General features: G+C 68.1%; 100 protein-coding genes and 2 tRNA genes (1 of these 102 only partly in view). 48 read left to right on the top strand and 54 right to left on the bottom strand.

The window, feature by feature from the left end; genetic code table 11:
* Positions 1-25 precede the first annotated feature (25 nt).
* Together D4766_RS10595 and D4766_RS10600 are read left to right on the top strand one after the other, a co-directional pair.
* A complete protein-coding gene (locus D4766_RS10595) occupies positions 26-856 on the top strand; it encodes an XdhC family protein (RefSeq protein ID WP_120717430.1) in 831 nt (276 codons plus the stop codon).
* Positions 825-1,445 carry a nucleotidyltransferase family protein gene (locus D4766_RS10600; RefSeq protein ID WP_120718178.1) on the top strand — a complete coding sequence of 207 codons (621 nt, stop codon included), beginning with the start codon at positions 825-827 and terminating at the stop codon, positions 1,443-1,445. The genes D4766_RS10595 and D4766_RS10600 overlap by 32 nt, the downstream gene beginning before the upstream one ends.
* On the opposite strand, the gene paoC is transcribed toward D4766_RS10600, so the two are convergent.
* From paoC to D4766_RS10620, 4 genes are all read right to left on the bottom strand, one after another.
* Positions 1,417-3,618, bottom strand: a complete 2,202-nt coding sequence (gene paoC / locus D4766_RS10605) for an aldehyde oxidoreductase molybdenum-binding subunit PaoC (protein ID WP_120717431.1) — start codon at positions 3,616-3,618, stop codon at positions 1,417-1,419. The two genes, D4766_RS10600 and paoC, sit on opposite strands and share 29 nt — an antisense overlap.
* 4 nt (positions 3,619-3,622) lie before the next feature.
* A complete protein-coding gene (locus tag D4766_RS10610; protein WP_120717432.1) occupies positions 3,623-4,573 on the bottom strand; it encodes an FAD binding domain-containing protein in 951 nt (316 codons plus the stop codon).
* Between the two features lie 3 nt (positions 4,574-4,576).
* Entirely contained in the window at positions 4,577-5,212 is a 636-nt protein-coding gene (gene paoA / locus D4766_RS10615) for an aldehyde dehydrogenase iron-sulfur subunit PaoA (RefSeq protein ID WP_120718179.1), read from the bottom strand.
* 86 nt (positions 5,213-5,298) lie between these two features.
* Positions 5,299-6,318, bottom strand: coding sequence for an AraC-like ligand-binding domain-containing protein (locus tag D4766_RS10620; protein WP_120717433.1), 1,020 nt, complete (start codon positions 6,316-6,318; stop codon positions 5,299-5,301).
* Between the two features lie 364 nt (positions 6,319-6,682).
* On the opposite strand from D4766_RS10620, the gene D4766_RS10625 reads away from it, so the two are divergent.
* The 10 genes from D4766_RS10625 (at position 6,683) to D4766_RS10670 (ending at position 15,221) form a co-directional block, all read left to right on the top strand.
* Complete coding sequence (locus D4766_RS10625) at positions 6,683-7,309, top strand: hypothetical protein (RefSeq protein WP_162935745.1); 627 nt, start codon at positions 6,683-6,685, stop codon at positions 7,307-7,309.
* 80 nt (positions 7,310-7,389) lie between these two features.
* On the top strand, positions 7,390-7,965 hold the full coding sequence (locus tag D4766_RS10630; RefSeq protein WP_162935746.1) for a hypothetical protein: 576 nt from the start codon (positions 7,390-7,392) through the stop codon (positions 7,963-7,965).
* Positions 7,966-7,991: 26 nt separating this feature from the next.
* On the top strand, positions 7,992-8,525 hold the full coding sequence (locus D4766_RS10635; RefSeq protein ID WP_120717436.1) for a hypothetical protein: 534 nt from the start codon (positions 7,992-7,994) through the stop codon (positions 8,523-8,525).
* A gap of 28 nt (positions 8,526-8,553) precedes the next feature.
* Positions 8,554-9,132 carry a hypothetical protein gene (locus D4766_RS10640; RefSeq protein ID WP_120717437.1) on the top strand — a complete coding sequence of 193 codons (579 nt, stop codon included), beginning with the start codon at positions 8,554-8,556 and terminating at the stop codon, positions 9,130-9,132.
* An 18-nt stretch (positions 9,133-9,150) separates the two neighbouring features.
* Complete coding sequence (locus D4766_RS10645; RefSeq protein ID WP_120717438.1) at positions 9,151-9,714, top strand: hypothetical protein; 564 nt, start codon at positions 9,151-9,153, stop codon at positions 9,712-9,714.
* Between the two features lies 1 nt (position 9,715).
* The gene (locus tag D4766_RS10650) at positions 9,716-10,318 is read left to right on the top strand and encodes a hypothetical protein (RefSeq protein ID WP_120717439.1); all 603 of its coding nucleotides are present in this window, start codon (positions 9,716-9,718) and stop codon (positions 10,316-10,318) included.
* On the top strand, positions 10,318-10,899 hold the full coding sequence (locus tag D4766_RS10655; RefSeq protein ID WP_120717440.1) for a spore coat protein U domain-containing protein: 582 nt from the start codon (positions 10,318-10,320) through the stop codon (positions 10,897-10,899). The genes D4766_RS10650 and D4766_RS10655 overlap by 1 nt, the downstream gene beginning before the upstream one ends.
* 20 nt (positions 10,900-10,919) lie before the next feature.
* The gene (locus D4766_RS10660; RefSeq protein ID WP_120717441.1) at positions 10,920-11,669 is read left to right on the top strand and encodes a fimbria/pilus periplasmic chaperone; all 750 of its coding nucleotides are present in this window, start codon (positions 10,920-10,922) and stop codon (positions 11,667-11,669) included.
* A 2-nt stretch (positions 11,670-11,671) separates the two neighbouring features.
* A complete protein-coding gene (locus tag D4766_RS10665; RefSeq protein WP_120717442.1) occupies positions 11,672-14,146 on the top strand; it encodes a fimbria/pilus outer membrane usher protein in 2,475 nt (824 codons plus the stop codon).
* A 1-nt stretch (position 14,147) separates the two neighbouring features.
* On the top strand, positions 14,148-15,221 hold the full coding sequence (locus D4766_RS10670; RefSeq protein WP_120717443.1) for a hypothetical protein: 1,074 nt from the start codon (positions 14,148-14,150) through the stop codon (positions 15,219-15,221).
* Positions 15,222-15,240: 19 nt separating this feature from the next.
* Here the strand turns inward: D4766_RS10670 and D4766_RS10675 are convergent, their stop codons facing one another.
* Positions 15,241-15,672 (bottom strand): hypothetical protein, encoded by a 432-nt coding sequence (locus tag D4766_RS10675; RefSeq protein WP_162935747.1) that lies wholly within the window; start codon positions 15,670-15,672, stop codon positions 15,241-15,243.
* Positions 15,673-15,794: 122 nt separating this feature from the next.
* Between D4766_RS10675 and D4766_RS10680 the strand changes: the two genes are divergently transcribed.
* Entirely contained in the window at positions 15,795-16,472 is a 678-nt protein-coding gene (locus D4766_RS10680; RefSeq protein ID WP_162935748.1) for a response regulator transcription factor, read from the top strand.
* On the opposite strand, the gene D4766_RS10685 is transcribed toward D4766_RS10680, so the two are convergent.
* Positions 16,418-18,646, bottom strand: coding sequence for a sensor histidine kinase (locus tag D4766_RS10685; protein ID WP_162935749.1), 2,229 nt, complete (start codon positions 18,644-18,646; stop codon positions 16,418-16,420). The two genes, D4766_RS10680 and D4766_RS10685, sit on opposite strands and share 55 nt — an antisense overlap.
* A gap of 169 nt (positions 18,647-18,815) precedes the next feature.
* On the opposite strand from D4766_RS10685, the gene D4766_RS10690 reads away from it, so the two are divergent.
* Positions 18,816-19,850 (top strand): phosphotransferase family protein, encoded by a 1,035-nt coding sequence (locus tag D4766_RS10690; RefSeq protein ID WP_162935750.1) that lies wholly within the window; start codon positions 18,816-18,818, stop codon positions 19,848-19,850.
* Complete coding sequence (locus D4766_RS10695) at positions 19,840-20,136, top strand: DUF6285 domain-containing protein (RefSeq protein ID WP_120717447.1); 297 nt, start codon at positions 19,840-19,842, stop codon at positions 20,134-20,136. The genes D4766_RS10690 and D4766_RS10695 overlap by 11 nt, the downstream gene beginning before the upstream one ends.
* Before the next feature lie 10 nt (positions 20,137-20,146).
* Here D4766_RS10695 and D4766_RS10700 read toward each other — a convergent pair whose 3' ends face one another.
* Entirely contained in the window at positions 20,147-20,935 is a 789-nt protein-coding gene (locus tag D4766_RS10700; protein WP_234024777.1) for an enoyl-CoA hydratase-related protein, read from the bottom strand.
* A 139-nt stretch (positions 20,936-21,074) separates the two neighbouring features.
* On the opposite strand from D4766_RS10700, the gene acs reads away from it, so the two are divergent.
* Positions 21,075-23,024: an acetate--CoA ligase gene (gene acs, locus D4766_RS10705; protein ID WP_120717448.1), complete on the top strand. Its 1,950-nt coding sequence runs from the start codon at positions 21,075-21,077 to the stop codon at positions 23,022-23,024.
* Between the two features lie 7 nt (positions 23,025-23,031).
* On the opposite strand, the gene D4766_RS10710 is transcribed toward acs, so the two are convergent.
* The 6 genes from D4766_RS10710 to infA form a co-directional block, all read right to left on the bottom strand.
* Positions 23,032-24,366 (bottom strand): cation:proton antiporter, encoded by a 1,335-nt coding sequence (locus D4766_RS10710; protein ID WP_234024778.1) that lies wholly within the window; start codon positions 24,364-24,366, stop codon positions 23,032-23,034.
* 55 nt (positions 24,367-24,421) lie between these two features.
* Positions 24,422-24,497, bottom strand: a tRNA-Phe gene (locus tag D4766_RS10715).
* An 83-nt stretch (positions 24,498-24,580) separates the two neighbouring features.
* Complete coding sequence (locus D4766_RS10720) at positions 24,581-24,784, bottom strand: DNA gyrase inhibitor YacG (protein ID WP_120717449.1); 204 nt, start codon at positions 24,782-24,784, stop codon at positions 24,581-24,583.
* Positions 24,781-25,725, bottom strand: coding sequence for a ribonuclease E/G (locus D4766_RS10725; RefSeq protein WP_120717450.1), 945 nt, complete (start codon positions 25,723-25,725; stop codon positions 24,781-24,783). The genes D4766_RS10720 and D4766_RS10725 overlap by 4 nt, the downstream gene beginning before the upstream one ends.
* A gap of 10 nt (positions 25,726-25,735) precedes the next feature.
* Complete coding sequence (locus tag D4766_RS10730; RefSeq protein WP_120717451.1) at positions 25,736-26,305, bottom strand: Maf family protein; 570 nt, start codon at positions 26,303-26,305, stop codon at positions 25,736-25,738.
* A 17-nt stretch (positions 26,306-26,322) separates the two neighbouring features.
* Positions 26,323-26,568: a translation initiation factor IF-1 gene (gene infA, locus D4766_RS10735; protein WP_067681512.1), complete on the bottom strand. Its 246-nt coding sequence runs from the start codon at positions 26,566-26,568 to the stop codon at positions 26,323-26,325.
* A gap of 206 nt (positions 26,569-26,774) precedes the next feature.
* Between infA and D4766_RS13870 the strand changes: the two genes are divergently transcribed.
* A complete protein-coding gene (locus D4766_RS13870; protein WP_162935751.1) occupies positions 26,775-29,819 on the top strand; it encodes a TonB-dependent receptor in 3,045 nt (1,014 codons plus the stop codon).
* A 13-nt stretch (positions 29,820-29,832) separates the two neighbouring features.
* On the opposite strand, the gene D4766_RS10745 is transcribed toward D4766_RS13870, so the two are convergent.
* From D4766_RS10745 to D4766_RS10755, 3 genes are read right to left on the bottom strand one after another with little or no spacing between them, the layout of a single operon-like run.
* Positions 29,833-30,630, bottom strand: coding sequence for a lipase family alpha/beta hydrolase (locus D4766_RS10745; protein ID WP_234024779.1), 798 nt, complete (start codon positions 30,628-30,630; stop codon positions 29,833-29,835).
* Positions 30,627-32,225, bottom strand: coding sequence for a WS/DGAT/MGAT family O-acyltransferase (locus tag D4766_RS10750; RefSeq protein WP_234024780.1), 1,599 nt, complete (start codon positions 32,223-32,225; stop codon positions 30,627-30,629). Before D4766_RS10750 ends, D4766_RS10745 begins: the two co-directional genes overlap by 4 nt.
* A 44-nt stretch (positions 32,226-32,269) precedes the next feature.
* Positions 32,270-33,439: a BaiN/RdsA family NAD(P)/FAD-dependent oxidoreductase gene (locus D4766_RS10755; protein ID WP_194955763.1), complete on the bottom strand. Its 1,170-nt coding sequence runs from the start codon at positions 33,437-33,439 to the stop codon at positions 32,270-32,272.
* A gap of 29 nt (positions 33,440-33,468) precedes the next feature.
* Between D4766_RS10755 and uvrC the strand changes: the two genes are divergently transcribed.
* Positions 33,469-35,445: an excinuclease ABC subunit UvrC gene (uvrC, locus tag D4766_RS10760; protein WP_120717454.1), complete on the top strand. Its 1,977-nt coding sequence runs from the start codon at positions 33,469-33,471 to the stop codon at positions 35,443-35,445.
* A 65-nt stretch (positions 35,446-35,510) separates the two neighbouring features.
* On the opposite strand, the gene D4766_RS10765 is transcribed toward uvrC, so the two are convergent.
* The 3 genes from D4766_RS10765 to D4766_RS10775 all read right to left on the bottom strand — a co-directional run bounded on the left by D4766_RS10765 (position 35,511) and on the right by D4766_RS10775 (position 40,992).
* Positions 35,511-35,813 carry a hypothetical protein gene (locus D4766_RS10765; protein WP_120717455.1) on the bottom strand — a complete coding sequence of 101 codons (303 nt, stop codon included), beginning with the start codon at positions 35,811-35,813 and terminating at the stop codon, positions 35,511-35,513.
* 69 nt (positions 35,814-35,882) lie between these two features.
* Positions 35,883-38,777 carry a M16 family metallopeptidase gene (locus tag D4766_RS10770; RefSeq protein ID WP_120717456.1) on the bottom strand — a complete coding sequence of 965 codons (2,895 nt, stop codon included), beginning with the start codon at positions 38,775-38,777 and terminating at the stop codon, positions 35,883-35,885.
* A 46-nt stretch (positions 38,778-38,823) separates the two neighbouring features.
* Complete coding sequence (locus D4766_RS10775) at positions 38,824-40,992, bottom strand: acylase (RefSeq protein ID WP_120717457.1); 2,169 nt, start codon at positions 40,990-40,992, stop codon at positions 38,824-38,826.
* Positions 40,993-41,175: 183 nt separating this feature from the next.
* On the opposite strand from D4766_RS10775, the gene clpB reads away from it, so the two are divergent.
* A complete protein-coding gene (clpB, locus tag D4766_RS10780) occupies positions 41,176-43,755 on the top strand; it encodes an ATP-dependent chaperone ClpB (RefSeq protein WP_120717458.1) in 2,580 nt (859 codons plus the stop codon).
* A 75-nt stretch (positions 43,756-43,830) separates the two neighbouring features.
* Here clpB and D4766_RS10785 read toward each other — a convergent pair whose 3' ends face one another.
* From D4766_RS10785 to D4766_RS10795, 3 genes are all read right to left on the bottom strand, one after another.
* Complete coding sequence (locus D4766_RS10785; RefSeq protein ID WP_234024781.1) at positions 43,831-46,914, bottom strand: TonB-dependent receptor plug domain-containing protein; 3,084 nt, start codon at positions 46,912-46,914, stop codon at positions 43,831-43,833.
* A 191-nt stretch (positions 46,915-47,105) separates the two neighbouring features.
* Entirely contained in the window at positions 47,106-48,560 is a 1,455-nt protein-coding gene (locus D4766_RS10790) for a tetratricopeptide repeat-containing sulfotransferase family protein (RefSeq protein WP_120717459.1), read from the bottom strand.
* A 103-nt stretch (positions 48,561-48,663) separates the two neighbouring features.
* Entirely contained in the window at positions 48,664-51,795 is a 3,132-nt protein-coding gene (locus tag D4766_RS10795; RefSeq protein WP_234024782.1) for a TonB-dependent receptor, read from the bottom strand.
* Positions 51,796-52,172: 377 nt separating this feature from the next.
* Between D4766_RS10795 and D4766_RS10800 the strand changes: the two genes are divergently transcribed.
* On the top strand, positions 52,173-52,721 hold the full coding sequence (locus D4766_RS10800) for a hypothetical protein (protein ID WP_120717460.1): 549 nt from the start codon (positions 52,173-52,175) through the stop codon (positions 52,719-52,721).
* Between the two features lie 6 nt (positions 52,722-52,727).
* Here D4766_RS10800 and D4766_RS10805 read toward each other — a convergent pair whose 3' ends face one another.
* On the bottom strand, positions 52,728-53,021 hold the full coding sequence (locus D4766_RS10805) for a hypothetical protein (protein ID WP_120717461.1): 294 nt from the start codon (positions 53,019-53,021) through the stop codon (positions 52,728-52,730).
* Positions 53,022-53,106: 85 nt separating this feature from the next.
* Between D4766_RS10805 and D4766_RS10810 the strand changes: the two genes are divergently transcribed.
* Entirely contained in the window at positions 53,107-54,129 is a 1,023-nt protein-coding gene (locus D4766_RS10810) for a hypothetical protein (RefSeq protein ID WP_120717462.1), read from the top strand.
* On the opposite strand, the gene D4766_RS10815 is transcribed toward D4766_RS10810, so the two are convergent.
* Complete coding sequence (locus tag D4766_RS10815; protein WP_120717463.1) at positions 54,114-55,700, bottom strand: tetratricopeptide repeat-containing sulfotransferase family protein; 1,587 nt, start codon at positions 55,698-55,700, stop codon at positions 54,114-54,116. The genes D4766_RS10810 and D4766_RS10815 overlap by 16 nt on opposite strands.
* A 174-nt stretch (positions 55,701-55,874) precedes the next feature.
* Positions 55,875-58,982 (bottom strand): TonB-dependent receptor domain-containing protein, encoded by a 3,108-nt coding sequence (locus tag D4766_RS10820; RefSeq protein ID WP_120717464.1) that lies wholly within the window; start codon positions 58,980-58,982, stop codon positions 55,875-55,877.
* A 286-nt stretch (positions 58,983-59,268) separates the two neighbouring features.
* On the opposite strand from D4766_RS10820, the gene D4766_RS10825 reads away from it, so the two are divergent.
* The 4 genes from D4766_RS10825 (at position 59,269) to D4766_RS10840 (ending at position 62,856) form a co-directional block, all read left to right on the top strand.
* Entirely contained in the window at positions 59,269-60,441 is a 1,173-nt protein-coding gene (locus tag D4766_RS10825; RefSeq protein WP_120717465.1) for an acetyl-CoA C-acetyltransferase, read from the top strand.
* Between the two features lie 104 nt (positions 60,442-60,545).
* Complete coding sequence (locus D4766_RS10830) at positions 60,546-61,328, top strand: SDR family NAD(P)-dependent oxidoreductase (protein ID WP_120717466.1); 783 nt, start codon at positions 60,546-60,548, stop codon at positions 61,326-61,328.
* A gap of 153 nt (positions 61,329-61,481) precedes the next feature.
* On the top strand, positions 61,482-62,354 hold the full coding sequence (locus D4766_RS10835) for a crotonase/enoyl-CoA hydratase family protein (protein ID WP_120717467.1): 873 nt from the start codon (positions 61,482-61,484) through the stop codon (positions 62,352-62,354).
* A gap of 43 nt (positions 62,355-62,397) precedes the next feature.
* Entirely contained in the window at positions 62,398-62,856 is a 459-nt protein-coding gene (locus D4766_RS10840) for a MarR family winged helix-turn-helix transcriptional regulator (RefSeq protein ID WP_120717468.1), read from the top strand.
* A gap of 36 nt (positions 62,857-62,892) precedes the next feature.
* On the opposite strand, the gene D4766_RS10845 is transcribed toward D4766_RS10840, so the two are convergent.
* The 7 genes from D4766_RS10845 to D4766_RS10875 form a co-directional block, all read right to left on the bottom strand.
* Positions 62,893-63,897 carry a type II secretion system F family protein gene (locus D4766_RS10845; RefSeq protein ID WP_120717469.1) on the bottom strand — a complete coding sequence of 335 codons (1,005 nt, stop codon included), beginning with the start codon at positions 63,895-63,897 and terminating at the stop codon, positions 62,893-62,895.
* Between the two features lie 10 nt (positions 63,898-63,907).
* Positions 63,908-64,879 (bottom strand): type II secretion system F family protein, encoded by a 972-nt coding sequence (locus D4766_RS10850; RefSeq protein ID WP_120717470.1) that lies wholly within the window; start codon positions 64,877-64,879, stop codon positions 63,908-63,910.
* A gap of 71 nt (positions 64,880-64,950) precedes the next feature.
* The gene (locus tag D4766_RS10855) at positions 64,951-66,231 is read right to left on the bottom strand and encodes a pilus assembly protein CpaE (protein ID WP_120717471.1); all 1,281 of its coding nucleotides are present in this window, start codon (positions 66,229-66,231) and stop codon (positions 64,951-64,953) included.
* 4 nt (positions 66,232-66,235) lie between these two features.
* On the bottom strand, positions 66,236-66,886 hold the full coding sequence (locus D4766_RS10860) for a CpaD family pilus assembly protein (protein ID WP_120717472.1): 651 nt from the start codon (positions 66,884-66,886) through the stop codon (positions 66,236-66,238).
* Positions 66,887-66,900: 14 nt separating this feature from the next.
* Positions 66,901-68,460 (bottom strand): type II and III secretion system protein family protein, encoded by a 1,560-nt coding sequence (locus D4766_RS10865; protein WP_120718187.1) that lies wholly within the window; start codon positions 68,458-68,460, stop codon positions 66,901-66,903.
* Between the two features lie 65 nt (positions 68,461-68,525).
* Complete coding sequence (gene cpaB / locus D4766_RS10870) at positions 68,526-69,635, bottom strand: Flp pilus assembly protein CpaB (RefSeq protein WP_120717473.1); 1,110 nt, start codon at positions 69,633-69,635, stop codon at positions 68,526-68,528.
* An 86-nt stretch (positions 69,636-69,721) separates the two neighbouring features.
* Entirely contained in the window at positions 69,722-70,222 is a 501-nt protein-coding gene (locus tag D4766_RS10875; RefSeq protein WP_120717474.1) for an A24 family peptidase, read from the bottom strand.
* 89 nt (positions 70,223-70,311) lie between these two features.
* Between D4766_RS10875 and D4766_RS10880 the strand changes: the two genes are divergently transcribed.
* A complete protein-coding gene (locus tag D4766_RS10880) occupies positions 70,312-71,268 on the top strand; it encodes an alpha/beta fold hydrolase (RefSeq protein WP_234024784.1) in 957 nt (318 codons plus the stop codon).
* A complete protein-coding gene (locus tag D4766_RS10885) occupies positions 71,265-72,371 on the top strand; it encodes an NAD(P)/FAD-dependent oxidoreductase (RefSeq protein WP_120717475.1) in 1,107 nt (368 codons plus the stop codon). The genes D4766_RS10880 and D4766_RS10885 overlap by 4 nt, the downstream gene beginning before the upstream one ends.
* Positions 72,372-72,375: 4 nt before the next feature.
* On the opposite strand, the gene rnhA is transcribed toward D4766_RS10885, so the two are convergent.
* Genes rnhA through ispH form a run of 3 tightly spaced genes read right to left on the bottom strand, consistent with a single transcriptional unit; the run spans position 72,376 to position 74,762 of the window.
* Complete coding sequence (gene rnhA, locus D4766_RS10890; RefSeq protein WP_120717476.1) at positions 72,376-72,810, bottom strand: ribonuclease HI; 435 nt, start codon at positions 72,808-72,810, stop codon at positions 72,376-72,378.
* A complete protein-coding gene (gene thrB, locus D4766_RS10895; protein WP_120717477.1) occupies positions 72,807-73,778 on the bottom strand; it encodes a homoserine kinase in 972 nt (323 codons plus the stop codon). The genes rnhA and thrB overlap by 4 nt, the downstream gene beginning before the upstream one ends.
* 9 nt (positions 73,779-73,787) lie before the next feature.
* Positions 73,788-74,762 carry a 4-hydroxy-3-methylbut-2-enyl diphosphate reductase gene (ispH, locus tag D4766_RS10900; protein ID WP_120717478.1) on the bottom strand — a complete coding sequence of 325 codons (975 nt, stop codon included), beginning with the start codon at positions 74,760-74,762 and terminating at the stop codon, positions 73,788-73,790.
* Positions 74,763-74,837: 75 nt separating this feature from the next.
* Between ispH and D4766_RS10905 the strand changes: the two genes are divergently transcribed.
* From D4766_RS10905 to tatC, 9 genes are all read left to right on the top strand, one after another.
* A complete protein-coding gene (locus tag D4766_RS10905) occupies positions 74,838-75,488 on the top strand; it encodes a hypothetical protein (RefSeq protein WP_120717479.1) in 651 nt (216 codons plus the stop codon).
* A gap of 10 nt (positions 75,489-75,498) precedes the next feature.
* The gene (gene argS, locus D4766_RS10910) at positions 75,499-77,244 is read left to right on the top strand and encodes an arginine--tRNA ligase (RefSeq protein ID WP_120717480.1); all 1,746 of its coding nucleotides are present in this window, start codon (positions 75,499-75,501) and stop codon (positions 77,242-77,244) included.
* A gap of 8 nt (positions 77,245-77,252) precedes the next feature.
* Complete coding sequence (locus tag D4766_RS10915) at positions 77,253-77,948, top strand: SPOR domain-containing protein (protein ID WP_120718189.1); 696 nt, start codon at positions 77,253-77,255, stop codon at positions 77,946-77,948.
* Between the two features lie 73 nt (positions 77,949-78,021).
* Positions 78,022-79,038, top strand: a complete 1,017-nt coding sequence (nagZ, locus tag D4766_RS10920; RefSeq protein WP_120717481.1) for a beta-N-acetylhexosaminidase — start codon at positions 78,022-78,024, stop codon at positions 79,036-79,038.
* A 23-nt stretch (positions 79,039-79,061) separates the two neighbouring features.
* Positions 79,062-79,856, top strand: a complete 795-nt coding sequence (locus tag D4766_RS10925; protein WP_194955816.1) for a segregation and condensation protein A — start codon at positions 79,062-79,064, stop codon at positions 79,854-79,856.
* Entirely contained in the window at positions 79,853-80,473 is a 621-nt protein-coding gene (gene scpB / locus D4766_RS10930; RefSeq protein WP_120717482.1) for an SMC-Scp complex subunit ScpB, read from the top strand. The genes D4766_RS10925 and scpB overlap by 4 nt, the downstream gene beginning before the upstream one ends.
* A gap of 17 nt (positions 80,474-80,490) precedes the next feature.
* Positions 80,491-80,757 (top strand): twin-arginine translocase TatA/TatE family subunit, encoded by a 267-nt coding sequence (locus D4766_RS10935; RefSeq protein ID WP_120717483.1) that lies wholly within the window; start codon positions 80,491-80,493, stop codon positions 80,755-80,757.
* Between the two features lie 26 nt (positions 80,758-80,783).
* Positions 80,784-81,152 carry a Sec-independent protein translocase protein TatB gene (gene tatB / locus D4766_RS10940; protein WP_120717484.1) on the top strand — a complete coding sequence of 123 codons (369 nt, stop codon included), beginning with the start codon at positions 80,784-80,786 and terminating at the stop codon, positions 81,150-81,152.
* A complete protein-coding gene (gene tatC, locus D4766_RS10945) occupies positions 81,152-81,946 on the top strand; it encodes a twin-arginine translocase subunit TatC (protein ID WP_120717485.1) in 795 nt (264 codons plus the stop codon). Before tatB ends, tatC begins: the two co-directional genes overlap by 1 nt.
* On the opposite strand, the gene mmsB is transcribed toward tatC, so the two are convergent.
* The 6 genes from mmsB to D4766_RS10975 are packed head-to-tail and all read right to left on the bottom strand — an operon-like array spanning position 81,927 to position 86,514.
* Positions 81,927-82,880, bottom strand: coding sequence for a 3-hydroxyisobutyrate dehydrogenase (gene mmsB / locus D4766_RS10950; RefSeq protein ID WP_325049137.1), 954 nt, complete (start codon positions 82,878-82,880; stop codon positions 81,927-81,929). The two genes, tatC and mmsB, sit on opposite strands and share 20 nt — an antisense overlap.
* A complete protein-coding gene (locus D4766_RS10955) occupies positions 82,796-83,149 on the bottom strand; it encodes a hypothetical protein (protein ID WP_234024786.1) in 354 nt (117 codons plus the stop codon). Before D4766_RS10955 ends, mmsB begins: the two co-directional genes overlap by 85 nt.
* Entirely contained in the window at positions 83,146-83,928 is a 783-nt protein-coding gene (locus tag D4766_RS10960) for an enoyl-CoA hydratase-related protein (RefSeq protein WP_120718192.1), read from the bottom strand. The genes D4766_RS10955 and D4766_RS10960 overlap by 4 nt, the downstream gene beginning before the upstream one ends.
* Entirely contained in the window at positions 83,925-84,986 is a 1,062-nt protein-coding gene (locus D4766_RS10965) for an enoyl-CoA hydratase/isomerase family protein (protein ID WP_120717487.1), read from the bottom strand. The genes D4766_RS10960 and D4766_RS10965 overlap by 4 nt, the downstream gene beginning before the upstream one ends.
* A complete protein-coding gene (locus tag D4766_RS10970) occupies positions 84,983-85,357 on the bottom strand; it encodes a VOC family protein (protein WP_199798086.1) in 375 nt (124 codons plus the stop codon). The genes D4766_RS10965 and D4766_RS10970 overlap by 4 nt, the downstream gene beginning before the upstream one ends.
* Before the next feature lie 11 nt (positions 85,358-85,368).
* Positions 85,369-86,514, bottom strand: a complete 1,146-nt coding sequence (locus D4766_RS10975; RefSeq protein WP_120717489.1) for an acyl-CoA dehydrogenase family protein — start codon at positions 86,512-86,514, stop codon at positions 85,369-85,371.
* Between the two features lie 79 nt (positions 86,515-86,593).
* Between D4766_RS10975 and D4766_RS10980 the strand changes: the two genes are divergently transcribed.
* Positions 86,594-86,974, top strand: a complete 381-nt coding sequence (locus tag D4766_RS10980) for a hypothetical protein (RefSeq protein WP_120717490.1) — start codon at positions 86,594-86,596, stop codon at positions 86,972-86,974.
* Here D4766_RS10980 and D4766_RS10985 read toward each other — a convergent pair.
* Entirely contained in the window at positions 86,956-87,450 is a 495-nt protein-coding gene (locus tag D4766_RS10985; RefSeq protein WP_120717491.1) for a hypothetical protein, read from the bottom strand. The two genes, D4766_RS10980 and D4766_RS10985, sit on opposite strands and share 19 nt — an antisense overlap.
* Before the next feature lie 55 nt (positions 87,451-87,505).
* Positions 87,506-89,002, bottom strand: coding sequence for a CoA-acylating methylmalonate-semialdehyde dehydrogenase (locus D4766_RS10990; protein WP_120717492.1), 1,497 nt, complete (start codon positions 89,000-89,002; stop codon positions 87,506-87,508).
* Between the two features lie 113 nt (positions 89,003-89,115).
* On the opposite strand from D4766_RS10990, the gene D4766_RS10995 reads away from it, so the two are divergent.
* Positions 89,116-89,189 (top strand) — tRNA-Gly (locus D4766_RS10995).
* Between the two features lie 130 nt (positions 89,190-89,319).
* Entirely contained in the window at positions 89,320-90,267 is a 948-nt protein-coding gene (locus D4766_RS11000) for an alpha/beta fold hydrolase (RefSeq protein WP_120717493.1), read from the top strand.
* Between the two features lie 4 nt (positions 90,268-90,271).
* On the opposite strand, the gene D4766_RS11005 is transcribed toward D4766_RS11000, so the two are convergent.
* Entirely contained in the window at positions 90,272-91,066 is a 795-nt protein-coding gene (locus D4766_RS11005; protein ID WP_120717494.1) for an SDR family oxidoreductase, read from the bottom strand.
* A 14-nt stretch (positions 91,067-91,080) separates the two neighbouring features.
* Between D4766_RS11005 and D4766_RS11010 the strand changes: the two genes are divergently transcribed.
* From D4766_RS11010 to D4766_RS11020, 3 genes are read left to right on the top strand one after another with little or no spacing between them, the layout of a single operon-like run.
* Positions 91,081-91,701: a hypothetical protein gene (locus tag D4766_RS11010; protein WP_234024787.1), complete on the top strand. Its 621-nt coding sequence runs from the start codon at positions 91,081-91,083 to the stop codon at positions 91,699-91,701.
* 47 nt (positions 91,702-91,748) lie between these two features.
* Positions 91,749-92,369, top strand: a complete 621-nt coding sequence (locus tag D4766_RS11015; RefSeq protein ID WP_120717495.1) for a 6-phosphogluconolactonase — start codon at positions 91,749-91,751, stop codon at positions 92,367-92,369.
* A complete protein-coding gene (locus tag D4766_RS11020; protein ID WP_234024788.1) occupies positions 92,357-92,851 on the top strand; it encodes an NUDIX domain-containing protein in 495 nt (164 codons plus the stop codon). The genes D4766_RS11015 and D4766_RS11020 overlap by 13 nt, the downstream gene beginning before the upstream one ends.
* On the opposite strand, the gene dinB is transcribed toward D4766_RS11020, so the two are convergent.
* Positions 92,848-93,981 carry a DNA polymerase IV gene (gene dinB / locus D4766_RS11025; RefSeq protein WP_120717496.1) on the bottom strand — a complete coding sequence of 378 codons (1,134 nt, stop codon included), beginning with the start codon at positions 93,979-93,981 and terminating at the stop codon, positions 92,848-92,850. The genes D4766_RS11020 and dinB overlap by 4 nt on opposite strands.
* Positions 93,982-94,075: 94 nt before the next feature.
* On the opposite strand from dinB, the gene D4766_RS11030 reads away from it, so the two are divergent.
* Entirely contained in the window at positions 94,076-95,344 is a 1,269-nt protein-coding gene (locus tag D4766_RS11030) for a multidrug effflux MFS transporter (protein WP_120718195.1), read from the top strand.
* On the opposite strand, the gene D4766_RS11035 is transcribed toward D4766_RS11030, so the two are convergent.
* The 6 genes from D4766_RS11035 to crtY form a co-directional block, all read right to left on the bottom strand.
* On the bottom strand, positions 95,341-96,894 hold the full coding sequence (locus D4766_RS11035) for an acyl-CoA carboxylase subunit beta (RefSeq protein ID WP_120717497.1): 1,554 nt from the start codon (positions 96,892-96,894) through the stop codon (positions 95,341-95,343). The genes D4766_RS11030 and D4766_RS11035 overlap by 4 nt on opposite strands.
* Complete coding sequence (locus D4766_RS11040; protein WP_120717498.1) at positions 96,891-98,786, bottom strand: acetyl/propionyl/methylcrotonyl-CoA carboxylase subunit alpha; 1,896 nt, start codon at positions 98,784-98,786, stop codon at positions 96,891-96,893. The genes D4766_RS11035 and D4766_RS11040 overlap by 4 nt, the downstream gene beginning before the upstream one ends.
* A 119-nt stretch (positions 98,787-98,905) precedes the next feature.
* Positions 98,906-99,955, bottom strand: coding sequence for a phytoene/squalene synthase family protein (locus D4766_RS11045; RefSeq protein WP_120717499.1), 1,050 nt, complete (start codon positions 99,953-99,955; stop codon positions 98,906-98,908).
* Between the two features lie 26 nt (positions 99,956-99,981).
* A complete protein-coding gene (locus tag D4766_RS11050) occupies positions 99,982-100,563 on the bottom strand; it encodes an LOG family protein (RefSeq protein ID WP_120717500.1) in 582 nt (193 codons plus the stop codon).
* An 8-nt stretch (positions 100,564-100,571) separates the two neighbouring features.
* On the bottom strand, positions 100,572-102,068 hold the full coding sequence (locus tag D4766_RS11055) for a phytoene desaturase (protein WP_234024789.1): 1,497 nt from the start codon (positions 102,066-102,068) through the stop codon (positions 100,572-100,574).
* A complete protein-coding gene (gene crtY, locus D4766_RS11060; RefSeq protein WP_120717501.1) occupies positions 102,065-103,246 on the bottom strand; it encodes a lycopene beta-cyclase CrtY in 1,182 nt (393 codons plus the stop codon). The genes D4766_RS11055 and crtY overlap by 4 nt, the downstream gene beginning before the upstream one ends.
* Positions 103,247-103,360: 114 nt before the next feature.
* Here crtY and D4766_RS11065 point away from each other — a divergent pair, with 114 nt between their 5' ends.
* From D4766_RS11065 to D4766_RS11080, 4 genes are all read left to right on the top strand, one after another.
* A complete protein-coding gene (locus tag D4766_RS11065; protein WP_120717502.1) occupies positions 103,361-104,242 on the top strand; it encodes a MipA/OmpV family protein in 882 nt (293 codons plus the stop codon).
* Between the two features lie 76 nt (positions 104,243-104,318).
* Positions 104,319-105,617, top strand: coding sequence for a metal-dependent hydrolase family protein (locus tag D4766_RS11070; RefSeq protein ID WP_120717503.1), 1,299 nt, complete (start codon positions 104,319-104,321; stop codon positions 105,615-105,617).
* 53 nt (positions 105,618-105,670) lie between these two features.
* On the top strand, positions 105,671-107,512 hold the full coding sequence (locus D4766_RS11075; RefSeq protein ID WP_120717504.1) for a DUF885 domain-containing protein: 1,842 nt from the start codon (positions 105,671-105,673) through the stop codon (positions 107,510-107,512).
* A gap of 23 nt (positions 107,513-107,535) precedes the next feature.
* Positions 107,536-109,347, top strand: a complete 1,812-nt coding sequence (locus tag D4766_RS11080) for a DUF885 domain-containing protein (RefSeq protein WP_120717505.1) — start codon at positions 107,536-107,538, stop codon at positions 109,345-109,347.
* A 28-nt stretch (positions 109,348-109,375) separates the two neighbouring features.
* Here the strand turns inward: D4766_RS11080 and D4766_RS11085 are convergent, their stop codons facing one another.
* Positions 109,376-109,813 (bottom strand): response regulator, encoded by a 438-nt coding sequence (locus D4766_RS11085; RefSeq protein ID WP_162935753.1) that lies wholly within the window; start codon positions 109,811-109,813, stop codon positions 109,376-109,378.
* A 195-nt stretch (positions 109,814-110,008) separates the two neighbouring features.
* Here D4766_RS11085 and D4766_RS11090 point away from each other — a divergent pair, with 195 nt between their 5' ends.
* The gene (locus D4766_RS11090; protein WP_120717507.1) at positions 110,009-111,805 is read left to right on the top strand and encodes a flavin-containing monooxygenase; all 1,797 of its coding nucleotides are present in this window, start codon (positions 110,009-110,011) and stop codon (positions 111,803-111,805) included.
* 29 nt (positions 111,806-111,834) lie between these two features.
* Here D4766_RS11090 and D4766_RS11095 read toward each other — a convergent pair whose 3' ends face one another.
* Both D4766_RS11095 and D4766_RS11100 read right to left on the bottom strand, forming a co-directional pair.
* Positions 111,835-112,521 carry a DUF6445 family protein gene (locus D4766_RS11095; RefSeq protein WP_120717508.1) on the bottom strand — a complete coding sequence of 229 codons (687 nt, stop codon included), beginning with the start codon at positions 112,519-112,521 and terminating at the stop codon, positions 111,835-111,837.
* Positions 112,522-112,607: 86 nt separating this feature from the next.
* Positions 112,608-115,343 carry the 3' portion of a YadA-like family protein gene (locus tag D4766_RS11100; protein WP_162935754.1) on the bottom strand. It continues 324 nt past the right edge of the window, so 2,736 of the gene's 3,060 nt are visible here — the last part of the coding sequence; the start codon falls outside the window, past its right edge — the gene reads right to left on this strand; it ends in the stop codon at positions 112,608-112,610.

Below are 115,343 nucleotides of genomic sequence, written 5' to 3' on the forward strand. Positions count from 1 at the left end.
AGGCCATGCTCCGATAGGCGGCGGCATGGTGGTGGACGAGGATCATGCGGCGCTGGCCGCCGCGGCGGCGGGCGGGGCGGCGCTGTGCACGATCGTAGGGATCGAGGGCAGTTTTTCTCGCCGGGTCGGGGCGCAACTGGCCGTCAGCCCGGGGGGCGAAGTCGTCGGCAGCCTGTCGGACGGTTGCCTCGAGGAGCAGGTCGCCCGCGATTGCCTAGAATGCGCCGGGCCCGAAGTGCGGCGCTATGGCCGGGGATCGCCGCTGATCGATTTTAGGCTGCCCTGCGGCGGCGGGCTCGACATATTGCTCGACCCTTCACCCGATCGTGCGGCGTGCGAGCAGGCGATGGATGCACTTGCCGACCGCCGTCTTGCCGCCTTGCCGTTGCCGGCGGTTGCGGGCGAGCGTGCAGCACGGTCCTACATCCCGCGCCTCAAGATCAGGGCATTCGGGGAAGGGCCGGAACTGGCCAGTCTCGCGAAAGTGGCGGACGCGGCGGGTCTCGCGATCGAGGCGCACGACAAGGGCGATCTCGTGCTCGGCCAGCCTGCGGGGCGCGAGCCGGCTGATATGTGGACCGCCGTCGTCCTGCTGTTCCACGACCACGAATGGGAACTCGCGCTGCTCGAAGAAGCGCTGGCGAGCGATGCGTTCTACATCGGCGCGCAGGGCGGCCGCCAGGCCCGCGACGCCCGGCTGGTCGAACTGGCGGCGCGCGGAGCGAGCGGCGAAGCGCTCGCGCGCATCCGCAGCCCCATCGGCGTTCCGGCGGGCAGCCGCACGCCGCAGACCCTGGCGCTGTCGGCCCTGGCGGAGATCACCCATGCCTACGAACGGCTGCGCCCTGATTTCTGACCGGCGCGGGACGGCGTTCGCGCTGCTGGCCGCAGGGCGGGGTGCGCGCTTCGGGCCGGGCAAGCTGACTGCGGACCTTGCCGGAAAGCCGCTCTGGCGCCGCTCGGTCGATGCCGCGTTCGAAGCGAGTATCGATGCCATCGTGGTCGTCACCAACGATGCCGCGATCGCGGCAATGTGCGCGGCCGAGGGCTGGCAGGCCGTCGCCAATCCCGATGCCGCATCGGGTATCGCGTCCTCGGTCCAGGTCGCGGCGAGGGCGACCGACGAATTCGATCGCACGATCGTCGCGCTGGCGGACATGCCCTTCGTCGAACCGGCCCATATCGCCGCGCTGGTCGCTGCGGGTGGCACCGCCTTCACTTGCCTGCCCGGCGGTCGCCCCGGTGTGCCCGCCGCGTTCGACCGGGCGGGCCGGGCACGGCTGGCCGTGCTGACCGGCGACCGGGGCGCGGCAGCGCTCGACTGGCCGGACGCGCACTTGATCCAACCGGCGGACCCCGAAAGCCTGCTCGATGTCGATACGCCGGAAGCGCTCGAGCGCGCGCGGGCCCTTGCGGTCAGGCGATGGCCGGCAGCTTCTCGATAAGCTTGTCGAGCGTGATCGGATACTCGCGCACCCGCACGCCGGTGGCGTTGTAGATCGCGTTGGCGACCGCCGCGCCCGGCCCGCAGATGCCGAGCTCGCCGACACCCTTGGCCTTCAGCGGGCTGACCTTGTCGTCCAGCGTGTCGAGGAACACGACCTCCTGATGCGGGATGTCGGCGTGCACCGGCACTTCGTAGCCCGCAAGGTCGTGGTTGACGAAGAAACCGAAGCGCTTGTCGACCACGAGGTCTTCCATCAGCGCCGCCCCGGCGGACATCACCATCGCCCCGATGACCTGGCTGCGCGCCGACAGCGGGTTGAGGATGCGCCCCGCGTCGCACACCGCCAGCATCCGGCGGATACGCGTCTCGCCGGTGTACATGTCCACGCCCACTTCGGCGAAGTGCCCGGCGTACGTGCCGATATCGTAATCCTTCTGGAACGCGCCGAAGTCCATCTCGCCTTCGGCCGACATCGGGCCGGCTTCGGCCAGCTTCCGTGCGGTGCCGCCGCCCGTCACGCGCCCGTCGGCGAAGGTCGCGGCATCCGCGTCGAAGCCGAACTTTTCCGCCACCTTGCGGCGCAGTTCCACGCATGCGGCGTAGACGCCCGCGGTCGAGCTCGCCGCGCCCCACTGGCCGCCCGAGCCCGACGAGACCGGCATCCGCGAATCGCCGAGGTCCACGCGCACCGCGGACAGCGGCACGCCCATGCATTCTGCGGCGGTCTGCGCGATGATGGTATAGCTGCCCGTGCCGATGTCGGTCATGTCGGTCTCCACCCGGAGGCCGCCGTTCGCATCGAGGCTGACCCGGGCGGCCGACTTGGTGGTCGGTGCGCCGCGATAGCCGGCGGCGACACCCATGCCGACCAGCCAGCGCCCGTCGCGTACGCTCGCGGGCCTCGCGTTCCGCTTCGACCAGCCGAACCGATCGGCCCCCTGGCGCAGGCATTCGACGAGATGACGATCGGAAAACCGCTTCGACGGATCGGACGGCTTCGTCTCGGGCTCGTTGCGGATACGCAGTTCGACGGGGTCGATGCCGAGCTTTTCGGCGAGTCCGTCCATTGCCACCTCGAGCGCCATGTGCCCAGGTGCCTCGCCCGGAGCGCGCATCGCGTTGCCTTCGGGCAGGTCGAGTTCGGCGATATAGCTGGCGGTGAGGTTGTCCGGGCCGGCGTAGAGCGACCGGGTCTGGGCTGCGCCGTTCTCCGCGCTGCCGCCGGGCAGGTTGCCCGACCAGCATTCGTGGCCCATCGCCAGGATGCGCCCGTCGCGATCCGCACCGATCCGCAGGCGCTGGATGGTCGCCGGGCGGTGGGTCGAGTTGTTGAACATCAACGGCCGCTGCATGGCGATCTTGACCGGTCGCTTCGCCGCCTTCGCCCCGAGCGCCGCCATGACAGCGTCGGCGCGAATGAACAGCTTGCCGCCGAATCCGCCGCCGACGAACGGCGAATCGAGCCGCACGTTTTCTTTCGGCATGCCCAGGATCTTCGCCAGCGCCCCGCGGCCCCAGTCGATCATCTGGTTGCTGGTCCACACGGTCAGCTTGTCGCCCTCCCACGCCGCAATGGTCGCGAAGGGCTCCATCATCGCATGCGCCTCGTCGGGCGTGGTGTAGGTCTCGTCGAGCTGGACCGGCGCGGCGGCGAAGGCCTTGGCGAAATCGCCGTTGCGCTTCACGTCTTCCGGTTCGCTCCAGCCGCGGGCGATCTTGGCACCGTCCTTGCCCTTGGCGAGTTCGTAGCGTCCGTCCGCCCGGTCGTAGCCGGTGCGGATGAGGCCGGCGGCGGCGCGCGCCTGCTCGAAGGTTTCGGCAACCACGACCGCGATCGCCTGGTGGTAGTGCGCGATGTCGCGCCCGCCGAACAGCGGCGCGGTGTTGAAGTTGCTGGTGCCCACCGGCTCGTGCTCGGTCGCGGCGACGATCGCGAGGACACCCGGCGCCTTGCGCGCGGCGGCAAGGTCCATCGAGGCGATGCGCCCCTTGGCGATGGCCGAACCGACGATGTAGCCGTAGGCCTGGCCCGAGACGACGTCGTGCCGTTCATAGGCATAGGGCGCGGTGCCGGTGACCTTGCGCGGCCCGTCGATGCGGCGGGTGGGCTTGCCGATGACTTTGGGATCGTCGACCAGGGTCTTGCCGGTGGCGGGGGCTTCGAATTTCATCGGATCAGCTCCTCACATCGGCGAGCACGGCGGCCAGCGTGCGTTCGGCGAGCGGTATCTTGAAACGGTTGTCGTCGCGCGGGGTGGCACCGGCGAACGCCTGCTGCACCACAGCCTTAGCGCCGAGCGGCAGCGCGTCATCGGCCTTGGCGGTGCGCCACGGCCTGGGGGCAACCCCGCCGAACGAGACACGGCCGCTACCGTCGGGCTGAATGATCGCCGCCACCGAGACCAGCGCGAAGGCATAGGATGCGCGGTCACGCACCTTGCGGTAGACGTGGGTACCGCCGACCGGTTTGGGCAGGACGACCGCGGTGACGAGTTCGCCGGGCTTGAGCGCGGTCTCGATCTCGGGCGTGTCGCCCCACAACCGGTGGAACTCGCTCGCCAAGATTGCGCGAGTCGTGCCGTCGGGCGCGATCGTCTCCACCACGGCGTCGAGCACGGTCATCGCGTTGGCCATGTCGCCGGGGTAGGTCGCGATGCACTTGTCCGACACGCCGACCACGCCGAGCTGGCGCGAAAAGCCGCCGACGGCCGCGCAGCCGCTGCCGGGCTTGCGCTTGTTGCAGGGCATGTTGGGGTCGTAGAAATACGGGCAGCGGGTGCGCTGGAGCATGTTGCCCGCGGTCGTCGCCTTGTTGCGGAGCTGGCCGCTGGCCCCCGCCTGAATCGCGCGGGTCAGCACGGCATAATCGCGCATAATGCGCGGATGGGCGCTGAGCGCGGTGTTTGTGACGAAGGCGCCGATGCGCAGGCCGCCCTCGGTCGTTTCCTCGATGCTGCCGAGCCCGGCGTCTTGAATGTCGACGAGGTGAGTGGGGGTTTCGATCTCGAGCTTCATGAGATCGAGCAGGTTGGTGCCGCCGGCGATGAACTTGGCCCCCGGCCTCGCCGCGACCGCGCGGGCGGCGGCCTGGGGGTTGGCGGCGCGTTCGTAGGTGAAGCTGCGCATGGTTCAGGCCCCCGCCACGTCGGTGATCGCCGCGACGATGTTTGAATAGGCGCCGCAGCGGCAGATGTTGCCGCTCATGCGCTCGCGGATTTCGCTGTCGCTCGCGCGCATCTTCGCGCCGAGTTCGCCGGTCACGTGGCTCGGCACGCCGCGCTCTATTTCCTTCAGCATCGCGACCGACGAACAGATCTGCCCCGGCGTGCAATATCCGCACTGGTAGCCGTCGTGCTCGACGAAGGAGTCCTGCATCGGGTGGAGGCTGCCGGGCGATCCCAGCCCCTCGATCGTGGTCACCTCGTCCCCGGCATGCTGGACGGCGAGGGAGAGGCAGGAGTTGATCCGGTCCCCGTTCACCATGACGGTGCACGCGCCGCACTGGCCGTGGTCGCAGCCCTTCTTGGTGCCGGTCAGCTGCAGGTGTTCGCGCAGCGCGTCGAGCAGGGTGGTGCGGGGGTCGAGCGAAAGGGTGCGCTCGCTGCCGTTGACCTTGAGCGTCACCGGCATCCGCGCCGTGGCGCTGCCCCCAGCGGCGGCGAGGGCCGACTGCGCGCGTGCGGCCGGTGCCGACAGCGCCGCCGCCCCCGCGGCCGAACTGCCGAGGAGAGCCCGCCGAGACAGGGGCAGGATCGGTTCGCTCATTTCGAAAACTCCCGTTACGTTCGTTGTCGTGGGGGAGTTTGCGGCGAGGATCAAGGCGAGCGGCGCGAAAACGCGCACCGGCATGGTCAGACCTGGTCCGACTGACGAGACCCTATCGCGCGGAACCAGGCTGACAGCGAGGTCGGACCGGTCGCGCCGGAGGTATCGAAGATCGCCTTCCCGCTTGGCGCGCCGAGCTCCTTCGGGCTGAACCCGTACCGCTTGCGGAACGCGCGGGCGAAGCTGTCCTCCGAGGCGAAACCGCGCGCGCGGGCAATCGCCTCGATCCGGCCACTACGGCGCGGAGTAGTGTTGAGATCGTCGAATGCCGCTTCCAGACGCCGGTTGCGGATGAACGTCGCCACCCCGCCGATCCGTTCGAACTGACGGTAGAGGTTGGAGCGGGATAGACCGAACCTTTCGCACAGATGGTCGGCATCGAGGGACCGCAAACCGAGATTGTCTTCGATGTAGGCGACGACCTCGGCGTTGCCGTGGAGCCTCGGGGAGGCGGCGCCGTCCTCCGCGCCCAGATCTTCCAGCACCGCCGACACGGTCGCGACGGTGACCCGCACGATCTCGGGCGCATCGCTTGCGGCGGCATTCTCGCAGACCGACCACAACGACCGCAGATGTGCGGCGAGCATCCGGCCGGCCGGAGTCTGCGGCGTCAGGACCGTGCCATGCAGATTGCGGTCGCGCACGTGCGCGGGAAGCAGCCTGCGGGGTACGACGAGATTGAGGTTGGCGAAGCGGGTCGCCCAGGTGTCGAACGTACGGGCGAGGTCGAAAAGGACGATATCGCCGGGTTCGACGACACACGGGGCGCGGTCGGCGATCCCTTCGAAGCCGCCTTCGAGGTAGAGCTGTACGAGCAGGTGGTCGATCCCGCTGCGGGCGACGAGGGCGGGGTCGCGAACGAAGCGGTGGGCAACGCTGGCAGACGCGCCAAACAGGACTTCGCCGAGCGAATAGGAACTGATCGCGGCACGGAACGGTGTTTCGACCGGTTCGACCGCGAACAGCATCGCAGTCGCTTCGCGCCACTGGTCCAGGGCCGCGACGCCGGTGTCTGCCGAGAGGCCCAGTCTGGGCAGCTTATTCATGCACAAGGTCTCCGTCCCGTGACCGAGTCGAGGGGTTAGGTGGCGACCTTGTTTTTCGGCTGCATGGTCGGACTGGTGTCCCTGCGCAACCAATTTTTCCGACACAACGTCCCGAAATAGCAGCACGGAATCCCAAGATTGGTTAATAAAATTGACTCTCCGTTAGCCGCGTAAGATTGGGTTTCTCGGACGAGCGCCGCTGTCGGCGGAATGTTCGGGATTGAAATCGCAAGGTATTTCAAACCGACATCTACGACGAGACGGCCCGCCGGGGTAGCATACAGAAAGTTAACGGCTGTCGGCATCGTGCCGGTCGCCGATCGAACGACCGCCATCGGATTGCGGTCGACAGGGGATTTACGTCGTGCGCAAAACACGTTTCGCATCGGTGGCAATGGCAGCGGCGCTGGCCGCGGTCGCCTCGTCGGCGGGCGCGGCGTGCGGCCAGTATGTGACCTGCTACGAGAACGACACGCTGACGCTGCGCATCCCGGTCACCGCCTCGGTCGGCGGCCGCTGCCAGTTCGCGACCGGCGGCGCCCCGTCGGGTTCGTACACCATCCCAGGCTACATCGACACGACGACCTGGAGCAACGATTTCCAGTTCACGATCGACTGCAACACTCCTGCCAGGGTGGGCGTCGTTTCGGCGAACGGCGGGCTCAAGACCGGCGCGGCGATCACCGACGCCGGCTATCTCGGCATCGCGCCCTACGACGTGGCGCTGTTCCTCGACGGCAACACCGCCGACGTCTCCGGTGCCTGCGCCGCGTCCTCCTTGAGTGCGGCGGCAGGGACCGACTGCGGATTCCGCGGTCCGGCCTCAACGACCCGCGGACTGTTCATGCCCGGTCCGTCGCAGGGCCAGACCGGATCGAAGCTTACCGTCAGCGCCCCGGCCTATGCCACGACCCAGGCCGGAGCCACCACCACTCTCGTCAGCGGGTCGTACACCGACACGCTGACCATCACCATCGCTGCCGCGCCATGATCAGTGCGGCACCCATTCGCGGGGCAGGGATCGTCCCGCACAACACAGGCCATCGGACGGCCACTCTGGAGTACACGAAGATGAAGAAGCTCGCTCTCGCCGCGCTGGCCGCCTCGGCTGCCATCGCCAGCCCCGCCATGGCGCAGACCGTCAGCGGCACCGTGAACCTCAACGGTACGGTCGCCCCCAAGTGCCTCGCGGTGAGCGAAGGCGCTGCCGCCACCACGTTCACCCGCAGCGTGAACTTCGCCGAACTGGCCCAGGCCGACGGCACGCTCCGCACCGGCCTTGCGGGTGAATTCGACGGCGCCGTCGCCGCGGTCCGCGTCGTGTGCACCACCGCCGCGCCGGTCATCTCGGTCAATGCCGATCCGCTCGCCATCCAGAACGCTACGGCGCCGACTTCGGGCTACGACAACAGCATCGACTACGATGCCCACGTCGCGCTGACCCTGACCGGCGGCACCACGGCGACCAAGACCAACCGCACCGTCGATGCACCGCTGGTTGCCGACCCGGTCGGTGGCCGTCTGGCCGGAAGCGGCAGCAACCTCGTCATCACCGCCGACAACTTCCGCACCAATGCCGCCACCGACATTCTCGAAGCCGGCGCCTACAGCGGCCAGATCGCCATCGTCATCGCTCCCGGCGCCTGATCGGCCCGGTTTTCAGGAGCATACCAATGCGTAACCTCGCACTTCTCGCCCTGCCGATCGCGATGGCCGCCGCGCCCGCGTTCGCGCAGGATGCGACCGGCACCGTCGACATCGACGGCAGCGTCGCCGGCCGCTGCCTCTTCACCGTGCCGAACGAAACCATCTCGCTGGGCGAAATGGCGCTGGGCGGAGCCGACACCAACGCCGGCAAGCTCGACGCGAGCAAGGTGAACGGCCGGTCCGCCACGCTAAAGGGCTGGTGCAACAACGCCGCCGCCGGGATGACGGTCAAGGCCTTCGCGCTGGAAAACACGGCCGCCGCGGCGACCGGGTTCACCAACCGGGTGGATTTCACCGCCACCGCGACCGCCAACAGCGTGGCGGCGACCGATACGACGACGACCGACCTCGCCGGCGATACGGCCACGGTGGGCCTGTTCACCGGCGACGTCGTGGTGGATCTGTCGGACGCCGATGCGGGCAACGCCCTCCTCGTGGCCGGCACCTACAACGGCTCGGTTGAGGTGACCCTGTCGCCGATGTTCATGCCGCCGGTCTGACGCCGAAAGCCTTCCGGGAGATACCGCCATGCGGACCATGATGTTGCTACCGATCCTCGCCGCCGCCGCCGGCATGTCGGCACCTGCCCCGGCGCAGGATTCCGACACCGGCGAGGTCGCCGTCAGCGGCAATGTCGTTCCGCTGTGCCTGCTGGGCGCGCCGTCCTCCGCCACCGTCGACCTTGGCAACATGGTCGCGGTTTCGGGGACGCGCACCGGGCGGATCCGCGCGATCGGCGCGCAGGTGGTCACTCTCCCGGCAAGCTTCTGCAACTATGCCGGATCGATGCTGACCGTGGACGCGACCGCGCTGGTCGAAACCACGGGCGGCACTGCCGCGGCCCCAGCCAACTTCGCACGGGCGGTCAACTTCACCGCGACGGCGGGCCAGTGGGGCGGGGGCAGCGCGGCGGCGACGTCGGCGGCAAACGCCAGCGGCAGCGGCTCGACGGCTCGCGGCACCAGCGCGGTGCAGCCGACGCCGCGCCAGACCGACATCGCCGTGACCCTTTCGGACTTTTCCGTTCCCGGCGATGCGCTGCTGGTCGCGGGCGACTACGCGGGCATCGTCAAGGTGACGCTCGGCCCGTCGACCACGGGCAACTGACGCGAAGGATTGCGTATCATGAAGACGGTTTCCGCATCCATCCTGGGCCTTGCCCTGACCGCCGTACCCGCGGCGGCGCAGGCGCAGAACGCCGGTGCGACCGACACCCGCGACTTCGCGGTGATCGGCAGCGTGCCCACGCTATGTTCCGGCGGCACGCTGACGGGTGGCGGACAGACGTTCGACCTCGGCGTGCTGGTCAATACCACGACCGGGCTTTTGCGCACCGATCTCTCGGCGAGCGCGCGCACGCTTGTGGGCTCGTTCTGCACGCAGCGCAGCACGATCAGCATCAATGCCACGCCGATGACTGCGCAGTCCTTCACCGCCACACCGCCCGCCGGCTTCAGCCGTTCGGTCGATTACACCGCGACCGCATCGGGCTGGACGGCCACGCCAGCAAGCTTCCGCACCTCGGCCGCGTCGAACGCAGCCGCGAGCCAAACCCGCGACACGCCGTTCACCGGCGATATCGCGGTCTCGGTCGCCGATTTCGCGACGACCGGCGGCAACACCCTGCGGCTTGTCGCGGATACAGTTTACCGCGGCACGATCACCGTCGTGATCACGGGCGCCAACTGAGATGATCGCGCGGGCCTGCCTCGTCCTCGCCGTCGCCGCCGCGGGCGCCTTCGCGCCAGGGGCTGCGCAGGCGCAGCAGTCGATGATGCAGAGCCAGCAGCTGACCGTCGGCGGAAACACGCCGCAGGTCTGCACGCTGGCGCAAGGCGACCTCAGGACCGGGCAGCTCATCAACTTCCGCGGCACCGACGGCGATACGCTGCGGGTGCTCGAACTCGTCGATCCGCGCACGCTGGCGGCGAAATCCGCCCGCGCAACGGTGATGCTGGGGGCGGTGTGCAACTTCCCCCACCGGGTGAGGGTGGAGACGCAGGACAACGGGCTATGGCCGATCGAGGGGCCGGTTGCGCCGACCACGCCCGATTTCGCCACTGCGCTGCCCTACCGCATATCCTTCGACTGGGCCGACCGGACCGGCCGGCTGGAGGCTGACGCGAAAGTGCGCAGCGCCCGCGAAGCCCGGACCGATATCGACAGCCCCGCCGCCGGCGAGCTGACGCTGACCATCGAGATGGACGCGGGCAGTTCCAACACGCAGATCGGTGCCCCGGTCCTCGCCGGAGCGTACGCCGACACCCTGCGCATCTATCTGGAGCCGCGCTGATGAACCGCCGTCCGCTCCTTACTATCGCACTCCTCGCGGCAACGGCCGCGCCGCTCTCCGCGCAGGATACCGGCGCTTCGGCCACCCGCACCCTTCGGTTCGCCGCCATCGCCGCCCCGGCCTGCGTGATCGACGCGGCCACCGCATCGCGCGGGGCGGTCAACGCGGCCTTTACGCCCGACGGCAACGGCGGCGGCACGATCGCGATCGCCGAACTGGTCGATCCGCAGACGGCCGAACCAAGGGGCTCCAGCATCGACCTGGCCCTTCCGGTGCGGTGCAACGCAGCGCACCGGCTCGTCGTCGTCAGCAACCAGGGCGGTCTGCTGCGCGCAGGCGGACAGCAGACCAACCGACTGACGCGCAACGGCTTCGCCGACCTGCTGCCCTACCGGATCGACGTCGACTGGGCAGGCTCCACCGGCAGCGCTGTCAGCGATACCGGACCGGCGATCGCGGGCGCGCAGACGGCTGCCAGCGGCGAGCTGCGCCTGCGCGTGGCGACCGATCCCGGCGGCGGCGCACTGGTCGCCGGCCGCTATTCCGACGCGATCACGATCCGGTTCGAGCCGGCGTCCTGAGTATTTTGAGGGTTACGAGAATGACTTCCCGCTTCTTCCGCGCCGCTGCAGCCATGGCCTGCGTCGCCATGCCGCTGGCCCATGCCGACGCGATGACCGTGCAGCCGGTGGTGATCGACCTCGAGACCGCCGGACGCGGAATGTCGCAGGTCGTGACCGTCGAGAACACCTTCGCCACCCCGCTGCCCGTCGAGCTGACGGTCCAGCAGCTGGAACTGACCGACGACGGGGTGAAGCTGACCGGCGTCGATCCGGGCGACCTGCTCGTCTTCCCGCCGCAGGCGCTGATCCAGCCGGGCCAGACCCAGGCGTTCCGCGTGCAGTACGTGGGCGATCCCGACCTTTCGACGAGCAAGCACTACTACATCACCGTCGCGCAGCTTCCCGTGAAGCTGCCCGAGGGGCAGAGCGCGATCCAGATCCTCTACAACTTCCAGGTCCTCGTCAGCGTCGGTCCGCAGGGCATGAAGGCAGACCTGGCGGTGACAGGCAGCACCGTGGACACCGCGAACGCGGGTCATCGCGAACCGCTCGTGACGGTCCATAACAACAGCGCCAAATACGGCTACCTGTCGCAGGGCCGCCTGCGCGTGGTGGCGAAGGACGCGGCCGGCAAGGAAGTCCTGCGCGAGACAATGACCGGTCCGGAAATCCAGCAGCGGATGGGCTTCGGCCTCGTCGGCGGCAACCAGAGCCGCAAGGTTCGCCTGCCGGTCGAACTGCCCGCCGAGGCCGGCACCGTCGAAGTCACCTTCGCGCCCGGGGACTGACGATGTCCGGGGGGAAGATCGCCGCTGTCCTGTTGCTCGGCTCGAGCGCGCTGGCCCACAGCCACGCGGCGCTCGCGGCCGAGCAGCCGGAACTGCCGGTCGCCGCCCCGAGCCGCGCCGACGTGGGCAATCGCACGGGTCGCGACATCGTGCTCACCGTTCCCCTGAAGGACGGGGCGACCTACCTCGGCGACATTCCGCTGACGATCGGCGCCGACCAGCAGGTCCGCTTCCCCGCCGACCGCGCCTTGCAACTGCTCAGCGAAGTGCTTGCCCCGCAAGTGCTCGACACGCTGCGTGCCAGCATGTTGCCCGGATCGCAGGTCGGCCTCGCCGACTTCGCGCCGGCCGGCATCGAGGCGACCTACAACCCGCAGACGCTTGAGCTCGTATTCCAAATCCCCGTCGAGCGCCGCGCATCGCGTTCGCTGGCGGTCACGGCATTCGATCGCGAGCGGCTCGGCGACGTGCTCGCTCCGCTCGACAGCAGCGCCTACCTCAACGTCCGCGGCTCGTTCGATTTCGTCGAGGAAGGCTTCGACACCGGGTTCGACAACGCGAACCTGCTGCTCGACGGGGCGGTGCGCTTCGGCGACGTCGTCGCGGAAAGCGACGCGATCTGGAGCCCGGGCGGGTTCGGGCGCGATTTCCAGCGTCTCGGCAGCCGGCTGGTCTACGACGACATCGGCAACCTCGTCCGCTGGAGCGGGGGCGACCTCGAGACGACGGCGCGCGGGTTCCAGTCGGCACCCGACATCGCGGGCGTGTCGATATTCCGGTCCTACGGCGTCCTCAACCCACAGCAGATTATCCGCCCGCGCGGCGACCGCAGCTTCCGGCTCGACCGGGCAGCGACGGTCGAGGTGCTGGTGAACGGACAGCAGGTGCGCCGCCTGCAACTGACGCCCGGCAACTACGACCTGCGCGATTTCCCGTTCGCGCAAGGGGCCAACGACATCCGTCTCAACATCCTCGACGATACCGGGCGCAGCGAAATCCTGCGCTTCAACGTCTTCCTCGACCAGACCCAGCTTGCCGCGGGCCTGAGCGAATTCGGTGTCTATGCCGGCGTGCGCGCGCCGCTCGGCCCGTCGGGGCCCCGCTACTCCAACGATCCGGTGGCCAGCGGATACTACCGCCGCGGCATCAGCGACTACGTGACCCTGGGCGTCAACGCGCAGGCCGACGAGGACGTCCAGATGGCCGGGGCCGAGGCTGTCCTCGCCTCGTCGCTCGGCACCTTCGGCCTGCAGGGCGCGGTCAGCCATTTCGATCGCGCGGGCGAGGGATACGCGCTGCAGGCGACGTTCCAGCGGCTGATCCAGCGCGGCAACGGACAGAGCGATTCGCTCAACCTGTTCGCCGAACGCCGCAGCGCCGATTTCGCCCCGGTCAGCATCTTCCTGCCGACCAACCCTTACGAATACGAAGTCGGCGGCGGGTACAGCCACGCCTTTTCCGACCGCGTCTACGCGGGCGTGGACGGGCGGTACGGCAAGGGGCGGGGCAACCGGCCCGACGTCGCCAATTTCCGCGCGACTGCGGGCTGGCGCATCTCGGACCTGGCCACGCTCAACGTCGAAGGTCGCTACGTGAAGGACAGTCTCGGCGAGGAGGTCAGCGCCTTTGCCTCGCTCAGCGTGCGCCTCGGCCGGTTCTCCACCGCCCGGGCCGAATACGATACCCGCGGCGACCGCGCGCGCCTGTCGTACCAGACGCTGAAGGGCAGCGGGGTGGGCAGCTACAACGTGTCGGCCGATCTGGAACGCAGCAACTTCGGCAGCGGCGTGAGCGTCAACGCGAACTACTTCGCCAACCGCGCCGAACTGGGCTTCAGCCATTACGGCACGTTCAGCCGCAACTTCGGCCGCAGCATCGGGCAGCGCAGCAACTTCCGGCTCGGCACCTCGCTCGCGGTCGGCGGCGGGGCTGTCTCGGTCGGCCGCCCGATCTACGACAGCTTCGCGATCGTCCGCCCGCACGCCAGCCTGAAGAACGCGAGCGTCATCGTCGACCCGACGACTTTCGGCTATACCGCCGAAAGCGGGCGCTTGGGCGCGGCGACGATGCCCAGCCTGTCGTCCTATTCCGAGCGCACGGTGCCGGTCGAAGTGGAAGGCGCGCCCGCCGGGGTGGACATCGGACAGGGTACCTACCGCCTGTTCCCGTCGTATCGCAGCGGATACCTGCTGACGGTGGGATCGGATTACAACGTGACCGCGCTCGGCACGATGCTGGACGTCGATGGCCAGCCGGTCTCGCTCGTTTCGGGCACCGCCACGCAGCTCGATCATCCCGAGCGTGCGGCGGTCACCGTCTTCACCAACCGCCAGGGCCGCTTCGGTGCCGCCGGCCTTGCGCCCGGCAAGTGGCGGATCGAGATGCTCGACCAGAACAAGTCGATTTACGTGATCGACATCCCGGCCGACGCCAGCGGCGTCGTGAAGCTGGGCGATATCAATCCGGAGAGGAACTGAAATGACGCGCGCGTCATCCATCCTGAAGCGGCTGGCGATGATCGCCGGCCTGACCGGGGCGGCGATCGCCTCGCCCGGCCATGCGGCCACATGCGGCATCACTGGGTCCGCAACCGCAGGCGCGGCGGTCTACGATCCGTTCAGTCCGACCGGTCTGCCGACGACGAACGTGACTTTGCGCCTGCAACGCGTCAACGGCACGGGCGGGGAGAAGACCGACATCGTCAACTTCTACCTGAAGAGCAACAGCACCGGGGCGGACGGGACACAGATCGTCCCGACCTCGGTCGCCGTCGAGGGGAACGTCACGGGCCTCAACCTCGACATATTCTACGATTTCAACGAAACGCCCCCCATCGTCGCGCCGACCAGTCTCCTTCCCACGTCGGGCAACAAGTTTTTGCGGATTGCCTTCACCGGAAACAACGACGCGTCGAACTACGCAACGGTCAATTTCCAGGTTACGCTTCCTGCCAACCTCGACCTGAATGCCTCTGCGACACTGCCCTTCGATGCCATTTTCGCCTGTTCGACCACCGGCGGCGGGAAGGGTGTACAGCAAGAGGGAAGTATTCCGAATGCGGTCGTCTTCCCCATCACCGTGCTCAGCGCGATGCAGGCGGGCTACGCCGGGTCACCGCTCGATTTCGGGGAGATCGGAAACATCGCGACGTCCTCGCTCAGCACTACGCCGAAGCGGACGCCCAACTCGAACTATATCCGCGTCCAGAGTTCGGGTCCGTACGAGATCACGATGACTTCGGATAATGCGTACAAGCTGACGCCCGGCGGTGCCCCCGCTTCGTCGACGGCTGCCGAGGTCAAGTACCGGGTGAAGTTCCTCGGGACCGAACGCAGCAATGCGCTGGCCACCCCCATCACCATGGTCTGCCCGCGCGCAGGCGTAGGCCAGGCGCAGGAGGATCGCCTCTATGTGCAGGCGCAACTGGAAGAGGGGGGGGCTGGGAAGGTCGTTTCGCCCAACTACCGCGACACCCTGTCGGTCACGATAACCCCCCGCGCGACCGGAACGGCCAACGCGACCGATTGCAACGCCATGAGCGGCGCGTTCTAGGCGCCGCCAGGCATTGCGGTCAGAGCGGTTCCATCCGGAAGCTGATCGAGCCGCCCGTCGCGTTCTTCGGCAATTCGAGCGCCAGCAGACGGCTGTCGATTGCGGGACCGTTCGACCGGCTGACCGTAACGCTGCCGTCCTTTGCCAACGGGATCGGCTTGCCGTCGACCAGCAACCTGGCATGAACGAGCGACGGGGAATAGTCCGCCACCACCCGGTACCCGCCCGGGCTGTTGCAGAACTCGCGCAGTTTGCCGAGCTGGGCCGTGCCGGCGGCGACGGGCAGCGTGCTTTCGGCAACGCGTGCCGTGCATACGACCGGCACGAAACCGGTGATCCCGATGGTCGCGGCCGCATGGCCCACGCCGACGCCGGGATTCACTCCGATCGCCGGCACCGTGGCGCCCAGCGCAATTGCTGCGACCGCGATTTTCGATACTCTAACCGACATGGCATGCATCTCCTGATACCGTCAGGAAACCGCGTTAGAGGTGCTCGGTTAACACCGGTGGGAGAGCATTGGTTAACGGCCGCGCAACCTTTCGCAGCGAAGAAGTTTGGGGTGGCGGGATGATGTCCGCCGCCATACCGTCGCTTACCGGCAATCCGGGGGAGGGTGCGCGCGCCATGCGGCCGATCATCGTCATCGACGATCACGAGCTTGCCCATTCGGGCATCCGCCTGCTGCTCGCGGACAGCGATGCATTCAGGCTGGAGGCGTGCTTCACCTCGGCGCGCGACGGCATCGACCGGGCGATCGCGACCCCCGATGCCATCGTCCTGCTCGACCTCGAGCTGCCCGAGATCGACGGGCTGGCGGCGCTGGGCGAGTTTGCATTGCACGGATCGGTGCCGGTGATCGTGGTCACCGGCGTCACCCGGCCCGAGGCGCTCGCCCGTGCCAGCGAACTCGGTGCCGCGGCCATCGTGTGCAAGGGCGATCCGACCGAGGAACTGCATGCCGCGCTCCGGGCCGTGGCAGACGGCGAACGCTACTTCTCGCGCTGCGCCGCCGATCTCATCGCGAAGGCGGACACCCCCACGGTGACGCTGTCCGAGCGGCAGCAGGCCATCCTCGAACTGCTGGCAGGAGGATGCAGCAACAAGGAGATCGGCTACCGCCTGTCGATCAGCCCGCCCACGGTCTCGTTTCACCTCGCGGAAATACGCCGCAAGCTGGGTGCAGGGAGCAGCCGTCAGCTCGTCGACAAGGCGCGCGCCGCCGGTATCTTTGCCGCACCCCTCACATAGGGGTGATCGAGCATCTCGCGGCATAACGGCCGCACCAGCAGCACTTCCGACAAGGCCGCGCTGGCGATCCGCGTCTGCGCGCGCGCGTCGTCCGCCACCATCACTATTGCGCGAAGGCCCGTGACCGGATCGGCGCGTCGCTCGAAATCGACGAACGCGACATCGGGGGCCAACGCGGCGAGGTCCGTGATCGCCGCGGGGGTCGTGCCATCCGCCACGGGGTTGGGAAACAGCACCGTCACTTCGGTGCCGGTCGGGCCGCTCTCGATGAAATAGGTCCCGTGCATCAGCGACACGATCTCGCGAATGGCGCGCCAGCCGGTGCCGAGCCCGATGCCGGGGTCCGCATCCCCGGAGTGGCCGGCGTTATCGTTGAGCCAGCAGAGCTGGTCCGCCGCCATTCCGGTGCCGGTATCGCGCACGCGAATGCGCAGCAGTCCCTCGTCGCAGTCGCAATCGACCTCGACCCGGCCCGCAGGCGTGAACTTGAGCGCATTGTTGACGAGGTTGGAGACGACCCGGCCGAACAGCGCCTCGTCGATCAGCGCGGCGGCGGGCGCGGCGGCGCGCACCTCGAGCGCGAGTTCCGCCCGCTCGGCAATGGGGGCGTAGATCTCGCCGAGCCCGCGTACGGTACGCGCCGGATCGCACACCGCGAGTGCGAGGAAGCGCCGCTCGGCCCCGCCGCTCGACACGCTGGAGGCGAGGATGTCTTCGAGGTGCCGGGCCGATGCCTCCAGCAGAGCGAGGAGGTCGGCCGTGCCGGCATTGCGCGCGCCGCGTCCGAAATGCACTGCGCTGTTGAGCGCATGGAGGACATGCCGGGTGTCGTGCGCGGTCGCCTCGATCGTCCGGTCGCGGGCACGCACGTCGAGCAGCGCCCGCGCGCGGTCGTCGGCGAGGCGCGCGGCCTCTTCCGACAGGGCGAGTTTTTCGAGCAGCGCGGCGCTTGCCCGGCGTTCGGCCTGCAGCCGCTCGGTCTGCAGCGCGCGCAGGTGGAGGACGAGGGTGATCGAGGCCATGACGCACTCGAACAGGCCCACCGGCCCCACCCAATGCCAGCGCACCGGCAGGCCCGGGAACGCGCCGGAGATCGCCAGCGTCATGTAGCCGATGTAAATCGCCATGCTTGTCCATGCTGCGAACAGCGGGATGAATATGGGGCCGCGGCGCAGCCCCAGGATGCCGAGCCACAGCATCGCGAACGACGTGGCGAGGAGATAGAGCCAGCCGAACTGGTGCACCGCCATCAGGGGGAAGACGCCTGCCGCGATGTGGAGGGTGGCAGCCACCATGACCGCGAAGCCCAGCCCGATCAGGCCGCGCAGGAGGATGTCCAGCCGGGGGTGCGTCGTGCGGGTGCGCAGGAATGAACGGCCGAACTGCACCATCAGCAGGCCGAACGCGCTGCGCGTATATTCGCCGAACAGTTCGGCGAACAACGGCCAGCGGTAGAGCCACAGGATCGTGGTGTACCCTTCGGCGTAGAGCGTGTTGAAGGCGAAGGCGAGCTCGGCCGCAGAAAGCCACAGGAACTCGCGCCGTCCGGTTCCGGCGAAGACCAGCGCGTTGATCAGGATCAGCATCACGCTGCCGCCCACGATGCCGGCCACCAGCGCGACATTCAGCCGCCGCTCGCGCTGGAACGCGCCGGTCTCCCGCACCGCGAAGGGCATCCACAGCGATATGTTGTCGCGCAGGCGGAAGACATAGGTCGCGCTCTGGCCGGGGCCGAGATCGACCGGCACGGCAATCGCCTGGTAATCCGCCAGCGACCTGCCGAGAGCTTCGCTGTCGCGATTGGTGAAGATCCGTTCCAGCGGTCCGCCGTCGATCGAGCGATAGAGCGAGAAGTCGTTCACCAACCCGCGGCCGGTGGTGAGGATCCAGCTGCCCGGCTCGTCGCTGGCGTTGGCGAGGCGGAAGGTGCCGACGACCTCTTCGCCCGACCGCCCGAACTGGGTGGACCGATATTCGACCGCACGCAGGCCTTCGAGTGATGGAATGCCTGCCTGTTCGCCGGCCGCGACGAGGCGATAGCGGATCGCGGGGCGCAGGTCGGGGGCGGACAAGCCGGGGGTCAGCACGACCGCGGGCGGCGCGGCGGAAAGCGCCGGCGTGCTCGCCAGCAGCAACAGCCACATGCCCGCGAAAACGCGTAGCAGGACAGACATATGCGACCCCCCCCGTGCGACCCGTGACGAAGCATGCGGTTCTTGTTGGCGTCCCCTGCGCCGAGGGTCCCAAAATTCCGGGTGCGTTGCAAGCCCGAAACGGCCTGTCAGCTGTGCTACACCGGGACCGCAAAGGCTCGAATCGGGCGGCAGGAGAGGGAAAGCGCGAGTGAGCGAAGCGAGCCCGGTCGAGAATGTCGATGCGCTGGCGGTCGCAATCCTCGACGCGGCGCGAACCGCGGGCGTCCCGGCTGACGCGGTGGATGGTCTGAAGCGCCTCGGCGGCGGGGCCAGCAAGGACATGTGGTCGTTCGACCTGATGCTGGACGGCGGCGGGCGCATGGAACTCGTCCTGCGCAGGCAGCCGCCAGGGCGCCGTTTCTCGAGCCAGGGTCTGGGCAGCGTGGCGCGCGAGGCGGCGCTGGCGCGGCTGGCGGGGGAAGCGGGCGTGCCGGTGCCCGCGATTGCCTTCGAACTGCCCGCCGGGTCGCCCGCCGGCGACGGCTACGCAATGGAACGGCTGGCGGGCGAGACCGTGGGCGTCAGGGTGCTGAAGCTGCCCGAGCTCGCCGATGCGCGCGCGGGGATGGCCCACCGCTGCGGCGAAATCCTCGCACGGCTCCATGCGGCCACCGTACCGGACGGGCTCAACCTCAGATCCCAGGGCGCGCGCGAGGAACTCGCCGCGTTGGAGGTCCGCTATCGCGATAGTGGCCAGGACCGCCCCGTCTTCGAATACGCGCTGCGCTGGCTGGCGGACAACCTGCCGGACGAACACCGCCGCGTCCTGCTGCATGGCGATTTCCGCAACGGCAACCTGATGGTGGGGCCCGAGGGCATTCGCGCTTTGCTCGACTGGGAACTCGCCCACGTCGGCCCGCCGGCGTACGATCTCGCGTGGCTCTGCGTGCCGAGCTGGCGCTTCCAGCGACCCGAATTGCCCGTGGGCGGTTTCGGCACGCGCGAGGATCTCATCACCGGTTACGTAGGTGCAGGCGGCGCGCCCGTCGACCGGGCCGAGCTTCATGCGTGGGAGGTGTTCCAGACGATGAACTGGGGCGTCATGTGCCTCGGCGTCGCGAAGGCGTTCGTCGAGGGCCCGCGCACGGTCGAGGCAGCCGTCATCGCACGGCGCGCATCGGAAACCGAATTCGACCTCTTGCGGATGCTCGCTCCCGATCACGGAGGCTGGAATGGCCGATAGTCCCCCACCGGCGATGCTGATCGCCGAAGTCCGCCGCGCGCTGGACGAGGGCCTCGCCCCCGGCTTCCCGCAGAAAGTCGCCGCCAACGCGCTCGGCATCGCCCAGCGCGAACTGGAAAACGGACCGCCGGTGTCGGCGGAGGAGGCCGCGCGCATGTGCGCCGCGATCCGCGCGGGCGAGGACGGCGCGGACCTCGTGGGCGAACTTATCGCCCTCACGATCGCCAAGCTGGAGATCGACCAGCCGGCCTACCCGTCGTTCCGCGCGTGGAAGGACGGCGGCTAGGCCGCCCCGTTCACTTGCCCTGGAACTGGGCCTTCCGCTTGCCGAGGAACGCCATCGCCCCTTCGGCCGCGTCGGCCGTGCCGCCGGCCAGGCGCTGGGCCTCCGCCTCGGCCGCCAGCGTCGTCGCGAGGTCGGCCTGCAAGCCGTCGCGCAGGGTCTTCTTCATCAGGCCCAGCGACACCGTCGGCCCGCCCGCAAGGCGCGCGGCGAGCGCCTCGGCCTCCGCATCCAGCGCGTCGTCCTCGACGCAGCGATAGATGAGGCCGATCCGCTCGGCTTCCTCGCCGCCGATCTTTTCGCCGAGCATCATCATCCGCGTCGCCTGCGCGGTCCCGACGAGGCGGGGGAGCATCCAGCTCGATCCGCCATCCGGCACGAGGCCGATGTTGACGAAAGCCTGGAGGAAATAGCCCGATTTCGCCGCGATGACGAAATCGGCTGCCAGCGCGATCGAGCAGCCGACGCCGGCAGCGGGGCCGCGCACCGCGCTGACCACCGGCACCGGCACGCTGGAGAGCGCCATAATCATCGGGTTGTAGTGGCGGGTGAGCGAACCGTGCGCGCGGTCTCCGCCCTTGACCGAAGACTGGCTGTTGGCGGCGAGGTCGGCCCCCGAACAGAACGCGCGCCCTTCGCCGCGAAGCAGGATCGCGCGGGCATCACCCCGGTCGCGCAAAGCGGCGAAAATGTCGTCAGCCATCTGCGGCGGGCAGGCGTTGAGCCGTTCGGGCCGGTTGAGCGTGATCGCCAACACCCCCGCGTCGGTCGTCTCCACCCTGATCGTTTCGAAGTCTGCCACCGCGCGTCCTCCCCGGTTCGATTGCCTTTCGCAACCGTGTGCGGGAAGCACGTCCGGTTTGCAATCGTCCATCGCCACGCGGCCCTTTCGGCGCGCCGCCTTTGGCTTTAGGCTGCCGCACGAAACGAGAGGATCGAGAATGACGAACACCGCGCACGACACCGAATGGGTTCCAAGGCCCGCCGGGGCGGCCGATGGCACCGGGTGCGACGCGGCGCAGTACGATGCGATGTACGCCCGCAGCATCGACGATCCCGACGGCTTCTGGCGCGAACAGGCCGCGCGGCTCGACTGGTTCGAGGAACCGAAAACGATCGCGGGATGGAGCTTCGATCCGGTCGACATCGCGTGGTTCGAAGGCGGCACGCTCAACATCTGCCACAACGCGGTCGATCGGCACGTCGACGCCGGAAACGGCGACCGGGTCGCGCTGATCTTCGAACCCGACGATCCCGGCGGTGAAGTGCGCCGGATCACCTACGCCGAACTCCGCCGCGAGGTCGTGCGGATGGCGAATACGTTGAAAAAAATGGGCGTGGCGAAGGGCGACCGGGTTACGATCTATATGCCGATGATACCCGAAGGCGCTTTCGCGATGCTCGCCTGCGCGCGCATCGGGGCGATCCATTCGGTCATCTTCGGCGGGTTCAGCCCCGATGCCATCGCCGGCCGGGTGGAAGACTGCGCGAGCGACTGGATCGTCACCGCGGACGAAGGGCTGCGCGGGTCGAAGACCGTCCCGCTCAAGGCCAACGTCGATGCGGCACTGAAAAAGGTATCGGCCAAGGCCGTGCTGGTGATCCGCCACACCGGCGGCAAGGTCGCCATGACCGAAGGCCGCGACCACTGGTACCACGAGCTTTCGGACGGTCTCGATGCGGACTGCCCGTGCGAGCCGATGGCGGCGGAAGACCCGTTGTTCATCCTTTACACCAGCGGATCGACGGGCAAGCCCAAGGGCGTGCTCCACACCACGGGAGGCTATGCCGTCTGGACCGAGACGACGTTCCGCTATGTGTTCGATTATCGCGCGGGCGAGGTCTGGTGGTGCACCGCCGACATCGGCTGGGTCACCGGGCACAGCTACATCGTGTATGGCCCGCTGCAAAACGGCGCGACGGCGCTGATGTTCGAAGGGGTGCCGAACTTTCCCGACCACGACCGCTTCTGGGCAGTGGTCGAGAAGCACAAGGTCAACCTGTTCTACACGGCCCCCACCGCCATCCGAGCGCTGATGCGCGAGGGCACGGCCCACGCGACGAAGCACGACCTGTCCTCGCTCCGCCTCATTGGCAGCGTGGGCGAGCCGATCAACCCGGAGGCCTGGCGCTGGTACCACGACACCGTCGGCAAGGGGGCGATCCCACTCGTCGACACATGGTGGCAGACCGAGACCGGCGGCGTGATGATTACCACGCTGCCCGGCGCGCACGACATGAAGCCGGGCAGCGCCGGAAAACCCTTCTTCGGCGTCTGCCCCCATCTCGTCGACGGCGACGGCACGGTGTTGGAGGGGGCCGCGGAGGGGAACCTGTGCATCACCCGCAGCTGGCCGGGCCAGGCGCGCACCGTCTACGGCGATCACGACCGTTTCGTGCAGACCTACTTCAGCACCTATCCCGGCAAGTATTTCACCGGCGACGGCTGTCGGCGCGATGCGGACGGATACTACTGGATCACCGGCCGGGTCGACGACGTCATCAACGTGTCCGGCCACCGGATGGGCACCGCCGAGGTCGAGAGTGCGCTGGTGCTGCATCCCAAGGTCAGCGAAGCGGCGGTCGTCGGCTATCCGCACGACATCAAGGGGCAGGGGATCTACTGCTACATCACGCTGAATGCGGGTGAGGACCCGTCGGACGATCTCGCCGCGGAGCTGCGCCAGTGGGTCCGCAAGGAGATCGGCCCCATCGCCACGCCCGATCACCTGCACTTTACCCCGGCGCTGCCCAAGACCCGCAGCGGCAAGATCATGCGCCGCATCCTGCGCAAGATCGCGGAGAACGACTTCGGCAGCCTGGGGGATACTTCGACGCTGGCGGACCCCTCGGTCGTGGGTGCGCTGGTGGAGGGGCGGCAGAACCGCTGACGCGGCGTCAGTAGTCGTTTTCGACGCCGAGCCTTTCGGGTGGGACCTCGGGTTCGACCGAGGGCATCCGCCGCGCCTGCAGCCGCTCGATCATCTTGCCCAGCGTCGCGCGCTGGACGAGCACGCTGAACAGCACCACCGCGAATGTCGCGGCGAGCAGCAGGCTGCGTGCCGGCCCTTCCGGCAGCGCGAGCGCGAGCGCGATCGAGATGCCGCCGCGCAGGCCGCCCCACCACAGCACGCGGATCGCGCCCGGCGCGTCGAGCTTCACGCCGGGCACCGTGTTGACCATGCCGCCCACCGAAATGCCGCGCGCCGCCAGGGCGATGGGGATCGCCAGCAGGCCGACGATCAGATGCCCGCGCCCGGGCGTCAGCGCGATCATCTCCAGCCCGATCAGCAGGAACAGCACCGAATTGAGCAGCTCGTCGACAAGCTCCCAGAACTTGTTGACGTAGTCGCGTGTCGTATCGCTCATCGCGCGGGCGAAACCATAGTTGCCGATGATGAGCCCCGCGACTGCCATCGCCAGCGGGCCGGAGATGTGGACGTAGCTCGCCAGAGCGTAGCCGCCCATGACGACCGCCAGCGTGATCAGCACCTCCAGCGAGTAGTCGTCCATGCTCTTGAGCCCGCGATAGCCGAGCCAGCCGATGACGAGCCCCAGCACGACCCCGCCGCCCGCCTCGAACGCGAACAGGCGCGCCCCTTCGGCGAGGCTGAATTCCGCCCCCGTCACCGCCGCGCCCAGCAGGATCGTGAACACCACGATGCCCACACCGTCGTTGAACAGGCTCTCGCCCGCCACCGCGGACTGGAGCTGCTTGGGGACGTTCTCTTCCTTGAGGACGCCCAGGACCGAGACCGGATCGGTCGGGCTGATCAGCGCCCCGAACACGAAGTACCAGATGGGCGCGATCGGCAACGCGAGCAGGTTGCCGAGCAGCCACATCGCCCCGCCGACCAGCGCGGTCGAGATCAGCACGCCCACGGTCGACAACAGGAGGACGGGCACCCAGTCGCGGCGCAACCGGTCGAGATCGACGTGGAGCGCGCCCGCGAACAGCAGGAAGCTGAGCATCCCGTTGAGCAATGTCTCGGTGAAATTCATCTGTTCCAGGAGCCGCGCGACCCATTCGTCTAGCGTGAAGAGCGGAAACAGAGCGTGCGCGACCATCAGCGCGAGGCTGGCGAGCGCGCCCATCACGGTCAGGCCGATCACGTGTGGCAGCCGTATGAAGTGGTGGTTCAGATAACCGAGCACCGCCGCGGCGACGACCAGAATGGCGGCGATGTCGAACGCCCCTACGGCCTGGCCGGTCTCGTGCATGGTGCGCGCCATAGCGCCGCGCTTCGTGCTGTCAAAGCAGGGCGGGGACGCGGACCGGGGAGGGGAGTGGTGCCTCGGGGCGGATTCGAACCACCGACACTGCGATTTTCAGTCGCATGCTCTACCAACTGAGCTACCGAGGCAGGCACTGCTCGCCGGGCGTGCAACGCAGCCGGGCGGTTGGCGAGGCGGCGCTATGGCGGCGCGCCGCGCGATTGGCAAGGGGTCAATCGGACGGTTCGTCGTCGCCGCGCAATTCGGGGCCGAGGCTATCGGGGTCGACGGGTTCGCCGGGCACCGCGTAGGCATCGTTGAACCAGCGCGCGAGGTCGCGGTCTTTGCACCCTTCCGAGCAGAACGGCGCGTGTTCCGGATTGCGGGGTTTTCCGCAGATGGGGCAGGGGCGCTGGCCGGATGCGAGACGGGTCATCGCGGCACGATCTGGGCATGGCCGGCGGCGAGCGCAAGCGCCGGATCGACACGGGTGCGAACAGGCCGGCCCGCACGGCGCTCGAGCTCCGCCAGCCATTCGGGCCGCAGGGCGCCGATCACTGACGGATGCGCGGCGAATTCGATTGCGCCGGCACCTTCCACCGCTTCGGCCTCGCGCAGCAGGAAGCGTGCGGCGGCCGCGGCCCGGTTGCGTGCGATCCGCTGGAGAAGCGAAGGCCCTTCGAGCCGGGCGACGAGCTGGACCAGGCCGAAGCCGTTCATCGCGGTGCGCTCGTGCGGCCAGTCGGCCAGCGCATCGGCGAGCGCCGAATCGATCGCCTGCCGGTCTGCCCTGGAGGGCAGGGTGGGAAAATCGATCGCGATCGACCCGCCGAGGTCGAGACGCCGCAACGCGCCGGCGATCGCGGGAACGGCTGCCAGCGCAAGGTCGTGCGGCGGCAGATCCCCGTCGATGTCGATCACGGTCATGCCGGGGGTCGCGTCGAGCAACAGCGACCCGCCGGGAAACGCAATCTTGCCGTCCCATGCCGCGTACCAGACGTCTTGCCACATGCCCGGCGGAAAGCGGCGGACGATGGTGCCGGCGGCGAATGGGTCGTCGGCTGGCGGCACCGCGCCGACACGGGCCTGCGCGCGCTTGAAGCGGCCACGCTCGGCCAGCGCAGCGCGGGTGACGACGATATCGATTCGCGCGCCTTCGCTCGCATTACGCGGCAGGCGGTCGACGAGCAGGTCCTCGCCGTCCTCGGTTCGCGCCGTCCCACGTGCGGACCCTGCGCGGCGAGATACCAGTCTGGCCGTCAGTGCCTGACCCGCAACGAGCTCCCCCGGCCAGCGGATCTTCGCCGCGACGGCATGCTCGTTCTCGACCAGCAGGGCACGGTCCTCGCCGATGCCGCGCTCGACGAGCCAGCCCATCCCCGGTCGCTCAGGCAATCGCGAAACCCGCCGCCTTCAGCAGAGCGCGGGTTTCGAACAGCGGCAGGCCGACCACGCCCGAATGGCTGCCCGCGATCCACGCGATCAGTCCTTCGGCGCTGCCCTGGATGGCGTATCCCCCGGCCTTGCCCTGCCATTCGCCGCTGGCGAGGTATGCGGCGATTTCCTCATCCGACAATCGCTTGAAGCGGACCTGCGTCTCGCTCAGCCGCTCGCGGATCGTACCGTCGGGATGGCGCAGCGCGATGGCGCTCAGCACCCGGTGGCGGCGGCCGGACAGGAGATCGAGGCAGGCGCGCGCGGTCGCCTCGTCCTCGGCCTTGGGCAGGATGCGGCGACCGGCGGCGACCACGGTATCGCCCGCCAGCACGAAAGCGTCGGGCTCCGCCGCCGCCTCGGCCTTCTCGCGCGCCATGCGCTGGGCATAGACGCGCGGCAGTTCCGCCTTCAGCGGCGTTTCGTCGATGTCGGCGGGGGCGACGCGCACCGGCTCGATCCCGAGCCGCGCGAGGAGATCGCGGCGGCGCGGGCTGGCGGATGCGAGAACGAGATCGGGCATGACGTGCCCGCTGGCGGTTACTGCGGCCCCGGGCCGCCGCGTCCCGGCATGAAGCGGTAGGTGATGCGCCCCTTGGTGAGGTCGTAAGGCGTCAGCTCGACGAGCACTTCGTCGCCTGTGAGCACGCGGATGCGGTTCTTGCGCATCTTTCCGGCGGTGTGTCCGAGGATCTCGTGGCCGTTCTCGAGCTCTACCCGGAACATCGCGTTCGGCAGCAGCTCCACCACTCGTCCGCGCATTTCGAGGAGTTCTTCCTTGGCCATGTAGCTCGTCGGTTCCTTTGCACAGGTTGGTCGAATTGGCCGCGCCCTTAAACGCCCGAACCGAAAAAGGAAAGCGTTGCCGTCGCACAAGGCCGGTCCGGGCTTGCGACAAACCGATACGCGCATACCTGTTGTCTTGCGCGGCCCGAGCCGACAAAGCCCCGGCAAGGGGAGGCTGAACTGATTTCATTCAAGGAATTCCCCTCGTGCGCATTCGACCGACCCAGGTTTCGCTGATCGCCCTGTCGCTTGCCGGCACCCCGGTGATGGCGCAGGAAATTCCCGGCGAGCCCGTCGATGGCCCCGAAACCGCGCAGGCGACCGAGGGCGAATCCGCCGATCCGGCGACGACCCCGACGCTGGACGAGATTGTCGTCATCGCCCGCCGGGTGGCAGGGCAAGTGCAGACCGACAGCCCGCCGATCGTCGAGCTGAACGAGGAGGACGTCGCGGCCTACGGAGCCAGCTCCATCGCCGATCTCGTCGCGCAGCTGTCGCCGCAGGTCGGGTCGGGCCGCGGGCGCGGGGGCCGGCCGGTGTTCCTCCTCAACGGCCAGCGCATCTCGAGCTTCCGCGAACTGGGCCGGCTCCCACCCGAAGCGATCAAGAAGGTCGAGGTACTACCCGAGGAAGTGGCGCTGAAGTTCGGCTACCCCGCCGAACAGCGCGTCATCAATTTCATCCTCAAGGACAACTTCGCCAGCCGCGAGATCGAGGCCGAGTACGGCATGCCCACGGCGGGCGGGTACGGTGTCGGCCAGATCGAAGGTTCGCTCGTAACGATCGCGGGCACGAAGCGCCTCAACGCCAGTGTCGAATACAAGAACTCGACACCGCTGACAGAGGCGGAGCGGGGCATCGTCCAGACGCCCGGCAGCGTGCCGACGGTTCCGGGCGATGCGGACCCCGCGGCCTATCGCTCGCTCGTGTCGCGCAATTCGGCGCTGGAGGCGAACATCACCCGCTCGGCCACGCTCGGCGCCGACGCGTCGGCCGGTTCCTACACCCTCAACGGACAGATCCTGCACGACGTGACGCGGTCGCTGTCGGGGCTCGAAACGGTGCGCCTGACCGATCCCACGGGTGCGAGCGCGCTGCGGACGCTGGGCACCGATCCCATCGAGCGCCGGACGGTCAGCGATACCTACTCGTTCGGCAGCGTGCTCAACAAGCCGCTCGGCGACTGGCAGCTCACCGCGACGCTCGACGCGGCGCGGGGGATCAGCCGAAGTCGTCTCGACCGGCGGGCCGATACGGCGCCGCTGGTCGGCGCGGCGGCGGCGGGAACGCTGCCGATCACCGGGCCGCTGCCTGCCCTTTCGCCCGCCGGCCGGGACGAGGCGACGACCAAAACCTACACGGTCGACACGCTCGCCACCCTCAATGGCCAGCCGTTGCTCCTGCCCGGCGGCCAGACGAGCCTGACGCTGAGCGCCGGCTACAAGCTCAACGGCATCGACAGCAGCGACACCCGCAGCATGGCGCCCGACGTCTCGCTCGACCGCCGCCGCGCAACCGCGGGCGTCACGCTGGGCGTGCCGATCACCAGCCGGCGCGAGGATTTCGGTGCGGCGATCGGCGACCTGTCGCTGAACTTGGCGGGCGGGGTGGAGCACCTGTCGGACTTCGGCACGCTGTACAACTACACCACCGGGCTCGTGTGGAAGCCGACCGAGCGGCTGGGCTTGCAGGCGACGTATGTCGCGAACGACGCGGCGCCCAGCCTGACCCAGCTCGGCGCGGCGCGGATCGTGAACTTCAACGTGCCCACGTACGATTTCCGCACCGGGCAGACAGTGCTGATCACCACGACCAGCGGCGGCAATCCCGACCTGCTGGCCGAAAAGCAGCGCGATCTGAAGCTGTCGGCGAGTTACGATCTCGACCTGTTCGAGCGTGCCAACGTCCTCGTCGAATATTATCGCAACCGGTCGAGCAACGTGACCTCGAACTTCCCGCTGCTGACGACCGACGTCGAAGCGGCATTCCCCGGACGGGTCACGCGCGCGGCCGACGGCACGCTGCTGGCGATCGACGCGCGGCCGGTGACGTTCGCGTCCACCGCCAGTTCGCGGCTGCGCTATGGCTTCAACCTGTTTGGCAAGGTTGGCAAGCCGAAGCCGCAGGCCGAACGCGGCGGCGGCAGTGGCGGCGGCGGCGGTGGCCGACCAGCGCAGGCGGCTGCCGCTCCCGCAGCGCCGCCGACTACGGCGCCCGGGGCAGGCGGCACGACGACCACGATGACGTTCGATCCGGCGCGCTTCGCCGAAATGCGCACGAAGTTCTGCGCCACGCCCGAGGGACAGGCGCCGGACCTGACCGGGGTGCCCGAGGGCATGCTCGAGCGGCTGAAGGACGAGAACGGCAACGTCGATCCGGCAAAGGTCGCCGCGCTGAAGACGCGTTTCTGCGCGGCGGACGGCGCTCCCGGCGCCCCGGGCGGGGAAGGCGGTACACGCCGCTTCGACCCGCAGCGTTTCGCCGCCCTGCGCACCGCGCTCGACTGCGTCAACCCCGATACGGTGCCGGGCACCGAGGGTATCCCGCAGGAGGTCCTCGACCGCCTCAAGAGCCCCGACGGCACGGTCGACCCCGCGCGCCTCAAGGAATTCAAGGCCCGCATCTGCGCGCTTCCCGCGCCGGCAGCCGGCCAGCAAGGTCAGGGCAGCGAAGGCGGCGGTCGTCGCGGCGGCGGCGGTGAGGGCGGCGGCGGGGGTGGCGCGATGCGCTTCGGCCCCGGCGGCGGCGGCGACGGACAGGGGCGGTGGAGCCTGTCGCTCTACCACACTGTCAATCTCCAGAACCGCGTCACCATCGCGCCGGGGGGTCCGGTGCTCGACCTTCTGAACGGCGATGCCACCGGCAACGGCGGCGGCATCTCGCGCCACCAGGTCGAGCTGGAAGGCGGCCTGTTCAAGGACGGCATCGGCGCCCGGCTGTCGGGCAACTACGCCAGCGGGACGCGGGTATTCGGCAGCGGCCTGCCGGGATCGAGCGACCTGCGCTTCGGCGACCTCGCCACTTTCAACCTGCGGCTGTTCGTGGCGCTCGACCAGCAGAAGTGGCTGACCGGCAACGACAACGATCCGGGGTTCTGGAAGGGCGCGCGGGTGTCCTTGCGGGTCAACAACCTGTTCGACACGCGCCAGCGCGTAACCGACCAGAACGGGATCGTGCCCCTGCGTTACCAGCCCGGACTGATCGACCCGACCGGCCGCTTCGTCGAGGTCGAGTTCCGCAAGGTATTCTAGCCGCGCGGGTTTCCTAGTGGAGGCGCGAGCGCGGGAAGGCGAAACCCGCGCAGCCCTTCGCCTCGAACGGAGACCATTCGCCTTTGGGCTGGGCCAGCCGGTCGGCGATCGCCAGCATGACGGCGGGGTTCACCCCCAGCCCGATGTGGCTGGCATAGACCTCGATGTTCTCGGTCTGCGGATTGGCGTCCTCGCGCTGGACCGAGCCGCGCCAATGGACCACGCCGTCGCCCTTGGTAAGGATCGAGGTCGTGGGGACCGGCGGCGCTTCGGCCAGCTTGCGGAACTGGCCCGCGCGCATCGGTTCGGGTTCGCGTCCGTTCAGCATCTCGAACAGGCGGCGGGCGTTCGAATGGTCGCGGTCGTCGCTGATCGGGCTGCCGAGCGTGATGACCTGGCGCACCTTGTCCGGCGCTTGCTTCGCCAGTTCCCGCGCGAACACGCCGCCCAAGCTCCAGCCGACGATGCTGATCTTGCCGCCGGTGCGCCGATACAGCTCGTCGACGCAATTCATCATGGCGGCAACGCGGACGTTGTCGACCTTCACGTTGCGGCCCAGCTTCCAGCCGACGGCGTCGTAGCCGAGCTGGCCGAGCAGGCGGCGCATCGGCCCGGTGCTGCCGTCGGTCGCCATGAAGCCGGGCAGAACGAGCACCCCGTGTCCATCGCCGCGCGGGAGGAAGGACAGGAGCGGACGCAGCGCCAGGAACGCGGCCAGTTCGCCCATCGCCCGGCTGGGTTCCGTAAGCGATAGCAGGCGGCTGGGCGGGTGGGCGCGGTAGCCGGGATTGGTGGTGGTGACTGCGGTCAAGATGCGCTCCTGCGGGATTTCGGTTGCGAGGACGAACGGTTCGCGGCGCGCTTCGTGCCCTTGGCGCGGCTCTTTTCGGCGGCCGGCTTTTTCGGCGCGGCTCTTTTCTTAGGTGCAGGCTTCGTATCCGCAGGTGTTGGCGCGCGCGCGGCGTCGCGCAGTTCGTGAAAGCTGTCCTCCAGGCACTGCGCGTAGAATTCCGGATCGGGCATCAGTTCGCGGCAGGCGGTAAAGGCGATCGTCGCTTCGTCGGTGTAGGACTGGACGACGTGGGCGAGGCCCATGCTGTCGGTCAGGCAGATGAGGCCCATCATGCTTTCGAGCCGCGCGCCGGCCGAATAGATCGGTACGGGCGGGCCGGGTACGTTGGTCACGACCGTGTTGAACGCCGGGCCCATGCCCCGGTTGGCGAGGCCGAGCCGGGTGTAGAGCTGCGCCCCGAGGCTCATCCACAGGGCTGGGCTGACCTTGCTCGCCTCGGTCATGTTGCGGGCGCCGATCGCCTCGGTCATCGTCTTGGAATTGGTGGTCTTCGACTGGACGTAGGTCAGCCGTTCGACCGGGTCTTCGATGTGCGAACCCAGCTGCACGACCATCGCCGCCACCTGGTTGCCCATGTCGCCTTTCTCTTCCTTCGAACGGACAGAGATCGGGGCCATCGCGGTGAGCGACTTCTCGGGCAGTTCGCCATGCTTCTGAAGGTACTTGCGCAGCGCTCCTCCGATGATCGCGAGGAAGGCGTCGTTGACCTTCGCCCCCTGCACCAGCGTGCGGATCGCCTTGATGTCGGCCAGCGGCACGCTGCGCCCCTCGACCACGCGGTGCGGGCTGATGACCTTGTTGAACCGGGTCCTGGGCGCGATCATCTCGCGTCCGACGCTGAACTCCTTTGCCGCCAGACCCTTGATCGCCTTGGCAAGGCCCGGGGCCGCCTTGGCCGCCACCTCCAGCTGCTTCATCGGGTTGGTGATGGCGTTGAAATAGCTCTTGCCGAGGAGTTCGGCGGGATTGGGCACCTTGCCCGGCTTCCAGTCGTCGGGCGCGGCGGGCGGCGGCTCGTCAGGGTCGAGCGTGTGCATCGCTTCCATGAGGTCGATGCCGCTCATGCCGTCGATCGCGGCGTGGTGGACCTTGGTCACCATCGCGTAGCACCCCTTGGGGATGCCCTCGATCCCGTCGAGCCCCTCGACCACGGTGAACTCCCACGGCGGACGGGTGAGGTCGAGCGGGCGGGCGAAGATGCGCGCCGCCTGAATGCACAGCTGGCGCCAGTCGCCCGGCTGCGGCAGTGCGACGTGGCGCAGGTGGTATTCGAGGTCGAAATCCGGATCCTCGATCCAGTAGGGGTAGTCGAGGTCGAACGGCACCCGCACCAGCCGCTGGCGGATCGTGCGCGACAGCTGCATCCGGCTTTCGAAGAAGGCGAGGATGTCCTTGAACCGGACGAAGCCGCCCGGCGCGGTCGCGGGGTTGTAGATAAGGATCGAACCGATGTGCATCGGCGAATTCTTCGTCTCCAGCGCGACGAAGCTCGCATCCATACCCTGCAATTGCCGCAAGCGCATCTCTCCTGCCGCCCGTGTTGTGCGGGTCAAGGCGCGGAGACTAACACAAGTTGGACGCTTGGCAATCGTACCGGTCAGAGCGCGTCGCCGGCCGCCACCCCGCTCGCCCAGGCCCACTGGAAATTGTATCCGCCAAGCCAGCCGGTGACGTCGACCGCCTCGCCGATCGCGTAGAGGCCGGGGACGGCCTTCGCCTCCATCGTTTTCGACGACAGCTCGCTCGTCGCGATGCCGCCCACGGTAACTTCCGCCTTGGCGAAACCTTCGCTGCCGTTGGGGCGGAAAGTCCACCGGGCCAGCCGCGCTTCGGCGGCGCGCAGGGCGGCGTCTGGCTGGTTGCCGATCTCGCGCTCCAGCGCCAGCCGTTCGGCCAGTGTGTCCGCGAGCCGTTCGGGCAGGGCGTCGCGGACGAGAGCGCGCAGGGTAACGCGCGGGTTCGTGCGCTTGGCCTCGGTCAGCCAGCCGGGCGCGCGATCGGGCAGGAAGTTCACCGCGACGTCCTCCCCCGGCCGCCAGTAGCTCGAGGCCTGGAGGATCGCCGGGCCCGAAAGTCCGCGATGGGTGAACAGCGCCGCCTCGCGGAAGGCCGGGCCGTTCGCCTGCGTCTCCACGTGGGCCGACACGCCCGACAGTTCGCGGAACAGCACGTCCTCGCCGCCCAGCGTCAGCGGGACGAGCGCGGGGCGCGGTTCGACCACTTTCATCCCAAACCGGCGCGCGAGATCGTAGGCTATGCCCGTCGCGCCCATTTTCGGGATGCTCGGCCCGCCGGTGGCGATCACCAGCGCCGGCGCGGCGACGTCGCCGACTCGGAACGCCCCGTCCGCGTGGCCGACCTTGCCGATCTCCGCGTCGGTGCGGATCTCGACGGCGCCCTTCTCGCACTCTGCCAGCAGCATCTCGACGATCTGCTTGGCCGATCCGTCGCAGAAGAGCTGGCCCAGCGTCTTCTCGTGCCACGCGATGCCGTAGCTTTCCACGAGGTCGAGAAAGTCCCGCGGGGTGTACCGCGCCAGCGCGCTCTTGGCGAAATGCGGATTGGTGCTGAGGTAGTTCGCCGGCCCTGCGCCGATGTTGGTGAAGTTGCACCGCCCGCCGCCCGAGATGAGGATCTTCTTCCCCACCTTCTCGGCGCGTTCGAGCACCAGCACCCGCCGCCCGCGCTGCCCGGCGCGCGCGGCACACATCAGGCCTGCTGCCCCGCCGCCGAGGATGATCGCATCGTATCGCACGCCATGTTGCATGGGGCGCCCCCTATCCCTAGCTGGACCGTATGTCGCGCGCAGAAGCCGGAAGTCCCCACGATCCCCGCGGCAAGGAGCGGTTCAACGAGGATCGCGCGACCTATACCGTCAAGGGCGAGGGCGGCGCGAAGCCCGATATCGAGGCGGGCGTCGCCGCGATCCGCGATACCGTCCGCACCCTGAAACCGCGCCCCGGGGTCTACCGGATGCTCGATGCACGCGGCGACGTGCTCTACGTCGGCAAGGCGCGCAGCCTCAAGGCGCGGGTGGCGAACTACACGCAGGTCAAGGCGCTCTCCAACCGGCTCAAGCGGATGGTCAGCCAGACGCGGCGGATGGAGATCGTGGTCACCAACTCGGAGGCCGAGGCGCTGCTGCTCGAAGCGCAGCTCATCAAGCGCTTCCGCCCGCCGTACAACGTGCTGCTGCGCGACGACAAATCGTTTCCGTTCATCCTCTTGCGGGCGGAACATAAATTTCCGCGCATCCAGAAGCATCGCGGCGCGCGGCGAGCCAAGGGCAACTACTACGGTCCGTTCGCCAGCGCCGGTGCGGTCAACGTCACGATCAACGCGCTCCAGAAACTGTTCCTGCTTAGGTCTTGCACCGACAGCTTTTTCGCCCGACGCGACCGGCCGTGCCTGCTTTATCAGATCAAGCGCTGCTCGGCCCCCTGCGTCGGTCGGATTGACCCGGAAGGCTACGCTGAACTCGTCGCCGAGACCAAGGAGTTCCTGTCGGGCAAGTCGGGCGCAGTGCAGAAGAAGATCGAGGTGCAGATGGCCGCCGCCGCCGCGGACCTCGACTTCGAGCGCGCGGCGATGCTGCGCGATCGGCTGCGCGCGGCGACCGCAATCCAGGGCAGCCAGGCGATCAACGCCAGTGGCGTGGGCGATGCCGACGTCTTCGCGCTCGCCGCCAAGGGCGGGCAAATCGGGGTGCAGGCGTTCTTCATCCGCGGCGGGCAGAACTGGGGCCACCGCACCTTCTGGCCGAGCCATACGAACGAGGTGGACGAGGACGAGGTGCTCGCCGACGTCCTGCTCCAGTTCTACGAGGAAGTGCCGCCCCCGCGCACGATCCTGGTCGACCGCGAGCTGCCCGAGCAGGAGCTGATCGGCGAGGCCTTGTGCGAGAAGGCGGGGCACGGGGTCGACATCTCGATTCCCCAGCGCGGCACCCGGCGGCGGCTGATGCAGCAGGCCCAGCGCAACGCGGTGGAAGCATTGGAGCGCCGGCTGGCCGAAAGCGGCACCAAGGCGAAGATCATGCGCGAACTCGCCGAATTCCTCGAGCTGCCCGAGCCGCCCAATCGCATCGAGGTTTACGACAACAGCCACATCCAGGGTGACAAGGCCCTGGGTGCGATGGTGGTCGCCGCACCCGACGGTTTCGTGAAGGGCCAGTACCGCAAGTTCAACATCAAGACGGCGCAAACCAACGACGACTTCGCGATGATGCGCGAGGTGATGACCCGCCGTTTCCGCAACCTCGCGGAGAACCCCGAAGCGGGGGAGGGCGCGGGGAGCAAGGCCGGAGGGCACGAGACCATCTGGCCCGATCTGGTCCTGATCGATGGCGGTAAGGGCCAGATGTCGAGCGTGAAGGATGCGCTGGAAGATCTCGGTATCGAGGACGTGCCTCTGATCGCCATCGCCAAGGGGCCGCATCACGGCCGCGAGGGGCGCGAAGTGTTCCATTTTCCCGACGGGCGGGAGAAGACTCTGCCGCTGAACAGCCCGCTGCTGTTCTACCTCCAGACCCTGCGCGACGAGGTTCACCGCTACGCCATCGGCGCCCACCGCGCCAAGCGCAGCCGCGCGATCACCGCTTCACCGCTCGACGAGATTCCCGGCATCGGCCCGGGGCGCAAGCGCGCGCTGCTGCTGCACTTCGGCACCGCGGGGAAGGTCCGGGCGGCCGCGCTCGAGGACCTCAAGCGAACCCCCGGTATCAGCGAAGGCGTGGCGCAGAAGATCTGGGATTTCTACCACCCCAGCGCGTGAGGCGGCTCAAACGAAGAAGGGCGCCGGAACGCTCCGACGCCCTTCCTTGGTGATTCTGTTGCGGCTCAGGACTGGCGGGTGCCGGTCATCGCCATGCTGCCGAACGCGCCGGCGTTGACCGAACCGTTGAGGTTGTCGCCTTCGACGGTGGCGTTGCCTTCCAGCTTCATCGGCATGGGCGAGGTCATGTTCATCGTCCAGGTGAGCGTGTCGCCGTCGATCTTGCCGTTTTCGACATCCATCGAGCCCATCGCGCCGGCGTTCTGGCCGGAGAACGTGCCGTCCCCGTTGTCGACGACGGTGAAGGTGCTCTTCTGGTCGCCCATCGGGGTCTTGGTGACGCAATCGTAAGTACCGGCAACGGCCATGGTCTTCTCTCCTCGGGTAGATGAAACAGGCCCGGATATTCGGGCCTGCTTACATCGGTGTCAACGACTTCACTCGGCGGGGCGTTCCTCGATCGGCAGGCCGAGCTTCTCGAGCTGCGGCCGGACGGTCTTGGCATCGCCGACCACGACGAAGACAAGATCGTCGCCCTTGAGCGAGGCGAGCGCGGCCTGGTCGAGATCGCCGGCCTTCAAAGCCTCGTAGCGGGCGGCCAGGGTCTCGTAGTAGTCGTCGGGACGGTTCTTCTCGACGATCTGGATGATCGCGCCGAGCACGTCCTGCGAGGTTTCGAAACTGCCCGGCAGTTCGCGCACGTTGCCGTTGATCAGCCGCTCCAGCTCCTCCTTCGTTACGCCCTTGCCGCCGGTGTAGCTGGCGAGGTCCTTGCGCAGTTCGACGATCGAATCGCCGGTGCGGTCGGCCTGTACCGGTGCGCCGATCAGGAAGTAGCTGCTCTGCTGGTTGTCGCCGACCTGGCTGCTGACGCCGTAGGACCAGCCCTTCGTCTCGCGCAGGTTGGTGTTGATGCGGCTGAGGAAGCCGCCGCCGAACACCTCGTTCGCCGCGCGCAGGGTGACGAGATCGTCGGTGCCCTTGAACGGCAGGATGCGCGCCGCGTAGATCTGCGACTGGGGCGAGGCCGGCCGGTCGATGAGGACGATGCGGCTGGTCTGCGTGGGCAGGGCACCCGCGAACTGCTTGGCCGGGGCGGGGCCGGCCGGGGCCTGCCAGTCGCCGAAGCTCTTCCGCAACATCGCGGTCACTTCCCCCAGCGTCGTGTCGCCCACGACATAGACCCGGGCCCGGTCCGGGCGCAGCCAGGTGTTGTGGAACTGGGCGAGGTCGGCCGGTTGCAGGCTGGTCACCGCCTCGACCGTTCCCGTCCCGCTCGGCGGACGGCCATAGGGATGGTCGGAGCCGTAGAGAATCGGGAACAGCGCGCGCAGCGCGATTCCGCGCGGGTTGTTGAGCTCGTTCCGGATGCGGGTCAGTTGGCGGGTGCGGACCTTCTCCACTTCCGCCGGGGCGAAGGCCGGGTTGCGGACGTAGTCGGCAAGGAGGTCGATCGACGGGGCGAGATTGGCCTTCATCGCGTCAAGGCCGAAGCTGACGCTGTCGCTATCGGCATACCCGCCGAGGTTCGCGCCGAGCCGCTCCTTCGCGATGGCGAGTTCCTGCGAATCGAGCGACTTCGTCCCCTCGTTCATCGCAGCGAGCATGAAGCTTTCGAGGCCCAGCTTGTCCTGCGGATCGGCAGCCGCGCCGGCATCGAAGCTGACGCGCATCGTCACCGCCGGGATCGCGTCGCGCCGGGCGAAGAACACCTGCATCCCGTTGGGCAGGGTCGCCCGTTCGATATCGGGGAAATCGAGGGCGGTCAGATCGGTGACCGGGGGCATGGTCTTGCGGTCCGCCGCGGTCGCGCGGCCGACGCCCATCGCGGCGTCCTGCGCCATGAAGAACGCCGGCATCATGCCGTCGCCCTTGTCCGGCGACACGACATAGCCGCCGCGGTTCTCGCCGCCTTCGGTGCGGGTGCCCGGCTCCACGGTCAGCGCGAAGACGGGGCGAGACAGATACTTCTGCATCGCTGCGCGCACCTGGTCCGGGGTCATCGCCGCGGCCCGTTCGAGCTGGGTGCGGTAATAGGCCGGGTCGCCGTTGTAGAGCAGCCCTTCGGCCAGCGTCGGCGCCTTGCCGCCGAAGCCGCCGACCTGTTCCAGCCCGCGGATCTGCGACGAGGCATAGACCGTGGCGGCCCGCTGCAGTTCGTCGGCGGTCGGCCCTTCGGCCAGGAACTTGGCGATCTGGGCGTCGAGCGCCTCGCCGAGCGCCGCGGTGGTCGTGCCCGGCGCGGCATCGGCCGAGATCACGAACTGGCCGGCCTGCGCATAAATTTCCGCATTGCTCGATGCGCGCACCGCGATCGGGTTGTCGCGCACCAGCGCCTCGTCGAGCCGCGAGCTGGCGAGACCGCCGAGCACCGACGCGCCGAGCGCGAGCGGCAGGTAGTCGGGGTTGTCGAGGCCGGGCACCGCCCACATGCGATAGACGCGCGGCGTGGCGACCTTGTCGTAGATCGTCTTTTCCACCTTGGCCGGCAGGGTCGGCAGGGGTGCAACGACCGGCTCGATTTCCGGCCCGGCGGGGATCGCACCGAACCAGCGGTCGACCTTCGCCTTGGCGGTCGGCAGATCGATATCGCCCGCCAGCACCAGGATGGCGTTGTTGGGGCCATAGTGATCGCGGAACCACTTCTTCACATCCTCGAGGCTGGCGCCCTGAAGGTCGGCCATCGAGCCGATGGTGGAGTGGTGATAGGGGTGGCCCGAGGGGTAGAGGTTCTCGAGCTGCTCGTACTCGACGAGGCCATAGGGGTTGTTATCGCCCTGCCGCTTCTCGTTCTGGACGACGCCGATCTGGTTATCGAGCTTCTGCTGCGTCACCGCGCCGAGGAGGTATCCCATGCGGTCGCTTTCCAGCATCAGCCCGCGGTCGAGCGCGCCGGTGGGCACGGTCTGGAAATAGTTCGTGCGGTCGAACCAGGTCGTGCCATTGACGTCGGTCGCGCCGATCTGCTGCAGCGGTTCGAAGAAGTCGCCCGGCGCGTTCTCGCTGCCGTTGAACATCAGGTGTTCGAACAGGTGGGCAAAGCCGGTCTTGCCCCTGGGCTCGTTCTTCGAACCGACCGCGTACCAGGTGGAGATCGCCACCACCGGCGCCTTGCGGTCGGTGTGGACCAGCACCGTAAGCCCGTTGTCGAGCTTGAACTGTTCGTAGGGGATCGACACCGCGTTCACGAGGTCGCCGACCGGCGCCGGATCAGCGGCGACAGGGGTCGCGGCGAGCGGCGCGGGGGCGCTCGCCATCGGTTCGGCCGGAACGGTGTTGCAGGCGGCAAGCGCGAGGGCGAGCAGGCTGGCGGAAGCGAAGCGCGATTTCATGTGTGCGATGTCCCCGTTTGAATAAGGCTGTCTGGCGGCGCGAACCTTAATCGGACCGCGCACGGTGAGTCACCATCTTTCGACTAACGGCATTCCGCAGCGCATCGGCGCGGGTGAAATGCACGGGTTTGAGCTTGTGCTGCACGAACAATGCCGACTGGTCGGTGTAGTGGACGCTGTCCGGCCGGGTCGTCGCCGAACCGAACGGCTGGATCGACTGGCTCGTCACTGGCTTGCCGGGCGCCCATTCGACGAACTGGATGAAGCTGTCGCCGTGGCGCACTTTCAGGCGTCCGTCGGGCTCCACGTCCCACAGGGTGCTGGCGCGCAGGGTATCGCTGCCGCCGTCGAGCGGCAGGTCGACCGCGAAGCGCCCGGTGCCCTTGCCGTGCCGCAGGCGAAGCACGTCCTGCAGCGGCGGGTCGAGCCGCCCGTAATGTTCCATCAGGAACTCCGCCGCGTCGGTCAGCAGCTTCTTCGCCGGCGTGATGGGTTTCAGGCTGTAGCTGTCGCCCATCGCCGGGCGCATCACCAGCAGCGCAAGCGCATCCGCGCGGCCAGCGCCGTCGCTGGTCAGGTCCCAGCCCTGCATGATCGCCTTGGCCTTCGTCAGGAGCGGATCGCCGCGCGTGTCGAGCCCGTCGATCCCGTCGAGCACCGTCTTGACGTAGTCGACCCGTTCCCAGCCGGTGTCGTACTTGATCCGCTCCAGCCGTTCGCGGCTGATCGGGCCGGGTTCGTCGAGCAGCTTTTCCGCGCGGTAGGCGCGATTGGTCATCTTGGTCTCGATGCCCATTTCGGGCGCGAAGCCGCTGGTCGACAGGTTGCTCGACTTGCCCGCGGCGACCATCGGCGTGTTGTTCGAATTGAACAGGAAGCCGCTCGCCGGATTCACATAATGCGGCAGGTCGTCGTAGGGGACGAGGCTCTGCCAGACGAGGTCGCTGCGGTCGCCCGACAGCACGCCGCGCCAATCCGGCCCGGCTTTGCGCTGCGGCAGCGAGGCATTGTACCAGTAGGCGATCGTGCCCGCCTTGTCGGCGTAGATGAAATTGGTGCCGGGGATCGCGTGGGTCGCGAGGATCGACTGCCACTCGTCGTAGGTCTTCGCCTTGTTGAGCGCGTAGTAGGCGTCGAGCTGGTCGATCCGGTCCATCCCGCCGTAGCGAAAGGCGTAGGCGCCGTTGTCGTTGACGATCACCGGGCCGTGGACGCTGCGATAGACGTCGCGCCAGACGGGGATCACCAGCGGGCCGAAGCGGGCCGACAGGCGCACACGGCGCTTCTCCAGCGGCAACCATTTGCCGTCGAGCCGGTACTGGGTGCCGTCGTCGTTGAGCACCAGCTTGTAGACGTCGACCATGTCGGGCGAATTGACCGTGTTGGTCCAGCCCAGGTCCTCGTTGTGGCCCAGGAACGGGAACGGGCTGCCCGGGAAGTTCGCGCCGGCATAGTGCCAGCCTTCGCCGCTCTCGACCACGAGTTCGTACCAGGCGACCCCGCCTTCCCACGGCTGGTGACTGTTCGACACCAGCCGGGTGACGCCGTCGTCCGACCGGCCCGGCGCGATCGCGAAGGCGTTGGAACCTGCGTTCTCGGCCTCCACCCGGTCGGGCAGCGGTCCGTGCAGCTTCGGGCCCGGGTCGGGCAGCAGCGTCTCGCCCTTGGCGAGCGGGCCGACCCAGTTGTTGAGGCCGAAGAAGAACGGCGCGCGCAAGGCGAACCCGGTCGCCACGTCCTGTCCGCTGACGGGGAACATGTTGCCGAGCTTCACCTCGCCCGGGTGCGCGGCGGCATAGTCGTTGAGGCCGGTGGCGTATGCCTCCAGCAGGGCGCGGGTGCGGGGGGCGAGGGTCGTGTACTGCCGGTCCACCAGTTCGCGCGCGCCGAGCAGCGCCAGCACGTAGTCGAAGGTCGCGCCCTCTTCTCCCTTGATCGCGCCGTAACGCCCCCGCGTCATCGCGATGACGTCCTGCAACGTGAAGAAGTCGTCTTCCGAATGAGCCTGCGCCACGCCGTAGGCGACGTCGGCATCGGTGCGGCCGTAGATGTGCGGCACGCCCCATTCGTCGCGGACGATCTCGGCGCGGTACTCGCGTTGCGGAGGGGCCGTGCCGGGCGTGGCGGCCAGCGGTTCCCACACCATCAGCCCGATCGCGGCGACGGCCACCAGCGCGAGCACGGCGAGCCCGATCCGCGCGATCCATTTCATCATGCAACCTCTCCCTGTACCCGTGCGATAGCGGGGCGGCGGACAGTTGCAACCGGCCTCTTGGCAAGCGGCGATTTTCGACCCACCTATACGAGTAACACACCGCGGCGCATTTTTCCGCTGTCGACCATTGTGTTGCGAATTGGCAACACTATCTCGGGCGCGCAAACAGAGGGCTTCTCACGCATGAATCTCGAAAAGTTCACCGACCGCGCCAAGGGTTTCATCCAGAGCGCGCAGACCGTCGCCATCCGCATGAATCACCAGCGGATCACGCCCGAGCATCTCGCCAAGGCATTGCTCGAGGATTCCGAGGGCATGGCCGCCGGGCTGATCACCCGCGCGGGCGGCAATCCGGCCGTGGCGGTGCAGGGCATCGATGCCGCGCTCGGCAAGATCGCGCAGGTTTCGGGCGGCGGGGCACAGGCGACGCCCGGTCTCGACAACGACGCGGTCCGCGTGCTCGATCAGGCCGAACAGCTCGCGACCAAGAGCGGCGACAGCTACGTCACCGTCGAACGGATGCTGTTGGCCCTGACGCTGGCGACGACGAGTGCCGCCGGTCAGGCGCTGAAAGCTGCCGGGCTCACGCCCCAGGGGCTGGAAGAGGCGATTACCGAACTGCGCGGCGGCCGACAGGCGCACTCCTCGTCCGCCGAGGAAAGCTACGACGCCCTGAGCAAATACGCGCGCAACCTCACCGAAGTGGCGAAGTCGGGCAAGCTCGACCCCGTTATCGGCCGCGACGAGGAAATCCGTCGCACGGTGCAAATCCTCGCCCGTCGGACCAAGAACAATCCTGTCCTCATCGGCGAACCCGGTGTCGGCAAGACCGCGATCGCCGAAGGTCTCGCGCTGCGCATCGCGAATGGCGACGTGCCCGACAGTCTGAAGGACCGGAAGCTGATGGCGCTCGACATGGGGAGCCTGATCGCGGGCGCGAAGTATCGCGGCGAGTTCGAGGAACGGCTGAAGGCCGTGCTCGACGAGGTGAAGGGCGCGGAAGGCGACATCATCCTGTTCATCGACGAGATGCACACGCTGATCGGCGCGGGCAAATCCGAAGGCGCAATGGATGCGGGCAACCTCCTGAAGCCGGCGCTCGCCCGCGGCGAACTGCACTGCATTGGCGCGACCACGCTCGACGAGTACCAGAAGTACGTCGAGAAGGACGCGGCCCTGCAGCGCCGCTTCCAGCCGGTGTTCGTCGGCGAGCCTACGGTCGAGGACACGATCTCGATCCTGCGCGGCCTCAAGGACCGCTACGAGCTGCACCACGGCGTGCGTATCACCGACGGCGCGATCGTGGCGGCGGCGACGCTTTCCAACCGCTACATCTCCGACCGCTTCCTGCCCGACAAGGCGATCGACCTGATGGACGAAGCGGCCAGCCGCCTGCGTATGGAGGTCGAGTCGAAGCCCGAGGAGATCGAGAATCTCGACCGGCGGATCATCCAGCTCAAGATCGAGGAGCAGGCGCTCGGGAAGGAAACCGATGCCGCTTCCGCCGACCGCCTCGCCGCGCTGCGCGACGAGCTCGCTAACCTCGAACAGCAGTCGAGCGAACTGACCACCCGTTGGCAGAACGAACGCGACAAGATCGCCGCCGAAGGCAAGGTCAAGGAAGAGCTCGACGCCGCCCGCATCGCGCTCGAACAGGCGCAGCGCGAGGGCGACCTCGCGAAGGCCGGCGAGCTGCAATACGGCACGATTCCCGGCCTCGAGAAGCGGCTGGAGGAAGCCGCCGGCGCGTCGCAGAACGCGCTCCTGCGCGAGGAAGTGACGGAGGACGACATCGCCGGCGTCGTCAGCCGCTGGACCGGGGTGCCGGTCGACAAGATGATGGAAGGCGAGCGCGAGAAGCTGCTCCAGATGGAGCAGGTGATCGGCAAGCGCGTGATCGGTCAGACGGATGCGGTCGCGGCCGTGTCGAAGGCCGTGCGCCGCGCGCGCGCCGGTCTGCAGGACCCGAACAGGCCCTTGGGCAGCTTCCTCTTCCTCGGCCCCACCGGCGTCGGCAAGACCGAGCTTACGAAGGCGCTCGCCGGGTTCCTGTTCGACGACGACAACGCGATGGTCCGCATCGACATGTCGGAATTCATGGAGAAGCACGCGGTCAGCCGTCTGATCGGCGCGCCCCCGGGCTACGTGGGATACGACGAGGGCGGGGTGCTGACCGAAGCGGTCCGTCGACGCCCCTACCAGGTCGTGCTGTTCGACGAGGTGGAGAAGGCGCACGCAGACGTGTTCAACGTGCTGCTCCAGGTGCTCGACGACGGGCGCCTGACCGATGGGCAGGGCCGGGTGGTCGATTTCTCGAACACGCTGATCATCCTCACATCCAACCTCGGCAGCCAGTATCTGGCCCAGCTGGAGGACGGGCAGGACGTCGAGAGCGTGGAACCGCAGGTGATGGACGTGGTGCGCGCACACTTCCGCCCGGAATTCCTCAACCGGCTCGACGAGATCATCCTGTTCCACCGCCTGGCGCAGGAGCACATGGCACCGATCGTCGATATCCAGGTCGGCCGGGTCCAGAAACTGCTCAAGGACCGCAAGATCGCGCTCGACCTCACCGACGCGGCGCGCCGCTGGCTGGGGCGGGTGGGCTACGACCCGGTCTACGGCGCACGTCCGCTGAAGCGCGCAGTGCAACGCTACGTGCAGGACCCGCTGGCGGAGATGATCCTTTCCGGCGAGGTGCCCGACGGCAGCACGGTGAGGGTGGACGAGGGCGACGGCGAGCTGACGATGGCCGTCGCCTGACCTCGTCCCGATCGGCGAATAAAAAAAGGGCCCCGGTTTCCCGGGGCCCTTCTTTTTGGTTCTGCAGTGTCGGTCTTAGAAACCGACCGTCGCGTTCGCGAAGAACGTACGACCCGTGTAATCGAAGTTCGACGAGAGCGGCGCGTTGCCGATCGTGGTCACCGCGGCGGAAATCCGCGGCGGCTTCTTGTCGAACATGTTGCGGACACCGACGGTGAACTCGAACTTGTCGTTCACGTCGAACTGAACCGAAGCGCTGTGCAGGAAATAATCCGGCACTTCGAGGATGTAGGAATCCCGGTACGCCTGGGCGAGATCCTCGTCCACCGTCCCGGTCGTCTCGTCGTACGCGAAGAAGTCGTACGTACCCGAGCTTCCGTCGATCCAAGTCAGACCGTAGCGGAGCAGCGCCCGGCCGACCTTGTAGGTCGCGTCGAAGCTACCCGTCCAATCCGGCGTCACGTAGGTGCCGTTGGCGTCGGTCAGGAACTCGTCCGGGAACAGGCGGCTCGACTGTTCGGTGTAGTGCGTGACGCTGGCATTCAGCGTCAGGCGGTTGTCGAACAGCAGGTCCGTCGCGAAGCGGCCGTTGAACTCGTAGCCCTTCACGATGTCGGTCGACAGGTTCACGTAGCCGTTGTTGACGGTGAGGCGGTTGTTCGCATCGCGCGTCTGCAGGCGGCAGAACCCTCCGGTCGGATCGAACGCGGTGTCACCGTAGCAACGGCTGAGGATGTTCCCCGCGCCGAGCTGCGACACACCGTTGTCGACCTTGATGTCGAAGTAGTCGAGCGCCAGGCTCAGGCTACCAACCGAAGCGGGCAGACGCGGCTGGAAGACCGCGCCGACCGACCAGTTGCGCGACGTTTCGGCTTCCAGACCGAACGACGCACCGCCGAGGCTGAAGGTCGTGATGCTGCTGTTCTGCTGGAACGTAGCGACATCGAGACCGATCGCGGCGCAGTTTGCGGCACGGATCTGCTGGTTCGGCGAGTAGGCAGCCGGGTTCGGCACGCCGTTCAGGATCGGGAAGTTGTCCGCATCGCACGGATCAGTGGCTGCACTCAGGAAGCCGCTGGTCGCACCCAGGAACTGCTCGGCGAGCGCCGGAGCGCGGTACGACGTGCCGTAGCTGGCCCGGAAGCCGAAGCCGCGGAACAGCTCCCATTCGCCCGCAACCTTGTACGTGAAGTCGCTGCCGTACGAATCGTAGTCGGTGTAGCGACCCGAAGCGTTGAGGCTCAGGTTCTGGAAGAACGGACGATCGCCGAGAAGCGGCAGGTAGAGTTCGGCGAACGCTTCCTTGACGCTGTCGGTGCCGCGGGTCGGCTGCGAGGTCGTGAGACCGTACAGGTTGCCGTTGATCGCGTTGATGTCCGGCGTGTCGTTGATCTTCTGCTTGCGGTACTCAAGACCCAGCGCGAGCTGGGCTTCGCCACCGGGCAGCGTGAACAGCGGGCCGTCGACCGAGGCAATTGCCGTGGTTTCGCGGAACTGGTTGGTGCTCTGCGTGTCGGCAAGGATGTAGTCCCGGAACGCCTGCGGCAGACGTCCGCCGATCGTGTCGGCGTTCAGGACCGGCGCCGGAACGCAGCTGGCGATCGACGCAGCGGCCGCACAGCTGAAGGTCCCGTTCGCGTTCTGGACGACATTCAGCGAGGTCGCGAGGCGATCGGTCAGGAACGACTGGATGTTGTTCTCGCCATCGGTCCACGACTTGCCGACGTAGACGTCGTAGCGCCAGCCGGGGAACGCGAAGTCGCCCCGGATGCCGCCGCCGGCCCGAACGTAATCGACCTTCTGGCTCGAATCGGTCAGGCCGAAGCCGACGAACGCACGCGCGGCGATGATCTGGCCGCTCGAGGTTTCGTTCGGAGCGAGGAACGCGCCGTTGCGGAAGATCGCCGGAAGCAGCGGGCTACCGCGCAGATAGTCGAGCGAAAGCTGGCGATACAGCGGAGCCGACGACTTACGACGGGTAGCAAGCACTTCGCCGTAGATCTCGGCATTGCCGAGCGCCTGCAGGTCGTACGTGGCCGACAGGAAGCCGGTGTAGGTCTTGACCGGGCTGATCAGGAATTCCTGCTGGCTCGCCGGATCGAACGAATCGCGATCGTAGGTGCCGACGCCGAGGAAGCCGGGGGTCGCACCGCCTGCATTGCCAGCGACGGGAACGAAGCGGTTGAAGCGGCCGGGGAGACCCGACGTACGGCCGATACCGTCGCGCGTCGGAACGCCGAGCGTGTTGATCGTCACGCCGCCATTGTCGAGCGTGAAGCAGTTGCGGGGGTCACCGATCGGATACGGGTCGGCCGAACCGAATTCGCTGCCTTCACCGTCGAGGTAACCGGGGATCGGGCACGACGTGAAATCGACGTCGTTCAGGCGGAGGCCGTCGCGCTTGCGATATTCGACCGAGCCGATGAGGTTGAACCGGCCGGCGTCCACACCGAAGGTGGCGGCGACGCGGCGGTCGATGCCCGCACCGACTTCCGGCACGTTGACCTGTGCCTGGAGGCTGAGGCCACGCAGCTTCTGGTCGGTGATGATGTTGACGACGCCCGCGATCGCGTCCGAGCCGTAAACCGACGAAGCGCCGGCCTTGAGGATTTCGATGCGCTCGATGATGGCGGTCGGCAGGACGTTGAGGTCCGCCGAGAGAACCGCACCGCGAGTACCGGCCGGCGCCAGGCGGCGGCCGTTCAGCAGGATCAGCGTACGGGCCGGGCCGAGGCCACGCAGGCCGAGCGTGTTGGCGCCGGTGCCGCCGTCGGTGACGAAGCCGCTGTAGTAGTTGTTGATCTGGCCCGCGCCGGCGGTGACTTCCGTGCTCTGCAGGGCGTCGGTCGCGCTGTTGAAGCCGGCCTGGGTGATCTCCTCGGCCGTCACGACGGTGATCGGCTCGACGGTCGAGTATTCGTCGCGGCGGATGCGCGAACCGGTCACGACGATTGCGCCGCCGTTGTCGGCGGTCGAGCTGCCGTCGGCGCTCGAGATGGTCGTTGCCGGATCGCAGACGCCGTCGTTGTTCTCGTCCGGGCAATCCGGCGGATTGTCGCCTGCCGTCTGCGCGTAAGCGGGGGCCGCGAACGCACCGAATGCGATCGCCCCTGCGATGATGGTAGAGCCGCGCAAGGCGGTCTTGAAAGTCTTGGTCACTGTTTAATGTCCCCCTAGGACGAGTCTCACCGGCGCGACCCGGCATTCAGCGGTCTTATCTAAGGCCGCAGCAAGTTCGTCATTGCAATGGGAACTAACGGGCAGTGACAACATCACCTGCAGGTTGTTGCAGAAAAGCCACTAGATAGACTGGATCCGCTTTTGCTCGCGATCGGATGGGCGGTCGCCGTCTAGGACCGGTAGGTTCGTCCGAACGGAGCAAGCAGGTCGGCGTACCGGGACGATCGCCCTACGCCTGCCTTGTTGATCGGCTGCCGGACCTGCGCCGCGCTTGCGGTGATGACGGCGCGGTCGGCTTCGTGCGGGCGGAAACACGCCGGCTCCGGGGCAAGGTCGCAGTGCGCGAGGATGGCCGCGATGGTATCTTCCGGCCGGTCGACGAGCGCAGAATAGTGGACTGTCAGGACCCTGCCTTCGAGGTGGCGCGCCCAGTGCGCGTGCAACGCGTCCTCCAGCATGAAATGACGGGCGATCGCCGGTAGCGACCAGCTCCATTCCTGTCCTGACTGGAACCACGTGGTGTACGCCGAGAACGCGCAATCGAGCGGGTCGCGCCGCAGCCACACGATGGGGGCGGCCGGCAGGATCGCCGAGATGAGGCCGAGATCGCGCGAGGTGCCGAGCGACTTATCGATCAGCCGTCCGGGGCCGGGCACCGCCTGGTCGGCCAGATGATCGAACAGGGTCACGAGATCGTCGGCGCAATGGCAGTCGTCCGCCAGCCAGCGGCGATACCGGTCCGCGTCGCGGCCGCCCACTTCCTGGACGAGGATCCGCATGAGCCCCAGCTCGCCGCCGCCCGCCACGGCCGAATGGCTGCCCAGGATCTGCTCGACGAGGGTCGTGCCCGATCGCGGCAGTCCGGTGACGAAGATTGGCGCGCGCCGGGCGGCGGCGGTCGTATTCGATGCCAGGGCTGCGATCGCTTCCGCCGTCCAGCCCGCCCGCGCGGCGGCGGCATCGGCGGCGGCGGCTGCGTGGTTGTACGGCCGCTCGGCCGCCATCAGGGCCGCGCCTTCGGAAAATGCTGCGGTGGCCTTTGCCGTCTCGCCCTCCGTATCGTGCGTTCGCCCTGTGGCGTACAGCCAGGCGGCCTGCTCCAACGGAGGTGCGGTGCGAATGGCGGCTGCCGCCTTGCGTAGCTGTGTAGAGTCCTCCGCTTCGAGCTTTCCGAGCATGGACAGCGCCAGCCACGACTGGCCGGACGCAGGATCGGCGGCGACGGCGCGGCGCAGCCACTCGCGCGCCTCGTCGAGCCGGCCGAGATTGGTCGCGGTCGTCCCGCGCGTATAGGCGTACGCGACCGGGGAAGGGAGGGTCGGGGGCAGCGCGTCCAGCATGGCGCGCGCCTCCTCGAGCCGGCCCGTCCGTGCATAAACCGCCACCCGCCGGAACGGCGAGGTCGGGTCGCCCGGCGCTTGCTCTGCCAGCAGGTCGGCGGCCTGCCGGGCAAGAGTGTATTCCCCGTTGTGCAGGAGGACCGACGCCACCGCGTTCCACGATCGGCCGAGCGGCGAACGGGCTGCGACGAGCGGGGCCGCGGCGCGGTTGACCGCCTCGCGCCCGCCCGCGGCGAGGGCCGACTGGAATTGCCGGAGCAGCAGCGTGTCGCGTTGGGTGACCATCCGACCGCTATCTCCACAAACGACGCGCCCGGCAACGCGGCGCAAAGAAAAAGGGGGCGGCTGCGGCCACCCCCTTTCGAGTTCGCAATCGTGTCGATCGGGCTTAGCGGCCCGAACCGCCGAAGCGCAAGGTCGCGTTGAACCGGACCGAGCGCGGGGCCTGGTACGAGGTGACGCGGCCGTAGTTCGGGTTCGAATTCGGCGTGTAGTCGAAGTCGAAATCGCCGAACTCGTTGAAGTCGGTCTCGGCCTTCCAGTTGAAGACGTTGAACACGTCGACGCCGAACTGGATATCCCGGTTTTCCGCGAACGGAGTGAAGGCGAGCTTGAGGTCGACGCGCTTGTTCCAGTCGGATTCGAAGGCCGTACCACGCGGGATGAGGTAGCTGGTGCCGCCGTCGCTATTGGTGACCGCCGTACCGCCGTAGCCGTTCTGCGTGCAGTAGTACGAGGCTGCGCCGTAATCCGCCGCGAAGTTGCCCGCGTCGAAGTAGTTGCCGATGCAGCTGAACTTGCGCGGCGATTCCACGAGGGCGTTGACGCCGATGCCCAACCACTCCGTCGGCTTCATGTAGCCGTAGAGCTTGAAGGCATGACGACGGCCGTTGGCGAGGTCGCCGAAGGCACCGTCGAGGAAGCCGGGCTGGTCGAAGTCCTGGGTCAGGCCGGCGTCGGTCTGGTTGTTGTCGGACTTCACCGCGCCTTCGTAGTTCCCCCGCAGCTTGGTGTAGGTGTAGTTGAAGTTGAGGCCGTACAGTCCGTTGAAGCGCTTATCGAGCTCGAAGGTGATCGAGTCGTACTTGCGCGTGGCCTTGGGGTAACCGAGGTCTTCCGCCGCCAGCGTCACGACGTCGCACTGGCCCGCAATCGAGCAGTCGCCGTCGAGGCGCACCGTGACGTCGCTACCAGGGTTGAGCAGCACGTACTGGTGGAAGCCGGTGAACACCGAATCGCATCCCGCCACGCCGTTGGCATCGCAGTATGCGATAACCGCGGCGTCGATCGCCGCGTCTTCGAGCGTCTCACCCAGCTTGCGCTTGGTGTAATACAGGCTCGCCTTGAAGTCGCCGAAGCGGTGTTCGGCACCGATGCGCCATTCGTCCGTGTAGCTGGGCTTCAGCGTCGACGAGATGAGCGTGTCGGTCGCACCGGCCAGGCCATCGCTGTAGACCGCGAGGCAGCGCTCGCCGCCGTTCGGACCCGCAGTCGGGCAGGTGGCGCTGCCCGAACGGATGCCGCCCACCGGCACGTCGCCGGTATTGCTGAAGACCAGGCCGTCGGGGATGCCGTCGTCGTTGGCGTCGACGCCGCCGTTGATGCCGGTCGGGTACAGGAAGTCCTGCAGGTAGTAGAGTTCCGCGCCGCCAAGGCGGATGTTGGTGTTGGTCGCCACCGGCAGGTAATAGCGGCCGTAGAAGGCGTTGACCTTGGTACGCCCGTCGCCGAACACGTCGAACGAGGCACCGAGACGGGGCGCCCACTGGTCGCCGGAATCGTAGAACAGGTTGCCTTCGACGTTGTAGTTCTTGAACCGGTCGTTGCGCACGCCGAGCTGCAGGTTCACGCGCCCGTCGAGCAGGCTCCACGCATCCTGCAGGTAGAACGCCCGCTGGTCGGTGCGGAAGCCGCCGTTGTTCTGGTAGAAATAGCGCAGGATCCGGTTGTCGCGGATGTCGTAGCGATAGCCGGTGCCGTTGTAGGACGTTTCCTCGCCCGCGGTGAGCTTCTCGAGATCGAAGCCGCCACGGAAGTGATGCTCGCCGAGGAAGTTGACGTAGACGTCGGCATCCGCGCGGTAGATTTCGCGCTTGTTCGTGTCGGTGTTGCGACCGGCAACGGTGCCGCCGACGACCCGGTTGCCGCCAATGCGGCTGAGGACGTAGGCCTGGTTCGGCGACGCGGTCGAGATCGACTTGTCGTTGTACTGGCCGTACGAAGCCGACAGCGTCAGGAAGTCGGTGAACTGACCGGTGTAGGTGCCGATGAAGTTGTTGCCGCCGAACTCGTTGCGGAGACCGCCCTGGCTGCCTTCACGCGCGAAGGTGGTCGGGTTGACGCCCGTGTAGCGGACGTTCTGGACCTGCTCGTCGCGGAAGTAGGTACCTTCCAGGCGGTGGCCGTCGGTGATGACGAAGTCGACCTTCGCGCCGAAGAACGGCGAGTTGCTGGTCGTCGTCGCGGCCCGGTTGCCGGCCACCGCATAGGTCGTCTGCTTGAAATAGCGCGGGTTGTAGAGCCCATAGACGAACAGGCGGTCGCGGATGATCGGACCCGACAGATAGAAGTTCGCGTCAAGCGATTCCGAATAGAACTTGCTGTTGAGGGCGTTGATCGTGTCGCCCGTCGTGGTCGGATCGTTGTCGGAATCCACGAACGTGTTCGGCGCGCGCGAGCGCAGCGAATTGGGCGAGTAGTTCAGCACCGCCCCGGCCTGCACCTCGTTCGAACCCGACTTGGTCACGGCCGAGGTCACGCCGCCGAGCGCGCGGCCGTATTCGGCCTGGTAGCCGCCGGTCTTGACGTCGATGGTGCGGTAGAACTCGAACGGGATGATCGAACCGCCGAGGAAGTTGCGGAAGTCCGTGATGTTGAGGCCGTTCACGTAATACGCGTTCTCGGCCACGGTGGCGCCGCCGACCGAGGCAAAGTTGCCGAAGCCGCCGTCGCCCGAGGTGGTCTGCGGGGCAAGCAGGATCAGCGAGGTCTGGTCGCGGCCGACGGGAACGGTCACCGCGAGGTTTTCGACGTCGAGCGTGACGCCCGCCTGGGTGGCGGCGAAATCGTTGGTCGCGACGCGGCGGCCGACGACGACGATGCCCTGCGTATCGCCGACCGGCACTTCGGTGCTGGTGCCGCCCGCGATGTAGCGCGAGGGGTTGTTCTGGCCGGCGATGACCTGGACGGTCGGATCGTTGACGACAGTCTGGCCGCCGGCGGTGATGTTCACGGTGTAGGTACCGGTCGGCAGGGTGTTGACGCGGAAGTTACCCGCCGCATCGGTCGTCGTCGTGTTGGTGAAGCCCTGTTCGTTCGAGGTGACGGTGACGGTCGCACCGCTCACCGGGGCGCCGGCCGAATCGACGACGGTGCCGGTCAGGTTGCCGCGGGTGTAGTCCTGCGCCGCGGCCGGAGCGGCGATCATGGCGGAGCCGGCGACGCCCGCGCCCAGCAGAGCCAGCGCTTGAAGAGCCGATCCGGCGGCGAGCCGGCACTTGTTGATCTTCATGGTATCCATAGTGGGCAACCCCCTCGTTCGATCCCAGATGTGGTTCTGGACCACTTGCTTTGCCTCCCGCGAACAACAGCCCTGCAGACGTGGGAAGGCGCGATGGGTTTGACTAACGAAAGGGAGGCATATGCCAAACCGGCAATATGTCGCTTTCGTGAATAGCTTATGGGGTGTTGCAGTTTCGCAACGATTGGCGCTCTTGCGGTTTCGCCGGGCTACCTTTTCGGTGCGGCAGGCGCGTTGATCTTTGACGCGCCGCCACCGGGAAGTTAGCGATTGGCGACAAGCCTGAGGGGGCGGGGACGAGCAGTCTTGTCAGTCGATCCGGCACGCGCCGCCGCGGCCCCCCTCCGGCGGTCCCAACAGGAAAGGGCGAACGAGCGATGACACGATCCCGGACGATTTCTTGCATTGGCGCGGCCCTTGCCCTGTCGCTGTGCGCGCCTGCCGCGGCGGCCGAACCCGATCCGGCCGATGCGCCGCCGGCCCCGCTGTTCGAGGCGGTGACCGCGTGCCGCGCGGTGGCCGACACCGCCGCGCGCCTTGCGTGTTACGACCGCACCGTCGCAGCGCTCGCGGCGGCGGAGGCCGGGCGGGAGGTCGTGGTCCTCGACCGGGCGGGCATGCGCAAGACGCGCGAGCGCCTGTTCGGGATCAACATGCCGCAGGTGCGGCTGTTCGGCCGGTCGGATACGGTCGAAGACGCCGATGTCGTCCAGCAGATCTCGAGCACGATCAAGGCGATGGCGATCGCGCCCGACGGGCTGCCGGTGTTCCTGCTGGCGGACGGCGGACGTTGGAAGCAGACCGACGGGCGCAACGTGTTCCCCCGCGTGGGTCACACGATCACGATCAAGCACGGCATCCTCAACAAGTACACCGCGTCGATCAACGGCCGGGCGGGTGTGCGCGTGATCCGGCTGCTCGACTGAGCGGGCTCAGTTGCTGTTGACGGCCTTGCCCTTGTAGGCGTCCATCGCGTCGCGCGCGTCCTGGTTGCCGATGTCCTGCGCCTTGCGCCACTGGGCGTTGGTGCGGCAGGACACCTCGCGCGCCACGAGCGAGCCCACCTTCTCGGTCTTCACGCAGCGGATGTATTCGGCATCCCCGCGCTGGAGGACGGCGTTGTGGGCACGGATTTCCTGATGGCTCATCGCCTTGACCTGTTCCGGCGAGAGCGAGAGGGTCGTTGCCTGGGCGGCGATGAGAAGAGGTAGCAGCACAGTGGTCATGAAACGTTTCCCGTATCCCTTGTGCGCGAAGAGTAAAACGCGCGGGGCTTCGGCACAAGCGTTCTGCGAGAGCGAAGGCTAGGGCATGGCAACGACCGAGGCCATCCTCGCCGACCCGGAATGGCTTGCCCACCGCCATGTAGAGGATCGCGATACGGTCCGTTTCCGCCATGGGCCGCGCGCGCGCCACGCCGCCGTGCCGTTCCTGGTCGACGACTATCTCGGCGCTGCGGAGGCAACGCACGACATCCCGCTCGCCGAGTGCCTGTCCGCCGTCCCGCGGCGACCGCTGCACTTCGTCTTCCATTCGGCATTCTGCGGATCGACGATGCTGGCGCGCGCGCTCGACCGGCCCGGGGCCGCGATGGCGCTGAGCGAGCCGGTCATCCTCAACGACGTGGTCGGATTCCGCCGCCGGGGCGCCCCTGCCGACGCGGTGGCGCGCCTCGCGGACGGCGCCTTGCGCCTGCTCGCACGGCCGTTCGGCGAGGGCGAGGCGGTCGTGGTCAAGCCGTCGAACGTCATCAATCCGCTCGCCGAGCTGCTGCTGGCGCTTGCTCCCGGTTCGCGAGGGGTGTTCCTGTTCGCTCCGCTCGAGACCTTTCTCGTGTCGGTCGCGCGCAAGGGACTGCCGTGCCGCCTGTGGGCGCGCGAACTGGCGGAAGGATACCTCACCGACGCCTTTCTCCAGCCGCTCGGGTTTGCCGCCGGCGATCTCTTTCGCCAGAGCGACCTCCAGGTCGCCGCCACCGGCTGGCTCGCCCAGCACCGGTTCTTCCTCGCCTTGCGCGAAAAGGTGGGGGCTGGCCGCCTCGCGTTCCTCGATTCCGAAACTCTGACAGGAGAGCCGGACCGCGCCGTGGGGGCGGCCGCGCGGCATTTCGGCATCGCCATGCCCGCCGGTTCCGTGGCGGGCGGGGAGGCTTTCAACCGCCACAGCAAGTCGGGCAAACCCTACACCCCGCAGGACCGGGCATCCGACTACGCCGCCGTCCGCGCCGCGCACGGGGAGGAGATCGCGATGGTGACGACGTGGGCGGGGCGGGTGGCCGAAACGCTGGGAATCGGCCTCGACCCGCCGGGCCGCCTCGCTCAGGCGGGATCGTAGCCGAAGCGTTCGATCCAAGGGTCCAGGATGGGCAGGACCGGCTCGAAATACGCGGCATAGGGGCGCCACTGGCCCGACCCGTCGTAAAGGCCCTGGCGAACCTGCCCGGCGCTGGCGGTGGACACGCCGCGCCGCTTGGCCGTCATGTCGAACCGGCGCACATCCTCGGACCAGTCGAGCCCGGCGAAGGCGCACAGCGCGCGGGTCTCGGTTTCGAAATCACGCACCACGGACTCGTAGCGGACGACGTGGGCGGCGACGGGCAGGCGATCGAGCGCCCTATCGGTCAGTGTCATCATCGCATCGTAATGCCGCGCCGCCCGCTCCAGCGTGACGTATTCGAGCGTGCCGCTCGTCATCGCGAACAGCGTGCGGAAACAGCTCCACACGACATCGCGCGGATCGCGCCGCATGACAAGCACGCGCGCGTCGGGAAACATGCGCGCGATGAAAGGGAGGCGGGTGGCCTTCAGCGGGTCCATGTCGACGAACGTCGCGGACGCGGGCGCGATGCCGCCGCTGCGGGCGACGGCCCAGTAGGCGGCCTGGAGTTCGCAGACGCTTTCGCCGTCTAGCTGCGCGAACGACTGCAACCCGTTCGCGATCGCCGCCCGGTCGCCGGTCAGGAAGGCCTCGTCCGCATCGCGGAAGGTCGGCCATTCCTCCAGCGCCGCGACACCGGGGAGCGAGGCGAGGATGTTCTCGACGAGCGTGGTGCCAGACCGGGGATAGCCGATGAGGAAGAGATGCCGGCCCGCCCGTGCGGGCGTCCGGTCGGGAACGGCGGCGGCTGCGGGGGGAGTGACGCCATCAGTGGCCAGCGCCCCCGAGATCGCCTCGACGAAGGCGGTGTGCCCCGGCATCCCGGCGTCCTGCGGAGCGTTGACCGCCGCGAAGTCCGCCTTCGACAGCGAGAACGCGCGATAGGCCTCGTCCGGCCGGCCGAGTTTCTCGAAGATGCGGCCGAGGGTGTTCGCCGCGACCGACCGCTGCTGCCCGGTCTGCGCCGTTTCGACAACGGGCTGCACTGCGGCGAGAGCCCCTGCCGGATCGCCGGTCTCGAGCAGGGCGGAGCCCAACGCCGAGACGGCGACGAGGTTCGCCGGATCGAGCGCGAGCGCGCGGTTCGCAGCCTCGATGGCGGAGGCGGTGTCTCCGTCGCGCGCGGCCTGGCTCGCCACACCGGCGTGTGCCGCCGCATTGCCGGGGGCGAGGGCGGCGGCGCGGGCGAAGCTGTCGCGCGCGGCCGTCGACGAACCGCCCGCCGCCAGGATCGCGCCGCGCTCCAGCCAGGCGTCGGGATAATCGGGGGCGATGGCGATGGCCGCGTCGCACAGCCGGACCGCTTCCGACAGCCGACCCTGCTGGCGGCGGCGGATGGCAACGCCGGTGAGGATGCCGGGATCGCCGGGAGCCGCCAAGTGTGCCCGATCGAGCAGCGCATCGCCGCCGGCCTCGTCGCCCGCATCCACCCGGCCCAGTCCGGCGACGAGGAGGTCGTACGGATCGGTACTGCCGGCGGCGAGCGCCCGTTCGGCATCCTGCGCGGCGAGGGAGAGGGAGATGGTCATGCGCCGGATGGCTTCCCTGCGCGTGCCACCAAGTCAAGCCGCCTTCGCGCAAGGTAACGTCCCGAAGGAAGGTTGCAGCCCTTTCCCGAACGCCTCGGCGTGTCTTCGGCGCACAAAGAAAAAACGGGGCGGGCATTGCTGCCCGCCCCGTCAGAAGTTCGGTTTGCGATCCGATCAGAAGCGGATGCGCGCGCCCACCGCGTAACGGCGACCCAGCGCGTCGTAGGTCGACGGGTAGGTGTTGCCGCTGTTGTAGGTGGTGGCACCGGCCGTGTTGCCCACGATCGGCGGCTGCTTGTCGAGCAGGTTCTGCACGGCGAACGTGAAGGTGAACTCGTCGCTCACGTTCCAGCGCAGGGTGGCATCGAAGATGTCGTAGGCATCGATCCTGTTGAAATCGACCTGCTTGCCGGCGACCGCACCCGTGCTCGCGGGCAGGGTGCCCGAGAAGAACGGACCCTGGTCGATGATGTCCTGCGGCTCGTGCTCGGTCGAGCCGATGTGACGCCACAGGAGCGACAGGTCGAAATCGTCGACCGTGAAGGTGTTGCGCAGCGACCACTGCCACTTGGGCTGGATCGAGCCGGTGAACGAGCAGTTGACCGAGTAGTAGCGCGTGCATTCACGGTTGAGCGAGTTCGGATCGGCGACGTTCGCGTTGAACTTCGAGTTCATCGTGTAGTTGCCGACGAAGTTGATCGCCCACCCGGCGAAGCCGAGATCGGTGTTGTAGTTGGCGATCAGGTCGAAGCCGTCGGTGAACAGGCGGCCCTGGTTGTTCAGGTTCGCGATGAGACCGAGGGTGGTCGAAGGATCGCCGTCGAGTCCGCCGGTAACCGGGTTACGCTGGATCGCCAGACAGTTCGGATCGGTCGTGCTGGCCGCCGAGAGGCTGCCATAGCACGCCGCCAGGATGTCGCCCGGGAGCGACGCCCCGATGACGTCCTTCACCTTGATGTTGTAGTAGTCGAGCGACATGTTGAAGCGCGGCAGGAAGTCGGGCTGGAACACCACGCCAGCGGTCCACGTCGTGGCCTTTTCCGGCTGCAGGTTGATGTTGCCGCCCTGCGTCAGGTTGGCCTGGCCGGCCGTCGGGTTGGCGATCGAACCGATCGTGCCCGCCGGAGCGCCCTGCGCGATGCAGACCGCGCGAAGGTTGGCGTTGGCCACCGGAGCGGTACCCGCACAGGGGTCGACGCCCAGGTTGGTGAGGCCCGTGGTCACCGGCGTGAACAGTTCGCCGATGTTAGGGGCGCGCACCGCGCGCGAGTAGTTGCCGCGCACCTTGAGGCCCGCGACCGGACCCAGCGTGCCGCCGACCTTGTAGGTCCACGAGTTGTTCGACGGACCGCCGTCGATCTCCTGGTGCGAGTAGCGCGCACCGGCCTCGAGCGTCGCCAGGTCGGCGATGATCGGAACGATGAGCTCGCCGTAGCCTTCGTAGGTCTTGTAGCCGCCGATGATGTCGGGGGCAGCGCCGCCGGCACCGCCGAGTTCACCCGGGGTCTTGGCGAGGACGTCCGACGACTGTTCGGCGCCGTAGTCGCGCATTTCGGCACCGAGGGCGAAGCCGATCGGTTCGGCCGCGCCGAAGCCGAAGCCGAGATCGCCCGAGATCAGCGCGCGGACCTGCCCGAGCGTGGTCTTGACCTGCGACGTGCTGTTGGCGGTGAGGAACGCGGCCTGTGCGGGCGTGATCGTCCCGGCCGGGCCGAACACGTTGATCGGGATACAGCCGTTCGACGGATCCTGACAGGTCGTGCCGTTGTTGGTCAGCAGGCCCTGACGGAAGCGCGAGGTCAGCGTGTAGTTGCGGATCGTCTGGACCTTGTCCGATTCGCCGTACGACGCGCTGAGGTCGAAACCGATCGTCGGGGTCAGATCGCCGCGGATGCCGAAGCGATAGTCGAAGACGGTGGTGTCGTAGTCGCTGATGCGCGGGCCGACTTCGACCGCACGGCGGGCGAGGTTGGTCGTGATCGTGCGGTAGTTCGGGTCGTCCGGACCGGTGGCCGCTGCGGCGGCGGCGCACTGCGCCGGCGTGAGCAGCGGGGTGTAGGCGATCTGGCCCGAAACAGTCTCGCCGGCGGCGTTCACGCCGGTGACGTTCGGGGCAACGTTGAGGGCGCAGAACTGGGCGCGCAGGGCGGCCGGAAGCAGCGGGTTGTTGAGGTTGATCGTGACCGGGCTGTTGAACGAACCCGACGGTGCGATGATGGTCGACACCGAGTTCTTCGAGAACAGGCCACGCGTATACAGCTCGAGACCGTCGCTGATCTCGTAGTTCGCCTGCGCGAAGATGTTGTAGCGCTCGAACGGAGTCTGGAAGACGTTGAACGGGTTGAAGTTGAACGTCTGGAACGTGCCGACCGCCTGGCCGGCGGCGTTGATCTGACGCACACCGCCGTTGGCGGCACCGCCGGTCTGCAGCGCGAGAATCGGAACGCCCGCGGCGGTGGTGCCGGTCTGGACGTACTGCGACAGGGTGTTGGGCGCACCGTTGGTCAGCGGGCGGGTGCCGGTGAAGCGCGAAGGCACCGTGGTGCCCGAGCCGCTGCCGCCGCCGGTGAACGAGCTGATCTGGTTCTGCGAGAAGTCGCGCGCACCCTGGTAGACCGGGTCCGACTTCTGGTAGCCGATGCTCAGCACGGCGTTACCGCGACCGTCGTCGAAGTTCGCGCCCATGGTGAGGTCGGCGCGCCAGTACTTGCCGTCGCCGCGCTCGGTCAGCTGCTGGCCGAGGTTGAGGTCGACGCCCGAGAAGTCCTTGCGGGTGACGAAGTTGATGACGCCGGTGATGGCGTCCGCGCCGTAGGTCGTCACGGCGGCGCCGGTGAGGGCGTCGACGCGGCTGACGAGGGCCAGCGGAATGTTGTTGAGGTCGACGCGGCCCGAGAAGTCGACGGGCACGATGCGGTTGCCGTCGAGCAGCACGATGTTGCGGTTCGAGCCGAGGCCGCGAAGGTCGGCGTACGAGGAACCGCCGTTGCCGTTGTTGACCGCCGAACCGATGTTGGCGACCACACCCGGGATTTCGCGCAGGACCTCTTCGGCGAGGTTCGACTGCTTCAGTTCGATCTGGTCGGACGTGGTGACGTTGACCGGGTTCGACTGGACGAGGTTCGGGTTCTGGATCAGCGAGCCGGTGACGACGATCTCTTCGGCGTCGACGGTGTCGGTCGCGGTGGTCTGCGCGTCCTGCGCGAAGGCCGGCGTCGCGGCGATGGCGATGCCCAGCGCGATCGGAGCGGCACCCGCCTTGAGAAGCGAAATAGACTTCATGGTCTGATTTTCCCCAATTGGACCCGGCCCTGACCGGGTCACTTTTCGTAATGTGCGTGATCCGACGGCGCGACGAGGCGCTACGGCTCTGCGTATCCCGCAATATCCCTGCAACAATCGCACGCAACGATCTTCGCCCGTCCGCCGAAGGATTGACGGTCCCCTGTGGCAGGGGTGCCACACGGAAGTTCGAGGCCGTATCCGGGAAAGGAGGCCGACCTTGCTTGACCCTGTAAGCCGGCAGCCTTACGCGAACGTCAATCGGTTTCGGGAAAGGACTGAATTGATGGGCACGGCTTATATCGTCGACGCGGTGCGGACCGCCGGGGGCCGGCGCGGCGGGCGCCTCGCCGGGGTGCACCCGGTCGATCTCGCCGCGCAGACGCTCGACGCGCTCGTCCAGCGGACCGGCATGGACCCGGCGCGTATTGACGACGTGGTGATGGGCTGCGTGACGCAGGGCGGCGAGCAGGCGATGCAGGTCGGCCGGATGGCGGTGCTCGCCAGCAAGGTGCTGCCGCAGTCGGTCCCCGCGGTCACCATCGACCGGCAGTGCGGATCGAGCCAGCAGGCGATCCAGTTCGCAGCGCAAGCGGTGATGAGCGGGACGCAGGACGCGGTGATCGCGGCGGGCGTGGAAAGCATGACCCGGGTGCCCATGGGCACCAACCTCACGCTTCACATGAAGGAGGGCATGGGCCACTACAAATCGCCCGGCCTGGAAGAGAAATACCCCGGGATCATGTGGTCGCAGTTCGCCGGCGCGCAGATGATCGCCGACAAGTGGGACATGACGAAGGAGGCGATCGACCGCTTCGCGCTCCACAGCCACGAGAAGGCCGCCGCCGCGACGAAAGCCGGCGCGTTCGCGCGCGAAATCGTGCCGATCACCGTCGAGACGCCCGAGGGGCCGGTCGAGCACACGACCGACGAGGGCATCCGCTACGACGCGACGCTCGAAAGCATCGCTTCGGTCAAGCTGCTGCAGGAAGGCGGCAAGCTGACCGCCGCGAGCTCCAGCCAGATCTGCGACGGGGCCAGCGCGGCGCTGATCGTCAGCGAGACGGCCTTGAAGGAACTCGGCCTCACCCCCCGCGCTCGCATCCACACGCTGACGGTGACCGCCGGCGACCCGGTGATCATGCTGGAGGAACCGCTGTTCGCCACCGACAAGGCGCTGGCCCGCGCCGGCCTTACGATGGGCGACATCGACCTCTACGAGGTGAACGAGGCGTTCGCCCCGGTGCCGATGGCCTGGCTCGCGCACACCGGTGCGGACCCGGACAAGCTCAACGTCAACGGCGGCGCGATCGCATTGGGTCACCCGCTCGGCGCGAGCGGAACGAAGCTGATGGCGACCCTGCTGAACGCGCTCCACGCGCGCGGCGGCAAGTACGGCCTCCAGACCATGTGCGAGGGCGGCGGCGTCGCCAACGTGACGATTATCGAGGCTGTGTAATGGCCGTCATCCCAGCGGACGCTGGGATCGCCGGCCGCTATGTCCGAGCTATCCAAACCTGATCCCAGCGTTCGCTGTGATGACGAATTGACGAGAGGAAAATTATGAAAGTCGACAGCAACACCGCAGCCGTCGTGACCGGCGGCGCATCAGGCCTCGGGGCCGCCACCGCCCGCGCGCTCGCGGCCAAGGGCGCCAAGGTCGCGATCTTCGACCTGCAGGAAGAGAAGGGCAAGGCGGTCGCCGAGGAAATCGGCGGCGTGTTCTGCGAGGTCAACGTGACCGACGACGCATCGGTCGACGCCGGCTTCGCCAAGGCGCGCGAGGCCCACGGGCAAGAGCGCATCCTGGTGAACTGCGCGGGCACCGGCAACGCGATCAAGACCGCCAGCCGGTCGAAGACCGACGGCAGCATCAAGCACTTCCCGCTCGATGAGTTCAACTTCATCATCCAGATCAACCTCGTCGGCACGTTCCGCTGCATCGCCAAGTCGGCGGCCGGCATGCTGACCCTCGATCCGGGCGAGGACGGCGAGCGCGGCGCGATCGTCAACACCGCGAGCGTAGCGGCGGAGGACGGCCAGATGGGCCAGGCGGCCTATGCGGCGTCGAAGGGCGGCGTCGTCGGCATGACCCTGCCGATCGCGCGCGACCTGATGAGCGAGGGCATCCGGGTGAACACGATCCTGCCGGGCATTTTCAACACCCCGCTGATGAACGCCGCTCCGCAGGCGGTGAAGGACGCGCTGGCCGCCAGTGTGCCGTTCCCCAAGCGGCTCGGCAATGCCGAGGAGTACGCGCTCCTCGCCATGTGCATGATCGAGAACGGCTACTTCAACGGCGAAGACGTGCGCCTCGACGGCGCGATCCGCATGGCACCGCGCTGATGCCGTTCGCGGCAGGGGCGGGCCCGGTCTAGGCCGCCCGCCCATGACGATTACCCGCGCCCCCCGGTCCCCTTTATCGAGGCGGGTCGGGGGGCGCGCATCGTTTCAGGCCTTCGTACACGGCAGGCCCACACGGAACGGAGAGAGACGGCCATGAGCGACTACACCCAGATCCGGTACGACCAGGACGGTCCGGTAGCGACGATCACGCTGCACCGGCCCGAAAAGATGAACGCCTTCACGCGCACGATGATGGACGAGATCATCGACGCGATCGACCGGACCGATGCCGACGACACTGTGCGCGGGGTGATCTTCACCGGCAGCGGCGAGCGGGCGTTCTGCGCGGGCGCCGACCTGACGCCCGAAGGCGGCGGTCACGTGTTCTCCGACCCCAACCCGGTCGAGGATCTGTCGGACGAGCGGGTGCGCGACGGGGGCGGGCGGCTGACGCTACGGCTGTTCGATTCGAGAAAACCGCTGATCTCGGCCTGCAACGGCGTGGCGGTGGGCGTGGGCGTGACGATGCAGCTGCCGATGGACATCCGCCTCGCCGCCGACACCGCGCGCTTCGGCTTCGTCTTCGCGCGGCGGGGGATCGTGCCCGAGGCCGCCTCGAGCTGGTTCCTGCCGCGGATCGTCGGCACGCCGACCGCGCTCGAATGGTGCATGACCGGGCGGCTGATCGATGCCGCCGAAGCGCAGGCGAGGGGGCTCGTGCGGTCGGTCCATCCGCAGGACGAGTTGATGGACGCGGCGACGGCGATTGCGCGCGAGATCGCCGACAACACCTCGGCCGTCTCGGTCGCGATGACGCGGGCGATGCTGTGGCGCAACGCGGTGGCCGAACATCCGATGATGGCGCACCGGGTCGACAGCCGGGCAATCTACCGGCTCAGCCGCAGCGCCGACGCGCGCGAGGGGATCGCGAGTTTCCTGGAAAAGCGCGTCCCCCGATATCCGGACACGGTGAGCGCCGACATGCCCGACTTCTACCCGTGGTGGGACGAACCGGGATACCAATAGCCCTCGCTTGCCAAGGCGGACGGTTTCCCTAGAAACCATGCCGATGCCCGACACCCCCGACACGCGCCTCGCCGACTTTCTGCCCTACCTGCTGTCGGTCGCGTCGAATGCGGTGTCGAGCCGGGTGGCGGACGCCTATGCCCGGCAGTTCGGTTTGCGCATTCCCGAATGGCGGGTGATGGCGGTGCTGGGCGATGCCGGCGCGCGGACCCAGCGCGACCTGACAACCCAGACGCTGATGGACAAGGTCGCGGTCAACCGCGCCTGCCGCGCGCTGGAAGAGGCGGGCCTCGCCTCGCGCACAGCCAACGCGCGCGACGGGCGCTCGCACCACCTCGAACTCACCGCCGCGGGGCGGGAGATGCACGGGCGAATCATGCCGCTCGCGCTCGAGATGGAGCGTCAGCTGTTCGAGGGGTTTTCCGCCGAGGAGCGGGACACGTTTCGCCGGCTGCTCGGGCGTGTGCGCGAGGCAGCCGGCGATTTCGATCCGGAGGGCTGAGCGCGCGGCGCAAGCGCCGGGCGCTGCTCGCCCGTATCAGCCCCCGGGGCCGTTGCCGGAGAACGCGTCGCTGATCGAACAGGCCGCAGGGCCCAGGATGACAATGAACAGCACCGGCAGGATGAACAGGATCAGCGGCACGGTCATGATCGCGGGCAGGCGCGCGGCCTTTTCCTCGGCGCGCATCATGCGCTCGTTGCGGAACTCGGCCGAAAGCACGCGCAGCGCCGAGGCGAGCGGGGTGCCGTAGCGTTCGGTCTGGATCATCGTGGTGACGACGCCCTTGACCGCGTCGAGGTTCACCCGGCCTGCCAGGTTCTCGAACGCCATGCGCCGCTCGGTCAGGAACGACAGCTCGATCGCGGTCAGCGCGAATTCATCGCCGAGCTCGGGATAGGCGCGGCCCAGTTCCTTCGCCACGCGGTTGAACGCGGCGTCGACGGTGAGACCGGCCTCGGCGCAGATGACGAGTAGGTCGAGCGCGTCGGGCAGGCCCTTGCGGATCTCGCCGGTGCGCTTGGTCGCCTTGTTCTTGAGGAACAGCTCGGGTCCCTTGTAGCCGAAGCCGACCGCGGCGGTCAGCGCGAACAGCTTCTTCATGCTGCCCCAGTCGGGCATGATATTGAGCACGTAGAACAGCATGAAGGCGACGAAGCCGAAGACGATCGGCAGCACCATGCGCAGGCCGATGATGTAGACCGCCAGCTCCTTGTTGCGGTAGCCGGCCCAGGCCAGCTTCTGCTGGATGACCTCGATCTGGCTCTGCTGGAGAACCTTCATGTTCGCCAGCGTTTCCTTGACCTTGTCGGTCGAGTCGGTGCGGCGGACGAGGCTCTGGCGCTTGCGCGCGTTCGACTTGACGATGCCGGCCTTCAGTTCCTCGCGGCGGGCGGCCAGCGCCTTCACCCGCTTGGACATCGGGTCCTTGACGGTCACGGCGGCGTAGATCGCCATCATCACCGCCAGCGCGGCGACCGCGGCGAGCAGCGTGCCGACGAGGATGACGTCGAAGCCGAGGAGGGTGGGTCCGGTGGGAGTCATGTCTGCCGCCTCAGATTTCGAAGCTGACCATCTTGGCCATGATGAAGACGCCGATGCCCATCCAGGTGAGCCCGCCGAGACCGGCGACGATCAGGCGGTCCTCGGTGAAGAAGCCGCCGACGTAGCCGGGGTTGATCCACCAGATCATCACGAACACGATGAACGGCAGCGCGCCGACGATGTAGGCCGAAGCCTTCGATTCCGAGCTCATCGCCTTGATCTTGAGCTTCATCTGACCGCGCTTGCGCAGCACGTCGGCAAGGTTCGACAGCGTTTCGGCGAGGTTGCCGCCGGTCTCGCGCTGGATAGCCAGCGTGATGGTGAAGAAGTTGAATTCCGCGATGCCCAGCCGGTCGGCGGTGACCTGGAGCGCTTCCTCCATCGTCCGGCCGACCCGGATGCGGTCGACGATCGCCTTGAATTCCAGCCCGACGGGGCCGGGGATTTCCTGCGCCACGACGGCCAGGGTCTCGGTCACCGGCAGGCCCGAGCGCAGGCCGCGGACGAGCAGTTCGATGGCGTCGGGAAACTTCGCGTTGAACTGGTTGGTCCGCTTCTTGATCATGAAGTTGACCACCAGGTGCGGGATGCCCGCACCGGCGAACATGCCGATCAGCAGCGACAGCAGCGCGGCGCCCGTCTTGAGGTACAGGATCACCGTGAAGAACAGCGCGATGCCCAGCGACCCGTAGAGGTAGTGGGTGATCGTCCATTGCTTGCCCGTGCGGTCGAGCCGCATGGCCAGCGCCTCGGCCTTGGAGCTCGATCCGGCGACCTTGAACTGCAGCGGCTTGCGCGCGGCGATCGCCTTCTTGAGCTGCGATTCCACCTTGGTGTCGGTGCTTTCCGAATGGCGATAGCGGACCGCCTGCAGGCGGCGGTTGCCTTCCTTGGCGGCCGACGGACCGGCGAACGCGGAATACCCGACGACCATCACGGCCATCAGCCCGGCGGCGAACAACAGCAGCTGGAATATCGACATCGCTCTGCCTGGCCTCTCTCAGTTCGAATGCGGCTGCGGGCCGGCGGGGGTCGCCGCCGGCCCCGCCGGTGTCACGCCTCGGCCTTCGCCGCGGACTTGTCCTTTTTCGCCAGCAGCGACTTGAAGTCGAAGCTGCCGAGGAGCGACTTCTTGCCGCCCGCCGGTTCGTCGCCCGCGTCCTCGTCGGTCGCGCCGATCACCTGGTCGGCGAGCTGGCGGATGGCCTGGCTCGCCTTGCTGGCGCGGTTGGCGTCGGCGAAGGTCTGACCGAGCTTGGCCGCATTGGCCGCCGCCTTGACGTCGTAGGGGACGAGAAAGTCGATCTTGCGTTCGATCGAGGCTTCGAAGTCGGCCTTGCTGATCTCGGCGACGCCGCCCTGGACCTTGTTGGCCACGACGATGGGGTGCGCGTGCGCGGCGTTGGTCTTGAGCCAGCTCAGGATGCGGATCGTGTCGCGCGCGCTCGCCAGCGTCATCTCGGCGGCGAGGACCACCACGTTGACGTCCGCCAGGAGGTGCGGGAAGTTGATCAGCATGTTGCGCGGCAAGTCGATGACCGTCATCTCGAACGCGTGGCGGAATTCCTCCTCCAGCTGAACGAAGGCGCTGCCGTCGGTCATCAGGGGGGCGTTGATCGGCGCTTCGGCCGACAGGATCGCCAGGTTGTCGTTCGCGCGGATCATGGCGCGTTCGATGAACAGGCCGTCGATGCGGCTGGGGTTGTCGATCGCGTCGGTCAGGCCGCGGCCCGGCTCGAGATCGAGCGCCAGTGCGCCGGTGCCGAAGTGCACGTCGAGGTCGAGCAGCGCGGTCGGCAGCTTGTGGTCGGCCGAGAACAGCCACGCCAGCGAGGTCGCCAGCGTCGATGCCCCGACGCCGCCCCGCGTGCCGACGACGGCGGTCGAGATGTGGCGCTTCACCGCATCGGGATCGTTCGACTTCGGCGCGGAGAACACCGCCTGCGCGTTGGTGAGGGCATCGCGCAGCTGGCTCGCCGACAGCGGCTTCAGCAGGTAGTCCTGGATGCCGCTGGCGAGGAGATCGCGGTAGAGCCGCACGTCGTTGACCTGGCCGATCGCGATCACGACCGTGCCGGGCTCGCAGACTTCGGCGAGCGCGTTGATGTCGTTCAAGGGATCGCCGCTTTCCGACAGGTCGACCATCAGGATGTTCGGGCTGGCCGCGACCGAAAGCGACTGCACCGCGTTGCGCAGGCCGCCCTTGGCGCACTTTTCGGGCTGCCAGCCCATCTCGATGACGACGGGGCGCAGCGTGTCGAGCGCGGTCTCGTCGCAGATGAATGCCGCGAACGGATCGCGTCCGCCGGCGCCGGGTTTCCAGGGAGCATTCATGGTCTTAGTTCCCTCCGCTGCCCGTGCTGGCGGCCTTCAGTTCGCCGCCGCCGGTGTTGGCCTTCTTGCGATACGTCTCGATCGCCTTGTTCGAGCTCATGATGACCGTGTCGCCGGTGGCGCCCTGGCCGCTGAGCAGGTCTTCGGGGTTGGCGATCATCGCCGCCATGTTGCCGTTGACCGCGCAGCCGTAGCCGGGCGAGGTCGCGTTGGCGTAGTTCATGTCGCTCCTGCGGCCCCAGTCGGGGCAGCCCGGAACCGACGCGGTCACGCGGGTCAGCACGACGCGGGCGGTGCCCGGCTGGACGAGACCTTCGGTCACCGGCGCGCCTTCCGACAGAAGCAGTCCGTGGCGCGCCGCAATCGCGGCCACCGCCGCGCGGGTCGCGCCGCCCGCCACCGGGTCGTCGACCGCGATACGGTCGCCGTAACGCAAGTCCATCGCGTCGAACCAGGCCGAGAGCCGCTGCTGTTCGCCGGCCGACAGGCCTTCGTAGCCCGAGGCGAGATCGAGCGTATAGCTCGTCTTGGCGACCACCGGCTGCTTCACGCTGTAGACGCTGGTGTTGCTGTAGGCGCCGGGCGCATTGCACGCGCCGAGCGTGAGGCCGAGGGTGAGGGCAAGAGCGCCCGCGATACGGCGTTTGGTCAACATCTCCTGCACCTTTCTCACTTGAGGTTGAAGCCGGGGGCGGCGGCACCGGCGGCGGTATCCGCCTTGGCGCTGCGGGCCTTGCGGCGCTTGCGATCGCTCGGGGCCGCGTCGGGCGCGGCGTAGGAGATGCCGGGACCGGTCGGGACCGTGCCTTCGATCGCCGTCGCGCCGGGGCGGGCCTGGCCGGATACGCCGGCGTTGTCCTGCATCCCCAGCAGACGGGCCAGCTCGTTCGGGGCGTTGAACCCGTCGGTCGGCAGGCGGATGTCGCTGGCGTTGTTGACCGGGTTGACGAGGTAGGGCGTCACCACGATCACCAGCTCGGTCTCGCCCTTGCGGAAGCTGGTCGAGCGGAACAGGTTGCCCAGGATCGGCACGTCGCCCAGGCCCGGGGTCTTGTCGACCTGGTTCTGCGCGTTGTTGCTCATCAGGCCGGCGATCATGAAGCTCTGGCCGCTGCCGAGCTCGATCGTCGTTTCCGCGCGGCGGATGGTCAGCGCGGGCACCTGGAAGCCGTTGATCGTGACCGCGCCCTGGCTCGACAGCTCCGACACTTCGGGGCGGACGCGCAGGCTGATGCGGCCGTTGGCCAGCACCGTCGGCGTGTAGGCGAGGCTGACGCCGTACTTGCGGTATTCGATCGAGGTCGAGCCGAGGCCCTGGCTGATCGGGATCGGGAATTCGCCGCCCGCCAGGAAGTCGGCCGTCTCGCCCGACAGCGCGGTAAGGTTGGGCTGCGACAGCGTACTGATGAGGCCCGCGCGCTCGGCAAGGTCGAACGCCGCGCCGATGTCGAGGCCGAACAGGCGGCCGAACGCGGCGAGCGTCGAGCCGGTGCCGGTGCCCTTCACGAGGCTGCCGCCGTCGGGTGCGACGGTGAACCCGGTGCCGAGCCCGTTGGGGCTGCCCGGGGTGTAGGTGGTGGTAGGGCCGCGGCCGGTGGTGACGCCGAACTTGAACCCGCCGGTCGAATCGACCGTCTGCAGGTTCGATCCGATCTCGCGGACCAGCGAGCGGCTGACCTCGGCGAAGCGGACCTGCAGGTTGACCTGCAGCGGCGTCGCGGTGCGCAGCCGGCTGATCACGGTCGCGCCTTCGCCGACGAAGGCGGCGACGAGGCGCTCGGCCTCGGCGGCATCCTCGGGCGCGGCGACGGTGCCGGTCAGGAGAAACGTGTTGGTGCCCATCGTGGCGACATTCACCCGCGCTTCGGGCATCGCCAGCGTCAGCATCTGGTCCACGCTGTCGATGTTGTTGCCGACCCGCACGTTGGCCGACCAGATCACGGCGCCCGCTTTGTTGCTGGCATAGACGGTGGTCACGCCGCCGGCCTTGCCGAACAGGTAGAGCTGGCGTTCCGATTTCACCTGGACGTCGGCCACCGCATCATTGGCGACGAAGACGTCGGCCATCGCGCCGGGCACGTTGACCAGCTCGCCGCGACCGATCGACAGGTTGATCGTCTGCGACGGCGAGATGGTGCCCTGGGCCTGCGCGGGCAGCGCGGGGATGCCGGCGAGCGGTGCGGCGGCGAGGCCGGCGAGCAGCAGCGTGGCGGTGAGGCGACTTTTCATGGTCTTGCCCTTCGAATGGATCCGGCGGGTGCCGAAAGTTGCGTGTCCGTTCATGGCCGGGATCCTCAGTAGGCGCCGAGCGTGCCGGCGACGGTGGACCCGCCGCGGGCGATCGCATCGGCCTGCGTCTGGTTGAACTGGCTGACCTGGCCGCCCTGCGAGATCGTGACGGTGCTGGCATCCTTGCCGCGGGTGACGGTGACCGTCGAACGCGGCGGGGCGGGGCGGCGACCGGCCGGGGCCGGGGCGGCGGCGCCGGGCACGATGACCGTCGCGGCGGGCGCGGTGGCGGCGGCGGACGGCGGGGGCGGCATGGTGCGGCGCTGGAAGCGCGACACGTCGCCGCCGGTCTGGTAGGTCGTCGCGCCGTCGGTCGGCCGGTTCATCGCCTCGCGCAGCAGCTTTTCTTCCTCCTGCGGCGTGGCGCCGTCGGGGATCTTGACGTCGCCCTGGGCGATGGCGCGTTCCAGTTCGGACTGGCTATCGGCGATCGAGCGCAGCGAGAGGCTGAGCGTGCCGATGGTCTGCGCGACCGAGACCTTCTCGGCGATCTTCGGCGTGACCTCGAGGGTGACGGTGCGCGACTGCTTCACGATCGTGCCGCCCGACTCGTCCTTGTCCTGCGTGGTCGACTGGTCGGTCGCGAGGACGCGAAGGTTACGAAGGATGGTTTCCGATGCCTTCAGGTTGCCGCCATCGCCTTCGACCGTCTGGGTCAGCACGAGGTCGACACGGTCGCCCGGGAATACGAAGCCGGCGACGCCGGTCTTGTCCGACACGGGCACGGTCACGGCGCGCATGCCGGGGCCGAGCGCCGCGGCGAGGAAGCCGCGATCGCCGGGCTTCACCAGCGAGCCTTGCGTGACCGGCTCGCCCGCGGTGACGGGGAAGCGCACGACGGTGCCGAGCAGCTTGGAGACGTCCGATTCGCCTTCGAGGAAGTAGGCGTCCTTCACCAGCTCGGCCGGCCAGGGCTGGAACCCGATGGCGTCGGCGGTGATGATGGTGCCGGTCGGCAGCACGCGCTGGGCGACGAGCACCTTGGGCCCCGCCGGTACGGGCGCGGCCTCGGCCTGGGGAGCGGATGCTCCGGCGAACATGCTCCGGGCCATCATCGCGGTGATCACGGCGATCACCAGCGCGCCCACCAGCAGCAGCAGCTTCTTCCTGTCCATGGCTGTCTTAGCCCCCTCAAAGTCCCGGCAGGTCCGGCCGGTGCGGAATGGTTGCCGTGGTTAAGCGGCGAACGGTTAAAATCGGGTCAACCGGCCAGCGGGCCGGAAATCGAAGCCTGCGCGGCGGGCAGGTAGATCGTGCCGATCACCCACAGCCCGGCAGCCGCAATGGCGACGCCGTAGGGGATGGCCAGCCGGTCGCGCTGGCGGCGGGCGATGTGCCACATGCCCATGCCCAGCGTCAGGATGCCGCCCACGACCGCCATGACCAGCAGAAGCTGCAGGAAGGGGTAGGGTTCGATCCACAGCGCCAGCGCGGTCAGCAGTTTGACGTCGCCGCCGCCCATCCACTTCATCGCGAACATCGCGGCGAACACGGCGAACGCGCCGATGCCGACGGCGATCTGAAGCGCGACGCCCGGCCACAGCGACAGGCCGCTGGCGTACCACCACACCGGCGCGGCAAGCGCGATCGCGGCGTTGAGCCAGTTGTCGATCTGGCGCCGGCGCCAGTCGGTCGCCGCGGCGACGAGCAGCGCGATTGCCAAGGCCACGACCAGCCCGTATTGCAGATATCCGCCCAGCATTGAGATAGTCCCCAAGTCCCTTGGATCGGGGTGCTAGCGGCCAGTGCTTACCAAACAGTAACCAAGGCCGGAGTTCTGCCATTAGCCACTTGCGCGAAGCCGGTGGAAACCCTGCGGACGCGCGACGCGCGATCCCGCACGGCGCGCGCGAAAGCCGCTGGACCGCGCCCGACGGGCACCCGATCCGGCGGCTCGACATGGCTTCTCCCGAGGGCGGGGCGCGCGGTTCGCTGCTTTTTCTCTCAGGCAGGGGCGACGGGTACGAGAAATATCTCGAAGCGCTCGGCCACTGGCACCGGCAGGGCTGGCGGGTCACCGCGATCGACTGGCGCGGACAGGCCGGATCGGGCCGGCTGGGGGCCGATGAGGTGACCGGGCACATAGAGGATTTTACCCAGTGGACCGGCGACCTCGCCGCGTTCTGGTGCGACTGGTCGCGTGGTCATCCCGGCCCGCGCGTGCTGGTCGGTCATTCGATGGGCGGGCATCTCGCCCTGCGCGCGGTGGCCGAAGGGCTGGTCGATCCCGCCGCGGTCGTCCTCACCGCGCCGATGCTCGGGATCGGCCGCCTGCCGCCGGCGCTGCTCCACGCGGCGGCGCGGCTGATGGTCCGTATGGGCGACCCGCGCCGCCCGGCCTGGAAATGGAGCGAGAAGCCCGGCGAGCCGCCGGCGGCCCGCGCGCATCTGCTGACCCACGATCCCAACCGTTACGAGGACGAACTGTGGTGGCGGCGGGAACGGCCCGAACTCGTCATGGGGCCGGGCAGTTGGGGCTGGGTCGAGCGGGCCTACGCCTCGATGCGGGGCCTGTTTGCGCGCGGCGTGCTGGAGGGGGTAAGGGTCCCCGTCCTCGTCGTCGCGACGTCCAACGACAAGCTGGTGTCGTGGCCGGCCATCGTTTCGGCGGTGCGGCGGCTTCCGGCGGGCGAGATCGCCGAATTCGGCGCCGAATCGCATCATGAAATTCTGCGCGAGGCGGACCCCGTGCGCCTGCGCGCTTTTGCCGCGATCGACGATTTCCTCGCCCGGACGATTGCCCGATGAGCGCCGATTTCGCGATCGCGATCGTCGGCGCAGGCATCGCCGGTGCCAGCCTCGCCGCCGAACTTTCCAGCCTTGGCGAACACCGGATCGTCCTGCTCGAGGCGGAAGACCGGCCCGGCTACCACACCACCGGCCGGTCGGCGGCATTCTGGGAAGAATGCTACGGCGGGCCCGACGTCGTTCCCCTGACCCTCGCCAGCGGACCGTGGCTGCGCGAACACGGCTTCCTCAGCCCGCGCGGCGCGCTCTACGTCGGGACCGACGCCGACCGCCCCGCGCTCGACGCCTTCATGGAGCGGTTTGCGGGGAGCGGGGTTCACATCGCCCGCCTTGGCGCGGAGGAACTGGCCCGGCGCCTGCCCGGCGTGCGCGCCGACTACACCTCCGCGGTGTGGGAACCGGCCTGCGCCGATATCGACGTCGCGGCACTGCACCAGCACTATCTCGCCGCCGCGAAACGGGGCGGGGTCGAGCTTCGCACGCGCTGGCGGGTCGTCTCGGCGGATCGCGAGAACGGCATCTGGACACTCGCCAACGCACACGGCGAGACGCTGACCGCCGGCACGGTCGCCAACGCCGCCGGCGCCTGGGCCGACGGTTTCGCCATGCTCGCCGGAGCGCGCCCGCTCGGCATCCAGCCCCTGCGCCGGACGGTTGCGCAGCTGCGCACCGATCCGCCGCCGCCCGCCGACCTGCCGCTCGTCCTCGACATCGCGGGGCGGTTCTACTTCAAGCCCGAAAGCGGCAAGCTGTGGCTGAGTCCGCACGACGAGGAGCCGAGCGAACCATGCGACGCCGCGCCGGAAGAGATCGCCGTCGCCGAGGCGATCGACCGGTTCGAACGGGTCACCGACTGGCGCGTCGTCGCCGTCGAACGCAAGTGGGCGGGCCTGCGCAGCTTCGCGCCCGACCGGCTGCCGGTCTACGGTTTCGATCCGGATGTGGAGGGATTGTTCTGGTTCGCCGGGCAGGGCGGCTTCGGCATCCAGACCTCGCCCGCGGCCGCGCGGCTCGGCGCGCAGCTCCTTCTGGGTGCGCCGCGCGACGCGACGACGCAGACGCTCGACCCCGCGCTCTACGCGCCCGCCCGGTTCCGGGCGTGAGAGTCTAGGCGACCGCTTCCGCGGCGGCGCAGGCCAGCGCATCGACCCGCTCGTTCTCGGCGTGGCCCGAGTGGCCCTTGACCCAGATCCACTCGACCGTGTGCGGCCTCGCCGCCGCGATCAGTTCGTGCCACAGGTCGGCGTTGCGGACCGGCTGTTTGCTGGCGTTCTTCCAGCCGTTACGTTGCCAGCCGTGGACCCACTTGGTGATTCCGTCGAGCACGTACTTGCTGTCGGAATGCAGGCGGATTTCGCACGGTTCGATTAGTGCTTCGAGCGCGCGGATCGCAGCGGTCAACTCCATGCGGTTGTTGGTCGTGTCGGCCTCGCCGCCCGACAGTTCCTTCTCGTGACTGCCCATGCGCAGCAGCGCGCCCCAGCCGCCGGGGCCGGGGTTGCCCTTGCAGGCCCCGTCGGTGAAAATATCGACTTTCTTCATTGCCAGGCGGTGTCACCAGCAGCGGCGTAGAATTGCAAGCGGCGCATGAAGGCCATCGGGTCCTTGCGTGTCACCAGCGCGTCTGGCGGAGTGTCGAGCCAATCCTCGGCCCGGCTTGCGACGAAGCGCAGGCAGGCTCCTTGCGCGAGGACGGGGAGGGCGGCGCGCTCGGCATCCGACAGCGGGCGGACGGCTTCGTACCCTTCGACCAGCGCGCGCCCCACCGCCGCGTCGAACCGTTTGCCCGACCGGTCGAAACTCCACGCCGCGTGGGTGACGGCCAGGTCGTATGCCATCGCTTCCTCGCAGGCGAAGTAGAAATCGATCATGCCCGTGACCCGGTCGCCGCGCATGAGCACGTTGTCGGGAAACAGATCGGTGTGACAGATCGCGCGCGGGAGATCGCCGGGCCACCGGGCGGCGAGAGAGCGCGCGACATCCACCGCGTCCGGCAGGTCCGGATCGATGGTCGACAGCGCCGCCGGGCCGCAGGTGTCCAGCACGCGGAGCGAGGCGTCGATATCGAGCGCGTTGGCGCGGCTCTGCCCGAAGTCCGCGCTCGCGATATGCATGCCGGCCAGCGCCGCGCCCACTGCGCGGGCCTGCGACGCGGTCGGCCGGTCCACCGATACGCCGGGCAGGAACTCGATCAGCGCCGCCGCCTTGCCGGCGACTTCGCGCGACAGCGCGCCCGACCGGTCGTGGATCGTGCGCGGGACCGGACAGCCGCGGGCCGACAGGTGATCGAGCAGCGCGAGGAAAAACGGCAGGTCCGCAAGGTCGATGCGCCGCTCGTAGAGGGTCAGGATGAACCGCCCGCCCGCGCCGTCGCGGCCGGTCGTCTCGACCAGCCAGTTCGAATTCGAGATGCCTTCCGCGATCCCCTTGGCCGAAACGAGTTCGCCGACGTCGTATTCGGCGATCAGCGCGGCGAGGTCCTCGGCGGCGAGGTGGGTGTAGACCGCCATGGGGTCGCCCTAGTCGGTCAGCTGGCGGGGCAGTTTGAAGACCATCTTCTCTTCGGTGGTAACGAGCGTGTGCTCCTCCACCGCCCGCCATTCCGCCAGCCGCTCGACCACTTCGCGCACCAGCTTTTCGGGTGCGGAGGCACCGGCGGTGAGGCCCACGGTGCCGACCCCAGCCAGCCATGACGGATCGATCTCACTCGCCCGCTGGATCAGTTTCGCGTCGGTGCCCATGCGCTGGGCGACCTCGACGAGACGCAGCGAATTCGACGAATTGGGCGCGCCGATGACCAGCACCAGGTCGCTGCCCGGCGCGATCGCCTTGACCGCCGCCTGCCGGTTGCTGGTGGCGTAGCAGATGTCCTCCGCCTTTGGGCCCACGATGTGCGGGAACTTGGCCTGCAGGGCGGCGACGATCTCGCGCGTGTCGTCGACCGACAGGGTCGTTTGCGTCAGGAATGACAGCGGCGTTTCCCCGGTGAACGACAACGACTCGACGTCTTCGACCGTCTCCACCAGCGTAATCGCACCGTCGGGCACCTGGCCCATCGTGCCGATGACCTCGGGGTGACCCTTGTGCCCGACGAAGACGATATGCCGTCCAGCCTCGATCTGGCGTTCGGCCTGGCGGTGGACCTTGCTGACGAGGGGGCAGGTCGCATCGACCCAAGTCATCTCGCGCCGGTCGGCCTCCGCCGGCACCGATTTGGGCACGCCATGCGCGCTGAAGACCACCGGCGCGCCGTCGGGCACTTCGTCCAGTTCCTCCACGAAGATCGCCCCTTGCGCCTTCAGGGCGTCGACCACGTACTTGTTGTGGACGATTTCGTGCCGGACATAGACCGGCGCACCGTAGCGTTCGATCGCCCGCTCGACGATCTCGATCGCCCGGTCGACCCCCGCGCAAAATCCGCGCGGCGCGGCGATGAGCAGCGTGAGCGGGAGCTTGGCGTCGGAGGAAGCGGGCGGCTGAAAGGGGGCGTTCATACCCCGCCCCCTAGCGCTTCGCCGCGCGCGCCGCTAGGGCGGCTGCCGATTGCCATTCCGGGACCCGTATCGACCATGACCAATGCCTATCGCCTCGCTGCCATGCTGATGATGGGGGCCGCGCTCGCCGGCTGCAAGCGTAGCGGCGAACTGGTCGTCGAGCAGGGCGTGGGCATTACCGCGATCCGCACCGCGTGTCCGGCGGTCGGTGTGCCAGATTACACCGGCGACATCACGACCTTCCGCACCCCCGGCAACGCGACGGCCGCGAACATCGACGTGACCGCGTCGATCACCAACCTGCGTTCGACCTGCGACAATGGGTCGCCGCGCATCTATTCCAACGCCACGTTCGACGTGCTGGCCCGCCGCACCGACACGCGCGGCGCGCGCACCGTCACGTTGCCGTACTATTCCGTCGTCCTGCGCGGCGGCACCTCGGTCGCCACCAAGCGCGTGGGCCAGGTCACCCTGAGCTTTGCCGACGGACAGGAACGCGCGCAGGCCCGTGCCCAAGCCGGCGCCTACGTCGACCGGGCCGAAGCGACGCTGCCCGTCGACATCCGGGACCAGATCACGCGCAAGCGCAAGGCCGGCGCCGAAGATGCCGCGCTCGACCCGCTTGCCGACCCCGCGGTGAAGGCGGCCGTCGCCCGCGCCACGTTCGAGCTTCTCGTCGGCTTCCAGCTGACCGAAGAGCAGCTCGCCTACAACGCCACCCGCTAGGCCCGTTTCCATGTCCGATATTCAGACCCTTCACGCCGCATTCGCGGCGCGCATCGCCGCGATCCTGCACGCCCTCGAAATGGAAGGCGCGCTGCCCGCCGGGGCGAGCGCCGCCGCGGTCACGGTGGAGCCGCCGCGCGACGCCTCGCACGGCGACCTCGCCACCAACGCCGCGATGGTGCTGGCCAAGCAGGCCGCAACCAACCCGCGCGCGCTGGCCGAAAGGATCGTCGCCCATCTCGAACGCGATCCCGCGGTCACCAGCGCCGAGATCGCCGGGCCGGGCTTCATCAACGTGCGGCTCGCCGATGCTCAGTGGCTGGACGAGGTGCGGGCGATCGCCGCGCTGGGTGCCGATTACGGCCGGTCGCAGGCCGGGGCCGGGCGGCGGGTCAACATCGAGTACGTTTCGGCCAACCCCACCGGCCCGATGCACATGGGCCACTGCCGCGGCGCGGTCGTCGGCGATGCGCTGGCCGCGCTGCTCGAGTTCGTCGGGCACCCGGTGACGCGCGAATACTACGTCAACGACGCCGGCAGCCAGGTCGACACGCTCGCCCGTTCGGCGCACCTTCGCTACCGCGAGGCGCTGGGCGAGGACATCGGCGAAATCCCGGAAGGGCTCTACCCGGGCGACTACCTCATGCCGGTGGGCGAGACGTTGGCCGCCAAGTACGGCGACAGGTTCGCATCCGCGCCCGAGGCCGACTGGCTGCCCGAGTTCAAGGCCCGGACCGTCGCCGCGATGATGGACATGATCCGCGACGACCTTGCACTTCTCGGCATCGCCCACGACGAGTTCGCCAGCGAAGCCGCCCTCCAGGACGCCGGCAAGCCCGCCGAGGCCGAACGCTGGATGCGCGAACACGATCTCGTGTACGATGGCGTGCTCGAAGCGCCCAAGGGCAAGACGCCCGACGACTGGGAGCCGGTCGAGCTGCCGCTGTTCCGCTCGACCCGCTTCGGCGACGACCAGGACCGGCCGATCCGCAAGAGCGACGGCAGCTGGACCTATTTCGGCGCGGATCTCGCCTATCACATGCAGAAGGCCACCGAGGCCGACGAGCTCATCGACATCTGGGGCGCGGACCACGCCGGCACGGTCAAGCGGATCAAGGCCGCGGTCGCCGCGCTGGCGCAGGGCGAGGGTCGGGCGATCCCGTTCGACGTGAAGCTGGTGCAGATGGTCCAGCTGCTGCGCGGCGGCGAACCGGTGAAGATGTCGAAGCGCAGCGGGACGTTCGTCACGCTGGCCGACGTCGTGCGCGAGGTGGGCAAGGACGTCGTCCGGTTCACCATGCTGACCCGCAAGCCCGAAGCGCAGATGGAGTTCGATTTCGCCAAGGTGGTGGAGGCGTCGAAGGACAACCCGGTCTTTTACGTCCAGTACGCCAGTGCGCGGATCCATTCGACCCTGCGCAAGGCCGCGGCCATGGGCATCGCGCCCGATCCCGCTGCTCTGGACCGGCTCGGGCCGGACGATCTGGCGCTGGTCAGGATGGCGGCGCAATTCCCCCGGGCGGTCGAAGCAGCCGCCGCGGCGCGCGAACCGCACCGGATCGCGTTCTACCTCTACGATCTCGCCGCCGCCTTCCACGCGCTGTGGAACGCGGGCAACGACGATCCCGCCAAGCGCTTCATCGTGGCACAGGACCCCGCGCTGACCGCCGCGAGGCTTTTCCTCGTGGCACAAATCGCGCAAGTAATCCGTAACGGCCTCGCGCTATTGGGCGTGGAGGCAGTGGAGGAGATGTAGGGGTGACCATGCGGCCGGACGAGGACGACTATGTCGGAAGCGAGCAGCTGACGCTCGCCGACGAGGACGAACGGCTGCCGTGGCTTGAGTCGGGCGACGAGGAATACGAGGAAGGCGGTGTCGACACGGGTCGGATCTTCGGTTTCGCACTGCTGGCCCTCCTCGCGCTGGCGGTGATCGTGGGCGGGATCTGGTGGTTCGGCAATCGCGGCCCCGACCCCGAACTGGTCGCCGACGGCAGCACGATCGAGGCGCCGGATGGCCCCTACAAGCAGAGGCCGGCCGATCCGGGCGGCAAGAAGTTCGAAGGGACCGGCAATCTCGCCCCCGTCGTCGGGGAAGGCCAGTCGCGCGAAGGGCGCATAGCCGACACGTCGCCTCGTCCCAGTATCGACGTGGCGAAGCCCACGGAAGACGCCACCGACGCAGCGGCAACGACCGCGTCGTCCGAACCACCTGTGTCCTCGGGCGGCGTGGCGGTCCAAGTTGGCGCCTATTCGACGAAGGCATCGGCGGAAGCGGGCTGGCAGAAGCTTCGCGGACAGACCGAGCATCTCAACGGCGTGTCTCACAGGGTCGTCGAGGGTGATGCCGACATCGGCACGGTCTATCGCCTGCAGGCGGTCGCGGGTGATGTGGCATCCGCGAGCCGGCTGTGCAGCGCATTGAAGGGCGACGGGGTGGCCTGCCAGGTCAAGCGCTGACCCGCGCCGTTTTGCACATCGTCCGCCCGCGCCGCGCTTGCGGGCGGGCGGGTTTCCTGCGACCCAACGGGGCATGACACCCGCGATCTTCGGGCTTTCGGGACTGACGCTGACCGCCGACGAGCGGGCGTTCTTTCGCGAAAGCGATCCGGCCGGCTACATCCTGTTCGGCCGCAACATCGACACGATGGCGCAGGTCCGCGCGCTGACCGACGAATTGCGCAGCATCCACGGGCGCGACCGCCTGCTCGTCAGCATCGACCAGGAAGGCGGGCGGGTGGCGCGGATGCGTCCGCCCAACTTCACGGCGTTTCCCCCAAGCTCCGCATTCGACACGCTCTACGAAATCGCACCGTCCTCCGCGATCGCGGCAGCGCGCGCCAATGCCCACGCAATGGGGCTCGAACTGGCCGAGGCGGGAATCACGGTCGACTACCACCCGCCGCTCGACGTGCGGCAGGATGGCGCGCACGACGTGATCGGCGACCGCGCGTTCGGCAGCGAGCCGCTGCGCGTGGCGGCACTCGGGCGGGCGACGCTGGAGGGGCTGGCGCTGGCCGGCGTGGCCGGCTGCATCAAGCATATGCCGGGGCATGGCCGTTCGCTGTGCGATACGCACAAGGAACTGCCCACCGTCACCGCCAGCGAGGCGGAACTCGAGACCGACATCGCCCCGTTCCGCGCGCTGAAGGACACGCCGATCGGAATGACCGGACACCTCGTCTTCACGGCTTGGGACCCCGACCGTCCGGCGACTCAGTCCCCCACCGTGATCCGCGATATCATTCGCAGCCGGATCGGCTTTGGCGGACTGCTTCTGACCGACGATCTCGATATGGAGGCATTGTCGGGCACCGTGCCCGAGCGCGCCGAGATCGCGGTGAAGGCAGGCTGCGACATCGCGCTCAACTGCTGGGCGAAGATGGACGACATGACCAGTATCGCCGAACGGTTGCCGTCGATGTCCGCCGAGACCGCCGCCCGCCTCGATCGCGCGCTGGAGGGAACCGGCATCGTGCCCGACGGCGACAAGGCGGACCTGCTGGCGACCCGCGACACCCTGCTGGCGATTGCTGGAACCGCTGCGTGAGCGAACGCGGTCTGGTCCTCGATCTGGGCGATCGGCCGCGAAACGACGACTGGGCCGGCCCCGCCGCCGCACCGACCGACGATGCGGCGCTCTATCTGGAACTCGACAACTGGGAAGGGCCGCTCGACCTCCTGCTCGACCTCGCGCGGCGGCAGAAGGTCGATCTCAAGGCGATATCGATCCTCTCGCTGGTGGATCAGTACATCGCCTATATCGAACAGGCCGAGGCGCTGAAGCTGGAACTGGCCGCCGATTACCTCGTGATGGCTGCATGGCTCGCCTACCTGAAATCCGCACTGCTGCTGCCGAAGGACGAGCAGGAGGATCCGAGCCCGGAGGAACTGGCGCTGCGCCTGCAATTGCGGCTCGCGCGCCTTGCCGCGATGCGCGAGGCGGCCGCCCGGCTGATGGGCCGCGACCGGCTGGGCCGCGACGTGTTCACGCGCGGCGCGCCCGAGGGGCTGCGGACCGATCGCAAGACGTTGTGGCAATGCGACTGGTACGCGCTCGTGCAGGCCTACGGGCAGGTCAAGGCGCGCACCGCGCCGGTCGTCCACATGGTGCGCGAACGGCCGGTGATGACGCTCGATTCGGCACTGGACCGCGTGTCGGCCATGCTCGGCGTCACGCTCGACTGGATGGAAATCCGCGAATTCCTGCCGCCAAGCCACGAACAGGGTTGGGCCGATCCGCGGCTGCGCAAGTCCGCACTCGCGAGCAGCTTCGTCGCCGCGCTGGAACTGGCCCGGCTGGGCAAGGCGGAACTGGCGCAGGACGAGGTCTTCGGACCGCTCCGGCTGCGGCGTCCGGCGGCGTGACCGCGCCCGACGATCTCGTGCGCGCAGTCGAGGCCACACTGTTCGCGGCGGAGGAGCCGATGACCGTCGCCGCCCTAGCCGGGCATCTGGGCGATGCGGCGGCAGGCGACGTGCGCGCGGCGCTGCGGCAGCTGGCAGAGCATTACGACGGGCGCGGCGTGCAACTCGTCGAGCGCGGCGATCGCTGGCATCTCCAGACCGCGCCCGATCTCGCCCATATCCTGCGGCGCGAGCGCGAGGCGGTGCGCCGGCTCAGCCGCGCGGCGACCGAGGTGCTGGCGATCGTCGCCTACCACGAACCCGTCAGCCGCAACGAAATCGAGGCGATCCGCGGCGTGCAGACCTCGTCCGGCACGCTCGACGTGTTGATGGAGGCAGGCTGGGTGCGCGTGGCCGGACGGCGCGAGGTGCCGGGGCGGCCGGTGATCTACGCCACGACGCCCGAGTTCCTCGACCACTTTGGTCTCGCATCCCGGCGCGACCTGCCGGGCATCGACGAGTTGAAGGCCGCCGGCCTGCTCGACCCCGTGGACGACGCGTTCGACGCTCTGATGGACGACGGCGGCGGCGATACGCCTGCCGAGGCTGGCAATGACCCCGCCGATCCACTAGATTAGTCCCCAAGGAGATTACCATGGGTTCGTTTTCCATCTGGCACTGGCTGATCGTGCTGCTCGTCGTGCTTGTGCTGTTCGGCAAGGGCCGGGTGGGCGACATCATGGGCGAGTTCGGCAAGGGCATCAAAAGCTTCAAGAAGGGCCTCAACGACGAGGAGGACGAGGCGAATGCCAAGGCGGCCGCGGCCAAGCCCATGCACAGCCTGGAAGGTCCGCACCACGAGGCCAAGCCCGCCGGCGAGGCGGCGAAGGACGTGCAGCCGGCATCCGAGCACCGCGGCTGATCCTGCCCGCGCGAAAGGCCTGAACCATGTTCGGAATCGACTGGCAGGAACTGCTGGTCATCGTGTTCGTCGCGGTGCTGGTGATCGGGCCCAAGGATTTGCCACGCGCGATGCGCACGGCGGGCAAGTGGATCGGCAAGGTGCGCCGCACCTCCAACCACTTCCGCGCCGGCATCGACGCCATGATCCGCGAGGCCGAGATGGAGGAAATGGAGCAGAAGTGGGCCGAACAGAACGCCCGCATCATGGCGCAGATGCCCACGACCGACCTGTCGGATTACGAGATGAAGCCGCTTCCGAAGTCCGCTACGAGCGAGACGCCGCCACCGCCGGCGGATGAAGTCGATACGGCCCCCCCGACACCCGACGACGAACCCCAGTTGCCGCTGCGCTGATGGTCTTCAGGATTCCCGACATCGACGAAACGCAGGCGCCGCTGCTCGACCACCTGATCGAGCTCCGGGCGCGGCTGCTGCGCGCGTTCGCCGCGTTCATCCTGGCATTTTTCGTCTGCCTCTATTTCGCCAAACCGATCCTCGGCTTTCTGGTCCAGCCCTTGCTCGATGCGGGGCAGACGCGGCTGATCTTCACCAAGCTCTACGGTCAGTTCTTCGTCGAACTGAAGGTGGCGATGTGGGCGGCGTTCTTCGTCAGTTTCCCGGTCATCGCCAACCAGCTTTGGGCGTTCGTCGCGCCGGGTCTCTACGCGAAGGAAAAGAAGGCTTTCCTGCCGTTCCTGCTGGCGACCCCCGTGCTCTTCATCGGCGGCGGGGCGCTCGCCTATTACGTGGTGATGCCGACTGCCTTCCACTGGTTCCTCGGCTTCGAGGGGACAGAGGGCGGGGTGACATTCGACGCGCTGCCCAACTCCGAGGATTACCTCGGGCTGGTGATGCAGTTCATCCTCGCGTTCGGGTTGAGCTTCCTGCTGCCGGTGCTGCTGCTGCTGCTCAACACCGCGGGGATCGTCAGCCGGGCGCAGCTCGTCGGCGCGCGCCGGTACATGATCGTGGCGGCCTTCGTGATCGCAGCGGTGGCGACCCCGCCCGATGTCATCAGCCAGCTCATGCTCGCGGTGCCGCTGATCCTCCTGTTCGAAGGGGCGCTGGCAATCATGTACTTCACCGAGAAGAAGGCCGCCGCCGAGAAGGCCGCGGAAGACGCCGCCGCTACTTCAGCGTCCGAATGATCCCGCTGAAATCGACGTCGGCATTGCCCGCGCCGACATAGTCCTCGTAAAGCGCGCGGGCCCGTTGGGCGAGCGGCACCGCCGCATCGGCGCTTTCGGCGGCATCCATCGCGAGACGCAGGTCCTTCAGCATCAGTCCGGCCGCGAAGCCGCCCTGGTATTCGTTGTCGGCCGGCGACTGCGGGCCGACGCCGGGGACTGGGCAGTAGCTCGTCATCGACCAGCACTGGCCGCTGGAGACGCTGCTGATGTCGTAGAACGTCTGCGGGTCGAGACCCAGCTTCTCGGCCATGGCGAATGCTTCGCAGGTGCCGATCATGTGGATGCCGAGCAGCATGTTGTTGCAGATCTTGGCCGCCTGCCCGTTGCCCGCGTCGCCGGCGTGGATCACCGCCTTGCCCATCGGGTCGAGCACCTCCCTGGCGCGCGCGAATGCTTCCCCGCTGCCGCCGACCATGAACGTCAGCGTGCCGCCGTTCGCTGCAGCGATCCCGCCGCTGACGGGCGCATCGACCATCGCGTAGCCCGCGCTTTCGGCGAGGCCGATCACCTCGCGCGCGGTGGCGACGTCGATCGTCGAGCAGTCGAGCAGCACCGCACCGGTGGGCGCCTTGCCGATCACGCTGCCGGTATAGACCGACTTCACGATCGACCCGTTGGGCAGCATCGTGACCACGGCGTCGACGTCCTTCACCGCCTCGCCCGCATCGTCGAAGGCCACGCAGCCGTGCTGGACCGCCGCGTCGCGCGCCGCGCCCATCAGATCGAACGCGTGCACCTCGTGCCCCGCCTTGACGAGGTTCGCGGCCATCCCGCCGCCCATGTTGCCGAGGCCGATGAAGGCGATTTTCATGATGCTGTATCCTTGAAGTGGGCGCCGAGCAGAACGGCGGCCGTGTCGCCGCGATGCTTCGCTGCGAGGTAAGTGAGATATGGCAGGAGAAAGCCTGCCCCGCCGACGAAAGCGACGAGAGCCAGCATGAGCCCGATTGGCGAGAAGGCGTTGCGCCACGCTGTCCAGCTTGCGGAAAGGAAGAGCATCATCGTGAAATCGAGATTGAATTGCCCCGGCCACGTCCAGTCGGAGACCGCTCCGAGAAAGATGGGGAATAGCCCGAAGCCTTCCGTCATGACGACGCGGGCCGTGTAGAACGCGAGCGCGCCCCACAAGACCATCAGAAACAGATAGAACGGGCGGATCACCGGCCCTTCCATTGCCCTTCGCGCTTCTCGATAAAGGCGGCCATGCCTTCCGCCTTGTCCTCGCTCGCAGTGAGGATCTGGAAGATGCGGCGTTCGACGATCAGGCCCTGGTCGAGCGTGGTCTCGAACGCGGCATTGACCATTTCCTTGTTCGCGATCGCGGCCATCGGCGGCTTGCTCGCGATGGTCGCGGCGATCTTCAGCGCTTCGTCGAGCAGGGTCTCGTGCGGGAATACATGCGCGACGAGGCCGCTGCGTTCGGCTTCCTCGGTGCCCATCATCCGGCCGGTGAGGCACATCTCCATCGCCTTGGCCTTGCCCACCGCGCGGGTCAGCCGCTGGCTGCCGCCCATGCCGGGCGCGACGCCGAGGTTGATCTCGGGCTGGCCGAACCGCGCCTTGTCGCTCGCGACGATGAAGTCCGCCATCATGGCAAGCTCGCAGCCGCCGCCGAGGGCAAAGCCGTTGACTGCGGCGATCCACGGCTTGCGGACTTTCTTCACGAGGTCGCTGGTCCAGCGCGCGAAGAAGTCGTCGAGGTAGAAATCGGCCGCGGGCTTGTCGGCCATCTCCTTGATGTCCGCGCCGGCGGCAAAGGCTTTGTCGCCGCTGCCGGTCAGCACCGCGCAGCGCTGGCCGGGGTCCGCTTCGAACGCGGCGAAGGCGGCGATCAGGTCCTCGAGCACCTGCGAATTCAGCGCGTTCAGCGCCTGCGGACGGTTGAGCGTGATCAGCGTGACCGCGTCTCGCTGTTCGACGGTGATGGTTTCGTAGGTCAAAGCGGCTTCCATTCTTCTTCGGGCGGGAGGGGTGCGAAGATAGCGTCCAGCAGCTCCTCGCTCACGTCCCCGGGCGTTGCCGGGTCCCACTTGGGATCGTTGGTCTTGTCGACGATGACCGCGCGCACCCCTTCGGCAAAGTCGGGGCGCAGCAGCACGCGGCTGGCGATGCGATATTCCATCGCCATGTTGTCAGCAAACTCGGCGAGCTGCGCGCTTGTAGCCAGCTGCCGCAGCGCGACCTTGCAGGTCTGCGGGCTCTTGGTGCCGAGTGTGTCGCGCTCCTTGGCTGCCCAATCCGAGTCGTCAGCTTCGAGCGAGGCGAGGATGTCCTCGTAGCGGTCGGAGCGGAAATGCCGCGCGATCCGATCGGCGTTGTCCTCGATCCGCGCCTTGGGCGGGCTGCCGACCATTTCGGACAAAACGCCGGAAATGCGGCCCGGCTTCTCGATGATCCGCGCCTTCGCCTCGGCGAGGAGATCGCTGGGGAGGTAGTGGGTGGCGATGCCCGCCCACAGGCATTCCGCCCCGTCGAGCCGCGCGCCGGTAAGCGCGAGGAACTGGCCGAGCCGTCCGGGCAGGCGCGAGAGGTGCCAGCCGCCGCCGACGTCGGGAAACAGGCCGATGCCGGTCTCGGGCATGGCGAAGCGCGTATTCTCGGTCGCGACGCGAACCTGGCAGGGGAGCGCGATACCCACGCCGCCGCCCATCGTGATGCCGTCCATGAACGCCACGATGGGTTTCGGATAGGTCATCATCTGGTGGTTGAGCTGGTATTCGTCGTGAAAGAACTTACGCCCCGACGCGCCGCCGTCATTAAGCGCACTGTTCCTGAGCAGGTTGATGTCGCCGCCGGCGCAGAATCCGCGCCCTTCGGCATGGTCGAGGATCACCGCTTCGATGCCATCGTCATCGGCCCATTCGGACAGCGCAGCGCTCATCGCATGGCACATGTCGAGCGTGAGCGCGTGGATGGCCTTCGGCCGATTGAGCGAGATATGGCCCACCGCGCCGTGGCGATGGATGAGGATCTCGGTCCCCCGTTCGTCGATTGTCATGCCGCGTTCCTGCGTTCGATCAGATCCCACCGGTTGCCCCATGGATCGTTGAATACTCCAACCGTTCCATACGCCTGTGTGCGCGGACCATCGGTAAAGGTCGCTCCGTGGGCGACAAGGCGTTCGTGGCTGACCGCGAAATCGGCGGTGTGAACGAACCAGCCGACCCGGCCGCCCGTCTGATTTCCGACCGCCGCGGATTGCGCTTCGTTCGCCGCCCGCGCGAGCAGCAGCTTGCCCCCGCCATCGCCGGAAACCACGACCCAGCGCTTGCCGTTGCCGACGTCGCTGTCTTCCTCCAGCGCGAAATCGAGCGCACCGGTGAAGAAAGCGATCGCCTCGTCGTAGTCCGGCACGACGAGGGCGGTCATCGCGAGACTGTTCACTGTCGCAGCATGTCCCGGCCGACGATCATTCGCATGACCTGGTTGGTCCCTTCGAGGATCGAGTGGACGCGCAAATCGCGCCAGAAGCGTTCGATCGGATAGTCCTTCAGGTAACCGTAGCCGCCGAACAGCTGGAGCGCGTCATTGACGATCTTGCTCCCCGAGTCGGTCGCCAGCCGCTTGGCCATCGCGGAAAAGCGCGTCTTGTCGGGTGCGTTGTCGGTGACCTTGGCGGCGGCGAGGTAGAGGAGAGCACGCGCCGCCTCCAGCTCGGTCGCCATGTCGGCGAGCATGAACTGCGTGTTCTGGAATTCCGCGATCGGCTGGCCGAACTGCTGACGGTCCTTGCTGTAGGCGACCGCCTCGTCGAGGCACCGCTGCGCGCCGCCGAGGCTGCACGCGCCGATGTTGAGCCGTCCGCCGTCGAGCCCCGCCATCGCGAAGCGGAAGCCCTCGCCTTCGCCGCCGACGCGGTTGGCCACCGGTACGCGACAGTCCTCGAAGATGAGCTGCGCGGTGGGCGAGGCGTTCCAGCCGAGCTTGTTCTCGGGCGCGCCGTGGCTGAGCCCGGGGGTGCCCTTCTCGACCACGAGGCAGGTGATCCCGCGGCTCTTGTCGTCCGAAGTGCGGACCATGACGACGTATATGTCGTTGAAGCCGCTCCCCGAAATGAACTGCTTGGTGCCGTTGATGACGTAGTGGTCGCCGTCGAGCCTAGCCGTGGTTTTCAGCGCCGCCGCGTCCGAACCGCTGCCGGGTTCGGTCAGCGCGTAGCTGGCGATGTGTTCCATGCTGACGAGCCTGGGCAGGAACCGGGCCTTCACTTCCTCGCCGCCGAACCGGTCGATCATCCAGCTCGCCATGTTGTGGATCGAGATATAGGCGCTAGTCGCGGGGCAGCCGTAGGCCATCGCCTCCATGATCAGCGCCGCCTCGAGCCGGCCGAGATTGATGCCGCCCGATTCCTCGGACACGTAGATCGATCCGAAGCCGAGCTCGCCCGCCGCCTGCACGACGTCGCGCGGGAAATGGTGAATCTCGTCCCATTGCGCCGCGAACGGAGTGATGCGGTCGGCGGTGAACTTGCGCGCCATGTCCTGGATGGCGAGCTGGTCGTCGGTAAGCTGGAATTGCCCTGTCATGGTCACGCCCCTAGCCAATGGGGGCACGCGTTGGAAGGGTGCGAACGCCCTTCGCGCGCGCACGAGATCGGGAGCCGAGATGACCGCGCCGCAGCCCCACGTCCTCGTCGTCTACAACGCCGACGGCACCCTGTTCGCGTCGCTGGCGGACGTGGCGCACAAGATCGTCTCGCCCGGGACGTATCCGTGCTCGCTCTGCGCGCTGACGCACGGCGCCGTCGCCGTGCGGGGCGAGTGGAAGCGGTTCCTGGCCGAAACGCCAGCGCGAGTGACCGTGCATCACCGCGACGATTTCGGGCGGGCGTGGCCCGCAGCCCGGTTCGCCTTCCCGACGATCCTGCTGGAGGAGGCGGGGGCCTTGCGCGAACTGGTAAGCGCCGCCGAGCTGTCCGGGGTGGAGAGCGTGCCCGACCTCGTCGCGCTGGTAGAACGCCGGCTCGATCAGGCGCAGCGCGTGTAGGTGAACGGACCGCCCGGCTCCTCGCCGCCGCGTTCGGTGCGGGTTAGGGTATCGCCCGTCGCCGACAGGGTGACGTCGCGGGTCCAGGTCATGCCTTCGCCCGAGAACTCGAACTGCCCGCGGATCATGCCCTCGCCCCGCGCGGTTTCCAGCGCAAGGGTGCCGACCGATTCGTAGAACTTCAGCGTCTTGGGGCCGATGGTGAGCAAGCCCTTCGCATCGCCGCGGGTGCTGGTGCAGTCGGCGGGCACCATGCCCCACCGGCCATGCAGCGCGGCGGGGATAGTCGCCGCGACCTCGCCGGCAGGGGCGGGCGTGGCAGTGGTTTCGGGAAGCGGGGTAGCGCCGTCGCCGATGCTGCCGTCCGGTTCGACCGGGATGGCGGTGTCCTCGGCGGCGGGTGCCGGCTCGCCCGGCGCCCGGCTGCACGCGGCGAGCGCAAGAAGCGGAATGGCCAACATCAGTTTGTAACGCATAAAAAACTCCGTTTCTCGGCTCACTGTAGCTGCAACCGCGTACGGACAGCCCCGTTCACCCGAAGGTCGGGATGTTGAATGCGTTCGAGCCGTCGCTGCCGCCGTCGGGCCAGCGCTGGGTGACGGTCTTGACCTTGGTCCAGAACTTCATGCCCTCGGTGCCGTACTGGTTGGTGTCGCCGAACGCGCTGCGCTTCCACCCGCCGAAGCTGTGGTAGGCGACCGGCACCGGGATCGGCACGTTGATCCCGACCATGCCGACATTGACTCGGGATGCGAATTCGCGCGCGGCGTGGCCGTTGCGGGTGAAGATCGCGACGCCGTTGCCGTACTGGTGCTTGCTCGGCAGCGCGATCGCCTCCTCGAAGTCCTTCGCGCGGACGATCTGGAGCACGGGGCCGAAAATCTCTTCCTTGTAGCTTTCCATGTCCGGCGTGACGTTGTCGATCAGCGTCGGGCCGACGAAGTAACCATCCTCGTGCCCCTGAAGGCTGAACCCGCGGCCGTCGATCACGATCTCGCCGCCTTCGGCCTCGGCGGTGTCGATCCACTTCTCGACCCGGGCCTTATGCTCGGCGGTGACGACCGGGCCGTAATGCGCGTCCTTGTCGGTCGATACGCCGACGCGCAACGCCTCGATCGCGGGGATCAGCTTGGCCTTCAGCTTCTCGGCGGTCTCTTCGCCCACCGGCACCACCACGGGGAGCGCCATGCAGCGCTCGCCAGCCGAGCCGAACGCCGCACCGGCGAGGTCGTTCACCACCTGGTCGAGGTCGGCGTCGGGCATCACGATGCCGTGGTTCTTGGCCCCGCCCATCGCCTGCACGCGCTTGCCGGCCGCGACGCCGCGGTTGTAGACGTAGTGCGCGATGTCGGAGGAGCCGACGAAGCTGACCGCGGCGATGTCCGGGTGGTCGAGGATCGCGTCGACCATCTCCTTGTCGCCGTGGACGACCTGCAGCAGTCCCTCGGGCGCGCCCGCTTCGAGGAACAGTTCGGCGAGGCGCACCGGCACGCTCGGGTCGCGTTCGCTGGGCTTGAGGATGAATGCGTTGCCGGTGGCGATCGCCATGCCGAACATCCACATCGGGATCATCGCGGGGAAGTTGAACGGGGTGATGCCCGCGCCGATGCCGAGCGGCTGGCGCATCGAATAGACGTCGATGCCCGGACCCGCACCGATGGTGTACTCGCCCTTCTGCACCTGCGGGATGCCGCAAGCGTATTCGATCACCTCGAGCCCACGCTGCACGTCGCCCTTCGCATCGTCGATCACCTTGCCATGCTCGCTGGACAGAAGCCGGGCGAGATCGTCCATGTTCGCCTCGATCAGCTGCTTGAAGGCGAACATGATCCGGGCGCGGCGCTGTGGGTTGGTGGCGGCCCATTCGAGCTGCACTTTCAGAGCCGCATCGACCGCGGTCTGCAGCAGTGCCGCGTCACCCATCGGCACGCGCGCCTGCACTTCGCCGGTCGAGGGGTTCATCACGTCCTTGTAGCGGGCCGCCGAGCCGGCCGGGCCGCCGACCATGAAGTGATCGATATCGCGCATGGGTAACTCTCCTTTGACCAGTGCATTGGGAGCGCGGGCGAGCGAAATCAACCGGTCTCACCTGAAACGATTGACCGGGGCGGCGGGGCGAAGCTAATGGCGGACGCGCAGGTGCGGGTATGATGTAATGGTAGCCTGTCAGCTTCCCATGCTGAACGCGCGAGTTCGATTCTCGCTACCCGCTCCAGGCTGGCACGAAGGCTTGCTCTCCGCCTGCTCCTGAAATCTCCGGCAGTATGGCGCGAAGATTTCTTCGTCCGCTGCCGCTTGCCAGCGCGCGCCAACGCGGCAATGCGCGTCGGGAGGGGGAGAATGGTGTGGCTGACAGCGAATACGTGACGGATGGATCGCTTCTCGGGCGCTTCGGAGGCGAGAAGCCGCCCGCCGCGCCGTGGCTTGACGCGGTCCTGGCGATGGAGCCGGATCGCACCTTCTTCGAGGTCGACGGAGCGCGGATCGAGCTCCTGACCTGGGGTGAGGTGGGGAACCCGGGCATGCTGTTCCTGCACGGGAACGCCGCCCACGCCGACTGGTGGAGCTTCATCGCGCCGTTCTTCGCCGCGGACTATCGCTGCGCAGCCATCTCGTGGTCGGGGATGGGCCGCTCGGACTGGCGCGAGCAGTACGCTATCGCGACATTCGGCAAGGAAATCCTTTCGGCGATCGATGCCGCCGAGCTGGCCGAATCCGGCACTCCGCCGGCCATCGTGGCGCATTCGTTCGGCGGCTTCCCCACGCTCTACGTCTGCGCCGAGCATCCCGATGCCATCACCGGCGCGATCCTGGTCGATTCGGCACCGCCGAAGCGGGGCGGGGGCCCGCCGCCGCGCTTGGCCGAGGGGCGGCCTGAGCATAACCGCTATCCGACACTGGCGGATGGCCTGCACCGGTTCCGCTTCCTACCCGAACAGGAAAGCGGCCGCCCGGAACTGATCGATCACATCGCGCGCGGAGCGCTGGAGGAACTGCCCGCGACCGCCGACCAGCCGGCGGGCTGGTCGTGGCGGTTCGATCCGCGGTTCTGGAGCAAGTTCGACCGCGGCGATCTGGCGGAAGGGCTGGTCGCCCGCGCACGGGCGCCCATCGGCATTATATACGGCGCGCATTCCGCGATCATGACCCCCGACCGGGTCGCCGAGATGAAGGCCGCGATCCCCGACTTGCGCTTCGCCACCGCGCTGCCCGACGCGGCGCACCATGTGATGGTCGACGATCCGCTGGGACTGATCGACGCGATCCGCGAGGGCCTGCCCAAGCTCGCCTGAGCCGTTACTTCGGCGGCATCCGGATGCCGCCGTCGAGGCGGAACTGATGCGCGTTGAGATACCCGTTGCGGGCGATCTCGAGAACGAGGCTGGCGAATTCCTCCGGCTCGCCGAGGCGCTTGGGGAAGGGGACGGACGCGTTGAGCTGGTCCCACATCGCCGGGTTGCGATCCTTCATGCCCAGCATCAGCGGGGTCGCGAAGATGCCCGGCATGATCGAATTGACCCGGATGCCGAGGTCCATGAGATCGCGCGCCATCGGCAGGACGAGGCCGTTCACCCCCGCCTTGCAGCTGCCGTAGACGACCTGTCCGATCTGCCCGTCCTGCGCCGCGACCGAGGCCGTGAGGATGATTACCCCGCGCTCGCCGTCGTCGGTGATCGGATCGGCGTTTGCCATCCCGAGCGCGGAGAGCGAGGCGACGCGGTAGCTCGACACCAGCACGCCTTCCGCCCCGAAGGCGTAGTCTTCGGTGCTCAGGCGCTTGTAGCCGCCGCTCGCCTTGTCCCAGCCGATGGTCTTGCCGCGGCGGCTGGTCATCGCGCAGTGGACCGTCACGCGTTCCTGCCCGTATGCAGCGCGCGCCTTCTCGAAGCCGGCGACGACCGAATCCTCGCTCGTGATGTCGACGTGGCAGAACAATCCGCCGATGGCCTGTGCGTGCTCCTCGCCCGCCTCGGCGTTCACGTCGAAAATCGCGACCCTGAAGCCTGCATCGGCCAGCGCCTGCGCGCTCGCCCGGCCGAGGCCCGACGCGCCGCCCGTCACTACCGCCGCCATTCCGTTGCCCAGTTCCATCGCGTCTCTCTCCCGTGCCGGTCGAATCGCCGGTCCGCACTGGCTATCGCATCACGGCCCAGTGTGCCATCAGTGCCGCGATGGACGCCTTCCTGTTCGCCTTCGCCGCGGTGCTGGTCGTCTCGCTCGGCGGGCGCGACCAGCTACTCGTCGCGCGCCTGGCAGAGCGGTTGGGCCCGAGCGGCGGACTGCTGGCGGTCGGCGCGCTTGCGTCGATCCTGTCGGCGCTGGCCATGGCGGCAGCGGGCCTGGCTCTGGCGCTGGTGCTGCCCCCCGCGGCGGCGGACATGCTGGTCGCCTTCGCGCTGCTGATAGCGGCGGCAGAGCTTGCATGGCCCCGGTCCGCACGCCTGCCGGCAGAGCCGACCGCATCGCTTTTCGCGACCCTGATCGTCCTGCTCGCGCGGCAACTGGGCGACGCGGCGCGGTTCATGGTCTTCGCCTTCGCCGCCTGGGGATCGGTGTGGCTCGCCGCCGGGGGCGGGGCGCTGGGCGGGGTGGCGGCGCTGGCTACGGGGGCGATGGCGGGCGGCGAGATCGCTCGCTGGCCGCTGCGTGCGATCCGGCTGACGATCGCGGCGGTTCTTGCGATCGCCGGCATCTTCGCCGCACTGAGCGTGCGCGGGATCGTCTGACGCGCGACGACTTTTCCGCCGCCCTTTTCCTGCTATCGCCGATGGTCATGGACAACCTGACTATCGTGGAAGGCGCCGGCGACGCCGATATCGCCGCCTTTGTCGAGGACGTGCTCGGCGGGGCGCTCGCCGCCACCGGCGGCCCGGTCGCGATCACCGTGCCGGGCGGATCGACGCCGTTTCCGATACTCGAACGTCTTGCCGCCGCACCTCTCGACTGGCGGCGGGTGACCGTGTGGCCGGGCGACGACCGCGTGGTGCCCGAAGATCATCCCGCCTCCAACACCGGCCGCATCCGCGCGCTGCTGGAGCCGGCGGGCGCCGAGGTCGTGACGGTGACGGTGATGGAACAGGTCCCACCCTTCGCGCTGGCGTGGCTGGGCATGGGCGAGGACGGCCACGTCGCCTCGCTGTTTCCCAACACCGATCCCCAGATCGACGACCCGGCGCCGATCCGTCGGCTGACCCCCGATCCCCTGCCGCCCGAGGCCCCGTTCGACCGGATCAGCCTGACCCTGCCGTCGCTTCTGGCGAGCGAACGGCTGATGTTCGTCATCCGCGGCGCGGCGAAGCGCGCGGTCTTCGATGCCGCCGTCGCGGGCGAGGGCGACCTGCCCGTCGCGCGCCTGCTGGCCCATGCCGGCCAGCCCGTCACATGCTTCGCCTGATCGAGCGCCTGCTGCCGCGGCCGGTCCACCGGATCGCGCTGAGGGTCGCCTACCGCCTGCGCCATCGCTGGCGCAGCGTGGTCAAGGCGCCGCTCGAAGGCGTGTCGGTGTTCGTCACCGATCTCGAAGGCAAGCTGCTGCTGGTGCGGCACAGCTACGGCCCCGAAGGCTGGCTGCTGCCAGGCGGAGGTGCACGGCGGGGTGAGGACGCGATCGAGGCGGCCCGGCGCGAGATCGCCGAGGAAACCGGCTGCAAGCTCGAAAACCCCCGGCTGCTCGCATCGGTCGAGGAGACCATCTCGGGCGCGCCGCATACCGCTCATCTAGTCGCGGCGCGCACGCTCGACCGGCCGAAGCCCGACGGGCGTGAGGTGATCGAGGCGCGGTTCTTCCCCACCCATTCGCTGCCCGAGCCGCAGACGCCGCTGACCCGCGCGCGCATCGCGGCCTGGCGCGGGAAGCTGGGCGGCAGCGCGGGCTAGAGCAGGCTCAGCTGGGCGGTATCCTTCGCTTGGTCCGCCGCCCCGTCGCCGCGTTCCAGGTTCGACAGCTGCAATCCCATCAACCGGATCGGCAGGGGTAGCGGCAGCACCTCGTCGAGCAGCACCCGCGCGGTCGCGGCGAACGTTTCGCGGTCGGCCACGGGGGTCGGCAGAGACTTCGCCCGGGTCATGATCTGGAAGTCGGTGTACTTCATCTTCAGCGTCACCGTGCGACCGCGCGCCTGGTTGCGCTCGATCGAGGTCCAGACGATGTCGATGATCCGCTCCAGCGTATCGCGCAGGGCCGGGCCGCTGGAGATATCCTCGCTGAAGGTGCGCTCGCCGCCCACCGATTTGCGGATGCGGTTGGTGCGCACGGGCCTGAGATCGATCCCCCGCGCCGCCCGGTAGAGATAATCGGCCATGCTGCCGAAGTGCACGCGCAGCCAGGCGAGGTCTTTCGCCGCAAGGTCGGCGCCGGTCTCGATACCGAGCCTCGCCATCTTCTCCGCACCCTTGGGCCCGACGCCGTGGAAGCGCCGGATGGGGAGCGACTGGACGAACGCGGCGCCGTGGCCGGGGCGGATCACGCAGATGCCGTCGGGCTTGTTCTGGTCGCTCGCGAGCTTGGCGAGGAACTTGTTGTAGCTGACGCCGGCGCTCGCGGTGAGGTTCGTCTCCTCGCGGATGCGCCGGCGGATGTCCTCGGCGATGCGGGTCGCGCTGCCGATGCCTTTGAGGTCGTCGGTGACGTCGAGGTATGCCTCGTCGAGGCTCAGCGGTTCGACATGGGGAGTGTAGTCGCGGAAGATCGCGCGGATCTGGCCCGACACTTCCTTGTAGACCTCGAACCGGTGCTTCACGAAGATGAGGTCGGGGCAGAGGCGTTTTGCGGTGATCGACGGCATCGCGCTGCGGACGCCGAACTTCCTCGCCTCGTAACTGGCCGCAGCGACCACACCCCGCCCGGACGACCCGCCCACCGCCACCGGCTTGCCGCGCAGTTCGGGATGGTCGCGCTGTTCGCAGCTGGCGAAGAAGGCATCCATGTCGACATGGATGATCTTGCGCAGGCCCATCGCGGCCTCGCCCGTATCGTCCTCGCTGCCGTGGTCCTCGTCTTCGGCCATGAAGCCGATCTAGGGAAGGCGATGCGATTCCTCCACTCCCGCAGGGCCGTGAAAGCGCTTCCCATGCTGCGCTGCGGCAGGCATGGGCCACGCCATGAGCGAAACGATCGAGACAAGCGACGGCAGCAGCCGGACCATCCGGCGCGGCGAGTTCGTGGCGCTGATGGCGGCGGTAATGAGCTTGGGTGCGTTGGCGATCGACGGCATGCTCCCCGCGCTCGACGAGATAGCGGCGACGTTCGGCATCGACGATCCCAACCGGCGGCAGCTGGTCGTTGGCGTCTACCTGTTGGCGGCGGGGGTGGGGTCGCTGGTGCCGGGCGCGCTGGCCGACCGGTTCGGCCGCCGCCGCATCCTGTTTGCCAGCTTCGCCTTCTACGTCGGCATTTCGCTGCTGTGCGCCGTGGCGCCGAGTTACGACGCGCTGCTCGTGCTGCGGGCCATCCAGGGCGTCGGCGTGGCGGGGCTGAGCGTGGTGCCGTCCGCCGTCATCCGCGACCGGTTCGAAGGCGACAGGATGGCGCGGCTGATGAGCACGATCTTCATCGTGTTCATGGTCGTGCCGGTGCTCGCGCCGACGTTCGGGCAGGCGATCCTCAACTTCGCCGACTGGCCGTGGGTCTTCGTCGGGATGGCGGTGCTGGCGGCGGTCGTGTGGGCGTGGGCCTGGGTACGGCTACCCGAAACGCTCGCCCACGACGCGCGCCAACCGCTCGACTTCGGCAGCGTCGCGCGGAACCTGTTCGCCACGTTCCGCACGCGGGAGGCAATCGGCTATGTCCTCGGCTCGGGCCTCACGTTCGGGGCGATGTTCGGCTACATCAACAGCGCGCAGCAGCTCGTCGGCGAACACTTCGGGGCGGGCGAGAACTTCCCCTTCATCTTCGGCGCGACCGCCAGCACACTGGCCGTGTCCAGCTTCGCGAACAGCCGCATCGTCGAGAAATTCGGCGCGCGGCGGGTGAGCCATACCGCGCTCGTCACCTTCATCGTCATCAGCGCAGCGCAGGTCTGGGCGTCGTTGTACCAGGGCAGTAACCTTGAACTGTTCGTGCCGCTGATGGCGGGCAACCTGTGCCTGCTTGGCTTCATGGGCGCGAACTTCGGGTCGATCGCGATGCAGCCGTTCAGCGAGGTCGCCGGCGCAGCGTCGAGCGCGCAGAGCTTCATCCGCATGTCGCTGGGCGCGGTGATGGGCATCGCCATCGGCCAGCTCTACGACGACAGCGCGCGGCCGCTGGCCTTCGCATTGCTCGCCTGCAGCCTGCTGAGCCTGGTGCTGGTGCTGTTTTCGGAGCGGGGCGTGCTGTTCCGCCGACCGCGGCAGGCGCGCCGCTACCTCGCGGCGCACGGCATCTACTAGGCACCGGCTCCCAGCCGCCGCCACGCCAGCTCGGCGAATTCGCACAGGAGCGGGCGGGTATCGCGCGGGTCGATGATGTCCTCCACATTGAAGCGCTCGGCGCTGCGGAAGGGGCTGGTGACCTTGGCGAGCCGCGTCTTGATCGCTTCGAGTTCGGCTGCCGGGTCTTTTGCCGCTTCGATCTCCGACTTGTAGGCGACCTCCAGCCCGCCTGCGATGGGGAGTGACCCCCAGTCGCCCGACGGCCAGCAGTAGCGGTACTGGTAGGTGTCGGCGTTCGACATCGCACTGCCCGCGATGCCGTAGGCGCGGCGTGTGACGACGGTCGCCAGCGGCACGCTCGCCCGGTAGATCGCGTTCATCGCCTGCACGCCGTAGCGGATGGTGCCCGCGACCTCCGCCTCGCGCCCGATCATGAAGCCGGGATTGTCGACGAGGTGGACGATTGGCAGGCGGAACAGGTCGGCGAGCTTGACCCAGCGTTCGACCTTTTCGCTGGTCTTGGCATCCCACGATCCGCCGAGGAAACTGGGGTCGCTGGCGAGCACCATCGCCGGCCACCCGTCGAGCCGGGCGAGGGCGGTGATGGCCGCACGGCCCCAGTTGCGGCCGATCTCGAACACGGTGCCGCGGTCGAAGACGAGGTCCATCGCGCGGCGCATCGAGTAGACTTCCTTTTCGCCGCGTGGGACGAGCGCGAGCAGCGCTTCCTCGCGCCGGTCGGCGGGGTCGTCGGTTTCGATGCGGCGGGCGGGCTGGCCGGCGTATTCGGGCATGAAGCTGAGGAAATGCCGCGCGCGGGCGAAGGCTTCGGCCTCGCTCGCCACTTCGTCGTCGACCACGCCGTTGCGGGTGTGGATGCCGCTCCCGCCCAACGCTTCCTTGGCCGCTTCGTGGTTGGCCTCGCCGCCCTTCCAACTGTCGCCGAGTGCGTCGACCACCGCGGGGCCGGCAGCAAAGATCTGCGACAATCCGCGCACCATCACCGAATAATGGCTCGCCGCGATCCGCGCCGCTCCGAGGCCCGCGGTAGGCCCGAGCGAGAGCGCGACGACCGGCACCGTGTCGAGGTTCCGCACCACCTCGCCCCACATGTGCACGGCGGGGATGTAGGTCGCGCCGATCATTTCGAGGGTCTTCACCGAACCGCCACCGCCGGTGCCGTCGATCATGCGGACGATGGGCAGGCGCAGTTCATGCGCCATCTTCTCGGCCTGCTCCATCTTGCGGCCGATCCCGGCGTCCGCCGCGCCTCCGCGGATGGTGAAGTCGTCCGCCGTGGCAACCACGGGCCGCCCGTTGATGGTCGCCTTGCCGAACAGGAACGGGGCGGGGAGGACGCCGGTAAGCTCGCCGGTTTCGTCGTAGGAGCCCTTGCCGGCGATCTTGCCGATCTCGCGGAAACTGCCCGGATCGACCAGGCCTGCGAGCCGCGCCCGCGCATCCATCTTGCCGCGCCCGTGCTGCCGCGCGACCTTGTCCGCGCCGCCCATCTCCTCGGCCAGCGCCTCGCGGCGGCGCAGTTCCTCGAGTTCGGCGGCCCAGGTCATTCGCTTGGAGCAGCCTCTACCGTGCACAGCACCGCCTCGACCTGCACCTGGCTCCCGGCGGAGACCGCCAGCCCGCTCACCGTCCCGTCGAACGGCGCGGTGAGCGCGTGTTCCATCTTCATCGCCTCGAGCACCAGCAGCCGCTGGCCGGCGGTGACCGCGTCACCTTCGACCACGTCGACCGCGATGACTTTGCCGGGCATGGGCGCGACGATGTCGCCGTCGTGCTTCGAGGCATGACCGCCGTCGAAGCGAGGCAGCGTGAAGAGGAACGGGTGCCCTTCGCGGTAGGCGAGTGCTCCTTCGGCCACAGGTGCGGCGAACCCGCGCACGTCCGTACTGTCCTCGAGGTTGATCCTGCGCGTCTCGCCGCGATGCTGGACCGTGATGTGAGGATCGCCGGGTGCATTGAGTCTGAACCCCATGGCGCCGCTCCAAGGCCCCGCGGCGCGCTTGTCGGCCGCGGCAAAATACGGAGCGAACAGCGCCATCGCGCCGAGCTTCCATTCGGCTTCGTTTACCGGCTCAATCGCGGTGAGATCGTCGCCGCGTTCGCCGATCAGGCCGGTGGTCATCTCGCCGCGCCGAAAGGTCGGATCTTGGAGGCAAGCGAGCAGGAAAGCGGCGTTCGTCTTGACCGGCCACACACGCAGTCCGTAAAGACCCGAAGCCAGGTCGAGCATCGCCTCCTCGCGTGTCTCGCCGCGCGCGACGAGCTTGGCGATCATCGGGTCGTAGAACGGGCTGACCGCATCGCCTTCGTCGACGCCTGTTTCCACGCGCAGCAGGTGGTCGGGCAAGTCCAGCAATTCCAGCGGGCCGGTGGAGGGCAGGAAGCCGCTGGTCGGATCCTCGGCATAGAGCCGCGCTTCCACCGCCCAGCCATCGATGCTGAGTTCTTCCTGGCTTAGCGGCAGCGTCTCCCCGCTTGCGATGCGCAACTGCCACTCAACCAGGTCCACTCCAGTGATCTCCTCGGTCACCGGGTGTTCGACCTGAAGGCGAGTGTTCATCTCCATGAAAAAGATGCGGTCGGCGCGCAGGCCTTCGCTGGCATCGGCGATGAACTCGATGGTGCCTGCGCCCTCATAGTCGACTGCCTTGGCGGCGCGGACCGCGGCGGCGCAGATTGCCTCGCGCGTCGCCTCATCCATGCCGGGGGCGGGGGCTTCCTCGATCACCTTCTGGTGGCGGCGCTGGAGCGAGCAGTCGCGTTCGAACAGGTGGACGACATTGCCATGAGCATCGCCGAAGACCTGCACCTCGATATGGCGGGGCGAGGTGATCCACTTTTCAAGCAGCACCTCGTCGTTGCCGAAGCTTGCGGCGGCCTCACGCCGGCACGATTGCAGCGCGGCCTCGAAGTCTTCCGGCGCGTCGACCTTGCGCATCCCCTTGCCGCCGCCGCCTGCGACCGCCTTGATGAGGACCGGATAACCGATCGCATCGACCTCCTGCTTGAGCCTTTCGGGCGACTGATCCTCGCCCTCGTAGCCGGGTGTGACGGGCACTCCGGCGGCGCGCATCAGCTTCTTGGCCGCGTCCTTGAGCCCCATTGCCTCGATGCTTGCGGGCTTGGGACCGACCCAGATCAGGCCCGCGTCGATCACGTCTCGCGCGAACCCGGCGTTCTCCGACAGGAAGCCATACCCGGGGTGGATCGCGTCTGCCCCGGTTTCCTTCGCCGCCGCGATGATCTTCTCGCCGACGAGATAGCTTTCGGCAGCGGGCGAGGGGCCGATGTGCACCGCCTCGTCGGCAGAGCGGACGTGCAGCGCCTTCGCATCGGCATCGGAATAGACCGCGACGGTCGCGATGCCCATCTCGCGCGCAGTGCGAATGATGCGGCAGGCGATCTCGCCGCGGTTGGCGATGAGGAGCTTGGTGATCATGAGGGCGGGTTAGTGCGCGCGCAACATCTTGCCAACTCCCCGTCGTCCCAGCGGAAGCTGGGACCGCTATCGATGCAGCGCCATCCTGCCAACGATCCCAGCTTTCGCTGGGATGACGATTATTCCTCCGGAAGCGGGTCCATCGGCGGCGGGGGGATCGGCTGGGCCATGCGCACGTCGATGAGGATCGTGCTGCGGTCCCACTTCGGCGGTTCGCCCGGAACTTCGGGTCGATTGCGCGCCGCTTCCCAGAACGCCGCGGCGACGTGGCGCAGCTTCTCCCGCTTGCCGATCACGACGCGGTGGTCCCACGCATGCAGGCCGAGTTCGCGAACGCGCCGCCCGATCGCGCCATAGATGCGCGCGGCGGAAAGCACCGCCCAGCGGCTGCGGAAAGGCAGCTTCGCCGCACCCAGCCGCGACCAGGCCTCGTGCCGCTCCATCCGCCGGATCAGGCGCGCGACGATGTCGGCCAGTTCCTGCCGGTGGTGCGGATGCATCACCATGCCTGGCTCGATATCCTCTTCCACCATCCATTCGAGCGGCAGGTAGCGGCGGTCGGCCTTGTCGTCCTCGGACACGTCACGGGCGATGTTGGCGAGCTGGAAGGCGAGGCCGAGGTCGCACGCGCGGTCGAGCATCCAGCCGTCGTCGCGGTCGACCCCCATGACCACCGCCATCATCACCCCCACCGCGCCCGCTACGTGGTAGCAATATCGCGCAAGGTCCGCCTCGCTGCGCGGACGCCAGTCGGCCGCGTCGAGTTCGAAGCCCATGATGACGTCTTCGGCCATCTCGCGGGTTATCCCGCATTCGCGCGCGACGAGACCGAAGGCGTCGAACGCCGGGTCGGCGGTGGGCAGGCCTTCGAACGCACGTTCGGTGAGCAGGCGGATCGAGCGGATGCGGCGAGCGGCCTCTTCTTCCGTCGCGGGGGCGAGTTCGCCGCCCATCTCCTGCCCGTCGGCGATGTCGTCGCAGCGGCGGCACCATGCGTAGAGCAGCCACACCCGTTCACGGGTCACCCGGTCGAACAGCTTGCTCGCCATCGCGAAGCTCTTCGAGCCTTCGGCGATCATGTCCTCCGCCTGGTCGACCAGCGACCAGCGTTCGCGCCCGCCGCCCGCCTGCGCGGGGGTGGAGCGCAAGATCCGCGAAGGCGCCAGCATCCGCGGGACGACGCGGCGTGGCTTCGTCACAAATCGCTGGCCTTCATCTGGAAGATCGGCGTGTGCGGCCGGTAGGCGGCCATCTTGACCAGCAGGCCGCCGAGGGTCTCGTCGGCGATGATGATGCCCTGGTGTGCCGGGCGGACGAAGCCGACTTCCGCCATGTGGCGGTTGAAGGCGATCAGGTGGTCGTAGAACCCGAACGCGTTCAAAAGCCCCACCGGCTTGGTGTGATAGCCGAGCTGAGCCCAGCTGACCGCTTCCCACAGCTCGTCCATGGTTCCCACTCCGCCCGGAATGGTGACGAACCCGTCGGAAAGATCGGTAAAGCGCTGTTTACGCTCGTGCATCCCGCCGACGGTGTAGAGCTCGGTGCAGTCGCGGTTGGCGACTTCGGAATTGGCCAGCGCATCGGGGATCACCCCGATCACCTCGCCCCCGGCCTCCAGCGCGCCGGCCGCGACCGCGCCCATCAGCCCGAGCCGGCCCCCGCCATAGACGACGCCGATCCCGCGCTCGGCCAGATTCCGGCCCACTTCGCGGGCAAGCTCGATGTAGCGGGTGTCGGCCGGCGAGGCCGATCCGCAATAGACGGCGAGGCGGTTCATGTTCGAATTCACGCCGCCAGATCCTCCAGCATCAGGCCCGCGGTCGCCTTGGCGCTGCCGACGACGCCGGGGATGCCTGCACCCGGGTGGGTGCCGGCGCCCACGAGGTAGAAGTTCTCGATCACGTCGTCGCGGTTGTGGCCGCGGAAATAGGCGCTCTGGGTCAGGATCGGCTCGAGAGAAAACGCGCTGCCCTGGTGCGCCGACAGGTCGGTCGCGAAGTCGCGCGGGGCGTAGTGGAACTTGGTGACGATCCGGTCGTGGATGTCGGGGATCAGCCGCCGGCCGAGCTCGTCGAGAATCCGCTTCTCCAGCATCGGGCCGACCGCTTCCCAGTCGATCGCCAGCTTGCCCATGTGGGCGACGGGGACGAGCGCATAGAACGTGCTTCTGCCCGGCGGGGCCATGCTGGGGTCGGTGACGGTGGGGTGGTGGAGATAGATCGAGAAATCCTGCGGCAGCACGCCGTGTTCGTAGATATCGTCGAGCAGCCCCTTGTAGCGGGGGCCGAACAGGATCGCGTGGTGCGGGATGCCGGGCCAGGTCCCCTCCAGCCCGAAGTGGACGACGAACAGCGAAGGACTGAAGCGTTTCCTCGACAGGCTGCGCGCCTGCGCGTCGCCGCGCTTGGTGCCGCCGAGGAGGTCGCGATAGGTGTGCATGATGTCGCCGTTGCTGGCGACGGCGTTGAACCGGTCCTTCCAGCCGCTTTTCGTCTCGACCTCGGTCGCGCGGTTGCCGATGGTGTGCACCTTGACCACCGGGTCGCCCAGCCTGACCTCGCCGCCCAGCCGCTCGAAATGGCGGACCATCGCGGCCACCAGCCGGTTGGTGCCGCCGCGCGCCCACCAGACGCCGCCGTCCTTTTCCAGCTTGTGGATGAGCGCGTAGATCGAGCTCGTCGTCATCGGGTTGCCGCCGACGAGCAGGGTGTGGAAGCTCAGCGCCTCGCGCAGCTTCTCGCTTTTCACGTAGCCCGAGACGACCGAATAGACGCTGCGCCACGCGCCGTACTTGGCGAGCGCGGGGGCCGCCTTCATCATGCTGGCGAAGTCGAGGAACGGCTTGTCGCCGAGTTTGAGATAGCCTTCTTCGAACACCCCGGCCGAATAGCGCAGGAAATCCTCGTAGCCCGGGTAGTCGCCCGGCGCGACGCGGTCGATCTCGGCGCGCAGGCCCGCTTCGTCGTTCGAGTAGTCGAAATTGACGCCGTCGGGCCAGTTGAGGCGGTAGAACGGCATCACCGGCATCAGTTCGACATCGTCGGCGATGTCGTGGCCCGAAAGCGCCCACAGCTCTTTCAGGCAGTCGGGATCGGTGATGACGGTCGGGCCGGCATCGAAGGTGAAGCCGTCGCGTTCCCAGAAATAGGCGCGCCCGCCCGGCTTGTCGCGCGCTTCGACGACCACCGTCTTCACGCCGGCGGATTGCAGCCGGATAGCGAGCGCCAGCCCGCCGAACCCGGCCCCGATCACGCACGCCTTCTTGCCTTCAGCCGTCATCATGCCGCTGCCTTTGCCAGAGAATTGCCGCCGGTCGCCAGCGCGCGCATCGCGCCCAGCACCGGAACGGGCGGTTTGCCCATGAGAATGCGCGCGCGGTCGATTCGGGTCGAGCGCGCGGCATAGAAACGTTCGATCACGTCTTCCGGCCGGCGATAGACGAGCGCGAAGGCGCGCCAGCGCTCTTCCGGGCTGCCCGCGCCGAACATCATCCGGCCGAGCCTGCGGTAGTACCGGGTCGCCCGCCACAGCGCGTTCGCCCGCGATTCCAGCATGGCGGCGAGCTGGTCGCCGGGCAGGTCCGCGTCTTGCGCGACGGCGAGCGCGGTGCGCACCGCGAAGGGCAGGCTGTAGCTGGTGAGCGGATGGAAGAACCCGCCGCGCACGCCCGCCAGCGCCACGCCGGGCACGGAATGCGCCGCGCGAAAGCGGGCGAGACTGCCGCCGGTCACGACCGGCAGGACGCCGGTTTCGAAATCGCGCGGCTCGCCCGTCCAGCCGCGCTGCTCGCAGTACCGGTCGATCCGGGCCGACAGCGCCTTGCGGTCGAGGTCCGGCGTGTCGGCGTAGTAGGTGTCCTCGACGAACAGCTGGTCGGCGCCGAGCGGCAGGGTGTAGACGAAGCGCAGCGCGCCGTGCTGCGCGACGTCGGCATCCATGATCGTCGGGCATTCGATGCCGTGGGGCTTTGCCGTGCGCATGCGGCGGCCCATGAAGACCTGCCATCCGCCCTCCAGCCCCGGCGCACCGGCGATCCCGCGCGCGTCGATGACCGCCCGGGCGTCGATCCGCGTGCCGTCCGCAAGGTCGATCCCGCGCGCATCGAGCGCCGCCACCCGGCGGCCGGTGACGATCGCCTCGGCAGGCAGTTCGCGGCGCAGCGCGGCATCGAAGTCCTTCGAGTTCATCGAGGCGTAGCCGGTTCCCAGCGTCCGCTCGAAACCGGGGAAGCGCACGTCGTAGCCGTCCCACCGCGTCGTGCGGAACGGTCGCAGCAGGTCGGCGCCGTCGGCTTCGAGGTCGCTCGCGAACCAGCTCCACCGGTGATTGCCGCCGAGCGTCCGCCCGCTCTCGACCAGCGCGATGCGCAGTTCGGGCCGCGCACGGTGAAGCGCGAGCGCGGCGAGCCCGCCCGCCAGGCCCCCTCCGGCAATCGCCACGTCGATCATGCGCCCGCTCATCTCGCGCCAAGCCCTAGGGCGCATGGCGCGCCCGGGCAATCGTGTGTTGCCCACCTCGCGGAACGCTATCGGCCCGTTGCGGGTTATGCGGGCAAACAGGGGACAGTACCGCTCATGAGGAATGCATTCGCCGCGTCGGGCCTCGCGCTCGCAATCGCTCTCGTCGCCGCTCCGGCCGCCGCGCAGGACCAGCCGGTCACCGCGGGCCCCGCGGACTCGGTCGAGCCGCCGCCGCAGACGGTCTACGACGGCGACTGGCTGTCGGTCGGCATCGGCGGGGGCTATTCGCCCAGCTACGATGGCTCGAATGACTACGTGTTCTTTCCGGCGCCGCTCGTCCAGGGCAACGTCGGCGGGATCGGCATCCAGCCGCGCCCGGCGGGTCTCGCGCTCGACTTGATCGACGATGCCGACGACAGCACGGTCGGGTTCAATCTCGGCCCGGTCGCGCGCGTTCGTACGAACCGCGCCCGCCAGGTCAAGGACCCGGTGGTCGAGGCCGCGGGCAAGCTGAAGACCGGCATCGACGTCGGCGCCAACGCGGGCGTCGCGTTCAAGAAGGTGCTCAACCCTTACGATTCGCTGTCGTTCGGGGTCGATGCGCTGTGGGACGTGAACGGCGCGAGCAGCGGCATGACGCTGAGCCCGACGGTATCGTACTTCACCCCGCTGAGCCGCGGTATCGCCGCCTCGCTGTCGCTCTCGGCGGAGCGCGGGGACGACGACTTCAACGACTACTACTACTCGGTGAACACCGCCCAGTCGCTGGCTTCGGGCCTGCCGATCTACCGGGCCGACGGTGGGTGGAACAAGGCGGGGGCGAACGTCCTCGTCGGCATCGATTTCGACGGTGATCTGGCCAACGGCGGTCTCGCCGCGGTCGTCATCGGCGGATATTCGCGGATGCTCGGCGATGCCAAGCGCACGCCCTACACCAGCATCCGCGGCAGTGCCGACCAGTGGTTCGGTGCGCTGGGCATCGGCTACACCTTCTGACGCACTGACCCTACGCCGCTCTTTCCCTCCGCGCCGCGCTCGCTAGAACGGCCGGACGAAACGGGGGAGAGTCGACGTGCGGATCATCGGACATTTGGCGATCGCGGCGGCGGCGCTCGGGTTCGGCACGGGCGTGCAGGCGCAGGATGCCGCGCCCGAAACGGCCCGGACCACGGTCATCCATGCCGACCGGCTGGTGGTGGACGCGGCTTCGCCCGTGCGCGGACCATCGACCGTGGTGGTCACCGACGGCAGGATCGCGAGCATCGCCGACGGTTTCGTCGAAGGTCCCGCGGGGGCGCGGGTCGTCCGGCTCGACGGCAAGACGCTGGTCCCCGGCCTCGTCGATCTCCACGTCCACCTCACCGGCGATCCGGGCGGAGATTTCTGGAAGGAAGCGATCGAGCCCGTCGAGTGGAGCGTCGTCGTCGGCACGAAGAACGCCGCCCGCACTGTTCGCGCAGGCTTCACCACCGTGCGCGAGGCAGGCAGCGGCGGGGCGAGCGCCTACGCCCTGCGGCGCGGGACCGAAGACGGCATGATCGTCGGCCCGCGCATCGTCGCGGCCGGCGCGCCCATCTCGATCATCGGCGGTCACGGCGACGTCACCGGCTTCCTGCCCGAGGTCAACGAACTGCTGTCGAGCGGGATGACCTGCACCGGCGCGAGCGAATGCGCCGCCAAGGTCCGCCGCGCCAGCCGCAATGGCGCCGACGTGATCAAGATCACCGCCACCGGCGGCGTGCTGAGCCAACAGGGCCGCGGGCTGGAGGCGCATTTCAGCGACGACGAGATGAAATCGATCGCAGACACCGCGCATTCGCTCGGCCTCAAGGTCATGGCCCACGCCCACGGCGCGCGCGGGATCGAGGCGGCGAGCCGCGCCGGCATCGATACGATCGAACACGGCACCTACATCGACGACGCCGCGATCCGCGAGATGAAGAAGAACGGCACCGTCCTCGTGCCCACCCTGATGGCGTTCCAGGGCGTCGCCGAGCGGCTGGGTAAGGGCATCTATACCCCGGTCGTCGAGGACAAGATCCGCGCGGTCGCCGACGTGGCGCGCACCTTCATGCGCAAGGCGCACGACGCGGGCGTCCGGATCGCCTTCGGCACCGACGCGGGCGTGTTCGAACACGGGCGTAACGCCGGCGAATTCGCGCTGATGATGGGTCAGGGCATGACCAGTCGCGAGGCGCTTGCCGCCGCCACCACGGGGGCTGCCGCGGTACTCGATATGGAAGGCCAGATCGGCCGCATCGCGCCCGGCTATTCCGCCGATATCATCGCGGTGGACGGCGACCCGACCGAGGATGCGCGCGTGCTCGAGACCGTCGGCTGGGTCATGGCTCGCGGCCGGGTGATCGACTGAGAACGAACCGCACAGCACCCGAACGCGGGCGCGCGCAAGAAGGACCGTAATCCATGACTTTCCGCACCCTGATCCTTGTGTCGATCGCCGCGCTGCCGCTCGGCGCGTGCACGACGATGGCGGGGGGCTCCGCGCCGCTCGCCGCCGCGCCCGCCACCGAGGCGGTCCCGCCCCGCGCAGCGCAATCGGCGCACGACCGTCTGTTCGCCGTCTTCGCCGCCGACGACGAGGCGAGCCTGCAGCTCAACCCGCTCAGCGCCATCTATCGCGGCGACCTGCGCTACGCCGACCGCATCGGCGACTTCGGTGCCGACGCCTACAACGACGCCGTCCGTTCGCAGGCCAGCCGCAGCCTTGCCGCGCTCGGCGGGATCGACCGGGCGGACCTCTCCCCCACGGACCGCATCGCCTACGACGTGTTCGAGTATCAGCAGCGCGAGGCGCTGAAGGGCCTGACGCCCGAGATGCTCGCGCTGACCGACGTGCGCCCGGTCAATCACTTCACCGGCATCCACACCTTCTACCCCACGTTCTCGAGCGGGGAGGGCGCGGCGCCCTACAAGACGGTTCGCGACTACGAGAACGGCCTTAGCCGCAACCGCAACTACGTCGAGATCGTCGACCGTTCGATCGCCCGCATGCGCGAAGGCATGGCGAGCGGCGTGCTGGAAACGAAGCTGACGATCAGCAACGCGGTCCAGCAGCTCGACACGCAGATCGCGATGAAGCCGGAAGACACCCCGTACTGGTCCCCCATCGCGAAATTTCCCGCCGACATCCCGGCGGCGGACCGCGCTCGCCTGACGGCGGCCTATCGCGCTTCGATCGGCGAGGTGCAGGCGGCCAACACGCGGCTGCGCAATTTCCTGCGCGACGAGTACCTGCCGGTCGCCCGCGACAGCGTGGGCCTGTCGCAGATGAAGGGCGGGGCGAAGCTCTATGAAGCGATGATCGAAAGCTCGACCACGCTGCCGCTCACCGCCGATTACCTGCACGAACTCGGCCTGTCGGAAGTCGCGCGCATCCTGGGCGAGATGGAGAAGATCAGGACGCAGGTCGGTTTCAAGGGCACGCTCCCGCAGTTCTTCGAGTACCTGCGCGACGATCCGCAGTTCAAGCCGAAGAGCCGTGCGGACCTGACCGAGCGCTACTATGCGGTCGGCCGCATAGTGGACAGCAAGGTAGGCGAATACTTCGACACCCTTCCCAAGGCGCCGCTCGAAATCCGGCCCTATCCCGAATACCGCGAAAAGTTCGAGGCGGGCGGTAGCTACGAGCAGGGCACGCCCGACGGCAGTCGCCCGGGCGTGTTCCATTTCAACGCCTACGACCTGCCCAGTCGGACCACTCCGGGTATCAACACGCTCTACCTGCACGAAGGGGCGCCGGGGCATCACTTCCAGATCAGCCTCGCGCAGGAGAACGAGGCGCTGCCCGCCTTCATGCGCTACGGCGGCAACACCGCCTATGTCGAAGGCTGGGCGCTCTATGCCGAAACCCTCGGCTATCCGATGGGGCTTTACGAGGACCCGTACCAGCACTTCGGCACGCTCAACGACGAGATGCTGCGTGCGATGCGGCTGGTCGTCGACACCGGCATCCATGCCAAGGGTTGGAGCCGGGACAAGGCGATCGCCTACATGCTGGCGAACAGCGGCATGGGCCGGACCGACGCGACCGCCGAGGTCGAACGCTACATCGCGATTCCCAGTCAGGCGCTGGCTTACAAGGTCGGCGCGCTGACCATCCAGCGGCTGCGCGACAAGGCGGAAAAGGCGCTGGGAGACCGGTTCGACATCCGCCGCTTCCACACGCAGGTACTCGATACCGGCGCCCTGCCGCTGCCGGTGCTGGAAAAGAAGATCGACGACTGGATCGCGGCCGGCGGCCGATAAGCAATACAAATGGGGACGAAGCGATGACGGGACAAACATTCAAGGCGCTGCTGGCGGGCACGGCGGCGATGGCCGTGGGAGCCTGCGCCACGGTACCGACTGCCGAACCGGCGGCGGGCACCCCCGCGGTGGCCGCTTCGGAGCCGGCGCAAACGGCATTGGCCGCGCACGATGCCCTCTACGCCCTGTTCGAGCGGACGGACCGGGATATGATCGCGCGCAATCCGATCGCGGCCTGGTATCGCGGCGACTTCAGCCGGACGGACACCCTCGGCAACCTGTTCTCGAAAGATGCCATCCTGGCAGAGCGCGCAGCCGCACAGACGGCGGTGGCGGATCTCGCGCAAATCGACCGCGCATCGCTGAACGCCGATGACCGCATCGCGTACGACGTCTTCCTATACAATCAGCGCAATGCGATCGCGGGCACGGAACCGGCCATGCTGCGCTTCGCGACCGCGCTGCCGGTCGACCATTTCACCGGCTTTCACATCTCGTATCCACGCCTCTCGACGCCGGGCGGGCCGTTGCCGTTCGAGACGGTCGCCGATTACGACAACACGCTGAAGCGGCACGCCGAGATACCCGTGCTGATGGACCGGGCGATCGCGCAATTCCGGACCGGCATGGCGAACGGCATCGTCCATCCGCGCGTGGCGGTGACGACGATGATCGAACAACTCGACACGCAGCTGAAACTGACGACTGAGCAGTCTCCGTACTGGAAACCGGTCGCCGAAATGCCCGCCGGTTTCGCGGTTGCCGATCGCACCCGGCTGACCGCGGGTTTCCGCCAGGCAATCGAGCGCGACATCCGCCCGTCGCTGCAGAAACTGCGCACGTTCCTCGCCGACGAATATTTGCCGAAGGCGCGCGAATCCGTGGGGTTGGGCGGCCTTCCGGGCGGAGACGCGGTCTACGCCTTCGAGGTCGAGAACAGCACGACGCTGCCCCTGACGCCCGATGCGGTCCACCGGCTCGGCCTGTCGGAAGTCGCGCGGATCGAGACCGCGCTGGCCGCCGCCCGGGCGGAGGCCGGCACCCGCAAGCCGGAAATCTACCGCGACAAGGCGGCGCTGACAGAGGCGTGGTACGACATCCAGAAGAAGGTCGATCCGCTGCTGCCGCGCTTGTTTTCGAGCATTCCCAGGACCCCGCTCGAGATCAAGCCGTACGAGGAATACCGCGAGAAGTTCAACCTCGCAGCCAGCTACAACCAGGGGAACCCCGACACCGGCAAGCCGGGTACGTTCTACTTCAGCGGATACGACCTTCCCAATCGCGAGGTGTCACCCACGATCGCGCTGTTCATGCACGAGGGCAATCCGGGCCACCACTTCCAGATCATGACTAAGATCGAGAACGAGGACTTGCCCGCCTTCCTGCGGTACGGCGGGTTCACCGCGTACTCCGAAGGGTGGGGCCTCTATGCCGAAAGCCTGGGCTACGAGCTCGGCCTCTACGACGATCCGATCGAGAAGATCGGCGCGATGCAGGGCGGCGAACTGCTGCGCGCCGTGCGGCTGGTGGTCGACACCGGCCTTCATTCAAAGGGCTGGAGCCGCCAGCAGGCGGTCGACTACATGATCGCGCACGGCCAGCCGCGCGAGTTCGCCGAGAGCGAAACCAATCGCTACATCGTGATGCCGGGACAGGCGCTGGCCTACAAGATCGGCGAGCTCAAGATCAAGGAACTGCGCCAGCGGGCCGAAGCGGCGCTGGGCGACCGGTTCGACGTGCGGCGTTTCCACGCGCAGGTGCTCGATACCGGCGCGTTGCCGATGCCGGTGCTGGAGAAGAAGATCGACGACTGGATCGCCGCGGGCGGGGTCTGAGGGAACCGCCGGGGTCGGCGCGCCCAGCCTAGCAGAAGCGGCGCGCGACCCCGGCCGCTCTGATCGGCAGCGTCGGCATAGCGGCGGGCCGCGGTGTGGAGCAAATCGTCCGTCGCGCCAGCACGACCAGTTTGCTGACCTGCCAGATCAGTTCGTCCTCGCTCGCAGGTTTGGCGAGAACGGCATTGACCCCTTCGGAGCGAATGGTCCGGCAGGCGGAGGTCGCATCGGGATGGGCTTGCATCACGACCGGCAGGCAAGCCGACCCGTAATTCTGGCGGATGACCCGCAAAGTCCGCATTGCCCCGCCCGGCAGGTGTGAATCGAGAATGACGCAGTGCGGCTGGCGAAACCGGATCGCTTCGAGCGTCTGAGCGCTATTGGCGAACCGGGCGACGGCATGGCCTGCGCCCATCAGCGTATCCACGGTCGCGGCGGCCGACAACTCGTCGGCATCGGCCAGCACGATAAGGCCCATTGCTTTTGTTCTCCTGCAGGGTCGGCCGCTCCTAGGGCAGGTGGATGAGCCGGCCATGCGCGGACGGATAGGTGTTACACCCTAGTCCGGGTCGCAATCTGCGCTGCGTACGCCTGTTGCACCGGCCGCCAAGCTGGCGCACAACCCCAGCATACCGGATTTGGGAAAGGAGCCGCGCAGACAATGGCCAGCGCACCCGCGATCGACAAGGAAGCCCTCCGCCGCAAGTACGCCGAGGAGCGTGACAAGCGCCTGCGGGCCGAAGGGGCGGATCAATACCGCCGGCTCGAAAGCGAGTTCGCCGATCTCGCCGCCGACCCCTATCGCCCGGTCGAGCCGCGCGACCCGGTTACCGATCACGTGACCTTCGCCTTCGTCGGCGGCGGGTTCGCGGGGCTCGTGGTGGGCGCGCGGCTGAAGGAAGCCGGCATCGACGACGTGCGCATCATCGACAAGGCGGGCGACTTCGGCGGCACGTGGTACTGGAACCGCTATCCCGGCGCGCAGTGCGACACCGCGAGCATGATCTACCTGCCGCTGCTCGAGGAAACCGGCCACATGCCGACCGAGAAGTACGCCCACGCGCCCGAAATCCGCGAACACTGCAGCCGCATCGGCCGGCAGTACAAATTGTACGAGAACGCGCTGTTCCACACGCGCGTCACCGACCTCCGCTGGGATAGCGAGGCGCAGGTCTGGACCATCGAGACCGATCGGGGCGACCGGTTCACCGCGAAATACGTCGGGCTCGGCACCGGGCCGCTGCACGTCGCCAAGCTGCCGGGGCTGCCGGGCATCGAGACCTTCCGCGGCAAGGCCTTCCACACCAGCCGCTGGGACTACGCCTTCACCGGCGGCGATCCCGAAGGCGCGCCGATGACGAAGCTCGCCGACAAGCGGGTGGCGATCATCGGCACCGGCGCGACTTCGGTCCAGGCGGTGCCGCACCTGGCGCGGGCGGCGAAGAAGCTGTTCGTGTTCCAGCGCACCCCGTCCTCGGTCGACGAGCGCGGCAATGCGCCGATCGACCCCGAATGGTTCGCGGGCGTGGCCGAGCCGGGCTGGCAGCGCCGCTGGCACGAGAACTTCGTCGGCAACATGGGCGCAGGGAATGCGAAGGAAGACTGGGTGCAGGACGGCTGGACCGACCTCGGCAAGCGCATCCGCAAGGAGATCGCGACGCTGCCCCCCGAGGAGCGGACCCCCGCCAACATCCTCGCCAAGTGGGAGGATGCCGACCACCAGAAGATGGAGGAGATCCGCCAGCGCGCCGCGCGCATCGTCGAGGACCCCGCCGCGGGCGAGGCGCTGAAGGCATGGTACCGCCAGCTTTGCAAGCGGCCGTGCTTCCACGACGAATACCTCCAGGCCTTCAACGAACCGGGCGTCACGCTGGTGGACACCGGCGGCAAGGGAGTCGAGCGGATCACCGAGAACGGCGTGGTGGCGAACGGGACCGAGTACCCGGTCGACTGCATCGTCTATGCCTCGGGCTTCGAGGTCGGCACCGAATATACCGACCGCGCCGGGTTCGACGCGTCCGGGCGGGGCGGGACGAAGCTGTCCGAATACTGGGCCGACGGTATGCGGACCCTGCACGGGCTGCACGTGCGCGGTTTCCCCAACATGTTCGTCGTCCAGCCGACGCAGGCGGCCAATTTCATCGCCAATGTGCCGCACAACATCGTCGACCATGCCGACACCATCGCCGCCGTCGTGCGCGAGGCGGAGGAGCGGGGCGCGGCGACGGTCGAGCCGCAGGAGGAGGCACAGAAGGCCTGGGTCGACCTCATCGCGAGCGGGCCGGGCATGAACCTCGGCGGGACCGAATGCACGCCCGGCTACTACAACAACGAAGGCAAGGGCTTCGACGACCGGACCCGCTTCTTTGCCGGGCATCCGCAAGGCGCGATGGCGTATTTCACCCACATCGACGCCTGGCGCAGGTCGGGCGACTTCGCAGGGTTGGAGTTCGGCTGAAATCTACTCGGCGGGCGCGGCCAGTCTGCCTAGCGCCCCTGCATGAACATGTTAATCGTCAGGCGGCCGCTCGCCGGATCGCCGGTCAGCGCGGCCGGGTCGGGGATGACGCCCGAATGGAGCAGCCGCCCGCGATAGAGGATCATGCGGTCCGGCGCGGCGGCGATCTCGCCGATCATCTCGTAGCGGTCGCTGTCGCCGTGGTGGTAGCGGGCGGGCGGCATGCCGTATGCGCGCTCGTCTTCGGCCAACGCCGCGTTGTAGGCCGGCTCGCGTGCTTCGGTGATCGTTTCGAACCCGGTGCGGCGATGGCGGTAGAACGCGGTGCCCCCGGTCTCCGGCCCGAGCAGGTAGTGCATGATCGCGACCAGTTCGCCGGCCGAGTGGTCGTAATGCGGGATGCGCTGGAGCGGCGACAGGTCGGCCTCGGGCAGGGTGACGAGGGAGAAGGTCGACACCTCGCAGCTGATCCCGCGCGAAAAACCGAACACCCGCTGCATGATCGCGAACATCAGGTCGCGGCGCCGGTCAAGGTAGTCGGGTTCGGCCCAGCTGCGGATGCCGGGATAGGCCGCGCCGCCGGGCCGGTAGTCGGCGGCGCGGCCTTTCGCCAAAAGATCGCCCGCCATCCCGCTGAACCCGTCGATCTGCACCACCGGCTCGCCCTCGCGGCCGAAGCGGTGGATCGTGACGGGGGCGGGGGGCAGCGACGCCATGGCGCTTTGGTGCCGGGTCGGGCGGGATCGGTCAACGCCGCGCCGAATTTCGTCCGGCGCGGCGCTGTCCGTTCGCGGCCAGGAGGTCAGAAGCCCAGCGTCACGCCCACACGGCCCGCGGTCTTGCCGTTCCGGTTGAGCCCGGTGCCGAGCCCCGCGTTCACCGCCACGTGATCGCTCAACAGCGCGCCGACCTGGAACGAGCCGGCATGCGCCCCGTCGTAGGTCGCCACGTTTGCGGTCATGTTGAACTTCTGCCCCGGCAGGAACACCGCGCCGCCCATCGCCACGGCGGCGGCGGTGGAGCTGGCGATCTTGTCGTCGAGCAGGATCATCTGCTGCTCCAGGGCGCCGACCCGGCCGCCGAGCGCCTGCACGTCGCCCGCCAGTGCGCCGAACTGCGCGTCGGTGACCGCGGCGATGTAATCGATCGAGGTGCGGACCTCCTGCACCGACTGGGCAGAAGCGGCGCGCTGCCGCCCGAGTGTGCCGTTGGCATCGACCGTCACGACATCGACCGGCCCGACCTGCGCGTCGGTGGAGGCACCGATGCCGGCGACGACGACGGCGGTCTCGCTGTTGCCCAGCACGAGCTGGTTGTCGGCGGTGGTCCTTGCGCCAGTGCCTACCGCGGTGCTGTTGGCATGCGTTGCCTGCGCGCCGTTGCCGACCGCGGTCGCCGCGTAGCCCGATGCGGACGCGTCCCCGCCCACTGCCGTCGAGTAGAGTCCGGTCGCCGCCGAGCGCGCGCCGTAGGCGGCGCTGCTGTCCTTGCTGGCGGTCGATGCTTGGCCGACCGCGGCGGCGAGCAAGCCCGTCGCGCTGGCACCTTGGCCGATGGCGGTGGAGGCGACGTCGGTCGCCGCGGAGTTGTAGCCGATCGCGACCGCCGAATTGCCGGAACCGGTCGCGGTCGCGCCGATGGCCGCCGACAGCTCGCCCGCGGCCGCGCCGTACCCGATCGCGGTGCCGAGCTGCTGGCCGGCCTTGACGCCCTGGCCGATCGCGGTTGCGTAGTTGCCCGCCGCGCCCGAGCCGTTGCCGATGGCTGTTGCGCCCGCCCCGCCGGCCGAAGCGCCGCCGCCCACGGCGAGCGCCTCGCTCCCCGCGGCGCTCGGCGCGCCCGCGGCGGTGTTGGCCGTCACGTACGACGGACCCCCGCTGCTGGTGCCGCCGGTCACGCTGGCGACCCTGGCATCGACATAGGCCTTGTTCGCCGCGTCGGTGGCGGCGACCGGAGCGGCGACGTTGGTGATCCGGCGCTCGCCCCCTGCGCTGCCGACCGAGACGGTGTTCTCGACATTTGCGACAGAACCGGCGCCGAGCGCCACGCTGTTCACGGCGGTAGCGCTGGCGAGGCTGCCTATCGCGACCGCATTTTCTGCCTCGACTGTCGAACGAGCGCCGACAGCAATTGCCGCATTGGCTGCGTTCGAAACGGCCGCCTGACTCCCCAAAGCGATCGCGTACTCGCCATCGGTTGTCGCCCCGGCGCCGGAGCGTTCATACTGTCCTCCGATAGCGATGCTGCCCCATCTGCTTGCTGTGCTCTCGTCTCCGATTGCCAGTGACGATTCGCCGACGGCCTGAGCGCTGTAACCGATGGAAGACGCGTAAATTCCTTCCGCCGAAGCGCTTCCTCCAATTGCAACCGTAACGCCTGCTGTTGCCGATGCTCTCGATCCGATGGCCACCTGGCCAAAGCCGTTGATAGCCGTAGCTGCCGAACCGATGGCGACGTTGTTGTTCATGCTGTAAGTTGCCCCGCCGACGGCCACTGCACCATCGCCGGTTGCTGCGGCCATCGCACCGACCGCAACGGAAGCTACTTCCGGTACGGAGCTGAATGGGCTGCCATTCGAAACGGCACCGTTGCCGACCGCGACCGAATTGATACCACCCACGTATGTGGAATTTCCCAGAGCGAGTGCATTGGCGGCGACCGCTTGAGAGTTCGCCCCCATCGCGATGCCACCCGCGGCGCGCGACTGGGCGTTCCGCCCGATTGCTGCGCTGTCGGCGTACATGGCGTCGGATGCCTGCCCGATAGCTAAAGCATTAACCGCTTGCGCCTGTGCCCCCGTGCCGATCGCAACCGTATCGACCTGCTTCGCCGTGGCCTGGCGGCCGATCGCCACTGCTCCGGCTGCGCCGGAAAGCGTGTTGGCATCCGAACCGATAGCGACACTGCTGTCGCCGACGGCCTGCGCGCCAAAATAATCGGCATCGCCGCCGTCTCCCCCGATCGCGATTGCGCGGCTGCCGCTGGCGTTGGCATCCTGCCCCAGCGCCACTGCCATCTGGTTGGTGGCTTTCGCGTTGAAGCCGATCGCCGTCGACCATGTGGAACTAGCAGTCGCAAGTCCGCCAATCGCGATCGAGTCGGTACCCGTTGCGCTGGGAGCAGGAGCGCTCGAATTTACCTTCACGTATTTCGATCCGGATGTCGCCGCGTCGAGCTGTGCCTTGTTAACCGCGTCGGTCGCACTCGTCCCCGCCGCGACATTCGTGATCCGGCGCTCCGCTCCTGCCGCGCCGACCGAGACGGTGTTCGCCGCCGAGGTGACCGATCCCGCGCCGAGCGCGACCGCGTTCGAATGGTTCGCGGCCGCGCCTGCGCCTAGTGCTACGTTCTGGATCGTGCCGAAGGCGGTCGATGCGTCGGTACCGATCGCAATGCTGTAATCTCCGGCAGCATCGGCCCCTTCGGTGCCGCCATCTCCGCCATCCGCGCCGATCGCGACCGAGCCCGTTCCGCTCGACCTTGCATTCTGGCCGACCGCGATGGCCGCCGGACCGGTGGAGCGTGCGCTGGTGCCGAT

Origin of the sequence: Tsuneonella amylolytica (genome assembly GCF_003626915.1) — a bacterium.
Lineage (GTDB): Bacteria > Pseudomonadota > Alphaproteobacteria > Sphingomonadales > Sphingomonadaceae > Tsuneonella > Tsuneonella amylolytica.

Bases quoted from the DNA above. Each gene is read 5' to 3' on its own strand.
- D4766_RS11045 (WP_120717499.1), bottom strand. From the start codon at position 99,955: ATGCTGGCGCCTTCGCGGATCTTGCGCTCCACCCCCGCGCAGGCGGGC.
- D4766_RS10810 (WP_120717462.1), top strand. From the start codon at position 53,107: ATGGCAACGACCGAGGCCATCCTCGCCGACCCGGAATGGCTTGCCCAC.
- D4766_RS11075 (WP_120717504.1), top strand. From the start codon at position 105,671: ATGACTTTCCGCACCCTGATCCTTGTGTCGATCGCCGCGCTGCCGCTC.
- D4766_RS10660 (WP_120717441.1), top strand. From the start codon at position 10,920: ATGACTTCCCGCTTCTTCCGCGCCGCTGCAGCCATGGCCTGCGTCGCC.
- D4766_RS10825 (WP_120717465.1), top strand. From the start codon at position 59,269: ATGGGCACGGCTTATATCGTCGACGCGGTGCGGACCGCCGGGGGCCGG.
- D4766_RS10710 (WP_234024778.1), bottom strand. From the start codon at position 24,366: ATGGCGCGCACCATGCACGAGACCGGCCAGGCCGTAGGGGCGTTCGAC.
- D4766_RS10630 (WP_162935746.1), top strand. From the start codon at position 7,390: ATGAAGAAGCTCGCTCTCGCCGCGCTGGCCGCCTCGGCTGCCATCGCC.
- D4766_RS10645 (WP_120717438.1), top strand. From the start codon at position 9,151: ATGAAGACGGTTTCCGCATCCATCCTGGGCCTTGCCCTGACCGCCGTA.
- D4766_RS10815 (WP_120717463.1), bottom strand. From the start codon at position 55,700: ATGACCATCTCCCTCTCCCTCGCCGCGCAGGATGCCGAACGGGCGCTC.
- D4766_RS10885 (WP_120717475.1), top strand. From the start codon at position 71,265: ATGAGCGCCGATTTCGCGATCGCGATCGTCGGCGCAGGCATCGCCGGT.
- D4766_RS10990 (WP_120717492.1), bottom strand. From the start codon at position 89,002: ATGCGCGATATCGATCACTTCATGGTCGGCGGCCCGGCCGGCTCGGCG.
- D4766_RS10865 (WP_120718187.1), bottom strand. From the start codon at position 68,460: ATGAAAAGTCGCCTCACCGCCACGCTGCTGCTCGCCGGCCTCGCCGCC.
- paoA (WP_120718179.1), bottom strand. From the start codon at position 5,212: ATGAGCGAACCGATCCTGCCCCTGTCTCGGCGGGCTCTCCTCGGCAGT.
- thrB (WP_120717477.1), bottom strand. From the start codon at position 73,778: ATGGCGGTCTACACCCACCTCGCCGCCGAGGACCTCGCCGCGCTGATC.
- dinB (WP_120717496.1), bottom strand. From the start codon at position 93,981: ATGGCCGAAGACGAGGACCACGGCAGCGAGGACGATACGGGCGAGGCC.
- D4766_RS10650 (WP_120717439.1), top strand. From the start codon at position 9,716: ATGATCGCGCGGGCCTGCCTCGTCCTCGCCGTCGCCGCCGCGGGCGCC.
- D4766_RS10860 (WP_120717472.1), bottom strand. From the start codon at position 66,886: ATGTTGACCAAACGCCGTATCGCGGGCGCTCTTGCCCTCACCCTCGGC.
- D4766_RS10970 (WP_199798086.1), bottom strand. From the start codon at position 85,357: ATGACCGCCCTCGTCGTGCCGGACTACGACGAGGCGATCGCTTTCTTC.
- D4766_RS11090 (WP_120717507.1), top strand. From the start codon at position 110,009: ATGGCCAGCGCACCCGCGATCGACAAGGAAGCCCTCCGCCGCAAGTAC.
- clpB (WP_120717458.1), top strand. From the start codon at position 41,176: ATGAATCTCGAAAAGTTCACCGACCGCGCCAAGGGTTTCATCCAGAGC.
- D4766_RS10765 (WP_120717455.1), bottom strand. From the start codon at position 35,813: ATGGCCGTTGCCGGTACTTACGATTGCGTCACCAAGACCCCGATGGGC.
- D4766_RS10730 (WP_120717451.1), bottom strand. From the start codon at position 26,305: ATGCCCGATCTCGTTCTCGCATCCGCCAGCCCGCGCCGCCGCGATCTC.
- D4766_RS10875 (WP_120717474.1), bottom strand. From the start codon at position 70,222: ATGCTGGGCGGATATCTGCAATACGGGCTGGTCGTGGCCTTGGCAATC.
- crtY (WP_120717501.1), bottom strand. From the start codon at position 103,246: ATGAGCGGGCGCATGATCGACGTGGCGATTGCCGGAGGGGGCCTGGCG.
- D4766_RS10695 (WP_120717447.1), top strand. From the start codon at position 19,840: ATGGCCGATAGTCCCCCACCGGCGATGCTGATCGCCGAAGTCCGCCGC.
- tatC (WP_120717485.1), top strand. From the start codon at position 81,152: ATGGTCTTCAGGATTCCCGACATCGACGAAACGCAGGCGCCGCTGCTC.
- D4766_RS10725 (WP_120717450.1), bottom strand. From the start codon at position 25,725: ATGGGCTGGCTCGTCGAGCGCGGCATCGGCGAGGACCGTGCCCTGCTG.
- D4766_RS10840 (WP_120717468.1), top strand. From the start codon at position 62,398: ATGCCCGACACCCCCGACACGCGCCTCGCCGACTTTCTGCCCTACCTG.
- D4766_RS10795 (WP_234024782.1), bottom strand. From the start codon at position 51,795: ATGGATACCATGAAGATCAACAAGTGCCGGCTCGCCGCCGGATCGGCT.
- D4766_RS10640 (WP_120717437.1), top strand. From the start codon at position 8,554: ATGCGGACCATGATGTTGCTACCGATCCTCGCCGCCGCCGCCGGCATG.
- D4766_RS11035 (WP_120717497.1), bottom strand. From the start codon at position 96,894: ATGACCTGGGCCGCCGAACTCGAGGAACTGCGCCGCCGCGAGGCGCTG.
- D4766_RS10655 (WP_120717440.1), top strand. From the start codon at position 10,318: ATGAACCGCCGTCCGCTCCTTACTATCGCACTCCTCGCGGCAACGGCC.
- D4766_RS11030 (WP_120718195.1), top strand. From the start codon at position 94,076: ATGAGCGAAACGATCGAGACAAGCGACGGCAGCAGCCGGACCATCCGG.
- D4766_RS10985 (WP_120717491.1), bottom strand. From the start codon at position 87,450: ATGCGTTACAAACTGATGTTGGCCATTCCGCTTCTTGCGCTCGCCGCG.
- D4766_RS10835 (WP_120717467.1), top strand. From the start codon at position 61,482: ATGAGCGACTACACCCAGATCCGGTACGACCAGGACGGTCCGGTAGCG.
- cpaB (WP_120717473.1), bottom strand. From the start codon at position 69,635: ATGGACAGGAAGAAGCTGCTGCTGCTGGTGGGCGCGCTGGTGATCGCC.
- D4766_RS11005 (WP_120717494.1), bottom strand. From the start codon at position 91,066: ATGGAACTGGGCAACGGAATGGCGGCGGTAGTGACGGGCGGCGCGTCG.
- D4766_RS10775 (WP_120717457.1), bottom strand. From the start codon at position 40,992: ATGATGAAATGGATCGCGCGGATCGGGCTCGCCGTGCTCGCGCTGGTG.
- D4766_RS10600 (WP_120718178.1), top strand. From the start codon at position 825: ATGCCTACGAACGGCTGCGCCCTGATTTCTGACCGGCGCGGGACGGCG.
- D4766_RS10635 (WP_120717436.1), top strand. From the start codon at position 7,992: ATGCGTAACCTCGCACTTCTCGCCCTGCCGATCGCGATGGCCGCCGCG.
- D4766_RS10790 (WP_120717459.1), bottom strand. From the start codon at position 48,560: ATGGTCACCCAACGCGACACGCTGCTGCTCCGGCAATTCCAGTCGGCC.
- tatB (WP_120717484.1), top strand. From the start codon at position 80,784: ATGTTCGGAATCGACTGGCAGGAACTGCTGGTCATCGTGTTCGTCGCG.
- D4766_RS10685 (WP_162935749.1), bottom strand. From the start codon at position 18,646: ATGTCTGTCCTGCTACGCGTTTTCGCGGGCATGTGGCTGTTGCTGCTG.
- D4766_RS10800 (WP_120717460.1), top strand. From the start codon at position 52,173: ATGACACGATCCCGGACGATTTCTTGCATTGGCGCGGCCCTTGCCCTG.
- D4766_RS10915 (WP_120718189.1), top strand. From the start codon at position 77,253: ATGCGGCCGGACGAGGACGACTATGTCGGAAGCGAGCAGCTGACGCTC.
- D4766_RS10975 (WP_120717489.1), bottom strand. From the start codon at position 86,514: ATGACAGGGCAATTCCAGCTTACCGACGACCAGCTCGCCATCCAGGAC.
- D4766_RS10850 (WP_120717470.1), bottom strand. From the start codon at position 64,879: ATGTCGATATTCCAGCTGCTGTTGTTCGCCGCCGGGCTGATGGCCGTG.
- D4766_RS10965 (WP_120717487.1), bottom strand. From the start codon at position 84,986: ATGACAATCGACGAACGGGGGACCGAGATCCTCATCCATCGCCACGGC.
- D4766_RS10805 (WP_120717461.1), bottom strand. From the start codon at position 53,021: ATGACCACTGTGCTGCTACCTCTTCTCATCGCCGCCCAGGCAACGACC.
- rnhA (WP_120717476.1), bottom strand. From the start codon at position 72,810: ATGAAGAAAGTCGATATTTTCACCGACGGGGCCTGCAAGGGCAACCCC.
- D4766_RS10845 (WP_120717469.1), bottom strand. From the start codon at position 63,897: ATGACTCCCACCGGACCCACCCTCCTCGGCTTCGACGTCATCCTCGTC.
- D4766_RS10665 (WP_120717442.1), top strand. From the start codon at position 11,672: ATGTCCGGGGGGAAGATCGCCGCTGTCCTGTTGCTCGGCTCGAGCGCG.
- ispH (WP_120717478.1), bottom strand. From the start codon at position 74,762: ATGAACGCCCCCTTTCAGCCGCCCGCTTCCTCCGACGCCAAGCTCCCG.
- D4766_RS11020 (WP_234024788.1), top strand. From the start codon at position 92,357: ATGCTTCGCCTGATCGAGCGCCTGCTGCCGCGGCCGGTCCACCGGATC.
- D4766_RS10980 (WP_120717490.1), top strand. From the start codon at position 86,594: ATGACCGCGCCGCAGCCCCACGTCCTCGTCGTCTACAACGCCGACGGC.
- infA (WP_067681512.1), bottom strand. From the start codon at position 26,568: ATGGCCAAGGAAGAACTCCTCGAAATGCGCGGACGAGTGGTGGAGCTG.
- acs (WP_120717448.1), top strand. From the start codon at position 21,075: ATGACGAACACCGCGCACGACACCGAATGGGTTCCAAGGCCCGCCGGG.
- D4766_RS11065 (WP_120717502.1), top strand. From the start codon at position 103,361: ATGAGGAATGCATTCGCCGCGTCGGGCCTCGCGCTCGCAATCGCTCTC.
- D4766_RS10675 (WP_162935747.1), bottom strand. From the start codon at position 15,672: ATGTCGGTTAGAGTATCGAAAATCGCGGTCGCAGCAATTGCGCTGGGC.
- D4766_RS11095 (WP_120717508.1), bottom strand. From the start codon at position 112,521: ATGGCGTCGCTGCCCCCCGCCCCCGTCACGATCCACCGCTTCGGCCGC.
- D4766_RS10820 (WP_120717464.1), bottom strand. From the start codon at position 58,982: ATGAAGTCTATTTCGCTTCTCAAGGCGGGTGCCGCTCCGATCGCGCTG.
- D4766_RS10770 (WP_120717456.1), bottom strand. From the start codon at position 38,777: ATGAAATCGCGCTTCGCTTCCGCCAGCCTGCTCGCCCTCGCGCTTGCC.
- D4766_RS10935 (WP_120717483.1), top strand. From the start codon at position 80,491: ATGGGTTCGTTTTCCATCTGGCACTGGCTGATCGTGCTGCTCGTCGTG.
- D4766_RS10720 (WP_120717449.1), bottom strand. From the start codon at position 24,784: ATGACCCGTCTCGCATCCGGCCAGCGCCCCTGCCCCATCTGCGGAAAA.
- D4766_RS10830 (WP_120717466.1), top strand. From the start codon at position 60,546: ATGAAAGTCGACAGCAACACCGCAGCCGTCGTGACCGGCGGCGCATCA.
- D4766_RS10905 (WP_120717479.1), top strand. From the start codon at position 74,838: ATGACCAATGCCTATCGCCTCGCTGCCATGCTGATGATGGGGGCCGCG.
- D4766_RS10595 (WP_120717430.1), top strand. From the start codon at position 26: ATGGTGGTGGACGAGGATCATGCGGCGCTGGCCGCCGCGGCGGCGGGC.
- D4766_RS10670 (WP_120717443.1), top strand. From the start codon at position 14,148: ATGACGCGCGCGTCATCCATCCTGAAGCGGCTGGCGATGATCGCCGGC.
- nagZ (WP_120717481.1), top strand. From the start codon at position 78,022: ATGACACCCGCGATCTTCGGGCTTTCGGGACTGACGCTGACCGCCGAC.
- D4766_RS11080 (WP_120717505.1), top strand. From the start codon at position 107,536: ATGACGGGACAAACATTCAAGGCGCTGCTGGCGGGCACGGCGGCGATG.
- uvrC (WP_120717454.1), top strand. From the start codon at position 33,469: ATGTCGCGCGCAGAAGCCGGAAGTCCCCACGATCCCCGCGGCAAGGAG.
- D4766_RS11055 (WP_234024789.1), bottom strand. From the start codon at position 102,068: ATGATGACGGCTGAAGGCAAGAAGGCGTGCGTGATCGGGGCCGGGTTC.
- D4766_RS10610 (WP_120717432.1), bottom strand. From the start codon at position 4,573: ATGCGCAGCTTCACCTACGAACGCGCCGCCAACCCCCAGGCCGCCGCC.
- paoC (WP_120717431.1), bottom strand. From the start codon at position 3,618: ATGAAATTCGAAGCCCCCGCCACCGGCAAGACCCTGGTCGACGATCCC.
- D4766_RS10680 (WP_162935748.1), top strand. From the start codon at position 15,795: ATGTCCGCCGCCATACCGTCGCTTACCGGCAATCCGGGGGAGGGTGCG.
- D4766_RS11015 (WP_120717495.1), top strand. From the start codon at position 91,749: ATGGACAACCTGACTATCGTGGAAGGCGCCGGCGACGCCGATATCGCC.
- D4766_RS11040 (WP_120717498.1), bottom strand. From the start codon at position 98,786: ATGATCACCAAGCTCCTCATCGCCAACCGCGGCGAGATCGCCTGCCGC.
- D4766_RS10755 (WP_194955763.1), bottom strand. From the start codon at position 33,439: ATGCAACATGGCGTGCGATACGATGCGATCATCCTCGGCGGCGGGGCA.
- D4766_RS11050 (WP_120717500.1), bottom strand. From the start codon at position 100,563: ATGAACCGCCTCGCCGTCTATTGCGGATCGGCCTCGCCGGCCGACACC.
- argS (WP_120717480.1), top strand. From the start codon at position 75,499: ATGTCCGATATTCAGACCCTTCACGCCGCATTCGCGGCGCGCATCGCC.
- D4766_RS10620 (WP_120717433.1), bottom strand. From the start codon at position 6,318: ATGAATAAGCTGCCCAGACTGGGCCTCTCGGCAGACACCGGCGTCGCG.
- D4766_RS10855 (WP_120717471.1), bottom strand. From the start codon at position 66,231: ATGAATGCTCCCTGGAAACCCGGCGCCGGCGGACGCGATCCGTTCGCG.